The 115,343-nt window shown below is 53.6% G+C and carries 85 protein-coding genes, 4 tRNA genes, 3 rRNA genes, 1 other RNA gene and 1 riboswitch (2 of these 94 only partly in view); of the genes, 71 read left to right on the top strand and 22 right to left on the bottom strand.

Annotated features, from left to right (window positions below; genetic code table 11):
* The 14 genes from hflX to recN all read left to right on the top strand — a co-directional run.
* Positions 1-944: the 3' portion of a GTPase HflX gene (gene hflX / locus ABKA16_RS04375; protein ID WP_381000531.1), read on the top strand. Its footprint begins 685 nt before the window's first position; 944 of the gene's 1,629 nt are visible here — the last part of the coding sequence; the start codon falls outside the window, past its left edge; it ends in the stop codon at positions 942-944.
* 181 nt (positions 945-1,125) lie between these two features.
* Positions 1,126-2,088 carry an L-lactate dehydrogenase gene (locus ABKA16_RS04370; protein ID WP_381000532.1) on the top strand — a complete coding sequence of 321 codons (963 nt, stop codon included), beginning with the start codon at positions 1,126-1,128 and terminating at the stop codon, positions 2,086-2,088.
* Positions 2,089-2,217: 129 nt separating this feature from the next.
* Complete coding sequence (locus ABKA16_RS04365; protein ID WP_381000534.1) at positions 2,218-3,135, top strand: TrmH family RNA methyltransferase; 918 nt, start codon at positions 2,218-2,220, stop codon at positions 3,133-3,135.
* Between the two features lie 90 nt (positions 3,136-3,225).
* Complete coding sequence (pheS, locus tag ABKA16_RS04360; protein ID WP_381000536.1) at positions 3,226-4,308, top strand: phenylalanine--tRNA ligase subunit alpha; 1,083 nt, start codon at positions 3,226-3,228, stop codon at positions 4,306-4,308.
* Between the two features lie 56 nt (positions 4,309-4,364).
* Positions 4,365-6,971: a phenylalanine--tRNA ligase subunit beta gene (pheT, locus tag ABKA16_RS04355; protein WP_381000538.1), complete on the top strand. Its 2,607-nt coding sequence runs from the start codon at positions 4,365-4,367 to the stop codon at positions 6,969-6,971.
* Positions 6,972-7,085: 114 nt separating this feature from the next.
* On the top strand, positions 7,086-7,766 hold the full coding sequence (locus ABKA16_RS04350; protein WP_381000540.1) for a hypothetical protein: 681 nt from the start codon (positions 7,086-7,088) through the stop codon (positions 7,764-7,766).
* A gap of 194 nt (positions 7,767-7,960) precedes the next feature.
* Positions 7,961-8,557, top strand: a complete 597-nt coding sequence (locus ABKA16_RS04345) for an arginine repressor (RefSeq protein WP_381000542.1) — start codon at positions 7,961-7,963, stop codon at positions 8,555-8,557.
* Positions 8,558-8,689: 132 nt separating this feature from the next.
* Positions 8,690-10,015, top strand: coding sequence for a tyrosine--tRNA ligase (gene tyrS, locus ABKA16_RS04340; RefSeq protein ID WP_381000544.1), 1,326 nt, complete (start codon positions 8,690-8,692; stop codon positions 10,013-10,015).
* The gene (locus tag ABKA16_RS04335; RefSeq protein ID WP_381000546.1) at positions 10,015-11,310 is read left to right on the top strand and encodes a tetratricopeptide repeat protein; all 1,296 of its coding nucleotides are present in this window, start codon (positions 10,015-10,017) and stop codon (positions 11,308-11,310) included. The genes tyrS and ABKA16_RS04335 overlap by 1 nt, the downstream gene beginning before the upstream one ends.
* Positions 11,311-11,312: 2 nt before the next feature.
* Positions 11,313-12,413: an HAD-IIA family hydrolase gene (locus ABKA16_RS04330; RefSeq protein WP_381000548.1), complete on the top strand. Its 1,101-nt coding sequence runs from the start codon at positions 11,313-11,315 to the stop codon at positions 12,411-12,413.
* Between the two features lie 42 nt (positions 12,414-12,455).
* The gene (locus ABKA16_RS04325; protein WP_381000550.1) at positions 12,456-12,656 is read left to right on the top strand and encodes a hypothetical protein; all 201 of its coding nucleotides are present in this window, start codon (positions 12,456-12,458) and stop codon (positions 12,654-12,656) included.
* A gap of 25 nt (positions 12,657-12,681) precedes the next feature.
* Positions 12,682-13,506 (top strand): TlyA family RNA methyltransferase, encoded by an 825-nt coding sequence (locus ABKA16_RS04320; RefSeq protein ID WP_381000638.1) that lies wholly within the window; start codon positions 12,682-12,684, stop codon positions 13,504-13,506.
* A 72-nt stretch (positions 13,507-13,578) separates the two neighbouring features.
* On the top strand, positions 13,579-14,646 hold the full coding sequence (locus ABKA16_RS04315) for an NAD kinase (protein WP_007148165.1): 1,068 nt from the start codon (positions 13,579-13,581) through the stop codon (positions 14,644-14,646).
* Positions 14,647-14,654: 8 nt separating this feature from the next.
* Positions 14,655-16,400, top strand: a complete 1,746-nt coding sequence (recN, locus tag ABKA16_RS04310; protein WP_381000552.1) for a DNA repair protein RecN — start codon at positions 14,655-14,657, stop codon at positions 16,398-16,400.
* 34 nt (positions 16,401-16,434) lie between these two features.
* Here recN and thrC read toward each other — a convergent pair whose 3' ends face one another.
* The gene (thrC, locus tag ABKA16_RS04305) at positions 16,435-18,003 is read right to left on the bottom strand and encodes a threonine synthase (protein WP_381000554.1); all 1,569 of its coding nucleotides are present in this window, start codon (positions 18,001-18,003) and stop codon (positions 16,435-16,437) included.
* A gap of 76 nt (positions 18,004-18,079) precedes the next feature.
* Between thrC and ABKA16_RS04300 the strand changes: the two genes are divergently transcribed.
* The 7 genes from ABKA16_RS04300 to ABKA16_RS04270 all read left to right on the top strand — a co-directional run bounded on the left by ABKA16_RS04300 (position 18,080) and on the right by ABKA16_RS04270 (position 23,629).
* Positions 18,080-18,757 carry a hypothetical protein gene (locus tag ABKA16_RS04300; RefSeq protein WP_381000556.1) on the top strand — a complete coding sequence of 226 codons (678 nt, stop codon included), beginning with the start codon at positions 18,080-18,082 and terminating at the stop codon, positions 18,755-18,757.
* A complete protein-coding gene (nadD, locus tag ABKA16_RS04295; RefSeq protein ID WP_381000558.1) occupies positions 18,750-19,490 on the top strand; it encodes a nicotinate-nucleotide adenylyltransferase in 741 nt (246 codons plus the stop codon). Before ABKA16_RS04300 ends, nadD begins: the two co-directional genes overlap by 8 nt.
* Before the next feature lie 78 nt (positions 19,491-19,568).
* The gene (locus tag ABKA16_RS04290) at positions 19,569-20,600 is read left to right on the top strand and encodes a ribose-phosphate diphosphokinase (protein ID WP_381000560.1); all 1,032 of its coding nucleotides are present in this window, start codon (positions 19,569-19,571) and stop codon (positions 20,598-20,600) included.
* A 73-nt stretch (positions 20,601-20,673) separates the two neighbouring features.
* A tRNA-Gln gene (locus ABKA16_RS04285) sits at positions 20,674-20,744 on the top strand.
* A 101-nt stretch (positions 20,745-20,845) separates the two neighbouring features.
* Positions 20,846-22,237 (top strand): bifunctional UDP-N-acetylglucosamine diphosphorylase/glucosamine-1-phosphate N-acetyltransferase GlmU, encoded by a 1,392-nt coding sequence (glmU, locus tag ABKA16_RS04280; RefSeq protein ID WP_381000562.1) that lies wholly within the window; start codon positions 20,846-20,848, stop codon positions 22,235-22,237.
* A 57-nt stretch (positions 22,238-22,294) separates the two neighbouring features.
* A complete protein-coding gene (rsfS, locus tag ABKA16_RS04275; RefSeq protein ID WP_381000564.1) occupies positions 22,295-22,765 on the top strand; it encodes a ribosome silencing factor in 471 nt (156 codons plus the stop codon).
* A complete protein-coding gene (locus ABKA16_RS04270; protein WP_381000566.1) occupies positions 22,766-23,629 on the top strand; it encodes a histidine phosphatase family protein in 864 nt (287 codons plus the stop codon).
* On the opposite strand, the gene ABKA16_RS04265 is transcribed toward ABKA16_RS04270, so the two are convergent.
* On the bottom strand, positions 23,626-25,281 hold the full coding sequence (locus tag ABKA16_RS04265) for an amino acid permease (RefSeq protein ID WP_381000568.1): 1,656 nt from the start codon (positions 25,279-25,281) through the stop codon (positions 23,626-23,628). The two genes, ABKA16_RS04270 and ABKA16_RS04265, sit on opposite strands and share 4 nt — an antisense overlap.
* A gap of 60 nt (positions 25,282-25,341) precedes the next feature.
* Positions 25,342-25,548, bottom strand: a riboswitch (Lysine riboswitch).
* Positions 25,549-25,764: 216 nt separating this feature from the next.
* On the opposite strand from ABKA16_RS04265, the gene ABKA16_RS04260 reads away from it, so the two are divergent.
* The 15 genes from ABKA16_RS04260 (at position 25,765) to ABKA16_RS04190 (ending at position 44,870) form a co-directional block, all read left to right on the top strand.
* Positions 25,765-25,837, top strand: a tRNA-Ala gene (locus tag ABKA16_RS04260).
* A gap of 810 nt (positions 25,838-26,647) precedes the next feature.
* Positions 26,648-27,598: a magnesium transporter CorA family protein gene (locus tag ABKA16_RS04255; RefSeq protein WP_381000570.1), complete on the top strand. Its 951-nt coding sequence runs from the start codon at positions 26,648-26,650 to the stop codon at positions 27,596-27,598.
* A 132-nt stretch (positions 27,599-27,730) separates the two neighbouring features.
* Positions 27,731-30,685, top strand: coding sequence for a leucine--tRNA ligase (leuS, locus tag ABKA16_RS04250; RefSeq protein ID WP_381000572.1), 2,955 nt, complete (start codon positions 27,731-27,733; stop codon positions 30,683-30,685).
* Positions 30,686-30,951: 266 nt separating this feature from the next.
* Entirely contained in the window at positions 30,952-31,527 is a 576-nt protein-coding gene (locus ABKA16_RS04245) for a ComEA family DNA-binding protein (RefSeq protein ID WP_381000574.1), read from the top strand.
* Positions 31,528-31,543: 16 nt separating this feature from the next.
* Positions 31,544-33,514 carry a ComEC/Rec2 family competence protein gene (locus ABKA16_RS04240; protein ID WP_381000576.1) on the top strand — a complete coding sequence of 657 codons (1,971 nt, stop codon included), beginning with the start codon at positions 31,544-31,546 and terminating at the stop codon, positions 33,512-33,514.
* Positions 33,477-34,463: a DNA polymerase III subunit delta gene (holA, locus tag ABKA16_RS04235; protein WP_381000578.1), complete on the top strand. Its 987-nt coding sequence runs from the start codon at positions 33,477-33,479 to the stop codon at positions 34,461-34,463. The genes ABKA16_RS04240 and holA overlap by 38 nt, the downstream gene beginning before the upstream one ends.
* Positions 34,464-34,475: 12 nt before the next feature.
* On the top strand, positions 34,476-35,102 hold the full coding sequence (tsaE, locus tag ABKA16_RS04230; RefSeq protein ID WP_381000580.1) for a tRNA (adenosine(37)-N6)-threonylcarbamoyltransferase complex ATPase subunit type 1 TsaE: 627 nt from the start codon (positions 34,476-34,478) through the stop codon (positions 35,100-35,102).
* A gap of 18 nt (positions 35,103-35,120) precedes the next feature.
* Complete coding sequence (gene tsaB / locus ABKA16_RS04225) at positions 35,121-36,056, top strand: tRNA (adenosine(37)-N6)-threonylcarbamoyltransferase complex dimerization subunit type 1 TsaB (RefSeq protein ID WP_381000582.1); 936 nt, start codon at positions 35,121-35,123, stop codon at positions 36,054-36,056.
* 8 nt (positions 36,057-36,064) lie between these two features.
* Entirely contained in the window at positions 36,065-36,535 is a 471-nt protein-coding gene (gene rimI / locus ABKA16_RS04220; RefSeq protein ID WP_434156650.1) for a ribosomal protein S18-alanine N-acetyltransferase, read from the top strand.
* Positions 36,528-37,574 carry a tRNA (adenosine(37)-N6)-threonylcarbamoyltransferase complex transferase subunit TsaD gene (tsaD, locus tag ABKA16_RS04215; RefSeq protein ID WP_381000586.1) on the top strand — a complete coding sequence of 349 codons (1,047 nt, stop codon included), beginning with the start codon at positions 36,528-36,530 and terminating at the stop codon, positions 37,572-37,574. The genes rimI and tsaD overlap by 8 nt, the downstream gene beginning before the upstream one ends.
* 147 nt (positions 37,575-37,721) lie before the next feature.
* Positions 37,722-39,239 (top strand): alpha/beta hydrolase, encoded by a 1,518-nt coding sequence (locus ABKA16_RS04210; RefSeq protein WP_381000588.1) that lies wholly within the window; start codon positions 37,722-37,724, stop codon positions 39,237-39,239.
* 81 nt (positions 39,240-39,320) lie between these two features.
* The gene (locus tag ABKA16_RS04205) at positions 39,321-42,227 is read left to right on the top strand and encodes a bifunctional lysylphosphatidylglycerol flippase/synthetase MprF (RefSeq protein ID WP_434156649.1); all 2,907 of its coding nucleotides are present in this window, start codon (positions 39,321-39,323) and stop codon (positions 42,225-42,227) included.
* Between the two features lie 55 nt (positions 42,228-42,282).
* Positions 42,283-42,356, top strand: a tRNA-Arg gene (locus tag ABKA16_RS04200).
* Positions 42,357-42,717: 361 nt separating this feature from the next.
* On the top strand, positions 42,718-44,016 hold the full coding sequence (locus ABKA16_RS04195) for a Na+/H+ antiporter NhaA (RefSeq protein ID WP_381000639.1): 1,299 nt from the start codon (positions 42,718-42,720) through the stop codon (positions 44,014-44,016).
* 203 nt (positions 44,017-44,219) lie between these two features.
* Positions 44,220-44,870: a TIGR00730 family Rossman fold protein gene (locus ABKA16_RS04190; protein WP_381000592.1), complete on the top strand. Its 651-nt coding sequence runs from the start codon at positions 44,220-44,222 to the stop codon at positions 44,868-44,870.
* 135 nt (positions 44,871-45,005) lie between these two features.
* Here the strand turns inward: ABKA16_RS04190 and ABKA16_RS04185 are convergent, their stop codons facing one another.
* The 5 genes from ABKA16_RS04185 to ABKA16_RS04165 all read right to left on the bottom strand — a co-directional run bounded on the left by ABKA16_RS04185 (position 45,006) and on the right by ABKA16_RS04165 (position 50,159).
* Positions 45,006-45,689, bottom strand: coding sequence for an O-methyltransferase (locus tag ABKA16_RS04185; protein WP_381000594.1), 684 nt, complete (start codon positions 45,687-45,689; stop codon positions 45,006-45,008).
* 83 nt (positions 45,690-45,772) lie between these two features.
* Positions 45,773-46,882, bottom strand: coding sequence for a DNA-processing protein DprA (locus tag ABKA16_RS04180; protein WP_381000596.1), 1,110 nt, complete (start codon positions 46,880-46,882; stop codon positions 45,773-45,775).
* Positions 46,883-46,944: 62 nt separating this feature from the next.
* Positions 46,945-48,609 (bottom strand): YifB family Mg chelatase-like AAA ATPase, encoded by a 1,665-nt coding sequence (locus ABKA16_RS04175; protein ID WP_381000641.1) that lies wholly within the window; start codon positions 48,607-48,609, stop codon positions 46,945-46,947.
* On the bottom strand, positions 48,609-49,070 hold the full coding sequence (locus tag ABKA16_RS04170; protein WP_381000598.1) for a YraN family protein: 462 nt from the start codon (positions 49,068-49,070) through the stop codon (positions 48,609-48,611). The genes ABKA16_RS04175 and ABKA16_RS04170 overlap by 1 nt, the downstream gene beginning before the upstream one ends.
* 198 nt (positions 49,071-49,268) lie before the next feature.
* Positions 49,269-50,159, bottom strand: coding sequence for a pyridoxamine kinase (locus ABKA16_RS04165; protein ID WP_381000600.1), 891 nt, complete (start codon positions 50,157-50,159; stop codon positions 49,269-49,271).
* 626 nt (positions 50,160-50,785) lie between these two features.
* On the opposite strand from ABKA16_RS04165, the gene ABKA16_RS04160 reads away from it, so the two are divergent.
* The 5 genes from ABKA16_RS04160 to ABKA16_RS04140 all read left to right on the top strand — a co-directional run bounded on the left by ABKA16_RS04160 (position 50,786) and on the right by ABKA16_RS04140 (position 57,367).
* A 16S ribosomal RNA gene (locus ABKA16_RS04160) occupies positions 50,786-52,325 on the top strand.
* Between the two features lie 452 nt (positions 52,326-52,777).
* Positions 52,778-55,851: ribosomal RNA gene (locus ABKA16_RS04155) — 23S ribosomal RNA — on the top strand.
* A 120-nt stretch (positions 55,852-55,971) separates the two neighbouring features.
* Positions 55,972-56,088, top strand: a 5S ribosomal RNA gene (rrf, locus tag ABKA16_RS04150).
* The 16S, 23S and 5S rRNA genes sit together here, the layout of an rRNA operon.
* Before the next feature lie 402 nt (positions 56,089-56,490).
* Entirely contained in the window at positions 56,491-56,748 is a 258-nt protein-coding gene (locus ABKA16_RS04145) for a hypothetical protein (protein WP_380998388.1), read from the top strand.
* A 67-nt stretch (positions 56,749-56,815) separates the two neighbouring features.
* Positions 56,816-57,367, top strand: a complete 552-nt coding sequence (locus ABKA16_RS04140; RefSeq protein ID WP_380998391.1) for an MBL fold metallo-hydrolase — start codon at positions 56,816-56,818, stop codon at positions 57,365-57,367.
* Positions 57,368-57,489: 122 nt separating this feature from the next.
* On the opposite strand, the gene ABKA16_RS04135 is transcribed toward ABKA16_RS04140, so the two are convergent.
* From ABKA16_RS04135 to ABKA16_RS04125, 3 genes are all read right to left on the bottom strand, one after another.
* Positions 57,490-57,858: a YccF domain-containing protein gene (locus tag ABKA16_RS04135; protein WP_380998393.1), complete on the bottom strand. Its 369-nt coding sequence runs from the start codon at positions 57,856-57,858 to the stop codon at positions 57,490-57,492.
* A 219-nt stretch (positions 57,859-58,077) separates the two neighbouring features.
* The gene (locus ABKA16_RS04130) at positions 58,078-60,381 is read right to left on the bottom strand and encodes an ArnT family glycosyltransferase (protein ID WP_380998396.1); all 2,304 of its coding nucleotides are present in this window, start codon (positions 60,379-60,381) and stop codon (positions 58,078-58,080) included.
* Between the two features lie 86 nt (positions 60,382-60,467).
* Complete coding sequence (locus ABKA16_RS04125; RefSeq protein WP_380998399.1) at positions 60,468-61,478, bottom strand: dolichyl-phosphate beta-glucosyltransferase; 1,011 nt, start codon at positions 61,476-61,478, stop codon at positions 60,468-60,470.
* A 317-nt stretch (positions 61,479-61,795) separates the two neighbouring features.
* On the opposite strand from ABKA16_RS04125, the gene purE reads away from it, so the two are divergent.
* The 4 genes from purE (at position 61,796) to ABKA16_RS04105 (ending at position 64,254) form a co-directional block, all read left to right on the top strand.
* A complete protein-coding gene (purE, locus tag ABKA16_RS04120) occupies positions 61,796-62,293 on the top strand; it encodes a 5-(carboxyamino)imidazole ribonucleotide mutase (protein WP_381000096.1) in 498 nt (165 codons plus the stop codon).
* A complete protein-coding gene (gene purK / locus ABKA16_RS04115) occupies positions 62,277-63,437 on the top strand; it encodes a 5-(carboxyamino)imidazole ribonucleotide synthase (protein WP_380998402.1) in 1,161 nt (386 codons plus the stop codon). Before purE ends, purK begins: the two co-directional genes overlap by 17 nt.
* 10 nt (positions 63,438-63,447) lie before the next feature.
* On the top strand, positions 63,448-63,912 hold the full coding sequence (locus ABKA16_RS04110; RefSeq protein ID WP_380998404.1) for a Fur family transcriptional regulator: 465 nt from the start codon (positions 63,448-63,450) through the stop codon (positions 63,910-63,912).
* A 120-nt stretch (positions 63,913-64,032) separates the two neighbouring features.
* Positions 64,033-64,254: a hypothetical protein gene (locus tag ABKA16_RS04105; protein WP_380998406.1), complete on the top strand. Its 222-nt coding sequence runs from the start codon at positions 64,033-64,035 to the stop codon at positions 64,252-64,254.
* Positions 64,255-64,336: 82 nt separating this feature from the next.
* On the opposite strand, the gene purD is transcribed toward ABKA16_RS04105, so the two are convergent.
* From purD to ABKA16_RS04065, 8 genes are all read right to left on the bottom strand, one after another.
* A complete protein-coding gene (gene purD / locus ABKA16_RS04100; RefSeq protein ID WP_380998409.1) occupies positions 64,337-65,698 on the bottom strand; it encodes a phosphoribosylamine--glycine ligase in 1,362 nt (453 codons plus the stop codon).
* Between the two features lie 28 nt (positions 65,699-65,726).
* Positions 65,727-66,770, bottom strand: coding sequence for a phosphoribosylformylglycinamidine cyclo-ligase (gene purM / locus ABKA16_RS04095; RefSeq protein WP_380998412.1), 1,044 nt, complete (start codon positions 66,768-66,770; stop codon positions 65,727-65,729).
* Positions 66,763-68,280: an amidophosphoribosyltransferase gene (gene purF, locus ABKA16_RS04090; protein ID WP_380998414.1), complete on the bottom strand. Its 1,518-nt coding sequence runs from the start codon at positions 68,278-68,280 to the stop codon at positions 66,763-66,765. Before purF ends, purM begins: the two co-directional genes overlap by 8 nt.
* Positions 68,281-68,380: 100 nt before the next feature.
* A complete protein-coding gene (locus ABKA16_RS04085) occupies positions 68,381-72,298 on the bottom strand; it encodes a phosphoribosylformylglycinamidine synthase (RefSeq protein ID WP_380998417.1) in 3,918 nt (1,305 codons plus the stop codon).
* 115 nt (positions 72,299-72,413) lie between these two features.
* A complete protein-coding gene (gene purC, locus ABKA16_RS04080; protein WP_380998420.1) occupies positions 72,414-73,169 on the bottom strand; it encodes a phosphoribosylaminoimidazolesuccinocarboxamide synthase in 756 nt (251 codons plus the stop codon).
* 113 nt (positions 73,170-73,282) lie between these two features.
* Positions 73,283-74,623: a formate-dependent phosphoribosylglycinamide formyltransferase gene (gene purT / locus ABKA16_RS04075; protein ID WP_380998423.1), complete on the bottom strand. Its 1,341-nt coding sequence runs from the start codon at positions 74,621-74,623 to the stop codon at positions 73,283-73,285.
* A gap of 53 nt (positions 74,624-74,676) precedes the next feature.
* A tRNA-His gene (locus tag ABKA16_RS04070) sits at positions 74,677-74,752 on the bottom strand.
* Positions 74,753-74,854: 102 nt separating this feature from the next.
* Positions 74,855-76,084, bottom strand: a complete 1,230-nt coding sequence (locus ABKA16_RS04065; RefSeq protein ID WP_381000098.1) for a glycosyltransferase — start codon at positions 76,082-76,084, stop codon at positions 74,855-74,857.
* 401 nt (positions 76,085-76,485) lie between these two features.
* Here ABKA16_RS04065 and ABKA16_RS04060 point away from each other — a divergent pair, with 401 nt between their 5' ends.
* From ABKA16_RS04060 to dnaG, 9 genes are all read left to right on the top strand, one after another.
* Positions 76,486-76,941, top strand: coding sequence for a DUF4854 domain-containing protein (locus ABKA16_RS04060; protein WP_380998426.1), 456 nt, complete (start codon positions 76,486-76,488; stop codon positions 76,939-76,941).
* 278 nt (positions 76,942-77,219) lie between these two features.
* The gene (locus tag ABKA16_RS04055) at positions 77,220-78,863 is read left to right on the top strand and encodes an ABC transporter substrate-binding protein (RefSeq protein WP_380998428.1); all 1,644 of its coding nucleotides are present in this window, start codon (positions 77,220-77,222) and stop codon (positions 78,861-78,863) included.
* Between the two features lie 29 nt (positions 78,864-78,892).
* Positions 78,893-79,873 carry an ABC transporter permease gene (locus tag ABKA16_RS04050; protein ID WP_381000100.1) on the top strand — a complete coding sequence of 327 codons (981 nt, stop codon included), beginning with the start codon at positions 78,893-78,895 and terminating at the stop codon, positions 79,871-79,873.
* Positions 79,874-79,880: 7 nt separating this feature from the next.
* Positions 79,881-80,837 carry an ABC transporter permease gene (locus ABKA16_RS04045; protein WP_380998430.1) on the top strand — a complete coding sequence of 319 codons (957 nt, stop codon included), beginning with the start codon at positions 79,881-79,883 and terminating at the stop codon, positions 80,835-80,837.
* Entirely contained in the window at positions 80,834-81,724 is an 891-nt protein-coding gene (locus ABKA16_RS04040) for an ATP-binding cassette domain-containing protein (RefSeq protein WP_380998433.1), read from the top strand. The genes ABKA16_RS04045 and ABKA16_RS04040 overlap by 4 nt, the downstream gene beginning before the upstream one ends.
* Positions 81,724-82,536, top strand: coding sequence for an ABC transporter ATP-binding protein (locus ABKA16_RS04035; RefSeq protein ID WP_380998436.1), 813 nt, complete (start codon positions 81,724-81,726; stop codon positions 82,534-82,536). The genes ABKA16_RS04040 and ABKA16_RS04035 overlap by 1 nt, the downstream gene beginning before the upstream one ends.
* Before the next feature lie 99 nt (positions 82,537-82,635).
* Complete coding sequence (gene alr / locus ABKA16_RS04030) at positions 82,636-84,003, top strand: alanine racemase (protein ID WP_380998439.1); 1,368 nt, start codon at positions 82,636-82,638, stop codon at positions 84,001-84,003.
* A 162-nt stretch (positions 84,004-84,165) separates the two neighbouring features.
* Positions 84,166-85,497, top strand: coding sequence for a deoxyguanosinetriphosphate triphosphohydrolase (locus ABKA16_RS04025; RefSeq protein ID WP_380998442.1), 1,332 nt, complete (start codon positions 84,166-84,168; stop codon positions 85,495-85,497).
* Between the two features lie 100 nt (positions 85,498-85,597).
* Positions 85,598-87,688 carry a DNA primase gene (gene dnaG, locus ABKA16_RS04020; protein WP_380998445.1) on the top strand — a complete coding sequence of 697 codons (2,091 nt, stop codon included), beginning with the start codon at positions 85,598-85,600 and terminating at the stop codon, positions 87,686-87,688.
* 36 nt (positions 87,689-87,724) lie between these two features.
* Here dnaG and lexA read toward each other — a convergent pair whose 3' ends face one another.
* Positions 87,725-88,534 (bottom strand): transcriptional repressor LexA, encoded by an 810-nt coding sequence (lexA, locus tag ABKA16_RS04015; protein WP_380998447.1) that lies wholly within the window; start codon positions 88,532-88,534, stop codon positions 87,725-87,727.
* Positions 88,535-88,710: 176 nt separating this feature from the next.
* On the opposite strand from lexA, the gene ABKA16_RS04010 reads away from it, so the two are divergent.
* Complete coding sequence (locus tag ABKA16_RS04010) at positions 88,711-89,109, top strand: LysM peptidoglycan-binding domain-containing protein (RefSeq protein ID WP_380998450.1); 399 nt, start codon at positions 88,711-88,713, stop codon at positions 89,107-89,109.
* A gap of 89 nt (positions 89,110-89,198) precedes the next feature.
* Positions 89,199-89,672 carry a transcriptional regulator NrdR gene (nrdR, locus tag ABKA16_RS04005; RefSeq protein WP_380998453.1) on the top strand — a complete coding sequence of 158 codons (474 nt, stop codon included), beginning with the start codon at positions 89,199-89,201 and terminating at the stop codon, positions 89,670-89,672.
* On the opposite strand, the gene ABKA16_RS04000 is transcribed toward nrdR, so the two are convergent.
* On the bottom strand, positions 89,659-91,965 hold the full coding sequence (locus tag ABKA16_RS04000) for a HelD family protein (protein ID WP_380998456.1): 2,307 nt from the start codon (positions 91,963-91,965) through the stop codon (positions 89,659-89,661). The genes nrdR and ABKA16_RS04000 overlap by 14 nt on opposite strands.
* 502 nt (positions 91,966-92,467) lie before the next feature.
* On the opposite strand from ABKA16_RS04000, the gene mraZ reads away from it, so the two are divergent.
* The 13 genes from mraZ to ssrA all read left to right on the top strand — a co-directional run bounded on the left by mraZ (position 92,468) and on the right by ssrA (position 107,907).
* Positions 92,468-92,977 (top strand): division/cell wall cluster transcriptional repressor MraZ, encoded by a 510-nt coding sequence (gene mraZ, locus ABKA16_RS03995; RefSeq protein ID WP_381000102.1) that lies wholly within the window; start codon positions 92,468-92,470, stop codon positions 92,975-92,977.
* Complete coding sequence (gene rsmH, locus ABKA16_RS03990) at positions 92,974-93,990, top strand: 16S rRNA (cytosine(1402)-N(4))-methyltransferase RsmH (protein ID WP_380998458.1); 1,017 nt, start codon at positions 92,974-92,976, stop codon at positions 93,988-93,990. Before mraZ ends, rsmH begins: the two co-directional genes overlap by 4 nt.
* 64 nt (positions 93,991-94,054) lie before the next feature.
* On the top strand, positions 94,055-94,477 hold the full coding sequence (locus ABKA16_RS03985; protein WP_007147099.1) for a hypothetical protein: 423 nt from the start codon (positions 94,055-94,057) through the stop codon (positions 94,475-94,477).
* Positions 94,478-94,669: 192 nt separating this feature from the next.
* Positions 94,670-96,466, top strand: a complete 1,797-nt coding sequence (locus ABKA16_RS03980; protein WP_381000104.1) for a peptidoglycan D,D-transpeptidase FtsI family protein — start codon at positions 94,670-94,672, stop codon at positions 96,464-96,466.
* A gap of 93 nt (positions 96,467-96,559) precedes the next feature.
* Positions 96,560-97,732: a hypothetical protein gene (locus tag ABKA16_RS03975; protein WP_380998464.1), complete on the top strand. Its 1,173-nt coding sequence runs from the start codon at positions 96,560-96,562 to the stop codon at positions 97,730-97,732.
* On the top strand, positions 97,729-99,315 hold the full coding sequence (locus tag ABKA16_RS03970; protein ID WP_380998466.1) for a UDP-N-acetylmuramoyl-tripeptide--D-alanyl-D-alanine ligase: 1,587 nt from the start codon (positions 97,729-97,731) through the stop codon (positions 99,313-99,315). Before ABKA16_RS03975 ends, ABKA16_RS03970 begins: the two co-directional genes overlap by 4 nt.
* Positions 99,315-100,445 carry a phospho-N-acetylmuramoyl-pentapeptide-transferase gene (mraY, locus tag ABKA16_RS03965; protein WP_380998469.1) on the top strand — a complete coding sequence of 377 codons (1,131 nt, stop codon included), beginning with the start codon at positions 99,315-99,317 and terminating at the stop codon, positions 100,443-100,445. The genes ABKA16_RS03970 and mraY overlap by 1 nt, the downstream gene beginning before the upstream one ends.
* Before the next feature lie 42 nt (positions 100,446-100,487).
* A complete protein-coding gene (gene murD / locus ABKA16_RS03960) occupies positions 100,488-101,969 on the top strand; it encodes a UDP-N-acetylmuramoyl-L-alanine--D-glutamate ligase (RefSeq protein ID WP_381000106.1) in 1,482 nt (493 codons plus the stop codon).
* Positions 101,966-103,315 carry an FtsW/RodA/SpoVE family cell cycle protein gene (locus tag ABKA16_RS03955; protein WP_394905313.1) on the top strand — a complete coding sequence of 450 codons (1,350 nt, stop codon included), beginning with the start codon at positions 101,966-101,968 and terminating at the stop codon, positions 103,313-103,315. The genes murD and ABKA16_RS03955 overlap by 4 nt, the downstream gene beginning before the upstream one ends.
* Positions 103,316-103,385: 70 nt before the next feature.
* Positions 103,386-104,588 (top strand): UDP-N-acetylglucosamine--N-acetylmuramyl-(pentapeptide) pyrophosphoryl-undecaprenol N-acetylglucosamine transferase, encoded by a 1,203-nt coding sequence (locus tag ABKA16_RS03950; RefSeq protein WP_380998475.1) that lies wholly within the window; start codon positions 103,386-103,388, stop codon positions 104,586-104,588.
* A 105-nt stretch (positions 104,589-104,693) separates the two neighbouring features.
* The gene (locus ABKA16_RS03945; protein ID WP_434156645.1) at positions 104,694-106,313 is read left to right on the top strand and encodes a UDP-N-acetylmuramate--L-alanine ligase; all 1,620 of its coding nucleotides are present in this window, start codon (positions 104,694-104,696) and stop codon (positions 106,311-106,313) included.
* Positions 106,306-107,409, top strand: coding sequence for a cell division protein FtsQ/DivIB (locus ABKA16_RS03940; protein ID WP_380998481.1), 1,104 nt, complete (start codon positions 106,306-106,308; stop codon positions 107,407-107,409). Before ABKA16_RS03945 ends, ABKA16_RS03940 begins: the two co-directional genes overlap by 8 nt.
* Positions 107,410-107,508: 99 nt before the next feature.
* Positions 107,509-107,907: a transfer-messenger RNA gene (gene ssrA, locus ABKA16_RS03935) on the top strand.
* 161 nt (positions 107,908-108,068) lie between these two features.
* Here ssrA and ABKA16_RS03930 read toward each other — a convergent pair.
* Positions 108,069-109,001, bottom strand: coding sequence for a PfkB family carbohydrate kinase (locus ABKA16_RS03930; RefSeq protein ID WP_380998484.1), 933 nt, complete (start codon positions 108,999-109,001; stop codon positions 108,069-108,071).
* Positions 109,002-109,073: 72 nt separating this feature from the next.
* Entirely contained in the window at positions 109,074-110,678 is a 1,605-nt protein-coding gene (locus ABKA16_RS03925) for an aminopeptidase P family protein (protein ID WP_380998487.1), read from the bottom strand.
* Between the two features lie 95 nt (positions 110,679-110,773).
* Between ABKA16_RS03925 and ABKA16_RS03920 the strand changes: the two genes are divergently transcribed.
* The gene (locus tag ABKA16_RS03920) at positions 110,774-112,360 is read left to right on the top strand and encodes a bifunctional folylpolyglutamate synthase/dihydrofolate synthase (RefSeq protein WP_380998490.1); all 1,587 of its coding nucleotides are present in this window, start codon (positions 110,774-110,776) and stop codon (positions 112,358-112,360) included.
* 29 nt (positions 112,361-112,389) lie between these two features.
* Positions 112,390-115,343, top strand: partial view of an AAA family ATPase gene (locus ABKA16_RS03915; RefSeq protein WP_380998493.1) — the 5' portion only. It continues 826 nt past the right edge of the window; only the first 2,954 of its 3,780 coding nucleotides appear in the window; the start codon lies at positions 112,390-112,392; its stop codon lies beyond the right edge, outside the window.

Raw genomic sequence — 115,343 nt, 5'->3', positions numbered from 1 at the left:
GGGGTGCAGCCCTGTCCCGGCAGGCCGGCGGGCAGTCTGCCGGAGCTAACGGCGGTATTGGCTCGCGCGGCCCGGGTGAAACGCAGATCGAACTTGACAGGCGTGTGATCCGCACACGTATGGCGCGCCTGCGCAGGCAGATAGCCCGGATGGCACCTGCGCGCGATATCAAACGCGGGTCACGCCGCCGCAATTCGTTGCCTACGGTAGCTGTGGTCGGCTATACCAATGCCGGCAAATCGTCGCTGATCAACCGCCTGACCCGTTCGCATGAACTGGTGGAGAACGCGCTGTTCGCAACGCTTGATACTGCTGTCCGCCATTGCGAAGCGGCAAACGGCAGGCGTTTTATGTATGTGGATACTGTGGGGTTTGTCCGCCAGTTGCCCACGCAGCTGATCGAAGCATTCAAATCTACGCTGGAGGAAGCTGCCGGGGCCAGCGTGATCGTCCATGTTGTTGATGCTTCGCATCCCAACCCTTTCTCCCAGATTGACGCTGTTAATGATGTCCTGCAGGATATCCCGGGGATAGAGGGTACCCCGGCGCTCATTGTGTTCAATAAAATAGACTGTATTGATGAGGCTGCCCTTCAGCGGCTGAAAAACCTGGCTCCTGATGCGTTCTTCATATCTGCACTGACCGAGGAAGGCATAGACGCGCTGCGCAAAGCTGTAGAATCTAGACTTCCGCAGCCGGATGTACATGTAGATGCCGTGATCCCCTATACCAGAGGGGATCTGGTTTCGCGGGCCAGGCAGTTCGGCAGTGTTGGACAGGTCGAATACGGTGATACAGGTATACATCTGACAGCGGATGTTGACAGCCAGCTTGCAGCCCATATTGTTGCCAGCGCGGAAGTTGCAGCATCTGCCAACGGGGCATCCCATGATACAGCGGGAATATCTTCTGCAGATCATAGTGTTTCCGGCTTCGCAGGATAAGGCAGGGCGGGAGCCTTTGTGCTCCATCCTGCGCGCCGGCTTACGCATTGCTGTCGTCATACTGAAGCGCTATAATTAGCACTGGTTCCGGTGTTGTGCCCAATGCAGTCCGTGTGTCACAAACCGCGGATTTTAAGGGTTCATACGGAAAAGTAACAATTCTGATCCTAAAGAGGTTATTGTGGAAAAAAGTTATCGCCGTCCTACGAAACTGGCTATCATCGGCGCAGGTGCTGTTGGTTCGACCACTGCTTTTGCAGCTGCCCAGCGCGGTGTTGCGCGTGAAATCGTCCTTGAAGATATAGATAAAAAACACGTTGAGGCTGAAGTGCTTGATATGCAGCATGGATCAAGCTTCTATCCGACAGTGACTTTTGACGGTTCGGATGATATTGAAATATGCCGCGATGCTGACATCGTTGTTATCACTGCCGGTGCCCGTCAGAAGCCCGGTCAGTCACGGCTTGACCTTGCCGGCGCAACAATCAACATTATGAAGTCGATTATCCCCGGCGCAGTGGAAGTGGCCCCTAATGCTATTTTCATGCTGATCACCAACCCTGTGGATATCGTGACATATGTAGCGCTGAAGCTTTCAGGCCTTCCACAGAACCAGATGTTCGGTTCGGGGACCAACTTGGATTCTGCCCGCCTGCGTTTCCTCCTCGGCCAGCAGACCGGTGTCAATGTTAAGAATGTCCACGCATATATCGCCGGGGAACATGGTGATTCCGAAGTCCCGCTGTGGTCATCCGCGACTATCGGCGGCGTCCCTATGCTCGACTGGAAAGAGATCGAAGGGCATGAACCGCTTACTGCTGAAGTGCGCGAAAAGATCCATCAGGATGTGAAGAACGCTGCTTATAAGATCATTGAAGGCAAGGGCAGCACCAACTATGCTATTGCCATGTCTGCTGTTGACATCATCCAGGCAATCATGCAGGATTCCGACCGCATCCTTCCGGTGAGCTCGCTTCTTGACGATTTCCATGGTATTTCTGATGTGTGCATGTCAGTACCGACCCTGCTGAACCGTAACGGCGTCAACTCCCATCTGAACACGCCGTTAAGCGATGAGGAGCTTGCAGCATTGAAGCGTTCGGCTGAAACTTTGCGTTCTACTGCCCATGAGTTTGGGTTCTAGGCCTTCCTTCGGCCGGTAAAGACAGCCGGCCTGCTGCTGGAACGGATAACGGCCCGCTGCACGGTATGCAGTGGGCTGTTCTGTATGCATATGGGTATTTGTATGCAAGATAGGCATAAGATAGGCAGTATGCCTGTGTATACAGAAATACTTGATAACCCTCATGCCGGGCGGATACATAAAGCAGCATCCCTGCTCCGGCAGAAAAACCGCAGGGAAACGCAGCGTTTCCTTGTTGAAGGCCCCCAGGGCGTGCGTGAGGCTGTACGGTATGCGCCTGATGATGTACTTGATGTGTATGCTGATGTATCTTTAAGCAGTGTGAATGGCGGTACGGTCCGACAGATCATTGAAGATGCTGATGCTGCGGGTATTTATGTACACCTGTGCACCGGGAAAACCATATCTTCCATAAGCCCTGACAGCCAGGGGATACTTGCTGTTGTCAGCAGATCTTCCGTCCTTACGGAGGCGGATCATTTCCTGCAGCCTGATCCGCAGCATACCCATGCACACGGAGGCAGGTTCTATATTGCCTGCTGGGAGCTGCGCGACCCCGGCAATGCCGGTACGATCATCCGTACTGCTGATGCGGCGGGCTGCGACGGTGTCATACTTATTGGCGACTGCGTGGATATCACTAACCCTAAAGTTGTGCGGTCAGCAGCAGGGTCGCTGTTCCATCTCCCAGTTGCCAGCATGGGCGAAAATGAGTTTTTCGATTTTGCCCGCAGCAATGGGATCACTGTTATTGCTGCAGATGCCTACGGTACGCCGGATAACCCTGTTACGGAGCTGCCTGAAGCCGTCCGTGTCGGCGTCGGCAAAGGGTTCCCGTCTTCTGCCATCCTTTTCGGTAACGAGGCTCGGGGGCTGGAGGATATTATGATCAGCCGCTGTGATGAAGCGGTACGCATCCCCCTGTACGGCAAAGCCGAATCCCTGAATGTGGCGATGAGCGTTTCTGTAATCGCGTATACGTATGCTATGGCGCGTCATGTCGCACTAGACGAGGATAATTGTACTTCAGAATCCATTGAACAATGACGTCAGCGAACTTCCGTAGCTGCGCAGGCTGCTGCAGCAATTATGGCAGGGCTGGCGTTTTGTGTTTATGGACAAGATGTAGAGTATGCAATGGAAAGGCGAGTCGTGTCAGAGGCTCTTGAATTTAATGCCGACAGAGTAACAGCGGCTGTGGATGAGGGTATCGGGAAAGTTACTAATGCTTCGGATCTGGATGAACTGTATGCTTTCCGTGCCCAGTATACCGGCGGTGCCTCTGAACTTGCACGTGCGAGCAGGGCTATAGGCGGTCTCAGCCCGGATCAGAAAAAAGATGCAGGCAAACTTATCGGCAGACTCCGTGCTGATTTTGGCCGTGCTTATGGTGTGCGTGAAAATCAGCTTAAACAGGAGGAAGAGGAGAAAAAACTGGCCGCTGAAACAGTGGACATGACACAGCCTGTACGCCGCCATCCCATAGGGGCCAGGCATCCGCTTCCTAAACTGCTTGAAGATGTTGAAGATTTCTTTGTTTCTATGGGGTGGCAGATAGCAGAAGGGCCTGAGGTGGAAACGGAGTGGCATGATTTTGATGCGCTCAATTTTGGCCCTGACCATCCTGCGCGCCAGATGCAGGATACTTTCTATATCAAGGGAAACCAGGCAAAAGATTCTGCCGGGTTTACCGGATCGAATATGGTCATGCGGACCCATACATCCCCTGTGCAGGCGCGTTCCCTTCTCGAACGCGGCGTGCCTCTGTACATCGCATGCCCCGGCCGTGTATACAGGACGGATGAGCTTGACGCTACGCATACGCCGGTATTCCACCAGTGCGAGGCACTCGCGGTAGATAAGGGCCTCACCATGGCAGACCTGAAGGGGGTGCTTGACAAACTGGCTGTTGCGATGTTCGGCCCTGAGGCACGGACACGCCTGCGCCCGTCATACTTCCCCTTTACCGAGCCCAGCGCGGAGATGGATCTGTGGTTCCCCGACAAAAAAGGCGGGGCCGGCTGGATCGAATGGGGAGGCTGCGGTATGGTCAATCCCAGGGTCCTGATGTCCGCCGGGATAGACCCTTCAGCCTATTCAGGTTTCGCATTCGGTGTCGGGATGGAGCGTACCCTGCTCCTGCGCCATGATATTGATGATATGCATGACCTGGTTGAGGGTGATCAGCGTTTCAGCCAGCAGTTCGTCATGGGCGAGTAGGCATTTTGTACAGGTAAACATAAAAGTAAGCAGTATGATCGTTAGGGAGTAGTCAAATGCCGCTGATTGATATGGGATGGCTGCGTGAGCACGTCAGTGTCCCCGAAAATGAGACTTATGCACAGCTTGCTGCTGACTTGGTGAAAGTCGGGCTTGAAGAAGAAGCTGTACATGAAGGCAATGTTACCGGCCCCATTGTGGTCGGATATGTTGAAGACCTTGTCAGAGAGCCGCAGAAGAACGGCAAAACTATCAGCTGGTGCCATATTGATGTGGGGCCATACAATGTCCAGGACGGCGAGGGGAATACGGTACCGCGTTCCATCGTTTGCGGTGCGCCCAATATCGCACAGGGGGAAAAGGTTGCTGTAGCCCTCCCCGGTGCTGTGCTTCCCGGCGGTTTCAGGATCGAACCGCGCAAAACATATGGCCATATGTCGGAAGGTATGTGCGCATCTGCCCGGGAGCTGGGGATAAGCGATGACCATGAGGGGATCATCCTGCTCCGCAGTTTCGGATTGAGCGACAGCCAGTATAAAGCCCTCAAACCGGGTGATGACCTTATGGGGCTTTTCGGGCTGGGAGAGCCTGTCTTGGAGATCAATATTACCCCTGACCGGGGGTATGCCTTCTCCTATCGCGGGGTTGCCCGGGAATTCCATCACTCGACTGGGGCAGAGTTTACGGATCCAGTGGAGGCTCTTAACGAGACAGCACCGGTTGTATCGCATAATCCGGGCAGTGCCCGTGACGTTGAAGTAATTATCAGCGACAGTCAGCCCATCCATGGTGTTCAGGGCTGTGACCGCTATTATGCACGTGCAGTCCGCGGGATAGATAATGCTGGGAAGGTCCCCCACTGGCTGGCACACCGCCTGCAGCGGAGCGGGATGCGTTCCCTGTCCCCGGTAGTTGATGTGACGAATTATGTGATGCTTGACCTGGGGCAGCCGCTTCACGCATATGATCTTGATAAGATCGCCCCTCCGATAGTTGTGCGCCGCGCCAGGGAAGGGGAGCAGCTGACAACCCTGGATGGCAAAGGCCATAACCTGTCTCCTGAGGATCTGCTCATCACTGATTCCCCTGACGGCGCTCAGGGTTCCCGGATACTCGGCATTGCAGGCGTTATGGGCGGTATGTATGGTGAGGTGACGGAGGAGACCACAAATATCCTTATTGAATCTGCCCATTTTGATCCCGTATCAATTGCGCGGTCTGCGCGGCGCCATAAGATCCCGTCTGAGGCTTCACGCCGTTTTGAACGCGGTGTTGATACAAAACTCCAGCCGGCTGCCGCTGAAGAAGCGGCCCAGCTTATTGTGAAAATCTGCGGAGGGCAAGTATCTGATACTCCCGCAGACTACGATCAAACCGTGGAGATGCCTTCCATCCGTTTCAAGACAAGTGAAGTGAAACGCCTGACAGCTTTGGATATTTCTGTATCCAGGATTTCTGAGATCCTTACAGATATCGGCTGCAGTCTGGGCGGCGGCGGTAACGGCGAGCTTCTTGTTGAGCCCCCTACGTGGCGCCCCGACCTGCAGTTCCCCTGTGATCTGGTGGAAGAGATAGCCCGGCTGGTAGGGTACGATAGCATCCCTGTCCGTATACCCGCAGTTGCTGTAGAGGGGGAAACAGGCCTGACGCCTGACCAGATCCGCCGCCGCTGGAGTGCGGATACAGCAGCTGAATACGGCCTGACTGAGGTGTGGAGCTATCCGTTTGTCGGCTCTTCAGATTTCAAAAGTTTCAACCTTGATGAGGTACAAGAGGCGGCGGTCAGCGTTGAGATCGAAAACCCGCTGGCTGCTGACCGTCCTTACCTGAGGCGCGCCGTACTTGAAACCCTGGCGCGCACGGTCCAGCGCAATATAGGCAGAGGCAACCGGAATGTGCGTTTATTCGAGCTGGGGCACGTATTTGAGCGTGACCCGCTGGCACCGGCCATACCTGCCCTTCCCGGCGGGCGGAAACCGTCGCCTGAACAGCTGGAGGCCCTTGATGCAGGGCTGCCGCATCAGCCTGAGCATATTGCAGGGATACTTACAGGGTATGCTGAGGAACCCGGCTGGCTGGGGCAGTCCCGCCCTGTAGACTGGACGGATGCAGCTGAAGTGGTCCGCCGCCTGGCTGACAGGCTTGGTGCGGATATCCGATTCATCCAGCCTGCCCCTGAAGATATGCCGGCACAATGGCATCCGGGAAGGTTCGCCTACGCTGAACTCCCTGACGGGACGCGTGTAGGGGTACTCGGGGAGCTGCATCCGCAGGTCAACAGCCGTATGGATTTCCCGGAGCATTCTGCAGCGTTCGAGATTGATCTCACAGTACTGTTCAGCAAGATCACGTACAGGCCGCTGCAGGCACAGCATATCTCCGTATATCCGCCTGTTCACCAGGATTTTGCTTTTACGGTCCATAAGGGCATAACTTCCCGGCAGCTGGAAACTGCGATCCGCGATGCTTCAGGTGAATATTGCGAGGCAGTCGAGCTTTTCGATGTGTACAGCGGCGACCAGGTAGAAGATGATGAGAAATCGCTTGCTTACTCGGTCACTTTCCGCGCTTCTGACAGAACTCTGACGTCTGAGGATGCCGACGGGATCCGTGCTGCTATTGTTAAAGCGGCTTCCGCTTTAGGCGCCAGGTTGCGCGCGTAGCCGAGTACGGGCCTGGATAAGGGGCAATCGTGTATACTGTACGGAGTACAGGCGTATAGTACGCGTATGGTATATATACATAACAGCAGATAATGCGAAGAGGTGCAGGTATATATGAGCGACAGCAGTAATACTAACGGGGACCCCAACGGGATCCCGCCGCAGCCGGGCAGCAGCGCATCTTCAGCTTCCAGCGCTCCTGCCGGCGGCCCTGTGCAGCAGGATCTGCCTGAATACGGACAGATGTCCAATAAATACCCCGGCTGGGACCCATACGTGTACGGGAAACCCGAAACAGAAAAATCCGGAGCCGAGCAGGGCCGCCAGGGCGACACCGGCGCGCAGCCTAGTACACAGCAGCAGGACACGCGGCGCGCGGCGAATACATCCGGCAACGGCGGCGGCCCTGCCGGCAGCAGCAACCAGCCTTCCGGCAATTTTGGCTTCCAGCAGCCATTTTTCTATAACCGGCAGGGGCAGCAGATCCCGCTTTCCGAGTTTAAGCCTGATGACCCGGATAAGAACCCTTTGTACGGCCGATGGTCAGCGATGGCAATATGGTCGCTTGTCCTCTCTATTTTTATGCTGCAGCCCTTTGCACTGTTCCTGGCCGGCCTTGCTATACCGCGGGCCAGAATGTTCCATATGCGCGGAAGGGTGCTTGCGGTTATCGCGCTCATCCTTTCTGCTGCAGAGATTGCTTTTATCGTATGGTGGATCATGACAGGGCATACTGTTGAAGAGCTTAGCGCGATACTCAACAATTTTATAGATTATTTGCAAAGCCGCGGATAATCGGCTGCATAGGGTGGTACAGCTGTATCTGAGGCAGCTGTTGGCCGTTTCAGGGCTGCTGAAAAATAGCTGCTGAATAAGGCAGCAGCATAAATAATTAAGCCGATGGAAGAAACTATAAAATCGAAGTTTTTTTACTTAATAGCGCCAAAAACATATATAATAGAAAGAAAAAATATTAAGTAAGGAATCTTATGTTACAAGATGACACCCGACCTTCAACAAGAGTAGCTCGCAGAGATGCCATAGAGCGAATTCTTAATTCACAGGACGTCAATTCTCAGCAGCAGCTGCAGGTTTTACTGTCGCAGCAGGGGATTACCGTCACCCAGGCTACATTGAGCCGTGATCTGGATGAGATGAAAGCCATCAAGGTCCATCATGACGACGGTTCTGTTGCTTACGCCCTCCCTACCAGGGATGAGATCCAGAGGTTCACCCGCAAAATGGAGACACAGTCGGCCTACACCCTGATCGCTGAAGGTAAAAGGGCTCTGGCTGCTGAAGATTTCAACCGCAGCGAACAGCGCCTCGCCAGAGTGATCAACGGCCTGGTAACTTCTGTGGATTATGCTCAGAACACCATAGTTATCAAGACCTCGGAGGGTGCTGCCGAATATGTGGGAAGCGCTATTGACCGCCAGATCCTTTCGGATATCCTGGGGACCATAGCCGGGGATGACACCATTATCATGGTTGCACGCAGCGAAGAGGCGGCGCGCAACCGCAGTATCTGGGTACTGGCCCTTGCCTCCGGCGACAGTACTAAAGACGAAGAATCAATAAAATAAGAGGCAGGACGCACCTTCTTGAGGCGCTTTCCTGAAACTGCCTGTGAGGCTGTCCTCAGACGCACGCCTGCGGCCTTTTCTGTCTCGGATATTTGGCAGAATTGGTACGTAATTCAGCAGCGAGGAGTTTTCATGGCACAGGTTTGCAGCTATAAGGAAGCCGGCTTTAATACGCTTTGTGATGAGCTGGAATGGCGCGGTCTGATCAACCAGTCTACGGACCGTCAGCAGCTTGCCCAGGCGCTTAACGGGGAGCCGATCTCCTTCTATACGGGTTTTGATCCCAGTGCTGCCTCGCTGCATATCGGCAATCTTGTACAAGTCCTCCTTATGAGGCACCTCCAGGAGGCGGGGCATCATGCATATGCCGTTGTCGGCGGTGCGACGGGCCTTATAGGCGACCCCCGCCAGTCCGGCGAACGTACTTTGAACCCTAAAGATGTTGTTGGCGCCTGGGTGGAGAGCTTACGTGCGCAGATAGGCCCCCTCCTTATCAACAGCGGCGACAATGCAGTTACTTTCCTTAATAATTACGACTGGACCGGGAATATATCGGCTATTGATTTCCTCAGGGATGTCGGTAAAAATTTCCGGCTGGGGACAATGCTTGCCAAGGATACTGTTGCCCGGCGGCTGAACTCCCAGGAAGGCATATCTTTTACTGAATTCAGTTACCAGGTCCTCCAGGGCAATGATTTCCTCCACCTGTATGACACATACGGCATCACCCTGCAGACGGGCGGTGCCGACCAGTGGGGGAACCTGGTCTCGGGGCTGGACCTGATCCATAAGGTACGCGGAGCCAATGTCCATGTTATGACATCGCCGCTTATCACAGATTCGCAGGGGAAGAAATTCGGCAAATCCGAAGGCGGGGCGATCTGGCTTGACCCGGCAATGCTCAGTTCATACCGTTTCTATCAGTTCTGGTATAACCAGCCTGACAGCGAAGTTATTAAACTCCTTAAATTCTTTACTTTTCTGCCTAAGCCGGAAATTGAGCGGCTGGAACGTGAAGTTGGCACGAACCCGGGGGCGCGCGAGGCGCAGCGTACCTTAGCATGGGAAGTTACAAGCTTTGTCCGCGGGGATAAAGCGGCCCGGAGTGCGATCGATGCTGCTGAGGCCTTGTTTGGACGGGGCGAGGTTGCCCTTGATGCTGTTGATGCTGATACTTTTGAGGCATCAGTAGACGGATTGAAGGTCGCGGATGGGCAGGGCGGCAAAGTATTTGCCCAGGTGGCATCCGGAAGCCGTGTAACCGAGGCAGCTGTGGCTGCGGGACTGTTCAGGTCGGTTTCCGAAGCCAGGAAAACTGTTGCTTCAGGCGGCGTATACATTAATAACCGGCGCGTTGAAGATGCCGAACAGACTGTCGGGGGGTCTGACCTCCTGCACGGCCGTTTTGTGCTCCTGCGCCGCGGGAAGAAAGCCCTTGGGGTTGTGGAGGTACACTAATGGCAGAAAACAGCAGACGTTCGCGTAATTCCCAGGCATCGTCATCCTCTTCACGCGGAGGGGCCCGCGGCGGCAGCCACGCCGGCAGCCATCGCGACAGCAGCAATGGGCACGGCGGTGCCAGGCATTTCAACCGCAGCGCCGGCAGTGAGAAGGGTTATCGCAGCGGAGACAGGGACCGTACAGGGAAGAAGCCTTCCCGTTCTTCTTATGGCAGCCATTCTCAAGGGCACGGCAATTCCGGGCATTCCGGCAGATCGCATGACAGGGGTAATCAGGAACGCAATGAAGGCAGGAGGGGATTCACCGGCCGTTTTGACAGGTCCGGCGGGCGCATTGACAAGCGTGAGCGCGGGAACCATCAGGGCAGGCAGTCATCCGCAAATTACGATTCAGGGCGCAGGAATTCTGACGGTACGGTGTCTTATCCATCGCAGAATCCGTATACTGACAGGCGCCCCGGCGAACCTAAAATGCCTAAAGGCATGGAGTGGTCGATGCTGTCGAGGGATGAAAAAGAGCGTTTAAGGGGGCTGAGCAAAGAGCACGCAGAGAATATCGGGCTCCACATGCTTGCCGCTTATTCTTTGGAGGAGACCGATCCGGAAGCGGCGCTCGAGCACGCGCAATGGATAGTACGCCAGGCTTCCCGCATTGACCTGACACGGGAAACCCTGGCGCTGATAGCGTACCGCACGGGGGACTATAAACTTGCGCTCCGCGAATTCAGGACAGCATACCGTATGAACGGTTTCAATGATTATCTGCCGTTTATGGCCGACTGTGAGCGGGGGCTCGGCGAGCCTGAAAAGGCTATAGAAATGGCTACTTCCGATGGCGCGCGGTATCTGCGCGGGGAATCCAAAGCTGAAATGTTCCTGGTATATGCAGGTGCTCTGGCAGACCTGGGCAAATATGATAAAGCGGTTGAGGTAGCCCACGCGCTTGCACATGCCCAGGGGGTGGGAGGCGCCTACAGGATGCGTGCCGTGCAGGCCGAGCAGTACTTTAATGAAGAATCGGGCAATGAAGATGCTGCCCGTGCTCTGGATCCGCTGCTGGACAGGCTGGAATCCGAATTTGCTGAAGATGATAATGCGCTCAGCGATGATGTGATCGATAATGATATGGAGAATATTGATGATGACATGCTTCGCGGGCTTGGGATCGATCCTGCGGAATTTTACAGGCATGAGGATGCAGTCCAAGAGGGCAGCAGCCAGGCTGAGGAGGCCGGAGAAATCAAAGAAGCTGAAGAAGCTGAAGAAACTGAGGCGACCGGGGAAGCACTCTAGAGATGGATTATCCAACGATTATCAAAGGGACTCAGGAGCCGCTCAGCTCCCGGTATTCCCTCGCCCTTTTAGATCTGGACGGAGTGGTTTACCGCGGAGCGCATCCTGTTGAAAATGCTGCCGAAGGCATCCGGAAAGCGGAAAATGCCGGTATGCATATCGCCTACACGACGAACAATCCTTCACGGTATCCGGCGCAGGTCGCCGAACAGATACGCAGTTTTGGTATTGGGCTGGAAGACAGCGATATTATTACATCGGCAATGGTGAGTGCCCATATGCTCAAAGAAACCCTTGGGCAGGGCGGCACAGTACTTGTTGTCGGGAAGGGCCATCTGAAAGATGAGCTCAGGAAGGCAGGCCTTGAGGTGTGCAGCAGGGCTGCGGACCGCCCTCAGGCAGTCATCCAGTCGTGGTACCCCGATATCTCATGGAAGGAGCTTGCACAGGCTTCTTATGCCGTCAATGCCGGAGCCCGGTATTTTGCTACGAACCGTGATCTGACGATCCCGCGTGAGGAGGGGATCGCACCCGGTAACGGTGCGCTGATCAGGGCTGTATCCATTGCTACCGGGAAAGGGCCGGAGGCCTCAGCCGGGAAGCCTGAAGCCCATATGTACCATATTGCACGGGATATGTTCAGCCCTGCCGGCAGCCGCGTGCCTGTTGAAGAATGCCTTCCGGTCGGGGACAGGCTTGATACGGATATTGAGGCTGCAAACCGCGGCGGCTATGACAGCGCGGTCGTGCTTACCGGGGTTGCAGATGCCCGGCAGATAATACAGGCACAGCCGCTGCTGCGTCCATCTTATATATGTGCCGATCTTGAGGGGCTGAATAACAGGCAGCCGCAGGTCGTCCGTACGGATAGCATCCGGCATGGGCAGGGCGTCAGCGGCGTTTCATTCATATGCGGGGATGCCCTTGCATATGTCCGAGGTGAGGCTCTGACAGTTGAAATATCAGGGCAGCATGTTACCGGGCCCATTAGTTCGCTGGATGCTTTAAGAGCCGCAGCTTCGGCAGCGTGGGATGCTGCAGATAATCATGATGCTGACCTTCACAATCTGCAGATACCGCAGTTTTCAGACAGGCTGCAGTAATCCGGATGCGGCTGCAGCAAAGATGAATCACAAGGAAATAACATGGATACTGATAACAGAAGCCTCCAGGATGATACTGCAGACGGTGCTGCCGATGCTGTACAGGACAGGGAGGAGAGCATAACTTTATCCGATAAATTCCCTCAGCTGGAGAAGCTCGGCGATGCCGACTTCAGCGAAGTAATCAGCAGCTACCGCGCAGTCCTTGGATCCTTGCAGAAAGAGCTGGATGAGCAGTCATAGCATATCCGCACAGGGGCACAGTGCTATGAGGTGCGATAAAGCGCTTGCGGAAAGGGGATTATGCCGGTCGCGGACCCGCGCACAGGCGCTTATTGAAGAAGGCCGTGTGCGTGTTAATTCGGAACTCTGCATGAAGCCGTCTTTCATAGTAAGCAGCACAGATACTATTGAGATATCCCCCTTGCCCAGTGTACGGCACCATCCCGCTTTTATGGACGGTTTTGATTATTCCCACTATGTTTCACGGGGTGCAGCCAAACTCTTAAGCGCCTATAACGCTTTTGGCCCCGAAGGGCTTGAAAGGCCGGCGGGCAGGAAATGCCTTGATATCGGTGCTTCTACCGGCGGCTTCACACAGGTACTTTTAGACAAGGGGGCGCAGAGAGTCATTGCCCTGGATGTTGGGCACGGGCAGCTTGACCGCAGGATAGCGGAAGATCCGCGGGTCTTTGAGATGAGCGGGGTAAATTTCCGTGATACTGTGCCGCAGGATCTGCCGTATCTGCCTGACTACGCTGTTTCCGATGTGTCTTTTATCTCCCTTGCCTTTATTATCCCGCCTTTGCAGCGCATAGCGCTTGCAGCCCTCAAAGAGGGTGCGCCTGCGTTTACTGCCATACTGCTTATCAAGCCTCAGTTTGAAGTCGGCAGGGGGAACCTGGGGAAAGGCGGGATCGTTACCGGCAGCAGCCTCAGCCGCAGTGCTGTGGACAAAGTCCTCGGGTATGCGCGCCGCAGCGGTTTCACTGTGCGTGGCTATGTTCCGTCCGATATTACAGGGTTGCATGGGAACCGGGAATACCTGCTGTGGATTACGGTGGATAACATGCGTGATATTACCGAAAGCTGATAAATACAGTAAATCATTTAAACTATAAACAGCTGTATATAATAACTGGATAACATACTGCCAGGGAGGGCCATGGCCGAGCGGATAGCATATATTGTAACGCACAAACGGTTTGCCGTTTCTTCGCCGATAGTCAGCCAGGTTGCCCGGCTTCTGGGGGCATATGGCTTTTCCGTTACGGTACTTGACAGTGATAGCGATGGCACACAGCCTGCCGGCAGAAAAGGCTTTTCTGTTGATCCTTCCGCTGAAATCGTCGTTGTCCTGGGCGGAGATGGCACTATTTTGCGTGCAGTCGAGATAGTCAAGGGGACGCAGGTCCCTGTGATCGGCATAAACCTCGGGCATATAGGTTTTCTCGCTGAGTTTGAAAGTTTTGAGATCAGCAAGGCGATAAAACGGATCGCTGAAAAAGATTATACGATCGAAAAACGCATGATCGCGGATGTTGAACTGTGGCTTCCCCACAGGCCCGAACCTGTACATGACTGGGCCTTGAACGATACCGTCGTTTACCATGGCGCAAACAGCCCGATGATCCAGGTGGGGATCACAGTTGATGATGTTGCAGTCAGTTCTTTCGGATGCGACGGGGTCATCGCCTCTACGCCTACAGGTTCTACAGCATACGCGTTTTCTGCCGGCGGCCCGATAATCTGGCCAGGGGTGAAAGCCTTGGAACTGCTGCCTATCGCAGCACATGCACTCTTTACACGCCCTCTTATCGCGGGTTCCGAGTCCAGCTTTGGGATACATGTGCTTGAGGTGCAGGGTGATGATGCAGTCATGACCTGTGACGGGCGGCGGGTGCATACTGTACCTGCCGATTCGCGCATTACAGTCAGGGAATCAGCTGATACGCTCCGGCTGGCACGGCTGTCTGGCGCCCTGTTCGCTGACCGTCTGGTAACCAAGTTTAATTTGCCTGTTGTCGGCTGGAGGGAGCAGGCTGAACGCCGTATTGAAAACGGCGGGCCTTTGCAGAATACTGTCGGGGGCAGCCGTGCATCCGGAACAGAAAAATTCATCCATTTCCCCCATTACCTAGGCACGGGTGGTTTTAACCAGGCTATCAATGACGGGCTCAGCGAGATGGACCAGTACCGCATGTTCAATGATTTCAGAGCTGATGAGGATTAGGAGGTCATATGCTGGAAGAGCTTGAGATACGCTCTCTTGGGCCGATTGACCATGCCGTCCTGCATCCTCATGCCGGTATGACGGCAATAACCGGTGAAACCGGTGCGGGCAAATCCATGCTGTTGAGCGCGGTACAGCTTTTGTCGGGGGCAGGTACCCAGTCGGAACGGGTCTCTCCCGGTGCTGAACAGGCGTGGGTACAGGGGATTTTTGATGTTTCTGAAAACGGCCCGGTGCAGGACTTCGCCCGTCAGGCAGGTGCCGGCTGCGAGGACGGCGAGCTTTTCATTTCACGGAGTGTCCCTTCAGCCGGGCGTTCCCGGTCAGTGGTCAATGGGAAAAGCGTGCCCCGCTCGGTTCTGCAGGGGCTGGGCACATATACGGTTACTGTCCATGGGCAGGCTGAACAGCTGAAGCTTGCCTCTGCTTCCCGGCAGCGTGAATTCCTTGACAGATGTGCCCGGGACGGCAGTGAGCTTGACCAGTATCAGCAGGCTTATGCAGCGGTGAAAGAGGCGGATGGGCAGCTGGAACGGATAATACAGCAGCAGTCACAGGCGCAGGCCCAGGCTGATTATCTGCGTGAATCTATTGGGCGTATTGATTCTGTTGACCCTCAAAAAGGCGAGGATGAAGAGCTTAAGGCCCGGCGTACACGGATCGAAAATGCAGCCGATATCGCAACAGCCGTCAGCAGCGCGCTGGAGGCGCTGGATGCGTCTGAGGCGGATTCAGGTATGGGTGGCGATGGAGCGGCGGACCGCATAGACCGTGCAGCCCGCGTCCTCGAATCATCGTCTGCCAGGGAAGTTTTTAAGGATGAAGCACAGAGGCTGACATCCCTTCATGAAGACCTCCAGGATATTATATTTTCGCTGGCGCACCAGATACCTGACGATGTAAGCCCGCAGGAACTGGATGATATCAATGGGCGCATCCATGATCTGGATGAGCTTACAAAACGGTGGGGGCCAACGCTTGATGATGTCCTGGCGTGGCGGGAGAAAGCCGGTTATGACCTTGAAGACCTTGATGCATCACCCGAGCGTATCGAGGAGCTGCGGGCCAGACGTGAAGCGCTCAGGGTTGAGGCGCATAAAAAAGCGGAAGCACTTTCCCGGAAACGTTCTGAGTGCGCGCAGGAACTCTCTTCCCGTGTCAATGAAGAACTGGGATCCCTTGCAATGGAAGGCTCCAGGCTTGATATTACAGTAGAGCGCAAGGCACAGCCGGATGGATGGGGGGAAGATGCAATTTCTTTCCTTTTCACCCCTTTCCCCGGATCCCCTCAGCTCCCTATGGGGAAAAGCGCTTCCGGCGGCGAGCTGAGCCGCCTTATGCTTGCGCTTGAACTTGTTGCTTTTGATATGCAGCGCGGAGAGCATGGGCAGGGGGACGGGGTATCCGCCATCACAGCGGGCAGTACAGCACCAACATTGATTTTTGATGAGATCGATGCGGGTGTCGGCGGCAAAAGCGCTGTCGAGCTGGGGAAGAGGCTTGCACGGCTTGCTAAGGGCTCACAGGTGATAGTGGTGACCCATCTGGCACAGGTCGCTTCATGGGCAGATACACAGTATGTAGTGCGTAAGGGGGGCCAGCAGGACGGGCCGGATACGGCAGTGCATACGGATGTAACCGAAGCATCGGGTCACGCCCGTGTTGAAGAAATAGCCCGGATGCTTTCCGGGACGGATACGCAGGCATCGCTTGACCATGCGCATGAATTGCTTGAAACCAGCGTCCTGGAATAAAAAATCTGCGATATACAGGATTCAATGCGATACTTCAGCCCGCTGCCTGTTCTACATAGCCGGTCATATCGGCAATATCTACTGTGTCGTTGAACCGGACCGGGGCACTGTCTAAACTGCGCAGCTGCATCGGGGGCGTAGTGCCGCTTACAGAACTTAAAATATCCATACACTGGAAGTCCGACAGCCCGTTTTTGCCTGGAGCCGTGAGCGCGCCGGCTTCGCCGGGAACGCTGCCGGGAATACTGTCCAGGGCGCTAAGGACAGTCCGCGGGAACTTGTAGGGGCTTGCAGTAGACAGCAGTATCTGCGGCCTTTCAGGGCTGTTCCCCTGCGACTGCATCATAACATGATAGCCGCATGCTGTATGGGGGTCGATTATATAACGGTAGGATTCCCAGCAGCTGGTAATAGCGGATGCAACGTCATTTTCATCTGCCCACCCGCAGCTGAATATTTCCCGGATTTCTGCCAGAAGGCTTGGAGATATGCTGAAACTGCCGGTCCTGTCGAGATCATCCATAAGGTGGCAGATCAGCGCCGTATCGCCGCCGGACACGTAGTACAGCATGCGCTCGAGGTTGGAAGAAACTAAAATATCCATGCTCGGCGAGGATGTCGCATAAAACTCGCGGTTACGGTTGTATATGCCTGTTGTCAGGAAATCATAAAGGACATTATTCCTGTCGCTGGCTACAACAAGCTTCCCCACAGGGAGGCCCATGAGCCTGGCGTAATATCCGGCAAGGACGTTGCCGAAATTGCCGGTTGGGACGATAAAATCAATCGGGCTGCCGGCAACAACCGCATTGGTTTCAAGCAGCTGTGCGTATGCAGAAAAGTAGTAGGCTACCTGGGGGACGAGCCTGCCTATATTGATCGAATTTGCGCTGGACAGCAGCGTATGGGCTTTTGTGCCAAGCCTGTCCGCTAGGGGCTGATCCGTAAAAATATGCTTGACAGCAGTCTGGACGTCGTCGAAATTCCCTCTGACAGCGCAGATCCGGACGTTGCCGCCGGGCTGCGTGGCCATTTGCAGGCGCTGGATATCGCTGACTTTCCCTTCCGGGTAGAAAACCGTGATCGCCGTTCCCGGGCAGTCGGCAAATCCTGCCAGGGCTGCCTTTCCGGTGTCGCCGCTGGTAGCTGTGAGGATCATGATGCGTTTACCGGCACTGGGGTCTGCAGGTTCAGCTGCGGCCGCAGCCTGTGCCATGAACCGGGGGAGTATCTGCAGGGCGATATCTTTGAAGGCGCATGTAGGGCCATGGAAGAGTTCGAGGATGTAATGGCGTGCTCTATGCGTACCGTCTGCGGCTGCAAGCCTGTGTACTGGGGTGATGCGCGGATCGTCGAAGGCATCCCCGTATGCGCCGGCAATGCATCCGTCCAGTTCCTGTCTGGTAAAATCGGGCAGGAGGGCATGCAGCACTGTCCGCGCAATATCAGTATAGCTTTTTCCGGCTAATTCAGACGCATCAATATGATGTCCGGCTAACGAATCATTGACAAACAGCCCGCCATCATCCGCGATGCCTTTCAGTATTGCCTGTTTGGACGTCAAATGGCTTTCTGTGCTGCGTGTGCTGTGAAAGGATTCCATAACCACAGTCTATTAAGCTGTTAAGACCTGAGCATAATACATTTTCGTCCTCAGTGATTGGAACAATGGGATTATTATGAGCTATCCCAAAGAGGACATCAAGCGTTTGGAACGTGAACAGCCGCGGCTGTGGCTGCGTATCGTTTCTGAAAGGCTGAGTACTGTACGTTACGTTTTCGTAGTGACTATAGAAGACGGGCTTCCTACTGTAGCCCAGCGGGCTGCGCTTGAATATGCTGATGCTATGCTGATCGGATGGCCTCAGCCGGGTTCGCGGGATGTCCAGGATATACCTGACGAAAGCCTTGATTCGGTTGCAGCTGATATTGAAACAATTGAGAAATATATTGATGAATTCCGACAGGGGGAGAAGAACGGCGATGCCGATACGATGGCGGAGGACCTCAACCGGATAAGCGAGTGTGTAGGCAATGTGCGCAAAGTCTACCAGCCGGATTTCCTTCTGCCGACGTATGCAGAAGTCCGCCGATACGTAGAAAAAGAGTGGAATAACGATATGGACCAGATAGAATCTGGCGCCCGGGAGTACCTGGATATGCAGGACCAGGGGATCGCTTCCGAACAGATCGTGCAGAACCTGGAGGCTGACAGCGGCACGGCAGGATCGGCAGTGTCGGTAACATCAACAAATATAACGCAGGCTCCGACGGGTGCAGCAGATGCCGGTACATCAGGCGATAGGGCAGAAGGAGCATCCGGTAGGGCAGGAAAGGGCAAAACGCATAATGGGTGATGCAGGATCAGGAAGGGCAGGGCGGGGTCCCGGCAATGCCCCTCCTGTGGGTGCTTCTGAACGCAGTATGTCTGACCTCAGCAGTGAAACAGGCGTCAGGCATCGTAAAAGGCTTTCTGCACGGGGGAACAGGCACGATATCCCCAGAGTCGGCATCATGGGCGGCACTTTTGACCCGATCCATAACGGGCATCTTGTTGCAGCATCTGAAGTTGCCTGGGTATATGATCTGGATGAAGTGGTTTTTGTCCCCACAGGAAGGCCTGTATTCAAGCTTGATGCGGATGTAACGAATGCAGAAGACCGTTATCTCATGACCGTTATCGCAACAGCATCGAATCCGCAGTTCATTGTGTCGCGCGTAGATATCGACCGTCCGGGGGTCACCTATACTATCGATACGTTGCGCGATATCAGGCAGCTGCGTCCAGATGCCGAACTTTTCTTTATAACCGGTGCAGATGCCCTTACGGAGATCATGAAGTGGAAAGATGCCGGTGAGATGTGGGACCTTGCGCATTTTGTGGGGGTATCCCGCCCAGGGTATTCCCTTGACCTGAAAAAAGCCGGTGCCCCCGGGCACGCTGTGGATCTAATGGAGATCCCCGCCCTGTCGATTTCTTCTACGGATATACGCCGCCGGGCACGCGACGGGGAACCGGTATGGTACCTGGTCCCTGATGGCGTGGTGCAATATATTGATAAACATGGCCTTTACCGTAGCGCGCATTGATACCGACGCACAGAGCCCCTTCTTGGGTTATCTGCCTGTTAGTATGGAGTTGTTCCAAACACTGCGAATAATGGAGACATGGTGAGCGTAGTTCTTGAAGGCCAGCCGGACAAAAACCTCATTTTGGTTACTGGCAGGGCAGACCCCAAACTTGCGCAGGATGTTGCAAAATATCTTGGAATCGATGTTTTGGAAACGACTGCTTATGACTTTGCTAATGGTGAGATGTACGTCCGTTACACGGAATCTGTCCGTGGCGCGGACGTTTTTGTTATGCAGAGCCATACAGATCCTATCAATAAATGGATCATGGAACAACTGATCATGATCGATGCGCTCAAGCGTGCATCGGCCCGGTCCATCACAGCGGTGTGCCCTATGCTCGGGTATGCCCGCCAGGATAAGAAACATCGCGGCCGGGAGCCTATTACCTGCCGTCTGGTTTTCGACCTGTTCAAAACCGCCGGTGCCGACCGTGTTATGTCTGTTGACCTGCATGCTGCGCAGTCCCAGGGGTTCTTTGACGGTCCCGTAGACCATCTGCAGGCTATGCCCGTACTTGTTGAATATGTGCGTACACGTGTACCGCTTGATAATGTGGCCCTGGTGTCGCCTGATGCGGGACGTATCCGTGTTGCAGAGCAGTGGGCGCTGCGTCTGGGGGGCTGCCCGCTGGCATTTATCCATAAGACCCGCGATATTACCCGTCCCAACCATACCGTGGCCAACCGCGTTGTGGGCGATGTCTCCGGCAAAGACTGCGTCCTCGTTGATGACCTTATTGATACGGGCGGTACGATTGCTGAAGCGACAAAAATCGTCCTTGAGGCTGGGGCAAAATCTGTTATCGTTGTGGCAACCCACGGTGTCCTTTCGGACCCTGCCGTGGAGCGCCTGAAGAACTGCGGTGCCTGCGAAGTGGTTTTGACTGATACAGTTCCGATCCCTCCTGAGAAAAGATGGAAGGGCCTGACGGTCCTGTCTATCGCCCCGCTTCTTGCCGGAGCCATGAAAGCTGTTTTCAGCGATGGTTCTGTGGCCAGGCTTTTTGAAAACTATCCCCGGTATCATGGGGCTGATATACCTTTGGCCTATCCGCGTTCGGAATAAGATAGCTGCAGCTGTGTGCCGGTGACCAGCGGGTATGCCATAATAGTGCTTTGTGGGCGCTGCGGCGCCCAATTCCCCCATGGTGTAATGGCAGCACACGGGTCTTTGGAACCCTTAGTCTTGGTTCGAGTCCAGGTGGGGGAACCTGTGGTTGCGTAGCCGTTGCGGCTGCGCAATTTGCGTATAACAGGCAACACACGACAGGCGGGGCGGGATGCCCTGCAGATAGGAATCCAGGAAGAGATATGGCAAGATTGGATTGCGCGATTATCCTTGCAGCGGGGGAAGGGACCCGCATGAAATCGGATACCCCTAAAGTACTTCATGATTTTGCTGGAAAGACTTTTCTCCGGCGCGTTATGGACAGCGTCAGCGCGCTTCATCCGCGCAATGAGGCTGTGGTCGTCAAATACCAGGCAGAGCGGGTCGCGCAGGCGGCGCGGTCGTATAACAGTGATGCGGTTATTGTTGAGCAGGATGAGATCGCCGGGACCGGAAGGGCCGTGCAGTGTGCTGTTTTTGAACTGGAAAAACTTAATGAATTCCATGGGACTGTGCTTATTGTTGCTTCTGACATGCCCCTTCTGGATACTGCAACCCTGCATCAGCTCCTGGAAGCCCATGAGGCCCATAACAATGCAGCGACTGTCCTGACAGCAACCCTGCAGGATCCCTTCGGATACGGCCGTATTATCCGCGATCCGCAGGGGAACCTTCTGCGCATAGTGGAGCAGAAAGATGCCAATGCGAGTGAGCTGCTGGTCACAGAAGTGAATACGTCAGTATACGCATTTGATGCTGAAGTGTTGTCCCAGGCTGTCTCAGGGCTGTCTGCCGATAATGCGCAGGGGGAATTCTATCTTACTGATGCGCTGGAAACAGCACGGGAGATCGGGCATGTCGGTATTTTCCAGTCCCCTGATAACCTGAGTGTTGAAGGCGTCAATGACAGAGTGCAGCTTGCCGCATTGCTCAAGGCGCATAATATCCGTGTGTGCGAAGGCTGGATGCGTGAAGGTGTCACAGTTATTGATCCTCAGACAACGTGGATAGAAGATGACGTTAAGATCAGCCCTGATGCGGTTATCCTTCCGGGGACATATCTTAAAGGTTCAACTGCCGTATCGTCGCATGCCGTGATCGGCCCGGATACTACCCTTATCAATACCCAGGTTGATGAGGGCGCTGTAGTTGAGCGTTCCCGCGCAGAGGATTCCCGTATAGGGGAGGGGGCTGTGATCGGCCCATGGACGTACCTTCGCCCCGGCAATACGCTTGGCCCGCATACAAAAGCGGGGGCATATGTGGAAATGAAAAAGGCGGTTATAGATGAGGGGACGAAAGTGCCGCATCTCAGCTATGTGGGAGATGCGCATATCCACGAAAATACCAACGTCGGCGGAGGCACGATCACCGCAAATTATGACGGGGTGCATAAGAACCATACGGAAATCGGCTCCCATGTCCATATAGGTGCGGGCAATATGCTTGTAGCCCCGGTAACAGTAGGAGATAATGTTACTTCCGGTGCCGGCAGTGTTATCCGTCATGATGTCCCTGATGATGCTATGGTCTATTCCGAAAATTCACAGCATACAGTTGAGCAGTGGAAACCGGCCTGGGAACGTGAAAAATAGGCAGCGGATAATATAAAACAGGGAATAATAAAATAAAAATAACGAAAGCGAGAATTTATGCCAGCAGTACAGGATTCCATTGATTCAGTGCGTATTGCCGCTGCAGCTGCAGACAGGATGAAAGGTGAAGATATTATTGCCTTTGATGTCACTGAGCCGCTTGCAATCACCGATATCTTCCTCATTATTACGGGGGACAATCCGCGTCAGGTACTGTCTATTGCCGAAGAGGTCGAAAAGCAGATGCATCTGCAGAAGGGGATAAGCCCCCGCGAACGTGAGGGTGTCAGCGAGGGGCAGTGGATACTGCAGGATTACGGTGATTTTGTGGTGCATATTATGGATCGGGAATCACGCGAGTTTTACGATCTTGACAGGCTGTGGAAAGAGTGCCCGCGTATCGGCCTCGGGCTTCCTGAGCATACCGATGATGGCCAGAAGGGCGCCGTCGGGGCTGCTGATGCTGATACCTATGATGAGGCAGCCTCGGCAGATAACGGCCGGCCGGCTGAAGGGGCACTGGGTTAAATGGGGCAGCATGTACATTCAATATTCCTGATCCGGCACGGGCAGACTTCATACAATGCCCAGCACCGTTTCCAGGGGCAGATAGATATCCCGCTTAACGATATCGGGCGCTGGCAGGTCCGCCAGACCGCTGCTGAACTCACTCGCCTGTATGTGCAGTCTGACGGCGATAACACATTTGATGTGCAGTCGGGCGTAAATGGTGTGATCAATGGTGACGGAGAGCGTGTTGAGGTATTTTCGCGCGGTGCTTCCGCATATTGGGGCGGGCAGCCGGCCTCTCAGGGCGGAAGTGTGCCCTCTGCCAGGCATCAGATCGTAGTGAGCTCGAATCTCGGAAGGGCCCAGGAAACTGCACATACATTTGCTGATCCGCTGGGGCTTCCGGTCCATGTAGACGAGCGCGTAGCTGAACGCAATTTCGGTGACTGGGAAGGCATGTCGATGAATGAGGTCCGTGAACAGTTCCCCGAGGATTACGTCGCATGGGAGCGGTTTGAAGGCGGGGAGCTCAGGCATGGGGCAGAGCTTAAGGAGCAGGTCGGTACGCGCGGAGTCGCAGCTGTCACAGACTGGGCAGCCAGGGCAGGCAGTGATACTGATCTTTTTGTTTTCTCGCATGGAGCGTGGATCAATCAGACCGTGCAGACCCTTTTGCGGCTAACTGATACATATCCGGATTTTGCCAGCCTGGTATCTATGCGCAACGCTTTCTGGGTAAAGCTGTCCGGGCTGGATATGCCTGACGGTTCGGTACGCTGGCGTCTGGAAGAATACGAACATGGGCCGGTCGCTGCTTACATTACCGACTGGAATAATCCCGACCTTTCCGAACAGGCCAGCCTTTCCAGCCTCCAGGCCTAACTCATCTCGGTCTTCTGTACTTTGTGCGTGGCTGCTGTATGAGCAGTTCCTCCGATACCAGCCGTTTTATCATGCTTATCATGTTTATCGTGCTGTATGCTGAGGCTGTCGAGATCAATATCTTTAAGAGGGATGACTTTAGTGCGGTTCCTGATCTTGTATCCTAAATACAGGATCAGGAACAGCGGCACGGACATGTAGGTGACACATATCGCCTGCCAGTTGAGCGTCCTGAAAGAATTCAGATCCTGCCCGACTATGACCAGGATACACAGGATAAAAGCAAGGACAGGACCAAAGGGGAACCATTTCGCGTGGTATTTCATTTCATCAAGCGAATGCCCCTGTGCTATGAACGCCCTGCGGAAACGGAAATGCGATATGGCGATCCCCGCCCATGCTATAAAACCGGTGAGCCCGCTTGCTGCTACAAGGAATATGTAGATGTCGTTCCCGAAGATACTTGTCAGAAAAGTCAGAAATGCAACAAATGTTGTCCCTAACAGTGCAGGTATGGGTATGCCATGGAAATTGACCATACCGAAAATGCCAGGCGCATGTTTTTCTTTGGCAAGGGCATAGAGCATGCGTGTGGAAGCGTACATACCCGAGTTTGCAGCAGAGATAACAGATGTGAGGACTACTGCATTCATGATAGCGGCGGCTGCTGCGAGCCCTGCGCGTTGGAAAACCAGGGTGAATGGGCTCATTGCAATGTCTGTTGCTTCTGATCCCAGCAGGCTGGGGCTGGTGTAGGGGATGATGCAGGCGATAACAAATATTGAGAGGATATAGAACAGGAGTATCCTCCAGAATACCTGTTTGATGGCTTTGGGGATGCTTTTCTCCGGTGTGGCGGATTCGCCCGCAGTTATACCTATAAGCTCAGTCCCCTGGAAGGAAAACCCGGCGACGGTAAATGCCCCAAGCACTGCGGGGAAACCTCCGACGAAGGGTGCCTCTTTATATGTGAAATTAGACAGGAAAGTAGCTTTTCCGCCAATGATCCCGGCTATGGTAAGGGTCCCTACGATAAGGAAGATGATAACGGTTATAACTTTTATGAGTGCCATCCAGTATTCAGTTTCGCCGAAGGACTGCACAGCAAGTACATTGATGAGGAAGATCACAGCAAGGACGGCCAGGGAGAATACCCAGACAGGCACTGACGGGAACCAGTACCGCAGGACTATGGCACTGGTCGTGGTATCTACGGCAACAGTGATAGCCCAGTTGAACCAGTAGTTCCATCCCATCGCGAATCCGAGGGCAGGGTCGACAAAGCGTCCCGCGTACGTGGCAAATGACCCTGTTACGGGCATATATGTAGCCATTTCGCCGAGTGATGTCATCAGGAAATATACCATGATCCCGATTGCAGCGTATGCAGCAAGGGCCCCGCCGGGACCGGCTGAATGGATACTTGCCCCGCTGGCAACGAAGAGCCCTGTGCCGATGCTCCCGCCAAGGGCGATCATGGATACGTGCCGGGTTTTCAGGGCGCGCCTGACTGTGTTGCCGGAACGCGGCTGCTCAGGCTCTGAACTTTGCGCTGCTTCCGCCTGTATGCCTGGCTGCTTTGCTGCAGCGTACCCGGTATGTGATGGTGAACCGTCCTGCTTGCCCTGGTGATGGCTTCCTGAATTGCTCATTTTCCTCCGTACATCTGTGGTATAACGTGTTCCAGAGGCTGTGCGGCTTAAGCAGAACCGGATCTCGATAGCGCTCCGCAGCTGTCCGGGCCTCTGCAGTGCAGAAACCGTACAAACTACGACAGTCTTTGATCTTTTGGATCAAAGCCCAGCGTACGGCTGAAAAAGCGGCCGTGCGCTTCGGCGTTTTCCCCTTTCGCTGTTTATCGTTGCTGCTTTTCAGCTCCAAACAGGTACTGATGTCAAACGCGACCTCTGGTCGATGGAACAATTATGGGTTCCCATGCGGACAAAGGCTGCCTGTGCAGCCAAAAGATGGCTTTGCTACTTATCATGCTTGCTGATAGCATGCAGGCATCCTGCAGCCGTATAAACGAGGAAAATCAAGGCGTCCAGTGGATCCTGAGAGGTACCCGACACGCTGATAATTCAATCAGGGATAGCTAAAATACTCCCTATTCGCTAAAATGATTTTCGTACTTCGGGGCTATGGCGCAGTTGGTAGCGCGTCTCAATGGCATTGAGAAGGTCAGGGGTTCGAATCCCCTTAGCTCCACTTCTATAAAGTATGTGGAAGCCTTGGAAACATTAGTGTTCCAAGGCTTTCTTTTTCCCGTCCCTATAATGTGCCCACGTTTGCCCATGTTTGCCTATCTGTCATTATCCTCTTTTACTGTCTTTCAGATAATTGGGAGTACTTGACTGCAGATAGCTTTGCTTAGAGAAGTGCCGAAGAGGAATGCCGGATTTAAAGGTGCTATAATAAAGACTAAACTCGTATGAGTTTTTCATTTTATATCCTTTACTCCTGCCCATTGAGGGCAGGAGGTTATGTTTTTTACTACTGGGTATAGTGTGCTAAGAGTGTTTATATACCTGTTTACTCTCCTCTAGAAAATTGGCAATTTCCAGCTCCAGAGGGCTGGCGCGGCTGTGGAGCCTTTCCTGGTGTGGAATTAGCTTTCACAGATGCAGGAGGCTGGAACTGGCTTAGAACGTCAAGAGGGGAGTTAAGATCGCTTGGTAAAGTAAAACCAATCATATACTACGAAATTTGGTATCCATATGGATATCACAGCTGAAGCCTGTTAGTTTTGCCTGAATAGCTGCCGGATTCCAGAGGATCGCTCGTATCCATGCGCTAAGGCTCCTCGGCTTTATATCGAAATTGATCTTATTCATTTAAAATTGTAAAGATCCATAATGACAGATCCCGGTTGCAGATAAAATAAGCTATACTCTGCACGGTGTTTTAATCTACTTATAGTGAAGGGGTAACGTTCAATTTTTACTACGTATTTACTTCAGTATAAAATATAAGGTTATGATGTAAAGCTTACTCGGTGTATTGAGGGCGGTGATGACTATGATGCGTATATTTAATACGATTGACGGGCAGACAGAGCAGGTCTCGAAGCCTGAACGCGGCGCATGGATATCACTTGTTGACCCCACGGATATAGAGCTTTCGACGGTTTCACAGAAGCATAAGATCGACCTCGCAGACCTGCGGGCCCCTCTGGATGATGAAGAGCGCTCACGTATTGATGTTGAAGATGACTATACTATGATCATCGTTGATATCCCTACTGTCGAAGAGCGTGCTGAGCGGAACTGGTACAATACTATCCCTCTGTCTATTATTGTGACTGACGGCGTGATCATTACTGTATGCTCGCAGGATACCCCGCTTCTGCACCCGTTTATGGACGGGACTATCCGCGGGTTCAATACTTTTATGCATACACGGTTTATTTTGCAGATACTTTACCGGAATGCGGCAATGTATCTGCGGTATCTGCGTATCATTGACCGGGAATCCGACAAACTGGAGATCAGGATGCAGGATTCCACGCAGAACCGTGAGATCCTCATCCTCATGGAGCTGTCTAAGTCTTTGCTGTATTTCACCACAAGCCTTAAATCGAATGAAATAGTGCTTGAGAAGCTGACCACCTTGAACCGTATCAGGCCGTACGAGGATGATAATGATCTGCTTGAGGATGTGATCACAGAGAATAAGCAGGCTATCGAGATGGCAACTATTTACCAGGGCGTTCTTCAGGGGATGACGGATGCGTTCAGTTCCATTGTGTCGAATAATGTGAATAATGTTATGCGGGTATTTACTATTATTTCCATCGTCCTGACCATCCCGACCCTTGTATTTTCGCTGTACGGCATGAATTTCCCGTGGATGCCCTTCCTTGACAAGCCGTGGGGTTTTGCGACAGTTATGCTTTCCACCCTGGCCATTACCGTGGGCGCCACATGGTGGCTTATGCACAGCCGGTTCTTCAAAGTGGGCAAAAGCTGAGCTGCCCTCGGCCTACCTTCAGCCGCTGTCCCATCCCTGCTGCGCGGTATAAAGTCTGTATTATAAAATCTGTAAAGTCGTAAACAGCGGGGATAATTTCATACAGGAGTTTGCAACAGATACAGGAGAATTATGAGCACCGATTCCGAACCCAGGTACAGGTATACTGCGCAGGCTGCGCAGGCCATAGAGAAACACTGGCAGGATGTATGGGACAAGGAAGGCACATTCTGGGCCGGGAATGTGAAAGGCCATCTTAAAGATTATCAGGGGGACCACGCGGACGGGCGTACCCCGTATTTCGTCATATCCATGTTCCCCTACCCGTCAGGTAAAGGCCTGCATGTAGGCCATCCGCTCGGATATATTGCAACAGACGTTATGGCACGATACCACCGCATGAAGGGTGAAAATGTGCTGCATACTATGGGATACGACGCTTTCGGCCTTCCGGCGGAGCAGTATGCGGTGCAGACCGGGCAGCATCCGCGCATCACTACTGAACAGAATATTGCCAATATGCAGCGCCAGCTTCGCCGTATGGGACTCAGCTTTGATTACCGGCGTTCCCTGAAAACTATAGACCCTGAATATATCCGATGGACACAATGGATCTTTTCACGGATATATGATTCATGGTATGACGAAGGTTTTGTCCGTGCCGATGGGGCGAAAGGGAGTGCACGGCCAATTAGCGAGCTTGAAGCCCAGTTTGAATCAGGAGACCGTGAAATCCCGGGATTCGAGGGTACGGGGAAGCAGTGGAAGGACCTTACCCATGCCCAGCGGGCTGATATCCTTAATGATTTCCGGCTTGCGTATATTTCCAAATCCCCTGTCAACTGGTGCCCGGGGCTCGGGACCGTGCTGGCCAATGAGGAAGTGACAGCGGACGGGCGCTCAGAGCGGGGCAATTTCCCTGTGTTCCAGCGTGAGCTGAGCCAGTGGTCCATGCGGATCACCGCGTACGGGCACCGGCTTATAGAAGATTTGGATACTATCGACTGGCCTGAAAAAGTCAAACTGATGCAGCGTAACTGGATAGGCGAGTCGCATGGGGCTTCTGTGCGTTTCGGCATATACAGCGCTGACGGCAGCAGGCTTGGACAGGATCTGGAAGTTTATACAACGCGGCCCGATACCCTTTACGGCTCAACTTTTGCCGTTGTTTCCCCCGAGCATCCGCTCCTTGAAAATGTACCTGAGCAGTGGGAAGCTGATATCCCTGGCCGGTGGACGTCCGGATACAGTGACCCGAAATCTGCCGTCCGCGAATACAGGAAGACCTCAGCAGCGAAAACAGCCCGCGACCGGATAGAAGATAACGGGGCTAAAACCGGCTTCTTTACAGGGCTGTATGCCAAAAACCCTGTAACCGGGACGCTTTTGCCTGTTTTTTCTGCTGATTATGTGCTTATGGATTATGGGACTGGTGCCATAATGGCAGTCCCGGGCGGCGACCAGCGGGACTATGAATTTGCTGATGCTTTCGGCCTCCCCGTCATCTACACAGTAAAGCCTTCCGATGGTTCGCAGGACAGCCTCGGCAATTATGAAGGGAAATCTGCTTATATTCTCCATGACGGCATAGTTATCAATTCTCCCAGGGACGCTGATGAGTATACGGGCACTGCGCCTTCACTGAACGGCATGTCAGTTGACAAAGCTGCTGAGGCGATGGTTGCATGGCTTGAACGTGAGGGGGCAGGCGAAGGGAGAGTCTCCTACAGGCTGAGGGATTGGCTTTTCTCCCGTCAGCGTTACTGGGGGGAGCCGTTCCCTATCGTTTATGATGATGAAGGGGTAGCCCATCTGGTGCCTGACAGCCAGCTTCCTATAGGCCTGCCTGACGTCCCGGATTATGCTCCGCGCACATTCGACCCTGAAGACAATGAGTCAGACCCTGAAGCGCCGCTGTCACGCAACCCGGACTGGGTAAACGTCACCCTTGACCTGGGGGATGGGCCTCAAACCTACCACCGTGATACCAATACCATGCCTAACTGGGCCGGATCATGCTGGTACTATATGCGCTATATTGATCCGCATGACAGTGCGCATATGGTTGATAAAGATGAATTCGCATACTGGCTTGGCCCCCGGCACAACCCTACAGCAGGGGATGCCGGCGGGGTAGACCTGTATGTCGGCGGCGTGGAACATTCTGTGCTTCACCTGCTGTATACACGGTTCTGGCATAAAATCCTTTTTGACCTGGGGTATGTGAATTCCCCGGAACCTTTCCACAAGCTTTTCAATAACGGGTATATCCAGGCATATGCATATACAGATTCCCGGGGGCAGTATGTCCCGGCTGCAGAAGTCGAAGAAAAGGATGTGGACGGTGTATCTGAATATTCCTGGAAGGGGCAGAAAGTCAGCCGTGAATTCGGCAAGATGGGCAAAAGCCTTAAAAATATCATCACGCCTGACGAAATGAGCAGACAGTATGGTGCTGATACTTTCCGGCTGTACGAGATGAGCATGGGGCCCATTGACGAATCCCGCCCTTGGGATACCAAAAATGTCATCGGCGGGATGCGGTTCCTGCAGAGGCTGTGGCGCAATGTGATTGATGAAAATACAGGGGAGGTCTCTGTTACGGAGGATGCCCCTGACGGTAAGACCCTTAAGCTGCTTAACAATACTATCGCCGAAGTTACCGAAGAGATTGAGGGTATGCGGCCGAATACCGCTATCTCCAAACTGATCGTGCTGAATAACCATCTGACTACAGTGAAGGCGGTGCCCCGGTCAGCGGTAGAGCCGCTGATCCTTATGCTTTCCCCGATAGCTCCGCATATATGCGAAGAGTTGTGGAACAGGCTGGGGCATGCGGAATCGATAGCCCATGCGCAGTGGCCTGAAGCAGACAGCCGGTATGTGGGCCAGGACACGGTTACTGCCGTGATCCAGATAAAAGGCAAGGTCCGCGGCAAGCTTGAAGTCCCCGCCGATATCAGTGCTGAGGAGCTGGAAAAGCGTGCATTGGAAAGCGAGGCAGTGGCCAGCAGGCTCGGAGGGAAAGCCCCAAGGAAGGTGATTGTAAAACCGCCAAAAATTGTGTCGATTGTTCCGGCAGAATAGCATTCCGGGGTTACTGTTACTGGCAGGCCTCCGGTTCCGACCTGAGAGGTTTCGGCTGAGAGGTTCCGGCCGGGACGCTGCAGCTGCCGGATACGCGGCTGAGGCCTGTTGTCAAGCGTAAGGCAAGGTGTGTTATCCACATTCAGCCACAGCTTATGAAAATGGTGCCATAAACGATGGTTATATGGCACCATTTCTGTATGCGGCACGGTAAGATTCCAGGACGGCACCGGGATATTTATGCACACCCATCCCACCGGTTTTTTATGACGCCCGCGCAGGCGGTATGCATCATCCTTATCCTCGTCACAGGGCTGTGTGCCAGCCTGACCCTGCTTATCATACAGTCTTCAAGCATACGGTCACTTCAGCAGGCGGTGGGTATTGCTGCGTCCGGCCGCAGCAGAGACACCAGCCGGCATCAGGATCACCAGGGGAAGGATGGGGACGCCGCGCAGCACAGTACCGGAGATTCTGGCAATACAGGCAGTGCAGCCGGGCAGGCAGAGGAAAGTGAGCAGAGCCGTACGCTTCAGCAGGAAGCAGAGCAGAAGGGAGGGGCTGCCGGGATGTCCGGACAGCCCTCACAGGGTACCGGGATTTCGGGCAATGGAGGAAATCCCGGAAGTACGGGGAAGCAGGATATGCGTATCAATATCAATTCTGCTTCTGAAGAGCAGCTTGAAACAATAAAAGGTATAGGGCCATCTACTGCAAAGAAAATTATCGCTTACCGCACATCCCACGGCCGTTTCACATCTGTTGATGAGCTTCTCAACGTTGCAGGGATAGGGGCAAAAACACTGGCAAAAATCCGCGGCAGCATCAGTGTATCCGGGTAGCGGAGGCGGCGGAACGATGAAAAACAGTATCTATAAGGATTTCAGATTATGCATTGTTGCCGTGGCTTTATGGGCAGCTGCGCTGATATGCCATATGAGGCCCGAGATGATCCCCGGTTTTGCCATTTCCTGCGGAGCGGGTATCGTAGCAGGCTCTGTAATAGTGTGGCTGTGTGCCGGCAAAGTGCCTCGCCTGCGACCCGGTATCCTTGTGAGTGCAGGGCTTTATTGTATTGTGTGCTCGGTCGCCGGCCTGTGCATGGCTGTCAGCGTATGCGTATATGAAAATACGGAACAGTCAGATATCTCTGCGTTTGGTATATCTGGCATGCATGGCAGGCATGGCACTTTTAATGCTCCTGGCGCATCCGGCATACTTGGCACCCTTAGCGCACCCGGCAGAACTCAGCTGTCTGGTTCCAAAGATACTTCTTCCGCACCTGTATCAGTGTTCGTGCGGGCAGAATCGCCGATGACGGCTTCCGACAGGAGAAGCTTTGACTGCAAGATCGATGCGCATATTACGCATGTAGCCGATGCCGGCGGCGTCCTGTCAGCTGTTTCGCTGCCTGTACGTTTATATGCGAAAGGCGGGTCATGCATATTTGAAAATCATGGATACTTTGCTGTTACAGGCGCAATATCCCGGGCCCAGTATGGGAAAGTCCCATACTGGATATCTGCCGGCAGCAGGGCAGGGGGACCGGGTGCTGCTTCTGCAGAGATATCCGTAAAACTTGTGGAGAAGCCAAAACTATGGTTCAGATATATAAACAGGATGCAAAATGCATTTATCGCACAGACACAGCGTCTTTCGCCGCAGGGAAGGATACTTGTTCCGGGCCTGACCTTAGGTGTTATGGGCAATGAGTCCTTCCTCGCGGATAATACTTCGGCATCAGGCAAAGTATCCGGGAACGGGGTACGGGGAAGCGGTGCTGTTCCGGAAAGGCAGGCAGGGATAGGCAATGCAGGCCCGCCATCCATTCCAAGCGCATATATTTCCCGTATTAAAAATTCTTTCCTCAATCTGGGGATCATGCATCTCATGGCTGTTTCAGGGAGCCATTTTGCCCTTATCGCAGTATTCCTCAGATGGATACTTGTCCGGCTGCATGCGCACCGGAAGACAGTAGCCGGCGTGACAGCATGCGGATACTGTGCGCTTTATATGTTTATGTACCCTTCAGACTCCATAGTAAGGGCTCTGGTTATGGGGATGCTGGGGATACTTGCATTATTCGCAGGCATCCTGAAAAATGCATTTTCACTGTTAAACCTTACGGTCATAATGGTCCTGCTTATCTGCCCATCCTATGCATGGAGCTTCGGATTCGCCCTGTCCTGTTCTGCTGTTTACGGGATATTCCTTTTCCATCCCGGCCTGTGCGGGATACTGTCACGGTATATCCCCAGAGCTGGCGCACAGGCTGTATCCCTTACTGTCTGTGCCCAGCTGCTGAGCCTTCCGGTAAGTATCCTCATAACGCCATCAATACCTGTACTGTCTGTGGCTGCGAACCTTGCCGTTGCGCCGTTCGTATCATGCGCAACAGTATTTGGCATAATAGGGTTCATAACGTGTACTGTATGGCCTTCCTTATCTTTCGGCTGTGTGTGGCTCGCTTCGGGGTTTACCCAGGTAATGAATGCTGTATCCCTATGGATGTCGGACAATCCGTGGTGCGCGGTGCCGTGGCCTTCGGGGATAAAAGGTGTGATGGTTTTAGCTGCGGTATATAGCGCATTCAGCGTGGTAGCCATTGCTGTGCGGATTGCACGTGCTGTGAAGACAGATGCTGCAGGAATAAGTAATGATGCTGAACTGCATATAGGACCGCGTGAACGGATACAGAGGTACCGGGATGATATCCGCCGAAGTATTTTTGTTTCCCGCTGGCAGCAGGGCGCTGAAGCGGTTTGTCCACCGATAAAGGAACAGTGGAAGCATGCCGCAAGGAAGGATACATATCGTCTCAGGTGCTGATGATTTTCTGGCAGCCCAGCGTGTACGCGAGCTTAAGGATAAAGCGCATGCAGCACTGCCTGATGCTGAGGTTATAGAGCTCGACGCGGCATCCTGCACATCCTTTGATTTCGATGAGGCGGTCAGCCCCTCCCTTTTGTCGGATGCATCAGTTGTTGTCATTTCCCATGGGGAGGACATGGCTGAAGATGTTGGGAGGGCGCTGGTCAGCTACTGTTCAGATGCCCGGGCATCAGCCAGCCCCGCAGCAAGTATCGTTATCGTACAGCATAACGGTTCTGCAAAGGGGAGCGGCATTATCAGAAGGGCACAGGCTGCGGGTGCTGCAGTCGATAAAGTTGCGGACCTCAAGAATGCAAATTCGCGGACGAACTTCGTCAGACAGCGTTTTGAAATGTATGGCCGGCGTATCAATAATGATGCTGCACAGTTCATAGCGGATACTCTAGGGGCCCGTACCGGTGAGATCGCTGCATTATGCCGCCAGCTGTGTGATGATTTCCCCGATAACCCTATGACACTTGCTATTGCCCGTACCTATCTGTCTGCGGACCCTCAGGTCACAGGTTTTACTGTTGCCGACTTGGCTATTGGAGGGGATCTTGCGCAGGCTATTATTGGTATGCGGAATGCCGTGATACAGGGGATAGATCCTCTGGCGATCCTTGGGGCGATTGCTGTAAAGATCCGGTCAATGGCAAAGGCTTCAGCTGTTGACCAGGGCAAAATCACCCCTGCTGAGGCAAAAATGTCGCTCTGGCAGCTGCGAAATGCACGCCATGATGTGCGCGGGTGGACTTCTGAAGGCCTGGGTAATTGTATCCAGATTGCAGCATGGGTCGATGAACAGTGCAAAAGCAATGGGGCGGACCCACTCTATGCAATGGAATATCTTCTGAAAGCTATCGCATCCAAGGGGAATATCCGGATGGATGGGATAAACAGATAAAGGCCGGTAAATATGGTTTATACAGAAAGCAGTCCGGATATTATGCTGCGTGCTGCTACTGCCGACGATATGCGCGCCTGCGGCAGCAGTATTGCGAAAATTATGCATTCTGGCGACGTTATTGTCCTTTCAGGACCTTTGGGTGCGGGGAAAACAACCTTCAGCCAGGGGATAGGCATGGGGCTTGATGTGGAGGGGGCAGTTGTATCCCCAACTTTCACTATTGCCCGGGAGCTTGACGGTCATTACAGCGATGGTTCGCCGGCCCATCTTATCCATGTTGATGCATACCGGCTCCCCGGATCTGATAATGACAGGAGCCTTCAATCACAGGACCCGCACAATGCAAAAAACCGGCTTCTTGATGAGCTTGAGTCGCTCGGCCTTGATGAGGAGCTTGAAGATCCCCGCCCGGGTACCTGCATACTTATAGAATGGGGGTCTGCGATGGCGTCCGTCCTGTCGGACAGCCGGCTGGAGATCAGTATTACACGTCCTGTAACTTCAGCCCGTACATCAGACGGGTTTTTATCAGATGGCGGGGAACGAGCTGTCACCCTCCATCCTGTAGGCGCGGCATGGGATAATCGTCTGGGCTCTTTACAGCAGAGCTTGGGGGCCGGCAGCGATAAGCGGTAATTATGATAGACAAAGATAATGATGATAGGTAAAACTGATAAAGGTGCATACGAAGATATGTCCTCAGCCTCTTTGGGACACTGTTTAGTCATTGATACGTCTTACGGGTCCTGTGTTGGTATCATTGGCTGCAGCCCGATCGTTGAGGCTGATTCCCGATGCCATGTTGAAAAGCTGCAGGTGAATATTGACCGGGCCATTTCTGATGCCGGTCTGGGCTACGGCGATCTGGATACCGTTATTGTGGGGACTGGGCCAGCCCCGTTTACAGGGCTCCGTGCCGGGATAGTTGCTGCCCGTGCCCTTGCTTTTGCAGAGGATATCCGGATCATAGGGCAGGATATCCTGGAACCGCAGGCTTTATGGCGGTCATGGGCCAGGAAGGGAGACCCCGGCAACCATGATAACGACGATAGCGGTACGTACCATCTGACGCTGGCTGTTAATGACGCCCGGCGTAAGCAGCTGTATTATGCGCTGTATGGTGAGGCCCGTCCCGGATCCGGATATGCCCGGCCGGCGGATAGCCGCGATGCGCTCCCTGACATTTTTATCCCTATGGATATCGCTTCAGCAGAAGATATAGCAGATTCAGTTTTGTCATATCTCAGCAGCCATTCTGCCGAGATATGCGCGCAGGCCGGCCGTTCCCGTATTGCTGTTGATATTGTGGGGAACGGCAGTAAAAAATACAGGTTCGCATGGGATATTTTCGGGGATTCCCTGGGGCAGGTCGTTGAGGGAACCTGCCTGTCCGACAGGTCACCTGAGGGGCTCGGCATATTTGCTCGAACCGCTTGGGCTCACTGCAGGGCAGGGGATGCATGCGGAACAGAGCCTTTATATTTGCGGCGGCCTGATATTACTATTCCATCAGCTGGGAAACACAGGCTGGGACAGACGTCCATATCGCTTTCACTGGGTTCCGGAACAGAAGGGCCTGCCCTCTCATGATCAGGAAAATGGCTGAACGCGATATTGCCCGTATCGCAGAACTTGAGACAGAACTTTTTGGTAAAGAGGCGTGGAACGAAGATATTATCAGACAGGAACTGGCGGCTCCGTCACGCATGTATATTGTGGACGAAGATAGGGAGTCAGGCGATATCTGCGGATATGCAGGCCTCTGGTTTGATTCGGATGACGCCCAGATCATGACTCTTGGCGTCAGTAAGAAATATCAGCGCCAGCACAGAGGGCAGAGGCTGTTAGATGAGCTGTGCCGGGCTGCGGCCGGTTTTGGAGCCGGACGTATGCTCCTTGAAGTCCGTGTCGATAACGGTCCCGCTGTCAGCCTGTATAAGAAAAACGGGTTTGAGCTTATGGGTATCCGCAGGCGGTATTACCAGCCTGAAGATATTGATGCATATACTATGGCCCGTACTGTTGCTGAAGGCCGTAAGGGGGATTTTCAGGAGGACTATCATGAGTGAGCCGGTAGTTTTAGGGATCGAATCGACATGTGATGAAACGGCGGCTGCTGTTATCCGCGGACGCACGGCGCTGTCCAATGTTGTGGCGTCCTCTATGGATGAGCATGCCAGGTATGGAGGCGTCATACCTGAGCTTGCTTCCCGGGCACATGCCGAATCCTTTGTCCCCGTTGTTTCGAAGGCGCTGTCAGATGCCAATATGGATCTTTCCGATCTGGATGCTGTTGCAGTCTCGGCGGGCCCGGGTCTCGCCGGTTGCCTGGCTGTTGGGGTCTCAGGGGCGAAGGCACTCGCTGCGGCAGCGCATAAACCGCTGTACGGCGTTAACCATGTTATCGGGCATATCGCGGTTACGCAGCTGCAGTTCGGCGTATTTCCGCGGGACGTCCTGGCCCTTATCGTTTCAGGCGGCCATACTTCGCTGCTGCATGTACGCGATGTAGCGCGTTCTGTTTCTGTTGTCGGCACTACCCTTGATGATGCTGCCGGCGAGTGTTTTGACAAGATCGCCCGGCTTCTGGGATTCCCGTATCCGGGCGGCCCCTATATCGACAGGCATGCGCGCAGCGGGGACCCGCACGCAGTCAAGGTACCGCGGGGGCTGACCCAGGGAAGGTCTGCTGCCCGGCATCCGTATGACTTCAGCTTTTCGGGCGTGAAAACGGCAGTGGCACGGTGGCTGGAGGAGCAGGGTGCTCTGGGTAACAGAATCCCTGTTGACGATGTCTGCGCTTCACTGGTTGATTCAGTGGCAGCAGTACTTGCCGACAAATCCGTACAGGCATGCAAGGCCTTTTCCTCGGATACGCTGATCGTCGGAGGTGGGTTCAGCGCCAATTCGCAGCTGAGGGCTAAGCTGGCTGAAACCGGGGCGCGCAGTGGAGTCAATATCCGTATCCCCGAGCTTAAGCTGTGCACAGATAATGGTGCGATGATCGGCATGCTGGGCGTGAACCTTATAGAAGCGGATATCAGGCCTTCTTCGCCCGGATTTTCTATTGACTCCTCCATGCCGATGGACCGTATCTGCATGGAATAGGTGAAAAGGGCAGAAAGCCCATGCTGAAGGAAAAGCCCATGCTGAAGGATATGCCATTGGTATAATCTGCTGTAAGACGGGTAAGCACATGCAGCGCATGGAACCGGCAGTGCGATGTCCGGCAGCATGGCATAAACAGGATATAAAATGGGGAACTGGTTTATTGATATTGATCTTGACAAAGGATGGTTTCCTGCATCGATAACTGTAATCGTTGCAGTACTTGCGGTAAGCCTCCTCCCTCTTTTTGCACGGCCGCATACCCAGCGGGAGCGGCGCGTTTCCCAAACCGGGGATACCGGAGGGGGCCAGGGCATCGGGGATACTCAGAAGCCTCCGGCCTCTGCCGTATTCAGAAACTTTATATCCCGATGCCGTCATCCAAAGATCACTGCATTTGCATGGCAGGCCCTGTTCGCAGCCGTATTCTTCGGTTTCGGGTGGGCTCTCACATATCTTATGTCGCATGTGTGGGTCGTATTCGGGGTGGAGCTGGGGCTTCTTGTGATTGTTAAAGTTGCAGCCGCAATGGGGATCTTCGGGTTTGCTGCTGCATCTCTGCTGGCGTATCGGGGGAAAAGGAAGGTGCTTTCTGTTATCCTCATGATATTTTCGGTTATTTATGGGGTCGTAGGTGTGAATGCTGTTTACGGGCAGTATCCGACCATCAGGTCGGTTTTGGGTGCTGAAGCTTTCCCTGAAATGCCGGGATACCAGCCTCATGGCACAACACGGACAGTGAAAGAATGGGAAGCAGCAGCGAAGGCGGGAAAATTGCCGAAGCTGCGCAGGGAAGGGATCGTCCGTACTGTCGATATCCCCGCCCGTATCGCACATTTTAAGCCGCGTAAAGCCAATGTTTATCTTCCTCCCGCGGCCCTCGCCGATAACCCTCCCAGGCTCCCTGTCCTTATCGCCCTTTCCGGCCAGCCGGGCAGCCCTGACAGGTTTTTCCTTTCGGGGAGATTTCAGGATTCCCTCAACGAATTTGCAAAAAAGCACCATGGCATAGCGCCAATAGTGGTTTCACCTGACCATCTGGGGGATGCTTCGCATAATACATTATGTTCTGATACCCCTGTATATGGGGATGCGCAGACATATATTACCAGAGATGTAACAGGCTGGATCACATCCCGCCTTCCTGTGCAGCTTCCCGGCAAGGCCTGGGGCATCGCGGGCTTTTCAATGGGCGGCACATGCGCAACGCATCTCGGGCCTAAGTATCATAATCTGTACGGGCATATCATTTCCATTGGGGGCGAGGTGCATCATTCCAACGGTCCTGTCCCTGAAATGGTCGGCAGGTTTTATGGCGGTTCACGTGCAGCGTACGAGGACCATGTACCGGCGGTGGCAATACGGAAATATGGCCTGCCCAGCCAGACCATCCTTTTCGGTGCCGGCCAGTATGACCAGATAGGGCAGGATAATGCGCGGTCTGTTGCGCAAGCGGCCAGCGCCAGGGGGATGAAAGTCGATGCGGTTGTTGTTGCGGGCAAAGGCCATGACTGGAACAGTGTAAGAGCTGTCATGAACTACGGGTTAGCACAGTTTTGCATGGAGACCGGATTGTCACAGGGCACTGTGCGTATCAGCAGTTTCCCTTCGCTGACCCATATGGATGGGGTGAAGATATCGTACGGACAGGAAGGCCACGGCTGAACTGCGGTACAATAACAATGGATTGGAGTCCGGCAGGGGGGCTGGACCCGCCGAGAGGCTGGAAATATGGAGAATTCAGATATGTCAGATATGTCAGATAACACGGGGCAGTATGCTGGTGATAAACAGCTGCCGCCATCAGGCGCTGTCCCGGCGGCAGGGCCGGAGTATGAGGCATCCCGGGATCACAGATTGAGGAAAGGAGGGGGCTGCAAAAGTTCCGAGGAGCACGGGAACTATAAGGGATTGAAGGTTTTAAAGGCCATAGATCCTTCGCGGCATCCTGCCCGTGCTCTGCTCCTTGACGGCCTCCAGTGGATAGGCAAACACCCCCTTGCCGTATCGCTTGCCGTGTCCTTCCTTCTGTACAACATTGTTATACGTGCTGCTATTTCTCGGCATATTAATTTTCGGCCTCTTCTGCAGTATGTCGGGCATGAATATTTCCGCACCAGCTACAGGCAGCTGATCGCAGGCAGATGGTATACAGCTGTTGCTTCTATTTTCTTCGTTGACGATATCCCTCAGATAATTATTGGGGTCATAACGATCTTATTTGCGGTCAGCATTGCTGAGTCCCATCTTGGCCTTCTGCGGGCTGCAGCGACCGGCATAGTATGCTGCATCATCGGTTTAAGCTCAGGCCTTGCTTTGTGCTACCTGATCCAGGGGCATGGCAGGCAATGGCATATATTGCTTGACCTTTCGCTGTCCTATGGGCCGGGAGTCCTTGTTATCGGCCCGCTTATGGCTGCCGGTGCTGCTATCACCCCATTATGGCGCCGAAGACTGTATATTTTTACGTATGCTGTTATACTTGCCGGGCTTTTATACAGGGGCGAACCTATCGATTATGTTCTGCTGATAGGGGCTTTTGTCGGACAAGCCTGCGGCTTCATGTTCGTCCGTAAAGCTGTCCAGGATTTTGTTATTGAGCCTGTCCAGGCAATAGAAGTATGGCGGATACTGAGCATTATTACGGTTATAGCTGCGGTAGGGCCCCTTATTGCTGTAACATCGCCGATCCATGCGGGGCCTCTGTCGGATATCGGCCTTCTTCTCGGGCCTTCCCAGGCTGATTTTGCAAAAATAACCGAATGCATGCAGCAGGTGCACAGTACAGGGTGCTATATGCGGTACGGTTTTATGCGTGTCCATCTTTCCGGGGCATTGCTTGTCTCGCTTTTGCCGGTAGCCATTTCCCTCATCATCGCATGGGGTATTTACCGTGGGCGCAGGACTGCTGTCCATATGGCCATTGTATGGAATCTGGGGATTATTATCCTTTCCGAAGTCTATTACTTCGTGCTTCCTGTGCTCCTGGAAAGCCTGGCATATGGGGAACAGGCGCAGGCCCAGCTGGGCAGGGCCCTGCCGTCGCACGGGACGCTGAAAAACTTCGCAGCTATATGCCTTCTGCCTCTTATCCTCATTATCGTGTATATAACGCAGATACGCAGGTTCCATATCCGTACCCGGCCTGCACTCCTCTATAGCGGAGCTGCTGTTATCGGTGTAACGTTTATTGCACTGAGCCTTATTTATTTCCTTGTGGTCAAATATACCCCCAATCCGCTGCCGGACGATGGTACGGATTATCCTGAGGGGCAGGCCAGCGGCGTAAACATCCTTATTTCGCTGATGGTCCGGTACCTGCCTATCGGCTTTTTGGGACTGGCACGGTTAGCCTCGATCCCGCTTGGCCCGGTTGCGGGCATCGTTGCAGGGATTATTGGACCCATATTCTGGACCGTTACAGGGGTTATTTTCGTCCTGTGGTTTTCCGATCACGGCAGCATAGGAATGAAAGAGCATCAGAAAGCAAGCGGCCTTGTTGAGGCCGGCGGTGAATCCATGTCATTCATGGCTACATGGGAAGGTAATGATTACTGGTTTTCGGCATCGGGTAGGTCTGCCATTGCTTACCGGGTAAATTTCGGGATCGCCCTGACCGTTACCGGTCCCTTCGGGGAACCTGCTGAATACAAACAGGATATCATTGATTTCACTAAATTCTGCGACAGCAATTCATGGATGCCAGTTTTCTATGCTGTCCATGAAGAGCAGCGGAAGTGGCTGGAAAAGCTGAAATGGAACAGCCTTGATGTAGGCACTGAAATGGTCATTGACCCGCGCCAGTGGAAAACAGCCGGCAAAAAGTGGCAGGATGTACGTACCGCTATCAATAAAGCCAAACGTGAGGGTATCACTGATGTTTTGTCTACATATCAGGATGCCACATTCGATATCCGTTCCCAGATTATGACGATCTCTGAAGAGTGGGCAGAAGATAAATCCCTCCCCGAAATGAAGTTCACACTTGGCGGCATTGAAGAACTTATGGATCCCCGCGTAAAACTGCTGTATGCTATAGATGGGGAAGGTACAGTCCAGGCTGTTACAAGCTGGCTTCCAGTTTACCGCGAAGGCAGGGTGATAGGATGGACCCTTGATTTCATGCGCTATCGCCAGGATGCCATCAACGGGATCATGGAATTCCTTATTGCACGTATGGCTGAGCGCCTGAGGGATGGGCAAAGTAATAATCCCAACGGTCCGGCTGCTGACCCCGGAATGCGCGATATCGAATTCCTCAGCCTTTCAGCAGCCCCTCTTTCCGGTATCCGGCCTATTGAGGGAAAATCTGCAAGCCTGACACATATACTGCAGATGACAGCGAATATGCTTGAACCTGCGTATGGTTTCCGATCACTCCTTTTCTTCAAGAAGAAGTTCCAGCCTGCAGAAAACCATGTGTATATCGCTTATCCCGATTCTTCAAGGCTCCCTCAGCTGGCGCTCGCCGTTACACGTGCATATCTGCCGGATATGAAGATACGCGATGTCATGTCGCTTGTAGGCACTTTTACGAGGAACCAGAAACGGCCGGACGGGGCGGACAGGCTGGGAAAGGAAACCCACGGCACCAGACGGCCGTCCGAATTCCATAAAAGCCGTAGTTCGGCTGATACAAAACACGCCGTATAGGTTTTCTCCTGCTATCGTGCTTAAATATTGTTTGTTGTCTGAAAGATAACAGCATGCGCCAGTAGCCCAACGGATTAGAGCATCTGACTACGGATCAGAAGGTTGCAGGTTCGAATCCTGTCTGGCGCACATGCAGTCCCTGCCCGGAAATAGGCGGGGATTTTTGTTATTCCCTGCCTGTACTGTCCCGTATCAGTGAAGTATATTATGATTTATGGTTAAAGGAGACCTCCGGGCAGGATGGAAAATAGCGGTTGGCGGATAACAGGAAGGAGCGCACATGGGCCGGATACCGAAACGGTATAAACCGCACGGGCGGCAGAGCGGGAAATCCGACAAACGGAATACCCGTAATCAGCATAAAAGCGCTTCGAGGCAGTCGCTATCCAAAACAGGGCGCCGTCGCAGCAGAAGGAAGGCACTCAGCAGTCTTGCACAGAAAGTGATCCGCCCTTTCCGCTCTGTGACACTCCCCGGCTTTTCTGAGGATATGCTCGCCGATGGTAAGGATTCCCGCTGGCGCCGCCCAGGGAGGATGCTCCTTAAACTTGCGCATTCTGACCGCGCGTCGGGGATTATCATGCTGTGCTTCGCCCTGGCAGGCCTGCTTATGGCGAATCTGCCTGTTACGAAAGGGGCCTACGAAGCCTTATCAGGCTATACCATCGGGGTACCGCACACAAACCTTGTCCTGGAGATTGGGCATTGGGCGCAGGACGGCCTTCTTACGATATTCTTTCTTGTCGTGGGCCTGGAGCTTAAACAGGAGCTGTCAACCGGTTCCCTGTCAAATCCCAAAGCGGCCGCTGTGCCCATGCTTGCAGCGGTAGGAGGCATGCTTCTTCCCCCTGTGATTTTCATTGGCGCTGCCTGTGCAGGCACGCATCTGGACCTGGTACACGGTGTGGGTTTTGCTGTTGCCGCGCAGGGATGGGCTGTCCCCACTGCTACAGATATAGCGTTTTCACTGGCGATCCTGGCGATTTTTGCCAAGGCGCTGCCGGGGTCAATCCGTGCTTTCCTTATGACACTGGCTACAGTTGATGACCTTCTGGGTATCATCATTATTGCCATTTTCTATTCTTCCCTCCATGCGTGGTACTGGTTTGCCGGAGTTGCTGCCTGTGCAGTGATATGGTCATTCCTTGTGCGTATGAAGCGTGTCCCCTGGATTATCGTTGCCGGTGTCGGCCTTCTTGCGTGGGTCATGATGTTTGAAGCGGGGATCCATCCCACGCTGGCCGGGGTGCTTGTCGGGCTTCTGACGCCTGCGCAGCCCGTGTTCGACGAGGAGACCCCGCGTGCTGAGCGGTATCATGACAAGCTTCAGCCATTTTCCGCACTCCTGGCTTTACCGGTATTCGCTTTTTTTGCAACAGGCATCTCATTTACCGGCGCATCAGGAACGTCATTTCTCCTTTCTCCGATCGTTTACGGGGTCATTCTTGCCCTTGTCCTCGGCAAACCTCTCGGAGTGCTTGGAGCTACATGGCTATCTACCCATGTGTTTAGGCTTAAACTTGCGCCTGGGCTGAAAGTAAGGGACCTTATCCCTATGGCGACTGCCTGCGGAGTAGGGTTTACCGTGGCTTTCCTTATGGCATCGCTTGCCTATAAACATGTACTGCTTCAAAATGAGGCGCGCTTCGGCGTCCTCGTAGGGTCGCTGCTCTCCGCCGGTATCGCTGCTGCCCTTTTGTATAACCAGTCTTTGCGCTACAGCAGAGATCCTGAACAGGAAAAAGAAGAGCTGGCGCTCAAAGACATGGAATTCAGCAGGGAAGGGTAGCGTCTGGACCACAGGCCGCAGGGTTACCTGAGGTATAGCAGGGAGACAAAGCATATTGGGTTGATGCCGGAAGCTTTGACAGGTATCCAAATCAGAGTACAATATACAGGTCGAATGGTATTAATACAGAATTAAAAATATGGTAAGAGCCTGTGTGGCTCAGGGGATAATAATTGCAGAAGTGCAGAAAGGCTTGGTGCACGATGACAGAGGCAGACTATTCGGGGGTAAAATTGGAAAACGCCCAGGCCTGGATCGACGGGATTGCCGATGAGTTCAGGGAAGGGTTCGAAACCCTTGCGGATATTGGTCCGGCAATATCTATTTTCGGGTCAGCCCGTTTAGGCGCGGAAAGCCCATATTATCAGGCGGCCGAAAAGATGGCTGGACTTGCAGTAGGGAAAGGCAAGGCAGTGATTACAGGAGGGGGGCCTGGGATCATGGAAGCGGCTAACCGTGGTGCAAAACTTGCAGGCGGCCGTTCCGTAGGCTTGGGCATCGAACTGCCCCATGAGCAGGGCGTCAATGAATACGTAGATACTTCTATTACATTCAAACACTTTTTTGTCAGAAAAACCATGTTCCTCCAGCATTCCCAGGGGATCATCATCTGTCCCGGCGGTTTCGGCACATTTGATGAGATGTTCGAAACCCTTACGATGATCCAGACACGCAAAGCCCCCCGTATCCCGATCGCATTATACGAGGGGAATTACTGGCGCGACCTGTTTGACTGGCTTGATACAACAGTAATGAATAATGGTATGATCTCTCCGCTTGACCCTCAGGTTGTCAGGTTCACTGATGATGTTGCTGAGGCGGTCGATATCGTGACAACTCCGCTGGCCGGATAATAGCGGCCAGCGGTACTTCTTTTGACAAGAGGTACTTCAGAAGGCTGCATGTGCCGGCGCCTTGCGGCCGCAGCCGCCGGGCAGGTCCGACCTGCTGTGTAACTGTTTTATGCCTGAGCACTCTGCATTTTAATCTTATTGCCTTGTGCAGAAGAGTATCCCGGAACCGACAGGCAGCAGGACTGAGGTGTAATCTTCCGCTTCGGAAAATCGGGCAATCAGCTCCCGCATACTGACTGTGTGGTCGCTGCGGTCTGCAGGATTGATAACGCCGCCGTTTGAAGTACGGCTGCGCAGCGCCAGGACGTCAGTGATAAGCAGGACACCTTGCGGACGCAGGAGCCGTGATGATGCAGCAGCGATCTGCTGCGGATCGCCGGCTCCATTGCCGAGGATGACCATATCGTAGTCATTCTCATTGAGTCGCGGAAGGTATTCATTGATATCTGCGGTCACTGTACGGAGCTTAACATTATTAGTATTGCTGCGGGCAGGGCTGTAGCTGTTCCGCAGGCCTGGCCCTGTTTTTGAATGTGCATTGATGACTGTGATAAGGCTTCCGGGCGGAAGGGTTTCTGTAAGATACTGCACCTCCATCTCATTATCCGAGCCGATAGCAATAACCGTCCGGGCATCCACAGTCTGTGCCAGCTGGGCGATGAAACTGCATTCGGCCGCGCTGGCATGCAGGTCATGAGGGTCAGCAGATGCATAGTGTGATCTCATATCATGGGTATTTTCGGATTCACGGTCCAGCGCATATTGTTCTGCGTATTCACAAATTTTAGAAAATGAAGTATGAAGGCGTTGTTGTTCCATACTTCGATTCTATGGATATCGCAGGAAAAGAGGTTCGCCAAAATGGACCGGATGAGGCTGCGTGCATTCTCCCGTTTCGCCTGCTATCGTGCGCATGGCGGGTGAGCGCTGTGGCAGATACAGGATATGTCCGTGGCGGAGAGCAGCAAAGTCGCTTTCCCTTCTGCTATGAGGGCGTTGCATCCGGTGTTGTACGGCTTATTATTGTCGCCGGGCGCAGCATATACATCGCGGTTCATATCGGCCGCCCATGTTGCGCTGTTCAGTGCACCCGACCGGTGCCGTGCCTGGGCGACAATAAGCGTCCGTGATAATGAAGCGATAAGCCTGTTCCTCATAAGGAAACGGAAGCTTTCCGGCAGCGTGTCCGGAGGAAGCTCACTGACAAGCGCCCCATGATGGCTGCATATAGTATCGAAAAGGTTTGAATTGCACTTCGGGCCGCGGGTATTAAGGCCTCCGGCAAATATTGCAACGGTTTTTCCGCACTGGTCGCCGATATCCTGGTACGCGCTTAATACACCCCAATGTGCGCAGGCATCTATCCCCATTGCCCCTCCTGACACTACACAATGCCCATGGAGCGCTGCCTGCCGTGCTGCGTTGAAAGCCGTAGATCTGCCGTATTCGGTGCAATCCCTTGAACCTACTATGCCAACAGGCGAATCACAGGATATAAGGGCACTGGGGTCGCCCTTCCCCCATAAACATAGTGGAGGCGTGCTGTCCGTTATCCGGCAGAGGTCACTGAGCTGGCCAGGCCAGCAGGAACTTCCCGGGGTAATTATCCAATATTCGTTATTCTGTGTAAAATACGTCCACAATTCCTTTGCTGACAGCCCATTGATCAGGCGCATCCGTCCGACCCACCTGCTGAGGGATTCCTTGAATGAAGCTATGGCGCGATCGTGGTTTTTATACCGGTGCGTGCAGATGATCTCTTCTATATGCCTGTTCAGGACCGGTGTTAGCCTGGCCGGGTCATCAGCCAGCTGTTTAAGCTGTACAACCATTTCCTGCGGGCTGATCCTTGGGACCTTCTGTGCAGCACACCTGCCTGCTGCCGGCAGCGCGGCAGACACAGCGGGATACTCTGCAGCCAGGGCAGACGATGTGCCGCTGTATGGTTGGGCCAGTTCATCTGACCGCACTTCAGCGGCTGATGATGGGGATATGCCAGTTAGCGCGTACATGATTGCATTTGCAGTGTTGCAGCAATAAGCAAGGGTGGCTAAGGCAAGGGCTTCGGGCTGGTTCATGGTGTTTCTCCGGTCCTCAACCCAATGGCTTCAAGGATATGGCCTTCATCCGGTTGTGAAGCACCTGCGAGATCGCATAAAGTCCATGCGATCCTCAGTACTCTGTCTGTTCCCCGCATACTCAGTTCCTGCTTTTCTGCGGCTTTCTGCAGATATGCCATAGCCGTACGCGGGGTGTTCTCGCGCAGCCATCCGCCTGGTGCTGCTGCATTGGTTTTCCATGGGAAACACTCAAATCGCCGGAATGCCCGCTGCCGTGCTGCTGAAACGCGCTCCCTCATATGCTCTGAAGAGTAATAAAGCCCGTTGAGGGGTTCCGGTCCAGCCTCCTTTTCCTCCCGGGCAAACATGAGCTGTGTTGTTTCCATATCGGACAGTGTTGGCGCATCAACTTTGATATGTATATCAATGCGGTCCATGATCGGTCCGGAAAGCCTGCCCCAGTATTTATTCCTCTGGCGCGGAGTGCATGTGCATCGCTGCCCGTTGCCCCAGTTAAAACCACATGGGCACGGGTTGGCAGCCATAATGAGCTGGAACCGGGCCGGGTAAAAAGTGGTCCCCTTAGATCGTGCGAGGCTGATGACCCCTTCCTCAAGAGGCTCCCGCAGGGACTGCAGGCATTGGGTAGAAAATTCAGGTGCCTCATCCATAAAAAGGACTCCGTTATGGGCCCGGGTTATTGATCCGGGGCTGGCAAAACCGCTGCCGCCCCCGATAAGGGAAGCAGTGCTTGCGGTGTGATGGGGAGCCTCAAACGGCGGGAAAAGGTCATGGATATCTTTATGGAGCGTACCGCACAAAGATTTTATTGAAGCGACTTCCAGTTTCTGTTCTTCAGTAAGCGGAGGCAGTATTGTAGGAAGCCTTTTAGCAAGCATGGTTTTCCCTGCTCCCGGCGGGCCGGTCATAATCATGTGGTGCCCGCCCGCTGCAGCAGCTTCCAGGGCGCGTTTTGCTTGGGTCTGCCCAATTACCTGGGAGAAATCAAGCTGTTCTTCTTCGGCGTACCTGTCATCAATAAGTGCGGACAATGCTTTCCGACTGCCTGTCTGTGGAAGGATGCGGGTCCACCGTCTATCCTGTGCGTGATCGGTACAGTCACATAGAGAGCCGTATCTTTTGCGCATCGTTTTCCTTAATGTTCCTGTCGGATTGCAGCAGAGGATAAACTGCGCAATATGGCAGATACCGATAATATCCAGGCCCTGCACCAGTTTCGCTTCTTCAATATTATCCTGCGGTACGAAAACTGTACTGATCCCGCTGTGCTTCGCATACAGAAGCATAGGCAGGATACCGCGCACCGGCATAACGCTGCCGTCAAGGTTCAATTCACCGATGACCAGGGAATTGCCGAGGGTCTGCGTTTCGATCATTCGGGAGGACGCCAGTATGCTTGCAGCGATAGCAAGATCGAAAGAAGATCCGCTTTTCGGGACTGATGCAGGGGAAAGGTTAACGGTTACACGTGTCTGCGGCCATGTGAACCCGGCGATCATGCATGCTGACTTGACCCTTTCCCTTGCTTCTGCAAGCGATGTGTCGGGCAGCCCGATGATGGAAAAAGCAGGGAGCCCCGGACTTGTGAATGCCTGGATCTGGATTGTGTACGCTTTGAGCCCCCACAGGCCAATGGAGAAAGATGTTCCTATCGGCATCATATCTCCCTGAGGTGTGTTATAGACGGGACGAGCGAATCTTCAAAGGAGATGGCTATGACATCTATGCTTACAGGACGGCGGATCCTTTGCGGATGCGCTTCGAGCCAGAGGGATGCTGCCCTTTTCAGCCGTATGAGTTTCTGTGGTGTTACTGCTTCAACAGGAGTGCCGAATAACATGCATCTGCGTGTTTTTACTTCGATAATAGTTGTATGCGTTTTCCTGCCGTTTTCGTATGGGGAGACCGCTACTATGTCAAGTTCCCCGTACCTGCAGGACCAGTTACGGTCAAGGATCACGTAACCCTGTTCCCTCAGATAGGTACAGGCGATGTTTTCTCCGTAACGTCCGAGCTCATGAGGCGTCATAGAAGCTATTGGGCTGTGTGTGGGCCCTTCGCGGTACTTTGCCGGATATACCGCCTTATTGTGCGGCTTTTGCAATACTGGTTGAGTCATACATCTACTTCACCACAATTCCGGCAGCCAAGGCGAATTAAAACTGTAATGTGGTCGAATAGGGAACACGCCTCAAAAACCGTTAATCTTGTATGTGTATCAATCAGTGGAAAAGTATGATAGCTGTGGAAAGCTGCGGATACACGCGTAAGGATGATAATACAGGCCTCAGCTTTTGCGTATCCGCCTGTGTGTCGTTTACAGATCTGTTAATTCTTTGAGATTGAGCTCAAAACTGACACCGCGTTCCTCAAAGTGGGGCTGGTTCCTGGTGGAGACCATAGAATTACGCACGAATTCACCAGCAATATAAGCTGCCTGGGGAAGGGAACGCCCTGCCATAACTGCTCCGCATAATGCCGAAGCAAAAGTATCGCCGGTCCCGTGGATCATAAATGGAAGCTTTTCATGTGCCAGCTCCTTTTTCTGATCCACTCCATCCTGCGCGTTGACGACATAGTTACGAAGTTTGCCGTCACTCCTGTCTATCCCTTTAAGAACAACGTTCTTCGCCCCAAGCTCCAGAAGGTTCCGGAGGATTTCGTTTACCTGGGGATCGGTAAGATCCTGCCCGGGATACTCTGTCCCGATAAGGATAGAAGCCTCAGTCAGGTTAGGCATGAGGATATCTGCGCCATCTGCCAGACGGCCCATCGCATCGCATAACTCCTGTGTATATGTCGGGTACCGCTGCCCGCCATCACCCATTACCGGATCGACGAGGCGCAATGCCTGGGGATACTCGCTGTATAAGCGTTTAATGAGATCGACCTGCTCAGCATTGCCAAGGAAACCTGAATAGACCGCATCAAGGCTGACATCCTCTTTCTGCCACGCATCAATATAATCAGAAAGGATATCGGTCGTATCATGGAAAGTATAAGTCTTGTACCGTGTGTGGGCGGAAAGCAGGGCTGTAGGTACAGGGCAGACGTCGCAGCCGGCTGCCGACAAGATAGGGATCGCGGCAGTGAGCGAGCATTTGCCGTAGCCGCACATATCGTGGACTGCAGCAACGCGAGGGATATACAGGGGATCCCTTGTATACAGGACGGTACCCGGAATATCGGCAATCTGGGGTGCAGGCATGTAGTCTCCTCAATATTCGATAGTTAAGTTTTAAATTTTCACTTCATACATTAGCAAGATGGCTCACTATTCTCTTTATAAGATATTTTCTGACTGCGGATTTGAATCTGGTTTTATAGGGCTTTTATAGGGCATCGGTACTATTGATTTCATCAGCTGGTTTTTATTTATGCGGATTTTCCCGGGTTAGCGATATGCAGATGTATATCTGAAGCGTATATATTTTTGTGGTTCTTGGTGTGTGTGGTGTGCGACACGCCGGGGTTGTGTGGGGTGGGGTGGGGGGTGTATTGTTTTTTGTTGCTGCCTGTTGGGGTGTGCTTCCTGTGTGGGGGTGTGGTTCCTGTGTGTGGTGGTGGTTTGAGAACTCAAGAGCGTGTTTTGTACTACTTTTATGCTTATATGTTTTTGTAAGTTGTGGTCTGATTGAAGGCTGCGCCCTTTTGTGGGGTGTGGTTTTTGGTTGGGTTTTTGATTGCCAGTAGAATGCTCATGTTGTGCTGCCTGTTGGGGTGGTGTGGTGTGGGTGTTTGTTTGTGTGAGGCTGCGCCCTTTTTGTGGGGTGTGGTTTTGCTCGTTAATTTATTTTATTTTTTGTGGGCCTGTGTTGGGCTTTCTACGGTTTTTGTGTGGAGGGTTTGATTCTGGCTCAGGACGAACGCTGGCGGCGTGCTTAACACATGCAAGTCGAACGGGATCCACTGGGCTTTTGTTTGGTGGTGAGAGTGGCGAACGGGTGAGTAATGCGTGACTAACCTGCCGTATGGTTGGGGATAGCTCCTGGAAACGGGTGGTAATACCCAATGCTCCAGCTGGATGCATGTCTGGTTGGGAAAGCTTTTGTGCCATATGATGGGGTCGCGTCCTATCAGCTTGTTGGTGGGGTGATGGCCTACCAAGGCGTCGACGGGTAGCCGGCCTAAGAGGGCGACCGGCCACATTGGGACTGAGATACGGCCCAGACTCCTACGGGAGGCAGCAGTGGGGAATATTGCACAATGGGCGCAAGCCTGATGCAGCGACGCCGCGTGCGGGATGGAGGCCTTCGGGTTGTAAACCGCTTTTATAGGGGGGCAAGCTATGCCTGTGTGGTGTGGTGAGTGGACTTTATGAATAAGCACCGGCTAACTACGTGCCAGCAGCCGCGGTAATACGTAGGGTGCAAGCGTTGTCCGGATTTATTGGGCGTAAAGGGCTCGTAGGCGGTTTGTTGCGTCTGGTGTGAAAGCTTACTGCTTAACGGTAGGTTGCGCTGGATACGGGCAGGCTTGAGTGCAGTAGGGGAGACTGGAATTCTCGGTGTAACGGTGGAATGTGTAGATATCGGGAAGAACACCTATGGCGAAGGCAGGTCTCTGGGCTGTTACTGACGCTGAGGAGCGAAAGCGTGGGGAGCGAACAGGATTAGATACCCTGGTAGTCCATGCTGTAAACGGTGGACGCTGGATGTGGGGCCCATTTCCACGGGTTCTGTGTCGGAGCTAACGCGTTAAGCGTCCCGCCTGGGGAGTACGGCCGCAAGGTTAAAACTCAAAGAAATTGACGGGGGCCCGCACAAGCGGCGGAGCATGCGGATTAATTCGATGCAACGCGAAGAACCTTACCAGGGCTTGACATAACCTGGATGATGCCAGAGATGGTGTGTCCCTTCGGGGCTGGGTTACAGGTGGTGCATGGTCGTCGTCAGCTCGTGTCGTGAGATGTTGGGTTAAGTCCCGCAACGAGCGCAACCCTTGCCTTGTGTTACCAGCGGGTCGTGCCGGGGACTCACAAGGGACCGCCGGGGTTAACTCGGAGGAAGGTGGGGATGACGTCAGATCATCATGCCCCTTACGTCCTGGGCTTCACGCATGCTACAATGGCTGGTACAGCGGGATGCGATACTGTAAGGTGGAGCGGATCCTGTAAAACCGGTCTCAGTTCGGATCGGGGCCTGCAACTCGGCCTCGTGAAGGTGGAGTCGCTAGTAATCGCGGATCAGCAGTGCCGCGGTGAATGCGTTCCCGGGCCTTGTACACACCGCCCGTCAAGTCATGAAAGTGGGCAGCACCCGAAGCCGGTGGCCTAACCTGTTGTGGGGGGGAGCCGTCTAAGGTGAGGTTCGCGATTGGGACTAAGTCGTAACAAGGTAGCCGTACCGGAAGGTGCGGCTGGATCACCTCCTTTCTAAGGAGAATGTGTGCCCTGCACGGTGGTGTGGGGGAAGAAGCACCCTGATTAGTTTCCCTTCTTTTTGTGTGGAGGGGTGTGGGGTGTGTGGTGTGGAAACAGTCAAAAACCCTTTTACCGGGATTTATGTGATGTGTAAGTAGTGGTGGTGCTAAGCGCGCTGTTGGGTTCCCTGGCCATGACTATGGTTTGGGGCAGAAAACCCGTCTCATGGTTCCCTTTCCTCTGGTGGGAGGGGGGTTGTGGGGTGTGGGGTGGTGGTTTGACAACTGGATAGTGGACGCGAGCATACACCTGCCTGTAAGGGGTGGGTGTGTGTCTGTAGCCATACCCTGGTCACTCTTGTTTTTGTGGGGGTGGTGGGGTGTGGCGTGTTTTAGTGTGATCATTTGTGATAATACTTGTAGTGTTGTCTGGGGTTGATAGGCGTGTGTTGTGCCAGGCTGGGTGCTTGGTGTGGCATATGGTGGATGCCTGGGCACGTATGACCGATGAAAGACGTGTGGGGCCGCGATAGGCCTCGGGGAGCTGCCGACAGGGCGTTGATCCGAGGGTGTCTGAATGGGGTAACCTGCCACCTGTTATGGGGTGGTACCGCGTATATGCGGGGGGTACGCAGGGAAGTGAAACATCTTAGTACCTGCAGGAAAAGATATTCCGTTAGTAGTGGCGAGCGAAAGCGGAGGAGACTAAACCATGCGCGTGGTATAAGCGCCTGCTGGTGCGTGTGTGGTGTTGTGGGGTTTCTTGAGGAAGTCAGGCGGCTTCCTGCCTAGTGATAAAGTCTGGTGTGAGGTGAACATGGTTGAAGACATGACCGTAGAGGGTGATGGTCCCGTAGCTGAAGATGCCAGGCCTGGGAAGAATGTCCCCGAGTAGCACGAGCCTCGTGGAATCTCGTGTGAATCTGCCCTGACCGTGGGGTAAGTCTAAATATATGTACGTGACCGATAGTGCACGAGTACCGTGAGGGAAAGGTGAAAAGTAGCCCGGGAGGGTAGTGAAATAGTTCCTGAAACCATGTGCTTTCAATCCGTCAGAGCCTCTTGTTGGGGGTGATGGCGTGCCTATCGAAAAATGAGTCTGCGAGTCAGTGGCATGTAGCGAGGTTAACCCGTGTGGGGGATCCGTAGCGAAAGCGAGTGTTAATAGCGCGTTTTAGTTGCATGTTCTGGACCCGAAGCGGGATGATCTAGCCGTGAGCAGGTTGAAGCGTGGGTGAGACCGCGTGGAGGACCGAACCCACCTAGGTTGAAAACTGGGGGGATGACTTGTGGTTAGGGGTGAAAGGCCAATCAAATTCCGTGATAGCTGGTTCTCTCCGAAATGCATTTAGGTGCAGCGTTCGTGGTCGCCTTCCGGGGGTAGAGCTACTGGATGCCAAAGGGCCCGTATGGGGTACTGATGGCAACCAAACTCCGAATACCGGTATGGTTGTGCACGGGCAGTGAGTCAGCGGGGGATAAGCTCCGTTGTCGAAAGGGAAACAGCCCAGATCGTCGTTTAAGGTCCCTAAGCGTGTGCTAAGTGGGAAAGGATGTGGAGTCGCATGGACAGCCAGGAGGTTGGCTTAGAAGCAGCTATCCTTGAAAGAGTGCGTAACAGCTCACTGGTCTAGTGTCTCCGCGCCGACAATGTAGCGGGGCTCAAGCACACCACCGAAAACGCGGCAGCCGCCTCTTAGGGGGTGGTTGGGTAGGAGAGCGTTCCCTACGGGGTGAAGCCACGGGGTAACCGTGTGGTGGACTGTAGGGAAGTGAGAATGCAGACATGAGTAACGAAACGCGGGTGACAATCCCGCGCGCTGGATGACTAAGGGTTCCGGGGCCACGGTTAACGTCCCCGGGTGAGTCGGGTCCTAAGGCGAGGCCGACAGGCGTAGTCGAATGGATGAACGGGTTGATATTCCCGTACCGGTATCACACCGCCCACACTCGAGGCATCACACGCTAGGCACTGTTTCCTTCCTGTAGGCCCTTTCGGGGGTGTACAGGGGGTGGTGGTGTTTGGTGGTGGGTGTAGTAGGGGAGCAGGGGAGTGACGCATGGGGTAAGCTGGCCTGGCCTGGTGGTTATGGCTGGTTAAGCGTGTAGCAGGTGTCAGAGGCTAATCCCTGACAGCAGACTGTGAGACGTGATGAGCATCATCTTTAGGGGTGGTGTGCTGGTGGTGCCTTGTGCCGAGAAAAGCTTCACTGTTAGGTGTGGTTCCGCTCGTACCCTAAACCGACACAGGTGGTCAGGTAGAGAATACTAAAGCGTTCGAGTGAATCCTGGTCAAGGAACTCGGCAAATTGCTCCCGTGCCTTCGGCATAAGGGAGGCCCTGTGAGATGATCCCACCTAGCGTGGGTGAGTGTTGTGGGGCGGCACAAAACAGGGGGTAGCGACTGTTTACCAAAAACACAGGTGCATGCCAAGACGTAAGTCGCTGTATATGCACTGACGCCTGCCCGGTGCTGGAAGGTTAAGAGGATCCGTTAACCCGTAAGGGTGACGCGGTGAATTTAAGCCCCAGTAAACGGCGGTGGTAACTATAACCATCCTAAGGTAGCGAAATTCCTTGTCGGGTAAGTTCCGACCTGCACGAATGGCGTAACGACTTCCCCACTGTCTCGACCAGGACCTCGGTGAAATTGCAGTACGAGTAAAGATGCTCGTTAAGCGCAGAAGGACGAAAAGACCCCGGGACCTTTACTATACCTTGGTATTGTCGTTCGCTGCTGGTTGTGTAGAATAGGCGGGAGACTATGAAACCCGGCCGCTAGGCTGGGTGGAGTCATCAAGTGAAATACCGTTCTGCTGGCAGTGGGCGTCTAACCTGAGCATGTTATCCATGCTAGGGACAGTGCCTGGCGGGTAGTTTAACTGGGGCGGTTGCCTCCTAAAGAGTAACGGAGGTGCTCAAAGGTCCGCTCAACCCGGTTGGCAATCGGGTGTTGAGTGTAATCACACAAGCGGGCTTGACTGTGAGACTGACAGGTCGAGCAGGGACGAAAGTCGGAGATAATGATCCGGTGCCGGTGTACGGACGCGGCATCGCTCAACGGATAAAAGGTACCCCGGGGATAACAGGCTGATCATTCCCAAGAGTCCATATCGACGGGATGGTTTGGCACCTCGATGTCGGCTCGTCGCATCCTGGGGCTGGAGCAGGTCCCAAGGGTTTGGCTGTTCGCCAATTAAAGCGGCACGCGAGCTGGGTTCAGAACGTCGTGAGACAGTTTGGTCTCTATCCTCTGCGCTCGTTGGAATCTTGAGGAGCCCTGCCCATAGTACGAGAGGACCTGGGTGGACGAACCTCTGGTATGCCAGTTGTCACGCCCGTGGCACTGCTGGTTAGCTACGTTCGGATAGGATAACCGCTGAAAGCATCTAAGCGGGAAGCCTTCTCCAAGATAAGGATTCCCCCACACCTTTGAGTGTGAAGAGTCCCCCCACCAGACCATGGGGTTAATAGGCCAGACGTGGACACATGGCAACATGCGCAGCTGACTGGTACTAACGGACAACAGCACCAACCCGTACACACACACGCTAATCAACCCTACCAATAGCAACACACAAGACCAACACACTAATCACCCGCGTCTACTATCCGGTCGCCAACCCACCACCAACAACACATATAACAGAATATAGTTTTGTGGCGGTCACAGCCCAGGAGAAACGCCCGGCACCATCCCGAACCCGGAAGCTAAGCCCTGGCACGGCAATGATACTCCACCCGACAGGGTGCGGGAAAGTAGCACACCGCCACCACAACACATCACAATATAAGATATAAAATGATCCTGGCAGGGAATACAACCTTACCAGGATCATTTTTTATTTCTGCGTATTTTGACGATATAGTTTTATCCGGGGACTCTATATCTATATCTATACTGTTGCCGGCTGCGCGGTATCAGAAGGGTTAAACCGTACCAGCTACTATATCGGTGTAAGAGTTATCGGGGACCTGTACTTTATCATTATTCCTGCCTGCCCCTGGCTATCCTGCTGCGAAAATGTGTAAGGCAGTGGATATTTTACGCGGAGCTTAGCCTGAAATATAACAGATGTAATTCCTCAGTGGTTTAATAAAAATGCCGTATATATCTCTGAACTGGTTATGCGGAGCAGACCCATGCAGAAGCGGATACCGGAAAGCGAGTAATCAGAATGGATAATATTGGCACGGATAATGCCAAAGGTTTCAGTGTGCGGGTTATGCAGGCAGGAAAGGTGTGTGTTTCGCCTTCACTGCCATTCGGCGGTGATGATGCGAGCCTTCTTAGAGGATCGGGGATATTCACCCCAAAAGCAAAACGGCTCTGGCTCCCTGTCTGTTCTTTTCTCGTGACAATGCCTAAAGGGCGAATTATCGTCGATACGGGCTGGGATAGAAGCATGAGCCCACACGGTGTTATTGGATCGTAAAGCACAGATACGGTCTTTGGATTCATGGCTGCTGTACAAAGTGAATCAGGGGGTAGTTGCCGCAGGAATGACCGTTCCGGAACAGCTTGGGCGGAAGGTGATTTCGCCGGAAGATATTGATTATGTAGTCGTGACCCATTTGGATTGTGACCATGCTAATGGCCTGAGGGGACTGGCCGCAGCGAAGCATATTATGGTAGCCGCCCAGGAAATGCAGTATGCGACGGCATTCCCCAATAATCTGGTCCGGTTCCGTAAGAAATGGTGGGAAGGGCTGGATATTGACCTGTATACGTGGAATGATACCAACGGTCCGGCGCATCACTCATATGATCTGTTCGGTGACGGCAGTGTCCAGTTCATCAATATCCCAGGCCATACAGACGGTCAGATAGCAGTAAAAGTCACTAATAGTGACGGCAAATTTGTACTTCTTTTTGGCGATGGGGGATATTCGTCCAAGTCGTGGGAAGAGATGATAACATCCGGGATATCAACCGATAAATCTGCGCAGAAGCATTCTCTTCAGTGGATACGTGATCAGAGCCGGAACCCTGACTGTATAAAATCAATGGCTTGCCACGATCCTGATAATAAGCCGCAGGTCATTACATTCTGACTCTTAGGCAGGCAGTGTATCTGATGGGATAAGTTTTCAGGAAAGTACGCAGGGTAAAGCTGGGCTGCTGCATGTGCGCCGTGCAGATTTGTATGTGCAGCGGCAGTCTTGGATAGGTATCCCTAATCAATATTGACGATTTCGGAGCCGAATGGCCAGAAAGCCAAAGCTGCCATTTTAAAGGACTGTATGCCGAATGGTATGCCGATAATAGTACAAAGGTTGACCAGTCCTGCAAAAACATATATCGCTCCGAGCATCCATCCGAAAGTGAGCGCCCAGATAATGTTAAAGATACCCGTGGCCAGGCCGCCGTTATTGATAACGGTTTTCCCGAATGGGGCGAGGGTCAGACCCGCCATCTTGAAACATTGGGTGCCAAAAGGTATCCCAATGATAGTAATGCACAGGATGCAACCGATAAGGAACCAGAGGATGGCGGTCTCCAGACCTCCGAGGAGGATCCAGAGTATATTGCCCAGTAAACGCATAACTATTCCTTTCGCCTGTCTGTTTGTAATTTTACTTTAGCAGAATCCTTGTCGCAATGTGGAGGCTAACGTCATTATCGAGTATGGATGTGGTTAAGATTTTGGGCGGAAGGCCGGTAATATGGCCTTCCGCCCAAAATCTGCAGTTATGCTGGCACTTCATGCATGGAGCAGGGAAAGCGGGCTCGTCTGAGTCACGGCGCATCAGACAGGGGAGGGCTACTTGCTGGCTGTCAGATCGTAGATCGTTGTGCCATTCACAGTTTTTGCTGTAAAGTTTTTTGCAACCCACTGAGCTATTTGTGAAGCGTTTGATGAGCCGCCGTTCTGCTGCCCGCCTCCCATTTCACCGCCGGATATGTAGTAGTGGATAAGGCCCTGTTTCACATATTCCTTGAACTGGGCAAGGGTAGGATAAGCATCCGTACCATTGAATCCGCCGATCGCCATAACAGGTTCTTCGCTGGCCAGCTGGTAGGAGGCGGCACTCTGTGATGCAGTAGTTGCTGCGGCCCACCGGTATCTATCTGCGTCCTTTTTAAGAAGGGAGACAACAGCAGAGTTGTTTGAAGCACCGCTGCCGCCGAGGAAACCGCCTCCTCCGCCGCCGGGACCGCCAGCGGTATTGCTGTTACTTGTGTTGCTGCCGGAATTATTGTTGTTCTGGGGATTTCCGCCCTGAGTACGTGTATTGTTCTGCCCGTCGGTGCCATTATTCCGGCTCGTCCCGGGGCCATTGCCTGCACCGTCCTGTGCTGGATTCTGTGAACTGTTGCCTGTGCTTCCATTCGGGACTCCGCCAGGCATACCTCCAGGGGCTCCGCCGCCGGGACCGCCGGCCCCTCCCGGGCCGCCTGAATTCGGACCGGCTGTCACGATAGAACCATGATGCCCGGAAAGGACAGTTGCGGATGTCCATGCAACGGGGCCGACAAATACGGCAGCAGCGCTCAGTGCAACAGCAGCTATGCGCACAATGGTGAGGCTCTGCGAAGGCCGGGTTGCAGCTGCAGAACCATCTTTGGCAATAGGCTGTGCAGATGCAGTGTGAACGGCGCGCGGGTACATCACACCTGCAACGGCAAGTGTCAGCCCGCCGACGATACCGCTTATAAGGACGGTCCGTGAGAGCCACGCATATGAAGCTACTGTATTGATAAGATTGCTTGACCATATTGCTGTAATGATCACAAGGGCAGCTGCTGTGAGCGGCGCCCAGGTCCTGTCCCGCTGCGACCACAGGCAGGCGACCGCTATAGCCGCGAGTATGGCGACTGCGGGCGCAAGCGCTACGGTATAGTATGCGTGGAAAATGCCGGACATGAAACTGAAAACCAGCCATGTTACAGCGAGCCATCCGCCGAATACGATAATACTGGCACGCCGGGGGTCTGTGCGCCGGGAAGTACGTGTGGCTATCAGCCCGATAACTATTCCCGCGAATGCGAACAGGGCCAGCCATGTGATCTGGGTTGAGAATTCGCTGGTGAACAGGCGGCTCCATCCGGTCTGGCCCCACATCCCGCCCTGTGGTTTTCCGCCTCCCGGCACAACAGACCCTGTTTCATTGCCTGTAATACGGCCCAGGCCGTTATACCCGAAAGTCAGCTCAATAAAAGAGTTGTTCTGAGACCCTCCGATATACGGCCGCTTTGAAGCCGGGACAAGCACTGTCAGTAGCACCCACCAGCCAGCAGCGATCACCATGGAAAGGATGGCAGCCAGCCCATCCACGATCCTGCGGATGATCCCAGTAGGCGAAGCGATCAGGAACGCTGCGGCAATCCCCGGAAGAATAAGGAGCACCTGGAATTGCTTTGTCAGGAAGCCGAATCCAACAAGAACCCCTGCAAGGGCCATCCAGCCGGTACGCACCATATTCCCACGCCGTGATGTGTCGTATTCCACTGCGCGCAGAGACGCATAGCAGGCTCCGACCATCAGCAGCACCAGCAGGGCGTCAGGATTGTTGAAACGGAACATAAGCGCCGCCACGGGGGTAGTGATGAATGCAGCGCCTGCAATAATCCCGGCCCAGTTCCCCCAGTACCGGCGGACAAGGGAATAAATGAGGAAGGTGGTAAGGACTCCCATCACAGCCTGCGGGAAGAGGATGGCAAAAGAATTCAGCCCGAATATCCGTACGGACAGGGCCATAAGCCATATTGACGCCGGCGGCTTGTCGACTGTAATAGCATTGCCGGAGTCAGAAGATCCCCACAGGAATGCCCACCAACTTTTTGAACCGGCCTGGGCTGCGGCTGAATAAAATTCATTGGCGTATCCTGATGCAGTAAGATTGATAAAGAATACCGCAACAGACAGCACTATCAGCGTCCCGAATGCTATCCAGTCTATTGCAGCCCTTCTCGGCAGGGCATAAAGGTTTGCATACATTTTCCTGTTTTTGCTAGCCCTGCGGTATGCTGTGCCGCCTGATGCGCTATCGGCAGCGGTGGCTGCGGGGAAGTTCTGACCTCTATTTTTCGCGTTATGTGCAAAGGGTGAGGATGCTGTTGTCATGAACAGCCCTTTCTTGATATGTTTCAGTATAGTGTTCAGTTATTGGCAATTTTAAGTTTTCAGATTGCAGGAAGCTTTGCGCAGCCTCAGGCGGCCTGTATCGCTGCAAGCGGCACAAGGCTTCCACGGAATGCCCGCTGTACCCGGCCCTGGTAATATGTTGCCCTGTCTCGGAGCATGTCAGCATACGATGCGTGAAGTGTACGCCGCATCCGCCGCATGCCTTTAAGATCTTTAATAGCAGTGTCTACAATGTGGACTGTAGTGCCGCTGTCTTCGACCCAGCGGACAGGGACCTCTTCCAGGCGCTTGCCTTCACTCTGGGCAAGGAGAAGCAGTTCGGTGTCAAAGAACCACTCATCATCAACGATCCGGGGGAGCAGCTCTTCCGCTGATGCGGCACTCATCGCTTTGAATCCGCACTGGGCATCGTGGAACCGTGCTCCGGAATATGCGTGGAGAAGGAAATTGTACGAGCGCGAAATGGCTTCACGCTTGAAAGAGCGTCGGATATCTGACTGGACCATCAGCCTGGACCCTATTGCTATATCGACTGTACCGGCAAGGATAGGAAGGATCAGCGAATCAATATGTTCCAGTCCTGTAGAAAGGTCAACGTCCATATATGCAACAGCCCTTGCTTTTGACTCGCTCCATGCAGTTTTAAGGGCAAACCCGCGCCCTTTGTGGTTGATGCGTATGAAGCGTACATGGTCCGGATAGCGTTCGCTCAGTTCGGATGCTATGACCCACGTGCCGTCTGTGCTCGCATTATCGGCAATAACTATTTTCCAGCTGAAGTTCGACGGGACGCCGTCAGCAATGATTGCACCATGCTCATCAGCAGTGCCGGAGAGGTACGCCCCTAATTTTTTGACCGAGCTTTCGAGCTGATCCTGTTCATTGTAGGCCGGGATAACAAAATCAACATCTACCGGTTCGGGGAAGCCATAGCGTTCCACTATTGCTGATGTGCGGTATCCTTCCTGATAACGCGACCTGTATACTTTCATCTGATGCGCTGAAGCATCCCTGACAGGTAGCGTTGATCCGCCAGATATGCGGTCTCTGCGGACCTGTGCTGTTATAGCAGCCATATGATCACCTCTTTAATCTGTGTACAGCTCTATTAGAAATCCTTATACTGGATAATTTTCCCTATTCTTATGGAAAGTTACCTGAATGTCCCATGGATAAATCTGGATAGTTCCTGAAAATCTTCCGGAAGCGGCACCTCCGCAGTTATACATCAAGTAATATGCCCGGATCTGGCTTGTAGGCGGGCTGGCTGCCATATATCCATCATGTGGAACCCTGCCGCAGCTGCAGCCGCAAGTTATATATGGGCAAGTATGATGAGTAGCAGAAAGAAAAACAGTATAAAGGAGGCAGCATGGCTGATCCGGAAACAGGTATGCAGTCAGGAAAACCGGTTGTTGCGGTAGTTATGGGGTCTGCCAGCGACTGGGGGACTATGAAAAAGGCATGCGATGTTTTAGACAGGTTCCAAGTCCCGTATATGAAAAAAGTAGTTTCTGCACATCGCACTCCTGGACTGATGGCAGAATTTGCTTCTTCTGCACGGGAACAGGGGCTGCACATAATAATTGCCGGTGCAGGGGGCGCGGCACACCTTCCCGGTATGATTGCAGCACAGACGACACTGCCTGTTATCGGTGTGCCTGTACGCTCGCATGCATTGAGCGGATGGGATTCGCTGCTGTCAATCGTCCAGATGCCGGGCGGTATCCCCGTAGCAACAACTGCTGTCGGGGATTCGGGTGCGGTGAATGCCGGACTGCTTGCCGTAAGCATCCTGTCGGTATCAGACAGCAGGCTGGCCGATGCGCTGGCGGATTATCGCGGTAGCCTTAAGGAAAAAGTGGAGAAGTCAAATGCCGAGCTTGTCTGAGATCACGAACGGCCGTATGGAGAGCCTCAGGCGAGGTGATACCGTCGGTATCGTAGGAGGCGGGCAGCTTGGGCGCATGATGGCAATAGCTGCGCGCTATATGGGATTCCGTACAGGGGTACTCGACCCTGTCCCCGGCTGCCCCGCTGCACAGGCAGCAGATTTTCAGGTTGTTGCCGGGTATGATGACCGGTCTGCTATCCGTAAGCTTGCCGAACGCAGTGATGTGCTGACATATGAGTTTGAGAATGTGGATGCGGATGCCCTTGATGAAGTCGCGGGTATAACGGCGATCCCGCAGGGGACGGATCTGCTCAGAGTAACACAGAACCGTATTGCGGAAAAATCTTTTATCAACAGCCACGGGATCCGGACTGCCCCATGGAAAGCAGTGGGATCCCGCCATGACCTTGCCGGTGTCCTTGAACAGATTGGGTACCCGGCGATCCTGAAAACAGCCGCTGGCGGGTATGACGGCCATGGGCAGATAGTGCTCAGAGGCGTGCAGGACCTTGGCAGGGTCCCGGATGCGGAAGGGTTCCCGGAATCTGTCCTCGAGGGTTTTGTTGATTTTGAGTATGAAGCGTCTATCCTTGTGTCCGGCAATGGCCGGGACTATGTTACTTTCCCGGTAGTACGCAACGAGCACAGGAATAATATACTCCATATGACGTTTGCTCCAGCCCAGGCGGAGGAGGGGGTCTGCTGGCGCGCAAAGGAGCTGGCCCTCAGCCTGGCACGCGGGTTCAGTCTCAGCGGGACGCTGGCGATAGAGCTTTTTATTACCCGTGACGGGGGTGTGCTGGTCAATGAGCTTGCCCCGCGTCCGCATAATTCGGGCCATTACACTATAGAGGCATGCTCATTCAGCCAGTATGATGCTCATATCCGCGGGATAGCAGGCTGGTCACTGGAGCAGCCGAAACTCCTCAGCCCTGCAGTTATGGTAAACGTGCTTGGGCAGCATGTAGGGCCTGTCCAAAGGATCGCTCCTAACTATCCTCAGTGGCATGTCCATGACTATGGCAAGGCTGAGGCAAAGCATAACCGCAAAATGGGCCATATCACCGTCTTGGCAGATGATACACAGCAGGCAGCGCAGGAACTGGCAGGCACCCATTGCTGGGATGATATCCTGGGATAAGGAGGATATAATGGCTGAGGACGATCATAGCAGCGGCAGCAGTACATGGTTTCGGAAGAAGCACCGGAATACTGTCCAGAAAGATGCAATACTTAATATTTTGCGGTCTGAACCTGATTTCATGTCATCTCCCACCCTTCACAGCAAGCTGCAGTCTGCCGGGCTGAAAGTCGGCATGGCGACAGTGTATCGTCAGCTTGGTGTTCTGGCTTCAGAAGGCAAGGTGGATACTATCCATCTCAACGGAGAGCAGCTGTACAGGCTCTGCGATGAAGGGCATGGAGGGCAGAACCATCGGCATCGCCATCACCATCACATGGTCTGCGAAAATTGCGGGAAAACCGTTGAGATCGAGCCGCCGAACGAGCAGTGGATCAATAAGGCTGCTGCAGAGCACGGGTTCAGCGTCACATATCATATGTTTGAAATAATAGGGCTGTGCCCTGAATGCAGGCGCAAGTTGGGTGCTGAATAATAGGGAATAAAAACAGAGGACAGAAACTGGTATAAAAGCAAGGGATCCGTGCGACGCGGATCCCGGTCAGGCGGCAATTGTGGAAGATCTCGGTGCAGTCTTTAGGCAGCTGCATTGCTTGTGAGCAATCTGCCGTCTGATGTATTGGCCCAGACAAGTAATTTCCTGTCACTACTGTTTATGCTTGCGATCCCCGTAGGGACTGTTGTTTTCAGTTCGCTGAGCGTATGGAACACAACGGTGACATGGGCGGTATTTCTTGCTGCAGCAATTGTTATGCTGGCCCTTTCGATTGCCGGCGCGGGGAAAAGGATACAGGCTTCAGGCGAAACAGATAAATAAATAAGCCGAAGGAGGATCTGCTGCGTGAAAATGGTAATTTGCTGTCTTTCTCCAAAACTGAAGGATACCAAGCTGTCCAGCTTTACTGCTGCCTGAGTGCCCTGGCCCCAATATCATGGCGGTAGAACAGGCCGTTAGTGTGTACGCTGTCAAGGAGCGAATAAATACGGTCCCGGGCTTCGGCAACAGTATTGGCAGTCGTCTCAAGGAGCAGTACCCGCCCTGAAGATGATACCAGTCCGTGTCCGGCATCATCGGCATGTGTTTCTGTATCGGTGCCTGCGTCTGTGCCTCTATAAGAACCGCCGGTACTGCCGGCAGCTACCCCGGCGAAGAAAATATGGGAAGAATCCTTAAGGCCTGCCTCGGCTATAGCGCTGTTGAGGTCAGGGATCACCGCACCTGTACGGGTATTGCCGGGATACCCTTCTGACGCAAGGATAACGCCTAAAGTTTCTGTACCATCATCCCGCCAGGTAAAACCGGGATCTTTCCCGTTAAGGACAGCCTCAATCCCAGCTCCCAGATCGCTGGTGAGCCGGGGAAGGATGACTTCCGTCTCCGGGTCGCCGAAACGCGCATTGAACTCAATGACCTTAGGGCCTTCGTCAGTTGCGATCAGGCCGGCATAGAGCACGCCTGTGAAAGGGATGCCTTCAGAAGCCATACCTTCAACAGCAGGATGGATGATCCTGTCAACTGCTGTATCAACAATATCACCGGATATCTGGGGGACCGGGCAGTAAGCACCCATACCGCCGGTATTAGGCCCTTCGTCGTCGTCATAAGCCCGTTTATGGTCCTGCGATACCGGCATGGTCCAGAACCTGTTTCCGCTGACAAAACTCATCAGCGAGAATTCTTCGCCTTCAAGGAAGTCTTCAATAACAACGCTGGAACCTGCGGAGCCGAACTTATTGCCAACGAAAATATCGTGCAGGGCCTGCAGGGCGGTATCCGTATCCATCGCGACAGTAACACCTTTGCCGGCCGCCAGCCCGTCCGCTTTTATCACCACCGGCGCCCCATGCTTTTCAATATAGGCTGATGCCTTTTCAAAGCTGGCGAATGCAGCATAGGCGGCAGTAGGGATATTATGCCGGTGCATAAGCTGTTTTGCGAAAGTTTTTGACCCTTCTATCTGGGCTGCCGCACGGGAAGGGCCGAATACCGCGATCCCCGCTTCCTGCAGGTCGTCAGTTATGCCTTCCATAAGCGGGCCTTCAGGGCCAACGAATACCCAGTCTATACTGTTAGCCCTGATAAAATCGATAATCGCAGCATGGTCAGATTCATCAAGCAGGACGGTGCGTATCCCGTCAGAAGCCATGCCAGGGTTCCCCGGAGCACAGTAAACAGTATCTACTGCAGTGCCTTTCAGCAGGGTATAGGCAACGGCATGCTCGCGTGCCCCCGACCCGATCACCAGGACTGTGCTTGCCATGTAAACTCCTTACTTTACTGGCCAGTTATCAAAAGAGCTTTGAATGAAGTTCTGCCTGGCCGCCCGCCTGTTCTGTTATGCTGCCGATAATGTAGCAGGGCTCATCGTGTGAATCAAGGATAGATACCGTCCTGCGGACATCATCCGGACGCACCATAAGAACCATGCCTATCCCCATATTGAAGATGTTGTACATCTCCAGATGCCCGACATGTCCATACCGTTCAATAACAGTGAAAACAGGGGGTACCGGCCATGAATCGATATCAAAGGAAGCGGCAAGGCCGTCAGGTATGATCCTCGGTACCTTTTCCAGGAATGCCCCGCCCGTGATGTGTGCAATACCCCTGATAAGGCCGGTGCCAAGCAAAGGCTTCAATGCCTGTGCATAAATGCGTGTAGGCGTCAGAAGGATATCGCCGAGCTTCCTGCCCCCAAGCTCGGGGAGTACGGAATCGCAGGACAGTCCGCCGTCTTTGAAGAGCGCCTTGCGGACCAGTGAGAAACCGTTGGAATGCAGACCTGAGGAGGGAAGCCCAATAAGGACATCGTTTTTACGGATATCCGATCCGTCAATAATGCAGCTTTTTTCAACGACCCCTGTGGTAAAACCGGCAAGGTCATATTCGTCTGCATCATACATATCCGGCATTTCAGCTGTTTCGCCGCCGACAAGGGCAGCGCCTGCCTGCACGCATCCTTCGCAGACCCCTTTGACGACCTGCTCAAGCAGCTCAGGATCATTTTTTCCGCAGGCGATATAGTCAAGGAAGTATAGCGGTTCTGCACCCTGTGCAAGTATATCATTAACACACATTGCCACGCAGTCAATGCCGATAGTATCGTGTTTGCCCATCATCTGTGCAATAAGCAGTTTTGTGCCGACACCGTCGGTCCCTGAAACGAGTACGGGTTCCCTGACATCAAGCGAGGAAAGGTCGAAAAGCCCGCCGAAACCTCCTATCCCGCCGGCCCCTTTACGTGCTGTGCGGGCCACATGCTGCCGGATCCGCCGGACTACTTCGTATCCGGCTTCAACACTGACTCCGGCTTCTTTATATGCTTCAGGCATAGGTATCCTCCTGGCTGTCTGTTACAAACTCATTCCCATCATATCGCGAATGCCTCATGGCGTATGTAGTGATGCGCCTACGGTCTTCATCGGAAAGCGATGCAAGGAATTCCTGCTCGTAATCCCCGAGGCTTGTAGGGTAATCGCCATTGAAATATGCTACACACAGCCCTCCGTAAGGGGCGTCGGAATGCAGCCCGATAGTTTCCACCAGACCGTCCAAACTCAGATAGGCGAGGGAATCCGCTTCAATATATGTGCAGATCTCATTGACTGATTTCGTCGCAGCGATAAGCTCTGAAGTCCGGGAAATATCAATACCGTAGTAACACGGATATTTAAGCGGGGGAGAAGCAATGCGCATATGTACCTCGCGCGCGCCTGCTTCCCGCAGGAGGCGGACTATGCGCTTCGATGTAGTCCCCCTGACTATGGAATCATCAACCACAATAACGCTCCGCCCTTCCACCACACCGCGCACAGCGGAAAGCTTCATACGCACTCCCTGCTCGCGCAGCTCCTGGGTTGGCTGGATAAAGGTGCGTGCAACATACTGGTTTTTGACCAGTCCAATCTCTTCCGGTATTCCGCTTGCCTCGGCATATCCTGCTGCAGCGGACAGGGAGGAGTTCGGCACGGCAATGACCATATCAGCATCTGCAGGTGCTTCCTGCGCCAGCCTGGCCCCGGCGCGCTTTCGCGCAGAATGGACATTGACGCCGTAAATGTTGGAATCAGGGCGGGCAAAATATACGAATTCCATAGAACAGATAGCTTTTTGGGTATGACCGGTATATTGTGTGATGGTATACCCTTCATCAGTTATAACGCAGATCTCACCAGGCTCAATATCGCGGATCAGGGTGGCTCCGACCACATCCAGGGCGCATGTTTCTGATGCCAGCACATAGGCGCCGTTTTTCATCCGGCCGAGGCTCAGAGGGCGGAAACCGTTGGGATCCAAAGCCCCGTACAGGGCCGTATTGGTCATCAGCAGATAGGCGAAGCCGCCGTGTACCGTGTTCAGGGCATCTTTGAGCTTATCCAGAAAAGTGTTTTCAGCAGACCGGCGGATAAGATGGATAAGCACCTCAGTATCAGAATTGGAATGGAAAATTGCCCCCGAATCCTCCATCTCGGTGCGCAGGGTTTCGCAATTCGTAAGATTGCCATTGTGGCATAAGGCTACAGGCCCGTCATGAAACCGGAAAAGGAAAGGCTGGACATTATTCAGGGATCCTGTGCCGGATGTAGCGTACCGTACATGCCCGACTGCCCTGGTGCCGTGGAGGGAGGCAATATCAGCATCATTCCTGAAAACTTCGCTGAGCAGCCCAAGCCCGCGATGGCTGGTAAGCTCGCCATTGTTATTGACCACAATGCCTGCGCCTTCCTGCCCCCGATGCTGCAGCGCATGGAGTCCGAAATACGTCAGCCGTGCTGCGTCGTCGTGCCCCCACACGCCGAAAAGCCCGCACTCCTCGTGGAGGCCTTCAAGTTCTGCAGACATATGTCCTGCCTTTCATTTTTCTGCCTATACTGTGCATGTATAAGCTGGTATCCTCCCCGGTCGTCTGGCGGAAGCAGTATAGTACATGCAGCGTAAGCAGTCAGCCAAGGAAGTACCTGACTCCGCCCTCAAAGATAGGCTGGTACGCGGCTCCCGGGACATTTCTGTACAGCCCGTTCCCGCTGCGCTCGCTATGCCCCATTTTACCAAAGATCCGGCCATCAGGGCTTGTGATGCCTTCAACAGCAAGGACAGAACCGTTCGGATTGACATCAAGGGACATAGATGGTGTGCCGGCCTCATCAGTATACTGGGTGGCTATCTGCCCGTTTCTGACAAGCGTATCAAGTGCTGGCCGGTCGGCAACGAAACGGCCTTCCCCGTGGCTTACAGCAACAGTGTGGATATCGCCCTGGCGGGTTTGAGACAGCCACGGGCTGAGCGTTGATGCTATGCGTGTGTGCACAAGGCGGCTTTGATGGCGTCCGATAGTGTTGAAGGTCAGGGTTGGGCTTTTATCCGTTGCCGGTACAAAATCGCCGTATGGGACAAGGCCGAGCTTGATCAGTGCCTGAAAACCGTTGCAGATACCGAGGATAAGCCCGTCGCGGTTATTGAGCAGATCCCGTACGGCATCGGTTATTTCAGGTGAGCGGAAGAATGCTGTTATAAATTTTGCGGATCCGTCAGGCTCATCACCTCCTGAAAAGCCTCCGGGGATCATGATGATCTGCGAATGCCGGATCTTATCGGCGAGGGTTTTGACGCTTTCGGTCACATCCTGCGGGGAGCGGTTATTGACAATAAAAGTTTCAGTATCAGCCCCTGCCCTGCGGAAAGCCTTTGCACTGTCATACTCACAATTATTACCGGGGAAAACAGGGATAATAACTTTGGGCGCTGGCCGTGATGCCGTAAAACGGGACAGCCGGCGTTGTCTTTTATCCGTGCCGGGTTGCGGAGCTGACTGGCTGCTGTCATAGTTCAGCGGTTCAACCCCCTTATCTGCCGGGTATACAGTTTGCGGCATCCCCGCTCCGGCAGTTTTCAATGACTTGTCCCTGTACGGGAATACAGGCTCCAGGGCGCTTTCCCAGATTTCCTGGATATCGGCGAGTCCGGTTTCTTCTTCGCCGACGCTGAAAGTGTAAGTATCAGTTGTTTCCCCAATAATATCAGCAGAGAAACCGGCAGAGCCGAGGATGTCCCTGACAGCTTCATGGTTGTGTGAAGCTGCAGGGGAAAGTTCAATGATAAAGCTTCCATAACGGGGTATGAAAAGGTCATCAGGATGGATGCTGCTGTTGAGCTTTACACCGATCTGGTTTCCTGCACACTGCAGGAACAGCGCCTGCGCCGTGCAGCCATATCCGGGGGTCGCAGCGGCGAGGACAGCGCCGCGGGCAGTACAGCCGGAGGCCTTATCAGGCGTGATACCGGTATCCATAAGCTTCTGAACGGCATCCATCACTTCTACCATGCTGTGAGGATCAGGCGTGATACCGTCTTTTTTATAGCGGGGGGATATCCGGAGTATCTGATGCCCGGCCTCCTTGAATTCAGGCGAAACCGCATCATCGGCCTCTCCTGTTGCAACAGCGAAACTGACCAGGGTAGGAGGGACATCAAGATTTTCAAAACTCCCGCTCATCGAATCCTTGCCGCCAACAGCGCCAACACCAAGGTCAATCTGAGCCATAAGGGCGCCAAGCATAGCCGCCGCTGGCTTGCCCCAGCGGCTGGGATCATTCCCGAGTTTCTCAAAATATTCCTGGAAAGACAGATAGGATTTTTCCCGGGAGAAGCCTGAAGCGATAAGCTTGCTTACGGATTCCACGACAGACAGGTAGGCTCCTGCAAACTGGTCTGCTTCCATAATATAAGGGTTGAAACCCCATGCCATAGCGCTTGCTGTTGTTGTTTCACCGTCAACCGGGAATTTGGCGACCATGACCATTGGAGGTGTCAGCTGCCTCCTGCCGCCGAACGGCATCAGGACAGTAGCTGCCCCAATAGTGGAATCAAAGCGTTCGGAAAGCCCCTTCTGTGAAGCGGCATTGATATCGCCAGCCAACGCAGACATACGCTGGCTGAAGCTGCCCGTATGCCATGCGTCAGGGGTCCTGTATGCCCCCTGACGGGCAATATGGACATGCTGGCTGCGCCCTGCGCCATTTGAAGCAAGGAATTTACGGCTCAGATCAACGATCGTCCTGCCTTTCCACCGCATACGCATGCGCCCGGAACCTGTGACTTCTGCTATAACGGTGGCGTCAAGATTTTCTTCATGTGCAGCAGCGAGGAAAGCATCAACATCTTCAGGTGCAAGCACGATCGCCATACGTTCCTGGCTTTCAGATATCGACAGTTCGGTACCGTCCAGACCGTCATATTTTTTAGGGACTGCATCCAGATATATCTCAAGGCTGTCTGCCAGCTCACCTACGGCTACTGATACGCCGCCTGCCCCAAAATCGTTGCAGCGTTTGATAAGGGACGCCGCATCATGGCGCCGGAAAAGCCTTTGAAGTTTGCGTTCTACAGGGGCATTGCCTTTCTGTACTTCAGCACCGTCCTTTTCAATAGATCTGACGTTATGGGATTTGGACGCTCCCGTTGCCCCGCCTATACCGTCCCTGCCGGTACGCCCGCCGAGGAGGAGTACCTTATCGCCGGATCTCGGAGCCTCGCGGCGCACATTTGCCTGCGGCGCAGCACCCACCACGGCGCCGATCTCCATACGTTTAGCTACGTATCCGGGATGGTAGAGTTCGTGGATTTCTCCGGCAGCCAGGCCGATCTGATTCCCATAAGAAGAGAAACCTGCTGCCGCAGTAGTTACAAGTTTCCGCTGGGGGAGTTTGCCTTCCAGTGTTTCAGATACCGGTACCCGCGGATCTGATGCCCCTGTGATGCGCATTGCCTGATATACATAGCTGCGCCCTGACAGGGGATCGCGTATCGCGCCGCCCACACATGTGGCTGCCCCGCCGAAGGGTTCTATCTCAGTGGGATGGTTATGTGTCTCATTCTTGAAAAGGAGGAGCCAGTCCTGGTCTTTCCCGTCAACATCTACTGTAACTTTAACGGTGCAGGCATTGATCTCTTCAGATTCATCAAGCCCTTTCAGGGTACCGGTGCCTTTAAGGTAACGTGCACCTATAGTACCCATATCCATCAGGCTGACAGGCTTATTATCACGCTGCAGCGTACGGCGGATACGGAGGTATTCGTTAAAAGCTTTTTTTACCGCAGTGTCATCAATAGTTATATCATCCAGCTGTGTATTAAAAGTAGTATGCCGGCAGTGATCTGACCAGTATGTGTCGATAACCCGGATCTCTGTGACGGTAGGGTCCCGTTCCTCTTCCCGGAAATAGCTCTGGCAGAAAGTAATATCTGCCAGATCCATGGCAAGGCCATAGTCTTCGATGAATTGCTTCAGTTCAGTCTGTGACAGTTTACGGAATCCATCCAGGGTTTCGACAGGACCGGGCTCGGGCGGAGCAGCCTTGAGCGTCCGCGGCCTGGCAAGGTCCGCAATACGCGAATCTACAGGGTTGACTACATACGCGCGGATAGTACTGATATCGGTATCGGTAAGCCTGCTGCCCACAAGCACATAGACTTGCGCTGTACGGACCGCAGGCCGCTCCGTCTGGCTGATAAGCTGGATACATTCGCTGGCGGAGTCCGCCCGCTGGTCAAACTGTCCGGGCAGGTATTCAACGGCAAAAATAAGGGGAGGGGCCTGGGCTGTGCCGTCATCGACAGCTGCTGACACTCCGATGCCTGCCTTGCCCAAGTCTGCATAGGTAACATCGGTCTGAGGCTCGCTGAAAACCGTGTCGATACACTGATGGAAAAGTTCCGGTGTGATCCCCTCAACATCGTAGCGTTTAAGTATACGCAGATTTTCGAGGGCCGTGACCCCCGCAATAGTGCGGAGCTCGCACAGGAGCTGACGGGTCTGGGTGTCAAACTGCGTCTTCTTCTCAACGTAAATGCGTTCTGCCACGTAGTTCCTTTCGCCGGAATTCGACTCTGAAAATCCTAGTGCTGCCCTTCCTGCCTCTCAGGATCCCTGTGCAGGGTTTCCAGGGATGCCGTTTGGGAAGCGGAAACTGAATAGTTTATTTTATGGAATTGAGGGGATGCGAAGCATGGAGTTTTTCCAGCCGGCCCAGTATTTCTTCATAAGCCGGGATGATATTCCCCATGTCACGCCTGAACAGATCTTTATCGAGGTGTTCCACATGCCCTTCAGCAGTTTTTGCTGTATCCCATAAACGGCAGGTATCCGGGGTTATCTCATCGGCAAGGAGGATAGTGCCGTCAGATGTGCGCCCCATCTCTACTTTGAAATCAACAAGGGTAACATTGATATCGTTGAAAATAGCTGTCAGTGCATGGTTGATTTCCCGGGCTTTTGCCGAAATGATATCAAGCTGGTCGCGTGTTGCGAGGCCCAGCGCGATGGCATCGTCAGTATTAATGAATGGGTCTCCCAGAGCATCATCTTTCAGGCACAGTTCAAGGACCGGGCGGCTCAGCAGGGTACCTTCTTCCCTGCCATACCGCCTGGCGAAACTCCCAGCAGCGATATTGCGCATGATGATCTCCAGCGGGAACATTTCCATTCTCCGTACAAGCTGTTCAGTATCGCTGATCTGAGAAATAAAATGGCTTGCGATACCGCGGTATGCAAGCTCATTGAAGATAACAGCTGTAATACGGTTATTAAGGCGCCCCTTGCCTTTGATCTGCGCTTTCCTGGCGCCGTTCCCGGCTGTTGCCTGATCAAGGTATTCGACCCACAGAACTTCAGTGTTTTCAGTAGCGAACAGTTTTTTAGCTTTACCTTCATAGAGCTGCGATAGCTTCTGCATAACTTCTTAGGTGCCTTTCAGTGTGGTGGCATAGGGACGGGTATTCCATCCTTCTATCCAACAATCTACCCGTTATGTATTACAGGAAAAGCAGATCCCGGAGGGAAATCTCATTATGCGGACTTGATGGGGCTGACTGTAACAGTGAGCCCCTGTGCGGTTTGTGCTGCTGCTTCCCTTGCTTTAGTTTCATTAGATGCGTAAGCCAGAGCGATTCCCATACGCCGCCTGCCATGGATTCCGGGTTTGCCGAAAATACGCAGGTCACTGTGCGGTATACGGAGGGCGCGGGCAAGATTGCTGAAACTGGCCTGCCCTTCACCCTGTATGACGATTGCCCGGCTTGCGCTGATATAACCAGGATGGGCAAGCCCGACAGAGTTTTGCGGTACAGGGATACCCAGTATTGCCCTGGCGTGGAGTGCGAATTCGCTCAGATCCTGGGAAATGAGAGTCACCATACCTGTATCGTGGGGGCGGGGAGAGACCTCGTTGAACAATACGCGGCCATCGGAAAGGACAAATATTTCAACGCCGTAAACGCCCCATCCCAGCTCGCCATTCTCCTGTGCGGCGGCAACAAGGCCTTCAGTGATACGATGCGCAATAGAAGATGCTTCAGCCATAACAGCTTCAGGGGTATGGGCAGGCTGCCAGGATTCCTTGTAATCCCCGTTTTCCTGGATATGCCGGATAGGGCTGCATGCTGCCACCCCGGAGCTTGATGCCACAGTAAGGATAGTCAGTTCGTAATCAAGCGGTGCGAGAGCTTCTATGATCACGCGGGATACCTCGCCCTCATGTGCTGCGCGCCGTCCGGACTGTGCCTCTGACCATGCTTCCTCCAGCTGCCCCTGGCCGTACACAATTGACTGCCCGTGGCCGGAAGAGCTCATAACCGGTTTGACAACACAGGGAAACCCAATGATGGCTGCCTTGCTCCGGAGCTCACTGAGGCTTCCCGCAAACAGGTATGGCACAGTCGGCAGGCCCAGCCTGTCATGAGCAAGCGTCCGCAAAGCTTCGCGGTCCATGCATACTTGTGCGGCGGCAGCACTCGGGGTAACTTGGATCCCCCGTCCGGCAGCCCTTGTAAGCACTTGTGTGGCGATAGCTTCTACTTCCGGGACAATAATATCGGGATGGATCTCGGTGACAGCATCCTGCAGCGCATCAGGATCGGCCATATCCAGTACACGGCTTTCGTGTGCGATATGCATGGCAGGGGCATGGGCATAAGAATCTGCAGCGCACACCCATGCCCCCAAGCGCATCAGTTCAATAGCTATCTCTTTGCCGAGCTCGCCGGATCCGAGCAGCATAACACGTACGGTATGGTGCCTGTCCGGCAGTGCGTCCTGTGCTGTATCTGCACTGTTCTTGCCGGAGCTGCCGTCTGCTGCCGTATTTTCAGTATATGGGACTCCAACGTGCCACTTGCTGATGGTGCTCATGTCCTTATTGTGTCACCAGGGATATATCAGGCAATATTGCATCTATCGATTAGTGGGGTGGCTAACGCGGCTCGAACGCGCGACCTCCTGAACCACAATCAGGTGCTCTGCCAACTGAGCTATAGCCACCATGTGCGCACATTCTGTGCAACAGATGAAAACTATACACGGATTAGTGGACGCAGTATATAAGCATGTCGTACACGGGGTTTTCTGCTTTTACGGTACTTTTCAGGCGTGCTGCTGCGGGCCGTTTTCCCGGGCATCTTTGATCGCTGCGCGTTCCATAAGCTCAAAATCGCGGGCACAGCGCGCTATATTGTAGTGCCGGCAGGCATATTCGGCATATTTCCTGCCCCATATGCGCCGGTCTTTGGGATGTTCGATCCACCAGTCGATGCGCTGCGCGAGTGTTTCTGAGTCGCCGGCAGGGAAAAGGGAGTTGCCTGTAAGGGCGAAATTCCCTGCTGCGCTTAACCGTGAGCCGGCAATAACGGGGACCAGGCCGCACGCCATGCCTTCAAGGACGCTCACACCTTCAATATCAGCTATGGAAGGGTGCACCATAAGGTCGGCCTCCCTGAAGAACCGGGGCATTTCAGAGTGTTTGCGGAACCCGACAGATGCGGTATTAGCAAGCTGTTTTCTGCATTCGGATATGAGATGTTTATACAGCGGCCCGGTCCCCGCAATGCGCAGCTCGATATCTTTATTGTGCCGGCACTTGCCGATAGCGCGGATCAATGTTATATGGTCCTTTTCACGGTTCAGCCTTCCTGCAGCAGCAATAACGAATTTCTTTCCTGTACAGGGGGATTGGGCAAATCCGGGACTGTATGCCATATCTGTATCTGTACCCTCTTCTGCCCCGATACTGTCCCCAGCATCACATCCAGGGCTGAAATCCGGCTGGTAGCCGTTGGAGATGATGTGCAGGGCATTCCTGTAACGGCGGCGCTGCAGGAAATCCGCTTCCATCTGTGTAGGTACATGTATGTGCCGTATCTTTTTGTAAAAGTAATGGTTCAGGCCTGTATATATGGCTGAGGAAAGCCCCGGGATAAAACGGCATGCCCCCAGTGAATACATGATATTCTCAGGCTGTATATGGAACCCCGCAGTTACGGGGATACTGTGGGACAGGGCATAATCCCGTGCATGCCTGCCGAAACTGAAAGGCTCGTAAATATGGATTATGTCAGCATCCTTGAATGCGCGCCTGAACAGCACAGCGGAGGGCCTGGCAAAACATGTCTGCTGCCTGTGCGCGAACCATGTAGCAACGGGAATATGCTGTTCCCGGGCACGGTACTGCGCATCGGGCGCCCCCACCCCTATAAGCCTGACGGTATTCCCGCGGCCTGTAAGTTCACGGGCAAGCTGGTATGCGGAATTTGCCGTGCCATTGCTGAAATTGCTCAGTGAATCTACCACAAGGGCGATCGTCAGAGGCCGCTGCATCCCTGTACTGTATTCAGTATTTCCGGATTCAACCCGCTGCCCGGATGCTTCAGGGCTGCTGCAAGGTTTTCCGTCATCCGCAGTTTTCACAAATCAATTATGGCATGCATTCCTGAGAGCGGCAATTATTGGATGATTATTACAGGCAGCGGGCAGTATCAGTTTTTAGGGTAAGGTTTCCTGAAGTCCTGATTTTTATGTGCATATTTAAGATTATGCTTTATTCAGTTTATGACAGGCGTATAGCCGGTCTTCACCGGGTAGGAGTAGAATAAGGGCTGCTGGAGTTGTGTGGTTCAGAAACTGGTATAAGCAGCAGACTGGCGGCAATGAAAAGCATGATTATAAGTGAGATAAATTTTTCATTTCGGTGAAAAATAATCGAAAGGATTCACAATATTATGGGTACTACTAAAGTAAGGGCTGCATTGCCTAAGGCCGTTATCGCCCTGGTAATGGCATTCGCCTCCGTAGCCGGTCTTTCAGCATGTACGAGCCCGAGCCTGTGGTTCAAGTCGGACGATCAGAAGATCGAAACTATCCTGAACAGTAAATCGGTTAAAGACAAACTGGCGTCTACTAATAAGCGTTTTCAAAACCGTATCAGCGTGAGCCTGTCCCACGAAGGGAAGACTATCATCTATACCCTTAAGCTTAAGAACCAGGGTGCAACAGATGAACAGATCAAAGAGGCCCTTGAGCCCCAGCTGAGCACCTTGTGGGATTCAATGCAAAGTTCCGCAACAGAGGTCATTGACGAGTGCCGCAAAACAGCTGGCGTCAATGGCGTTAAGGTCCGTATCGACCTTTTCGCTGAGCATGGGCTCAAAATAGGCAGTAAAACATACGACAAATAGTTCTATGCCTTGCTGCGGCGCTCCGGCACGGCGGATATGCAGGCAAAACTGCGGTTAATGCTGGTTGAAGTGCACAGAAGATAAAGAACAGCGCAGGCCGGGAGCCTGACAGCCCGTTCCCATCCGATCCATACCGGGCGGGGGCGGGTTTCCTTTTCTGACAGCTGCTTCAGCCTGCGTCATGATGTGCGGTTAGAATGTTGTCTGTTAAAACTGCAGGCGACGACTTGGGAACCCATGCGGAGACCTGTCCAGTTACACACATATGGAGGCACTGTATGCTCCAGGATATACAGGATGACAGCGGCGAAAATATATCAGGCATAAAGGGACGGAAAAAACCGGACGTAGCTGAATTGCTTAACAGCAGGACCCGGTCGCAGAGTATCGCAGGCCGTTTCACAAGATGGGCTGCTGCTGTTGCAGGCGCTGTCATGGTTGTGGCAGCAGGGTATGCGGTTATTACTGGCGGCAAGACCCGTAACCCGCAGCAGGCATCACGTATCTCAATCGGCCTTCAGCTGGCACCGGCAAATCTTGATATCCGCACCCAGTCGGGGTCTGCGCTTGATCAGCTGCTTATCGGCAACGTTTATGAGGGCCTTGTTGCACGTACTTCAACGAATACAGTAGTACCGTCGCTGGCAAAATCGTGGGAGGTCTCCAACAATGGAATGGTATACGTTTTCCATTTGAATACTGATATGCATTTTTCCAACGGGCATAGGCTGGATGCAGATGATGTAGTGTGGTCCATCAGGCAGATGATGGATAAAAAATACCAGGGCTATTCATTGGTCCAGAATTACAGATCTGTGGAAGCAGTAAACCCGAATACCGTTGTCCTGAGGCTGACCGCACCATATACAGAACTGCTGTGGCAGCTTACCGGGCGTGCCGGCCTCGTTTTTGATAAAGACGCGCATTACGATATGAAGGTCCGGGCAGTCGGCTCAGGGCCCTATACCATAGCCGATTATAAACCGGGAGTTTCAGTCAGCTTCCATGCAGATACGCGCTATTGGGGTTCGCATAAGCCTAAAACGGGCACTGTAGATATCCGGTACTATGCGGATACAAACGCTGGCCTGAACGCTTTGAAAAGCGGGGAGGTCCAGGTCTTGGCACCCTTATCGGACCGGCTTGCTGGATCAGTGGGGAAGGATCCCGCATTCACTGTGAAGGCAGGTAACGGTACCGATAAGTATGTCCTTGCGTTTAATAATAAGAGAGACCCTTTTACTGACAAGCGTGTGCGTCAGGCGATACGGTTCGGCATAGACCACCAGGCAATAATCCGTTCACGCGGGAACTATGATCTGCCGCTTGGCGGGCCTGTCCCGCGCCTTGACCCGGGGTACCAGGATCTTACGGATATATATCCGCATAATAGTGCCAAAGCGCGGAAGCTTATGGAGGAGGCTGGATACGATGCATCCCATCCTCTTGATATTTCCCTGGAATATGCAAATATCTATCCGGCTGAAATTGGCGATCAGCTCAAGTCGCAGCTTGCGCAGATCAATATAAGGCTGTCTGTAGAGCGTGTCGATTTCAATACATGGCTTAACCATGTCTATAAGAACAGGGATTATGACCTGTCGCTTGTTGACCATAATGAGAGCCATGATTTCCATCAATGGGCCAATCCCGATTATTACTACGGCTACAATAACCCGCGGGTGATCAGCCTGTATTCGCAGGCGCTTGCAGCTTCCGATAATGCAGCCCATGATGCCTTGATCGCACAGGCGGCCCGAATCGTCAGCGAAGATGCAGCTGCAGACTGGCTGCTTAATTACCGTGTTATCACTGCATCCAGGAAAGGGGTCAGCGGTTTCCCCACGGATTTGAACCAGGTATACCTGCCTCTATGGAATGTTTCGTCCAGTTCAGGACTGAAGGCAGCGGAGGGCAGATAAATATGAGGACTGCACAACGGATAGCAAAAATGGCCGTGAGGCGGCTGCTGTTTTTTGCAGCTGCCATGGTTATACTGTCGATACTGGTTTTCCTTGTCCTGCGCATCCTTCCCGGAGATCAGGCTTCCCTTATCGCAGGGCTCAACTCTACGCCGGAACAGGTGGCACGGCTGCGCAGGAAGCTGGGGCTTGACCGCAGCTATGCCAGCCAGTACTTCAGCTGGCTTCAGGCTGTATTTCATGGGGATCTGGGTACTTCGCTGCTTACCGGGCAATCTGTTGCTGGGCAGGCAGCGCAGCGCTCACAGGTGACGTTCCCCCTGATATGCATAAGCCTTATCCTGTCAGCCCTTATCGGGATCCCGCTCGGGGTAAGCAGCGTAGCGTCCAGGCGTCCTGCTGTGCAGAATATATACCGGATCGCAGCTATCTGTGCTGCCGCTGTACCTGCATTGTGGCTCGGGCTTCTCCTCATTATGCTTTTTGGCAGGGGTACAGGCGTCATCGGCGTCTTTCCTGTATCTGGTTTCCCCGATGACGGCTGGGCTTCCCCTCTGGAAGCAGTCAGGAGCCTGATACTGCCTGCTGCAAGCGTATCGGTTATTACCGGTGCATCAGTTATGCGGTATACACGTTCAGGACTGCTTGATGTTGCCCGGACGGATTATATCTCCATGAGTATGGCAGCCGGCATGACGCGGAGGGAGGCACTGTGGAAGACCGGCCTCCGCCTAGTGGTACCGCAGCTGGCCAGCGTTTTCGGGATAACTTTTGCCGGTATGGTCACGGGTGTCCTCGTTGTGGAACAGCTGTTCGCATTGCCGGGGCTGTCGGGCATGCTGATGCGTGATATCCAGAACAGGGACCTTCTGGCAGCGCAGAGCGAGATCCTGCTCCTTTCGGCCCTGTTTTTTGCTGCAGGTCTTGTTGTTGACATTATGTGCATAATCACAGACCCGCGGCTGGATAGTGCCGGTCCCGATGCCGGCACAGACGGAGTAGGGAGGTAGGTAGGCGATGGCTAAGAAAACTGGTGCTGTGGTTTCCTCAGTATGGGGTGTATTGCGGGGATCACTCAGCGGGCGGTTCTCTCTAGCAGTTTTAGCTGTCTGGGTGCTGCTTGCCCTGGTATCGCTGGTATGGACCCCATATCCTCTGCTGGATCAGGAAAAAGGCAGTATCCTTGCCGCGCCCTCATGGCGTCATCCTTTAGGGACAGATGCTGCGGGTGCGGATGTTGCCAGCTGGCTTCTGAAAGGCAGCAGTGTTGAGCTGGCTGTTGCTGCCCTTGTAGTTTTTATTACTTTTCTTATCGGGTCCGCAGGCATTGCTCTTACAGTCAGCTCCCATCGCATCGTATCGCGGCTTAGCACAGTGGCTATCGATACCCTTATCGCTGTCCCGACGATAGTTATTGCTATGGTCATTGCAGTGCCGTTCGGGGCGTCTATTGCTGTTGTAGTTATTGCCTGTTCCGGTGCGTATAGTTTTACGCTTATGCGGATCGTACGTCCGCAGGCCCTGCTGGCCGTGTCATCTGATTATGTGAAAGCAGCACGCTGGGCAGGCGCCGGGGATTGGACGGTTTTCCGCAGGCATGTGCTTCCGTCTGTCGCACCAATGATGATTATTGAACTGTCGCATTGCGCCGGCACAGCAGTACTGGCAGAAGTCGGGCTGACTTATCTGGGAGTAGGGATGCCGTCTGATATCCCTTCATGGGGGCATACCCTCGCCACATCGTCGCAGCTTATCAGCGTATATCCGCTTACTGTAGTGTGGTCAGGCCTGTGTGTTGCTGCCGGCGTGTCTGCCCTGAATATCATGGGCGACAGCATACGTGAGGCAGCTGATCCTGTGACGAACCCGCGGCTGCGCTCAGCAGTCGGGGGCTATAGCCCTGGCTTACAGGGGGAAAAAGGATGGCATAGGCCTGGGTATAGGGACGATAGGGGCAGAGGAGGACAGGCATGAGTATATCAGTATCAGGGCTGAGTGTTGATATAGCAGGGGAAGATATAGTCCGCGATGTGTCCTTCTTTATTGATGACGGGCAGAGGGCGGGGATTATAGGGTCTTCAGGTTCAGGAAAATCTATGATTCTGAAAGCGATATTGGGGATACTTCCTGAAGGGGCGCATGCCCGCGGATCTGTGAAGCTTGATGGCATAGAGATTTTGAATTTACCGGATAAAAAGCTTTCAAGGCTGCGCGGGACCTATATAGGGTCGGTTTTTCAGAACCCGTCTCTGGCACTGAACCCGGTGGAGACGGTAAAAAAGAATCTCCTTCTGCCTCTGACGCTGAGAAAACGGCTGACAGGGAAAGAAAGCGATAAGGCAGCTGCTGCAGCACTGCAGTCTGTCGGGCTTGACAGCAGTATGCTTGGAAGGTATCCGCGCGAACTCTCCGGAGGGCAGCAGCAGCGTGTGGCTATCGCTGAAGCTATGATCAATGATCCTCAGCTTATTATTGCCGATGAACCGACCACTGCGCTCGATACCATTGTCCAGAGGCGTATCCTTAGCCTCCTCCTCGGCAAAGTCCGGGAGTCAGGCGCTTCGCTCCTTTTTGTGACGCACGATTTTTCTGTGCTGTCGGCAGTTGCGCAGGAATGCTATGTTATTGACAAAGGCAGGATAGTCGATTCAGGTAAAGTCGGAAGTTTCCTCAACGATCCGGGCACAGCACGCAGTGATGCGGCCCGCAGGCTTGTTGCAGCTGCCCGTGAGCTTGCCCTGCATGCCGATAATATGGGCACCGCAGGCATCAGCAGCAATGGCGGTACTGGTATTGGTACTGATGCCGATACAGCTTCGGCCAATCCTGCAGCGGATGTTTCAGGGAAGGGGGATGCGTAATGGCAGTATATGAAGGCGACAGGAATGCGGATACCCCTCTTATTGAGGCGATCGGGCTGAATAAAGCATTCATACGCAGCGGGAGGCGGATCACAGCTGCCCGGGATGTTTCCCTGAGCGTCCGATACGGTGAGTCTGTAGCTATAGTGGGCGAATCAGGATCGGGGAAGACCACTGCCGTACGGATGGCTCTCGGCCTGGAACAGCCGGATTCAGGGCAGGTTTTCTATAATGGCGGCAATATCCGCAAAAAAAAGTGCCGGGATGGCCTGCGCAGCGTTACAGGGCTTATTTTCCAGGATCCCTACTCGTCTATGGACCCGCGGTGGACTGCCGGACAGATAGTTGAGGAACCGCTGGTACTGCGCGGCGGCCTCTCGCGCAAAGAAATGGATGACAAGGCCTGTGATTCCCTGGCTGCTGTGGGGCTCGACCCTTCTGATTTCATGGGACGTTTTCCTCAGGATATGTCCGGCGGCCAGGCGCAGCGCGTAGCCATAGCAAGGGCACTGGTTTCAGGGCCAAAACTGCTTGTGGCTGACGAACCTATGAGTGCTGTCGATGTCAGCGGACGCCTGCAGATAGTGAAGGTGTTTAATAAGCTCCGCGCTCAGGGGATATCTATGCTCATGGTGCTCCATGACCTGGGGCTGGCGCAGCAGCTTGCTGATACTGTAGTTGTTATGCATAACGGTAAAGTTATTGAAACAGGCTCTTCCCGCCAGGTGCTGGGACATCCTTTGCAGCCGTATACACGGGAGCTTATTGCTGCGGCACAGTGGGATGTACGGCAGCCTGAGGCCCGGGTGTAGCAAGCGTGTAGAAGTGCAGGGGTATCCGGTTGTGGCGAGGTGCAGGTCTGGGATAATAGTACCAGGCATGGTACGCAGCACGTGAGCAAAGGACAGCATATGAGTTTATCAGCAACAGGGCAGTGGGATTTTGAGACATCGGCAGCCAGGGAGAATTATGATGCCGCTTTGCGCGAATATCCTGCCCAGGCGATTATCGATCTTGCTGCTTTGCGGGATAATATGCGGCATATAATTGGAATGGTGAAAAAACCGGGATCCGGTGCCGGGGGGGCTGAAGCCATGGGGGTTGTGAAAGCTGACGCATACGGGCATGGGCTTGTCCCAACTGCGCTGGCTGCACTTGCCGGGGGCGCTTCATGGCTGGGGACTGCACAGTCGCGTGAAGCCCTGAAGCTGCGCGAGATCGGTATCGGGCCGGGCAGGGCGCATATCTTAACGTGGCTTTATAACGGCGCACGCGATCCGTTCGATAAGCTCATCGGTAACGATATTGATATAGCTGTCGGCTCCCTGTCAGGGATCGCAGCGGTGGCGCATGCTGCGCGTGTAGCAGGGAAATCGGCACGGGTTCACGTGAAAGTAGATACAGGTTTTGGCCGCAATGGTTTTACTTCTGAGGAATTTGATGCAGCCCTGCGGTCCCTGCGCGCAGAAACCGATGAAGGCCTTCTTGATGTAGTAGGTGTCTGGAGCCATCTGGCTGTTGCGGATGCGCCTGACGATAAGGAAAGCGTCAGCGCAACAGATGCACAGATAGCCAGTTTCAATGGGTTTGTAAGGCGTATGGAATCGGCAGGCCTGCCGCCAAAAATTCGGCATCTGGCAAACACGGCCGCAACTTTTACCCGGCCGGATATCCATTTTGAACTTGTCCGTCCGGGCATCGGGTTGTATGGGTATGAGCCGGATCCTGCTATGGGGCAGCCCCAGGACTGGCATCTTACACCGGCAATGGTGCTCCAGGCCCAGCTGGGGACAGTAAAAGACCTTCCGGCAGGACATTCAATTTCTTACGGGCGGACATATATTACCCGGTCAGCCACGAGTACCGCTGACCTCCCTGTAGGCTATGCGGACGGCATCCACCGTTCGGCATCCGGCTTCAATGAAGCCGGGGCGTTAGGTGTGGAGCATACGGGAGGGCCTGTACGCATCATGACCAGCGAGGGCCCCAGGATCATCCATGTCAGCGGCAGGGTCTGCATGGACCAGTGCATCCTCGATCTGTGCGGCAGTGCTGCGCAGCTGGGTGTTGCTGAAGGCGATACGGTGGAACTGTTCGGCCCTGGGCGGGGCGAACAGTATGGGGAGCCTACGGCGGATGACTGGGCACGTGCAGCCGGCACTATCAGCTATGAAATATTCACCTGCCTGCGCAACCGCATTCCGCGCCTTTACCGTCACGCTTATGATGTCTTGGGAGCAGACGATATCAGGCTCCTCAACAGTTCCCGGCTGATTTAGGATATATAGGCTTATACCGCAGCCATAAAACTGGATACCTGCAGCAGGTACATCCGGCGGGGCGATACGGAGTCTTACCCTTACCGATTATAAAGCAGGGTCGCTGAGGACGATATATAAGCCGTAAAAGGCCGATAGGGAGATGATGCTAAAGTGCGGAGTATGGCAGCGTATGGAAAACAGAGGCGGATTCACAACCGTGGGGCTGACAGCGTCTTTTTTGATGCCGAAAAATCTGTGCGCAGCGAAGGGTATTCCCAGTTTGATGAGGAACGGTGGGCTCCGGAACCGGCGAAATCCCGGAACCGTACAGAATTCGAGCGTGACAGGGCGCGTATCGTCCATTCTTCCGCCCTTCGCCGCCTTGGTGCAAAAACCCAGGTGCTCGTTGCCGGTACCGATGATTTTGCGCGTACACGCCTGACCCATACTCTGGAAGTTGCTCAGATAGGCCGCCAGATTGCTATGATGTTCGGGTGCGATCCTGATGTTGTGGACTGCGCCTGCCTGTGCCACGACCTGGGGCATCCTCCTTTCGGGCACAATGGCGAGGCAGCGCTGGCGCGAATATCGGAAGGCATTGGGGGTTTTGAAGGCAATGCACAGACTTTCCGGCTTCTGACACGCCTTGAGCCCAAGATCTTCCATCCTGACGGCCGCAGTGCCGGCGTAAACCTGACCCGTGCTGCCCTCGATGCTGCCACGAAATATCCGTGGACGAAAGAGGAAGGCGCGCATCATCCCGATGGCCCGAGAGGGAACAAATTCTGTGTTTATCCTGATGATACCGGCGCTTTCGCATGGCTGAAGCAGGGCGTCCGGCAGTGGGCGAAGCCCATGGAATGCCAGATTATGGACCTGTCAGACGATATCGCCTACAGTGTGCATGACATGGAGGATGCCATAGTTGCACGGTCCTTTGACCCCATTGCTATGAGGGATCCCCATATCGTTGACGGGATAATCGCTGTAACCCGGAAGTGGTACGGGGACGGGTGGGATGCCGACAAACTCTCTGCCGCGCTTTGCCGCCTTAAGGATATCAAGGTTTTCCCGGATCACTTCGACGGGTCCCGGCAGTCCCTGGCTGCTTTGAAAAATATCACCAGCAGGCTGATCGGACGTTTTACAAGCTCGGCTGAGATTGCTACCCGCCAGCTGTACGGCGCGGGGAATCTGACCCGGTATAATGCCAGTGTTGTTGTGCCCGAAGAGACGCAGTATGAGATCACAGCCCTTAAAGGTGTAGACGTATATTTTGCTATGGAACCGCGCGAGCATGAAGCGTTCCATCAGGAACAGCAGAAGATTATTGAAGACCTGGTTGATGTTTTTATGGCGGATACCCCGTACAGCAATGACGCGCTGGAGCCTGTATTCCTCCAGGACTGGCGTGAAGCGGCGAATGACAGTGAACGCCTGCGTGTCGCAGTAGACCAGGTAGCAAGCCTTACCGACGGTTCGGCGATTGCCCTCCATTCCATTTTGTGCTGACAGCAGCATAGAATATAAGAACCGTAGCAGGAAGCTGCCGTGTATATGGTGTATGGAATGCAGCAGACGATATGTGGAATATGCATAAGGAAGGAGCGGCATGCCTGGTTATATTACCAAAGAAAGCGTTGAAAAAGTACGCGCGGCAGCAGATCTGTATGACATTGTCAGCGCCGATGTGACGCTTAAGGCCAGCGGTGTCGGCTCTTTTGTCGGGCTGTGCCCTTTCCACGAGGAGAAGACCGGGAGCTTTAATATACGTCCGTCCCTGGGGACGTGGCATTGCTTTGGCTGCGGCCTGGGCGGCGATGTTTTTGGCTATGTGGAGCAGAAGGAAAGCGTCGATTTCGCCCAGGCGGTCGAGCTTCTTGCGGATAAATACCATATTGAACTGGCGTACGAAGATACCGGCCACAGTACCCGCCAGAGGCAGGGGTCTACCAGGGCCAGGCTTCTTGAGGTCTGCGAACAGGCACAGAAGTTCTTTGTATCCCAGCTTAATACTGATGAAGCGCTGGCGGCGCGAAAACTGCTTGCAGGACGCAATTTTACGCAGAGCGACTGCGAGAGGTTCGGCTGCGGATATGCGCCGCAGGCGTGGGATACTTTAGTCCGTTATCTCGCTGATCGCGGCTATACCCAGCAGGAGATGGTGGATGCCGGTGTTGCCCGGCGCGGGCAGAATAACAGTGTTTACGATTACTTCCGGGGACGGACTACCTGGCCTATCCGCGATTCTACCGGGCGCACCCTGGGTTTTGGGGCCAGGAAGCTTTATGATGACGATAAGGTTGCGGCAAAATATATCAATACCCCCGATACAGCCCTTTACCATAAAAACCAGGTGCTGTACGGCATTGATATCGCGAAGCCGAATATAGTAAAACAGCGTAAAGTCGTTATTGTTGAGGGGTACACTGATGTGATGGCGTGCCATCTTGCCGGGGTGGATACTGCTGTGGCAACATGCGGAACGGCTTTCGGCGAGGAGCATGCGAAGATCGTGCGGCGGTTTATCTCAGATAATAAGCTTGGAGGCCTTCAGATACGCGGCGGTTCAAAAGTTATTTTTACTTTCGATGGTGATGCCGCAGGGCAGAAGGCGGCTATGCATGCTTTCGGACTTGACGGCGCATTCCTGACCCAGACTTTTGTTGCAGTTGCAAGGGAGAACATGGATCCCTGCGATCTGAGGATCAAATATGGCGACGATGCTGTGCGGAGCCTAATTGAGCAGTGCACTCCGCTTTATGATTTCGTTATTGATACGGCTGTCAGGACTTTTGATACCCGTTATACCACTGAGCAGATCGGCGCTATGAAGGCTGCGGCGCCTGTGATTGCAAGGATCCGCGATTACGCGCTTGTTGACGGGTATACACGTAAGTACGCCGGGCAGATAGGCATTGATATCCAGAGGATGCGGAGCGAGGTAAACATGCAGCGCAGGCGGCTCGGTATCCGTTCCGCTGATGCGTTTCTTTCTTCTGAACACAGGGATCACGGCTCCGGGCCGGTCCGGGAGCCTGATTACGCCCAGCCTTTCCAGCGCCGGCAGCTTGAACATCAGAATATTGTGAATCAGTCGTATTACCGTGTGGATGATGTTGTCTTCAGCACCGAGCAGCAGTTTTTTGCCATCCTTATCCAGTCTCCGCTGTCGATGCTGGCTGCGCCAAACAAGGACCTGTATGGGCGGCTGAGTGAAAGGTGTTTCCTGACACCGGTTTTCCGTACTCTGTATAACGGCCTGCAGGTTGCCGGGGGGCTGCCCGAGCGCGATATGCCTCAGGGGCTATGGATACATAATCTTACTAAGGCCTGCGGCCCCATGATGGAACAGGTGATCAGCGAGCTGGCTGTACAGCCTTTGCCTTTATCGGCAAAAGGGCGTTCACCATCTGCAGATGAGAATAGCCCCGCTGCTCTCAATAATGCCGGCGATACCGCCCGTCCCGGCGGCGAATCAGTGCAGCTCCGGGATGCTACTGAAATCGAAATCAAATTTGCCGGGCAGCTCCTTACGAGACTGCTGGATGCTGATGCCTTGAGGGCGATCGCCAGGATGAAACGGAAAATGGCTAAACTGCTTGAAGGAGAAGAAAAGGTTTCCCTTCTTAACAAAGTCGTAGCTATTGAGGCATGGCGCAAAGAGCTTACTGCACAGGCTTACGGCAATATTGACTACTAGGGCAGGCATGTCTGCGCACTGCTTGTTTTTGCCCTGTCAGATTTTCCGCAGGACTGTAACGACCTTCCCCATTATTGTGGCGTATGTACCGTCAATAGGTGAGTAACTCGGGTTGTGGGGCATCAGCCAGATATGCCCTGTTTTGTCTTTCCTGAAGGTTTTGACAGTAGCTTCGTCATCAAGAAGGGCGGCAACGATATCACCGTTCTCTGCAGTATGCTGTTCGCGGATAACAACGAAATCGCCGTCGCAGATGGCTGCGTCCACCATGGAATCGCCATGGACTTCAAGCATAAACAGGGTACCGTCACCGGTAAGCCGCTCGGGCAGTCGCATAACGTCATCAATATGCTGCTCAGCTGTGATGGGTGTACCGGCCGCAATACGTCCGACTAACGGGACATCATGCGATTGCGCAATAGACTCGCTTGCATGCTGGGACGGGAAGGGGTATATCTCAGCGCGGCCATAGGAAGATGTGCCATTTTCGGTTTTATGCTGATTTATATCAGGATCGGAGGTCTCGATATCGGGAATTTCCGCTTCCGGGATTGAATCCGCTTCATTGCGGGCAATGAGTTCGATAGCGCGTCCCTTATTGGCGCCCATACGGATGAACCCCTTTTTCTCCAGTGTATCCAGCTGGTGTTTTACGGAAGAAGTGCTTTTAAGCCCTACAAGTTCTGCGATCTCACGGAATGATGGGATATAGCCTTCGGCATTGCTGTAATGTTCTATTGCACGGAGTATCTGCAGCTGGCGTACAGTGATACCAAGCCTGTCGGCTTCATCGGCTCCGGCATTCGCCGCTATTGCGTTATCTGCTGAGAAGGGCACGGTGCTCATTCATTATCCTTAAATCAAACATACAGATTGGTCATTACACATAAGTATAGCGTGAAATCTTTGTAAAAGCAAACAGATGTTCGAAAAGGGCGTTGACGGAGTCGAACATATGTGCGATAATTAGAACAGATGTTCGAAACATTAATGAATAGATTAGGATCACAAAAGGAGTTCTGATGGCTGGAGTTATGGCAAAACGGGCAACATCCCCTGTATCTGTGACGGGGAAAGCCCCCTCAGCTGTGCGTATGGTACGTCCTTCCGCGGCCCGGAAGGCAGTGCCCAGGCTGACAGTATTCTCAGCATCAGTTGCCGGTATGATTGTCGCTGCTGTTGCAGCTGCGGGCTTTATGTTTATGAGGCCGGTACAGGCGCAGGCGCAGATCGAATCGACTGCCCCTATGGAAGTCCAGAGTTATGTTGTCGGTTCCGGCGATACCCTGTGGAAGTATGCACAGATAGGTATGAAGCCTGGTGATAATGTAAACGATTATGTTACGTATCTGATGAAGCTTAACCATCTGGACTCTGCAGACCTCACACCGGGGCAGCGTATTATCGTCCCTAAGCATTAACAGATATCCGGTATTAATAAGATACGCGAAACTACGGTGTTTGCCTGTATACAATAATAAATAGGTATGCCTGGCGTTAGGGTGAAAGTATGCATTGTCCTTTTTGCCAGAGTGAGAATACTAAAGTCCTGGATACCCGTGTCAGCGAAGACGGTTATGCAATCAGACGCCGCAGGGAGTGCCTTGCCTGCCATAAACGTTTTACGACCCAGGAATCAATAGTGCTGTCTGTTGTCAAACGTTCAGGAGTCACGGAACCTTTCGACCGTAAGAAGGTGATCTCAGGCGTAAGCCGGGCCTGCCGCGGACGTGCAATCAGCGAGGAAGACCTCAACCGGCTGGGACAAAAAGTCGAAGAAGACCTCCGCGCAAAGGGGCAGGCTGAAATACGGTCGGAGGAGGTAGGGAAAGCTATCCTCCAGCCTTTAAGGGATCTCGATGACGTTGCATACCTGCGGTTTGCAAGCGTTTACAAGCATTTTAACTCCATGGCTGATTATGAGGCGGAGATAGATGATATACGCCTGCATAAACCCGGTGAAGGCAGCGTTAAAGGTCAATAACCTCCTTGTCATCTTCAGATTCAATAATAACCAGCTTCTGAGTCGGACGCGTCATCGCAACATACAGGTCTGACGCTGCAACAGCGCGTGAAGCAGCATTCTCCATAATGAGCCCGGGCCTGGCCAGGATAACTGTGTCGTATTCCAGGCCTTTGACTTCGGCAGGGGTGCAGACGTTTACCTGGGCATCCCATAACGGCTGGGATGTAAGGCGTGTGAATTCTGCATCGCTGATCCGGCTGTCCATGCGCATAGCGATACGCAATGATTTATTCACGGCGTCCTTTATTTCGGCATCACAGATAACTGCTATCCTGCCGCTGCCGTCACGGGAAACATACCGGCATATCATATCAACTGCATTCCGGCTGACTGCATCGAAAAACCCTGCCTGTGCCGTACCGTTACGGGAGCCGGATGGCAGGGGTACGCGCACTACCGAATCCGGTACAGTGCGCGCAGCGCTGACCGTTGAAACGTGGAGCCCTTCACTGCGCGCGAATCCTGATGACAGATCGCATACTTCCTTCGGATTGCGGTAATCAACTGTCAGCTCATCAAGCTCCCAGCCGTCCGGGCCGAAAAGGGGGTCAAGGGTACGGGACCATGAACGGGTCCCTGCGATTGCAGATGTCTGTGCTACGTCGCCGACAATAGTAAATGACCTTGATGGGCAGCGGCGTATAAGCATACGCCAGTCCATGGGGGTCAGCTCCTGCGCCTCATCTATAACAATATGGCCGTATGCCCACTCCCTGTCATTGCCTGCCCGGGAAGCAAGCGTTGCATCATCCCCGCCTGTCATTGCAGTGATGAGGCTTTTAGTATCGACCAGAGAAGGGTCAACGCCGGCGAGCTGCATGGATTGGCGGGCGTATTCTTCTTCGCGCCTGCGGTCAGCATCCTGTACTGCGCGGCGTGCAGCCTCATGCGGATCCGGTCCGAGCATATCCATCGCTTCGTCAAGTATGGGCACGTCGGACCGTGTAAAAGGGGAACCTTTGGGACGGAGAAGGAGCTGGATATCCTCCTCTTTCAGCCATGGTGCAAACTGCCTCATCCTGTGCGGTTTTGAGAAAATATCGCTGACCAGCCACTGTGCGGACATGGGGAGCCATGCCGTATTCAGGGTTTTCCGTACGCTGCTGCTCATCCTCAGGGTAATGCGTGCGTTATCCAGTTCGTCCTGGTCGGGGACGTAATCAAGCTGGTCAGCATAGCGGCGAACCATAAGGCCAAGCATGGAATTGACGAATACGTCGCGTGCCTGGTTATGCGGTTTCCTGCTGCTGCGGGCGTTGCGCTGCGACTGTTCAATATCTGTAGCGAGCAGGGGGACTTTTATACCATTGACAGGGATAACCGGCAGGTCCCGCGGTATGCGGATACGTGCCGCAATCGCATTCCTGAGCATATCTGCCATGCGGCGGCTGCCTTTAAGGGCTGCGGCATAAGGGGTATCTTCAGCTTCGGCGCTGATCCCTGGGATGAGGGTGTCTATGGTCCGGCTTATGACACCTGTCTCGCCCAATGAAGGCAGCACCTGGTCGATATAGTGCAGGAATGCCTGTCCTGGGCCTATAATAAGTACTCCGGAATTGCGGAGCACCCTTCTGTGCGTATAGAGGAGATAAGCAGCACGGTGCAGGGCAACCGCAGTTTTCCCGGTCCCCGGACCGCCCTGGACAACAACGGCCTGATCTATCCGTGAACGGATAATACGGTCCTGCTCTGCCTGGATCGTTGCTACGATGTCTGTCATTTTCCCTGTGCGGCGTGAACTGAGTGAAGCCAGCAGGGCACCTTCGCCGGTAAGTGTGCCATGCTCACGGGCCTGTGCCACCTGGTCGGAATGTGCGTCAAGTATTTCATTTTCAAGTGCCGTAACGGTGCGCATGCTGAGCGTGATATGGCGGCGCAGTGCTGTATCCCCGTGGTGCTCAGGCGTTGCTTCGTAGAAAGGGCGCGCGGCCTCTGCCCTCCAGTCAGTGAGGATAGGATCGTGGCTTTCGTCGGAAAGCCCGATACGCCCAATATGGTGCCTGTTGCCGGCATTGTCGTCTATCCGCCCGAATACAAGGCGGTCTTCTACGGAACGCAGCTGCATAAGCCTGTCTTCATACATGACTGCAAACGAATCGCGTTCAGACCGCTGTGTAGGGGAGCCATGCCCTCCTCGGGCGCGTACGGAATCTAACCGCTCCCGTATTTGTGCACGCAGATCATCCAGCCTTTTATAAGCATGGTTAACAACTTTTTGCTCTTCCTGAATCTGTCGCGAATACTCGGTCACAGTCGATTTCCCTTGTGTAAAAGCCGTAAAAAATCATAAGATAGTTTACTCTTACACTGCTACAAACAGTATGCGGAGTAATGCTGCTGCAAGTCGGGTGCAGGTACAGAAAAGGCGCAGATGCAGGGCTCCCGGATTTGCATAACGCCCTGCTCGGCAGGCTCTATATTCTGCGTTGCGGGTATAAAAGCAGAAAAATACGGAGCCGTAAGCTCAATAGAATTCCAGCATCCCCTCCGAATCCTGATATACATTCCTATGCAAATGATCATAGTTTACGGCATATTTAATCAGATTGATCTGGAATGTATCTGTACGTAATTTATGTGATCGAAGCGTGAAGGTTTATGCCGGAGACTCAAAAAATACGACAAATTTCTAAAATGTGGGGGAAAGTGGAGAAAAATGGGGTAAAGTGGGGAGTGATTGGAGGTCAGATATGCGTGGAACGCACGGTACAAGTCGCGGATCAGGCGGCAGCAGTGCGGGTTTCAGCAATGAAATGGCCTCAAATAATGCGCAGGGGACTGCCGGCAAGGATCAGCCGGAGCAGCAGGGATCAGATTTCCCGGCACTCCTTCTCGGGACGTATAATCCGAAAATTGATGTAAAAGGCCGTGTTGCGCTTCCTGCAAAGTTCCGCAGCCAGCTGGGCAGCGGCTGCGTCCTGGCCCGCGGGCAGGAACGGTGCATCTATCTTCTTCCATTTGCAGAGTTCCGGCGCATTGCGGCACAGATACAGCACACTTCACTGAGCAATAAAGCCGCCCGGAACTATTTGCGGGTATTCCTCTCAGGCGCAGTTGACCAGGAACCGGATAAGCAGGGGCGTGTGACCTTGCCCCCAATGCTCCGGGAATATGCGCATATCGAGAAAGATATTGTTGTCATTGGCGTAGGCACCCGTGCGGAAATCTGGAACCGTGAGGATTGGGATGAATATCTCAAGGGGCAGGAAGACGGATACAGCGATATAACCGATGATGTCCTTCCGGAGGTAAATTTCTCATGAAGGATATAGCTTCGATCCACACCCCTGTACTGCTTGATAAATGCGTCGGCCTTGTATGCGGCGGGCTGCCCGGTACAGGGTCACCGGTGATCGTTGACTGCACGCTCGGCCTCGCAGGCCACGCATCAGCCTTCCTTCAGGCGAATACTGGCGCGCAGCTTATCGGCATAGACCGCGACAGGCAGGCGCTTGACCTTGCATCCCAGCGGATGGAAAGCCTCGGCCTTGCCGGCCGCTTCATTCCTGTGCATGCGGCTTTTGATGAAGTTTCCGGCGCCCTGGCGCAGCTTGGGATCAGCCATATTGATGCAGCATTCATGGATCTTGGGCTGTCGAGCCTGCAGATTGACGAGGATGCACGCGGATTCTCCTATTCCCATGATGCCCCTCTGGATATGCGTATGGATACTTCGCAGACGCTTACTGCGAAAGATATCCTGGCCCAATACCCGCAGGATGCGCTCACCCGGATATTCAGGGATTATGGGCAGGAGCGCTACAGCTCTCTGATTGCAGCGAGAATTGTGCAGTATCGCGGGAAAAACGGCGATATCATAACGACCGGTCAGCTCAGCAGGCTTATAGACGATTCCGTCCCGCGCGCCCACCGCGCTGCCGGAAATCCTGCTAAGAGGGTTTTCCAGGCCCTGCGTATTGAAGTAAACGGCGAACTGGACAAACTCGCACGGACACTCCCGCAGCTTGCCACGCATCTGAACAGGGGCGGAAGGATCGTTGTTGAGTCTTACCACTCGCTTGAGGATAAAGCCGTTAAAAGTTTTATGGCACAGGGGCTCCATGCTGATGTTCCGGACAGGCTCCCCGTTGTCCCGGATAGCGCGCGGCCGTTTTTTAAGGACCTTACGCATGGAGCAGCCAAGGCTGATGCAGACGAAATACAGCGCAATCCCCGCTCTTCTTCTGTGAGATTGAGGGCAGTAGAACTTATCCGGGAGCTCCCTAGCCGATGGAAAAAGCGATGGGGCAAAGGTTCCCTCAGCAATCAGACATAACGGCGTATAACAGCACAGAGTACAAGGCACAAGAAGAAAATCAAGGAAAATTAAGGAGAATATCATGGCAGCACAAGCGCGCAGGGTACGTATGGAAGCACGTACAGCACGTTCTGAGGCTTCCCGTCCCCAACTGCGGGTGATCTCGCACAGCAGCACGGAGCATGCACGCATCCGTGCGGCACAGCCGGCAGCAGCATCATGGCTGCAGCGGCATATCACTGCACGTATGGCGCAGTGGATCGCCGTAGCAACGGTTGCCGCAATAAGCTTTCTGGGTGTGCTGGGCATGCGCGTAATGCTTGTTGAGAACTCTTTTGAAGTGGCACAGACCCAGCAGAAAGTAACACTCCTCAGCCAGGATGTGGAACAGGAGCAGGCCCAGCTGGACAAGCTGCAGTCAAGCCTTCCGGACCGTGCCCAGAAACTGGGCATGACTACTTCCAATAACTCCGTAACTGTTGATATGAGCGGTACCGGCCAGTAAAAATACAATATAGCCGGTGGCCGGCAGACGCCTGTCTGTCTGTATCCTCCGCATGCGTACAATAGTAGGGTGGTGAATAAGGTGCCTGCAGCAAGAAGCAATCCGTCATGGAAAGGGGATCCGTCCGGCAGCAGCCATTCACGGAACCATGACGGTCCGGCATCCGGGAGTGCCGGACGATGGCTTTCCCGTTTGTTCCCTGACACCCATGACCTTTCTTACAGCAGGGTATTCCGCCGGCGCACCCTCGGGCTGTTCATCCTTATTATACTTCTTATTATTGGCCTGATCGTACAGCTGACAGTTGTCCAGCTGGCACAGGGGGCATCGATTGCACGTGAGGCAGCGGCAGCCCGCAGGGTCGAGAATATCGTCCCGGCAATGCGCGGCACCATCACTGATGCTAATGGCGCTGTCCTGGCCCAAAGCGAGCAGCGGTATACGATCTATGCGGATCAGAAAGGCGCCCGCAATTTCCAGCCAATAAAATGTACCGGAAATAATAAAAGCGTCTGCCATTCGGTCAATGGCAGAGATGTCCCGGGGTCGGGCCCCTCCGCTGCTGCCAGAATACTTGCCCCTGTGATCGGTATGAATACAATGGAGCTTGGTGCAAAGCTTGCAGGCGGCAACTCATATATAGTCCTGAAACGTGATGTAGCGCCTGCTACGAAAAGGGCGATCGACAAACTCCATCTGTCCGGTGTTATCGGTTCCACCCTTACAGTGAAACGTACATATTCCGGCGACACTGTAGCAGGAAGCCTTCTTGGCGGAGTCAACTCGGAGAATAACGGTGTTGCGGGGATCGAGAGCATGGAGCAGAGTTCCCTTGCCGGCCAGGATGGGCAGCAGGTCTATGAGCACGGCGGGAACGGACAGCGGATACCCGGTACGGAAACAGTGATCGTGCCGGCCAAAAATGGCGGTACGGTAAGGCTCACCATTGACAGGGATGTCCAGTGGCTCGTCGAGAAAGCGCTTAATGAACGTATCGGCGAAGTTGGCGCGGAATGGGGCGTTGCTGTTGTCCAGGATGTGAAAACCGGGAAAATACTTGCTGTTGCAGATACAGGGAATTATAAAGCCGGCAGCCCGCAGGCAATACTCCATGGTTCAAGGGCGATGACCGCAACATTTGAACCGGGGTCTGTAGGGAAGCTTATTTCTGCATCCGGGCTCCTTCAGCTTGGGCTGCATAAAGGGTCTGACCGGTTCAGCGTGCCTGGCGTGATCACAGTTGACGGTCAGCAGTATAAGGATGTGGAGAGCCATGGGGTCGAACAGCTTACGTTGGCAGGTATCCTTAATGAATCTTCCAACGTTGGTATGATCATGGCCTCAGATAAGCTTTCTACTGCTAACCGTTACGATTACCTCAAGAAATTCGGCATTGGGCAGAGTACAGGCATCAATTATCCCGGTATTTCAAGCGGAAGCCTGCCGACACCTGATAAGTGGGGGATCCGTACAAACCAGACCGTCCTGTTTGGGCAGGGCTATACTGTGAATGCCCTCCAGCTGTCAAATATTGTAGCAACGCTTGCCAACGGGGGGGTCAGGGTCGGGCAGTCCATTATTGACAAATCGACGGACAAGGATGGGAAGGATACTACCCCCAGGCCTGTGGACAGCACCCGTGTAGTAAGCCCTTCAGTCGCTTCTGACATGATGGATATGATGGAATCCGTAATGACTGAAGAATACGGCAGGGTCATTAAAGTTGACGGATACCGGCTTGCCGGTAAAACAGGTACTGCCGAAGTTTCCGGCGGCGGCCGTGCCCTGACAAAAACAGTTGGCGATACTTCCGTCGTGATCCCCGCTGACAGCCCGCGCTTTGTTATAACAGTCATGTATATGAACCCGTCCTCACACGGCGGCATTGCTACCGGTCCCGTCATCAACAAGATTGGTGAATTCCTTATGCAGAAGTATAAAGTCCCGCAGTCCAGGCCGCGCGAAAATGCTATAAGTACTACATGGTAGGGATTGGCTGTTATACATAATGGGTACTGGCAGCAAACCATATATCAGCCCTGTCGCTGTGACTGCAGGCAGCCTGAAAATAAGGAGATTGGCATGAGCTTCCTGACCGGTAACATATCCGGGCATTATACGCTTGAAGATCTGATGCACCAGTTCAAGGTGACCAGCACTTTCCCTTACGGGCGCGATATAACTATTACTTCCCTGACGGACGATACCGCAGCTGCCAGTCCGGGAGGCCTCTACCTTGGCCACGGGGATGGCGATATACCGGCTGAGATCCGTAACGCGCAGGCACAGGGCGCATACTGCATACTGTTCCCCAGCAGCGTATCAAAGGTTATTTCCCAGAAGGAGCTGCAGTCTGCCGCAACGGTACCGGTACTGTTCGGCGACCTTAACCAGTTCGATTTAGGGAGGCTCGCCTATATGCTTGCCGGCAGGCCTACAGATACGCTGGCTACTTTTGGTGTTGTCGGGTCCCAGGCAACATATGCATCGGACAGCCTTGCGCAGCTTCTGCATCTGCTTGGCAACCCTATAGGGGTTATTGATTCGAGAAGGTCGTTCTCACTGGAACGCGAGCTTACATGCACATATCCGCTGAACCCCATAGATACTGAGATGATCCTGTCCCAGATGCTGGAGGATGGGGTCAATACGGTTGTCCTTACGATCAATGACAGAACATTTAAGCGGGGTGCCTTAAGCCAGGTAGGGCTTGATGTATGCGGGCGCACACAGTCACGTACGATGGCGGATCCTTTGCCGGACACGGACCGGGTAGGGGAATCAGGCGAAGCTGTGCAGGATGACGGGACGGCTGAGCAGGAGACAGCGGGCATCCAGGGCGGTAATACTGATGTGGGTACTGCCGCCGGACCGTCTTCTGACGGTACCGGAGCAGCTGCTGTACAGGGGGCCGGTGCCGGCAGCCCGCAGGCTTCAAAGCGGACATGGTCGCGGTGGATACCCAGTTACCGCAGGAGCGGGGACAATCCTGAGATCGGGGCATTGAAACCCCAGCTCAGGCGTTCCGTTAAAGATTTCGGAGCGATCATCAATGATGATACGCATTGTGTAGCGCCTACCGATGCTGCGCGCCAGGTTGTGCAGAGCATTGTAGAAACTGCTGATATCCGGCATGAGTATGAGCTGTATCTGGCTGCAGCTATGGCGATGAGCGCAGGGGTCAGGAAAAATAATGTACGCAGTGCTTTGCTGCTGGCTCAGGAGATCAACAGGCGGCAGGAGGGCAACTCATGATCGTAACTTCTATTGAGCAGTGTGCCCGGGAAGTCTGCGGGCGGATCATCTACCCGGATACAGCAGGGCATAATGGCCATGCGCATAATGTTTCCAAAGTCGTTATGGATTCAAGGAAGGTCCGGCCCGGTTCGCTTTTTATCGCAATCAGGGGGGAGCGCAGTGACGGCCATGATTTTGTCCGTCAGATCGGTGCGGACGGGGCAGTGGCTGCCGTAGTCGAGCATGCAGTAGAAAATGCAGATATCCCGCAGATCGTTGTCAGCAATACTGTCAAAGCATTGGGAAGCCTTGCCAGGTACAATATTGCCAGGCGCAGGGAACTGGCCGTACAGGGTGGTACCCCTTTTACTGTTATAGGCATTACAGGTTCGGTAGGGAAAACGACGACAAAGGATATTGCATACTCTCTGCTTTCCTCAGCCGGGCCGACGGTAGCTCCCCAAGGGTCGTTCAATAATGAGATCGGGTTGCCGTACACAGCTCTTGAAGTTGATAGGGATACACGGTTCCTTATAGCTGAGATGGGGGCTTCAGCGTTGGGGGAGATAGCCTATCTGACGCATATAGTTCCTCCCGATATTGCGGTTGAGCTTAAAGTCGGGGTGGCCCATCTTGGCGGGTTTGGTTCTGTAGACAATATACGGAAAGCTAAAAGCGAACTTGTCCAGGCGCTTTCAGCAGATGGGACTGCCATCCTCAATGCAGATGATGATAATATACGGCTTATGGCCGGCTCTGCAGCATCCGGCACTATCATCTGGTTCGGTATCAAAGACAGGGATCACAGTTTCCCAGATGCCTGCAGCAGCGGGTCCGGCGGTAAAAAGGCTGTCGCTGTTTATGCTGACAATATTTCTGTAGGCCATTATGACTATCCTGTTTTTGACCTTCACCTGCCCGACAGCAGGCCTTACACCGTCCGGCTCGGGATACCCGGAGAACATAATATTTATAATGCTTTAGCAGCTTCCTGCGTCGCATACCGTGTTGGTATCCCGGTGCAGGAGATTGCCCGGATACTTGGGGGGCAGGTCCTGAGAAGCCCGCATCGCATGAGCATCAGCGAGATAAATGCCGGCAGCCCGGATATCTCCGGCAGCCGGAATACGCAGTTTACCCTGATCGATGATTCGTTCAATGCCAACCCTGATTCTATGGAAGCGGGGCTTAACGGCCTTGCGCAATGGAACAGGGATGCGGATGCCGCTGCCCAGCCTTATCGCGTGGCTGTTTTAGGGCCGATGCTCGAACTCGGTCCAGGTGAAGAAGGGCTGCATAAGGACATTGGCCGGTACGCGGCAGAACACGCTGATGCTATTGTTGCTGTGGGGAATGAGAGGGATCCGGCTCTTGACGCTTTAGCCCATTACCTGGCTGACGGTGCAGCGCAGGGATACCATGGAAAGGAAGGCCAGGTTTCCGCACCGGTCTACTGGGCCGAGTCTGCGGCTGATGCTGCGCAGCTGGTCTCATCGCTTGCTGCCAGCCATCCGCACACTGTTGTCCTGCTCAAAGGATCCCACGCATCAGGTCTGCAGGGGCTTGCAGATATGTGGACTGCACAGGGGAGGAATAAATAATGATCGCCCTTATAATAGGCCTGGTCGTCTCTCTTATTGTTATTTTCGCCGGTACCCCGATCCTTATCCGGGTCGTTGAAAAGATGCATTACGGCCAGTATATACGGCAGGACGGCCCTAAGAGCCATCAGGTCAAACGCGGTACACCCACAATGGGCGGCATTGTGATCATCCTGTCTGTAGTCCTGGGCTGGCTGGCATCGGCATTATACAGGTTCGCAGCTTTCGGGACCAGGTTCTCTGTACCTGCCTTGCTTGTGCTGTTTGCAATGCTGTCTATGGGCTTCCTCGGGTTTATTGATGACTTTGCCAAGGTGTCAAAAAAGCAGAATGAAGGGCTGAGCGTCCATGCGAAGTTTATAGGCCAGTCCATTTTTGCCACGTTATATGCAGTCCTTTCCCTTGTTGCAACATCGCCTGAAACAGGCCCTGCCGCACATCCGGGTATCACATTCAATGAGAATATGATCATTGATTTTAATAAGCTGGGTACTGTTGCCGCCATAGTGCTTTTTGTGATCTGGGTAAATTTCCTGATGACTGCGTGGACCAATGCTTTTAACCTGACGGACGGTTTGGATGGCCTGTGTGCAGGAAGTTCAATGATCGCATTCCTCGGGTATGCCATGGTTGCATTCTGGCAGAGCTACCACCACAGCGGGATGCATCTTAATGGTTTCGGGCGCCTTGCTTTCCACCCGGGCGGGATGGCGTATACAGTTGCCGACCCCCAGGACCTCGCCATTATTGCGATATGCGCCATTGCCGCATGTTTTGGCTTTCTATGGTATAACACGAATCCCGCAGAAATATTTATGGGCGATACCGGATCCCTTGCACTCGGCGGGCTTTTCGCCGCTTTATCCGTCGCTACCCATACAGAGGTCCTGGCGGTTATTATTGGCGGGCTTTTCGTTGTGGAGACCCTGTCAGACATTATACAGGTCAGTTTCTTTAAAGCGACGCATAAGCGGGTATTCAAAATGGCGCCGATACATCATCATTTTGAGCTGGAAGGCTGGACAGAAACTAAAGTAGTCGTAAGGTTCTGGATGGCTGAAATGATATTTGTATTGATAGGGGTCATCCTCTTCTACGGCGACTGGGTTTTGAAATCGGGCCTTCTATAGGCCGCAGCGGGACAGATAATATACGGAAACTAAGAAGGAATGATGACTGAGGAACTGCATACTGTTGCTGAATGCATAAACAAAGGCCTTGCTATAATGGTTGCCGGTCTTGGTGTAGGCGGTTCCAGCGTTGATTCCATCCTTACCGGCCGCAGGATACCTCACATAACTGTAGACGACAGGAAGCCGGCGGCATATACATTCGCAGATGCCCTCAGCAGCAGCTTCAAGTGGGATACTGTAGGCTGCATAGTGACATCTCCTGGGTTCTCGCCGTACAGCGATTTCCTGATGTGCGCTGCCCGGAATAATATCCCTGTTATTTCTGAAGTCGAGTTTGCATGGCAGATCAGTTCAGATAGCAGCGGGACAGGTTCCCGGGCGCAGTGGATAGGGATCACCGGGACAAACGGGAAAACATCAACTACGGAGATGACATCCGAAATCATGCGTGCCAATGGTTTTTCCGCCCCCGCTGTCGGCAATATCGGTACGCCTGTATCGCAGGCCGCTGTTGATAAAGATAACCGTATGCTTGTTGTGGAGCTGAGCTCATTCCAGCTCCATTACACGTACAGCATCCGGCTGGCCGCGGCTGCGATAACGAATCTCGCGCAGGACCATCTTGACTGGCACGGCGGTTTTGACAGGTATGTTGCGGATAAGGCCAGGATATACAGTAATGTCACAGATGCGCTTGTCTATAACGCGGATGATGCGCGTGTCACCCATATAGCGCACAGTACGGTCCTGCGTGAGGGCTGCGAACGTATCGGTTTTACGCTCAAGCCCCCTGCTGAAGGACAGATCGGTGTTGAAGAAGGATGGATAACGGATCGCCGCCATCCGTCAGGGCCGGTGCCTGCAAGGATAGCGCCGCTCACTGATTTCCCGCATCTGTGTGAACCCGATGGCACAGTCTATCCCCATCTTCTTGCTGATGCACTATGTGCTTTCTGCCTGGCAGCAGGCATGGGGGCTGATCTGCAGGACGCCGCCCATGCGCTTGCCGGTTTTGCTCCCGGAGGGCATCGCATTGTCAAAGTTGCTTCATATATACCTGGACCGGGGCAGCCTGCGATCCGCTTTATTGATGATTCCAAGGCGACTAATGCCCATGCTGCGGCAGCATCGCTAAGCAGCTTCCCGGACAGGTCTGTGGTCTGGATCGCAGGGGGCCTTACAAAGGGCGCCCATTTTGATGATCTGGTCCGCAGCCAGAGCCATGTTATGACATCGGTTGTCGTTATCGGCAAAGACCAGGCATATATCCTTGAAGCCCTGAAGAAATACGCCCCCGATATCCCGTATACGCTTATTGACCCGTCCGACAATACAACGGTCATGAAAAGGGCTGTTGATGCTGCCGGACGGTATGCACAGCCGGGGGATGCCGTGCTGCTTGCGCCGGCCTGCGCGTCAATGGACCAGTTCGCGTCGTATGCTGACCGCGGGGACAAGTTTGCTGTGTGTGCGAAAGAATGGGTAAAGGCAAAACAGGATACGGGACAGGAGGCGGAATGATGGCACGGTACAGTAAAAAACTCAAGTCTGACCCTCAGCTCAGAGGGCTTGATAAAGCAGTCGAATTGGTAACACAGGGCTCATATATCGAAGGCGGTCCCGCTGAGGGGCGTGCGGGCAGGCCTGGCAGGAAAAATGCGGATTACAGCGGATGGCGCAGTATTTTTAACCCGGTATTCTGCTACAACGGCATGATCTTAGTTGCCGGCGCGCTGACAGTACTGGGCATTATCATGGTGTTCTCAAGCTCAAGCGTCAACCTGGTATCAGCCGGATTCAGTTCATGGCGCGATGCTTCGCGCCAGCTGCTGTTCGCTGTGATAGGCCTTCTGGCAGGGGTCGGTCTTGTCCATTTCTCTGATGCGGTATCTAACCTTATCCGGTATACCAGCCTGTTCATACTCCTGGGATCGTGGGTACTGCAGGCCCTCACCCTTACCTCTCTGGGAAAAACAGTTAACGGCAATACCGGATGGCTTGTTATCGCAGGCACACAGTTCCAGCCGGCAGAAATCATGAAGCTGGCATTATGCCTGTGGATGCCTTTGACTGTCGCCTCAGCTTCCAGGCGTGCTGAAGGTAAGACTACTCTGGTGCAGAGGGCTTTGGCATACTGGCCTGCACTGGTGACATTCCTTATTTCCTTCATCCTTGTTTTCGCCGGGAAAGACCTGGGGACAGGGCTTATTATTGCCGTCATAGCATTGGTAGCCCTGTACGTTGGCGGTTTCCCCCTCGGGCTGTTCTTTGGAGGGCTCATTATTGCCGGAGGGGCTGTTTCCTATTTCTTTGTGCTGGGCAATGAAAACAGGCGCAAACGGCTTCTGGCCGTTTACAGCGGATGTCCGGGCGGCCCCTCGCAGGATGGCTGCTATCAGATCGTCCACGGAAAGTATGCGCTGTCCTCAGGAGGGCTGACCGGCCTGGGGCTCGGGGCTTCACGCGAAAAATGGAATTACCTTCCGGAAGCGAAGAATGATTTTATTTTTGCCATCATTGGGGAAGAACTGGGCTACATCGGTGCAGTATTCGTGATACTCCTGTTCCTCATACTTGCATGGTGCATGGTTAATATTGCACTCCGGAGCAATGATACGTATTCCCAGACTGTGATCCTATGCGTCACCGGATGGATCATTTTTCAGGCATTCGTTAATATCGGGGTCGTTACTTCGGTACTTCCGGTTATAGGCCTCCCACTGCCGTTTATTTCTGCCGGGGGAAGCGCCCTGATCATTACTCTGATGGCAATGGGTATTGTTATAGGCCTGTCGCGCAGGCAGGAAGAAATAAGGGCATCGCTTGGCCGTGATAAAAAACGCAGGAAGAAAACAAAGCGGGTATAAAACAGGTCAGAGCCCGTTTGGGTGGAGCGTCAGGGAATAAGGTTTACAGGGCGCGCGGTATGCTCGGAATATGACAAAACCTTTAAGCGTAGTTTTCGCCGGCGGCGGTACCGCAGGGCACGTAAACCCTCTTCTGAGCATGGCTTCAGAACTGAAAAAGCTTGATCCGTCTGTGAAGGTGTGCGTTATAGGAACATCTGCAGGTTTGGAATCCAGGCTAGTGCCCGAGGCCGGTTTTGAGCTGGAAACTATACAGAAGGTCCCGTTCCCCCGCAGGCCGGATAGCGCAGCTTTGAAATTTCCCGTGCGATGGCTGTCAGAGAAACGCAGGGTCCGGGAAATACTTACCCGGCATGGTGCGGATATCGTTGTTGGAGTTGGCGGGTACGCTGCCGCCCCTGCATATTCAGCTGCCCATTACCTGAAGCTCCCGCTTATCATCCATGAACAGAATGCCCGCGCCGGCATGGCGAATAAGCTGGGTTCACGGTGGGCTGATTTCGTCGGGACCGTATATGACAATACAGGCCTCAGAGGCGGCAGGGGAACCATAATCCAGCGTGTAGGGCTTCCTTTGCGCGAATCTGTTTCCCGTGCTGCCGGACGCCTTGAGAGGGACCGGGTGGGGACGAGGCTGGAAGCAAAACGGCAGCTTGGGCTGGATGTGCATAAGCCGGTTATCCTTGTTACCGGAGGGTCCCTTGGCGCTGTGAGCCTGAATACTGCCGTTTCGGACAGCGCTGAAAGCCTTCTGGCCTGTGCCCAGGTGATCCATCTTACCGGGAAAGGAAAGCTTGCTGCGGTTGCGCACAGTGTAAGCATCCATGCCGGCAGGCAGCATCTGGCAGGGCTTAGTTTCAGCAGTACCGGGCCAGGCAGTGACGGCGGCGGCACTGCGTCTTCGGGCGATTACCACGCCGCTGAATACTGGGAGAGGATGGATATTGCATTCTGCGCGGCAGACCTGGTAATCTGCCGCTCCGGGGCGGGGACTGTAGCCGAGCTGTCTGCACTGGGCGTCCCTGCTGTATATGTCCCCCTTCCTGTCGGTAACGGCGAGCAGAGGCTTAATGCCCAGCCGGTGGCTGATGCCGGCGGCGGATATATCGTCAACGATGCAGACCTTGATCCTGAATGGATAAAGTCCCATATACCTGGGCTTATCACTGACCGGGACCGTCTTGCCGGCATGTCGCGTGCATCATGGGGCTACGGCGTCCGCAATGCTGCAACTGTGATGGCGCAGCACATATTGGAAGTATCCCGGTGCTGATTTCCATGTTGCAGGTACACTGGTAAAAGGCATCAGCCGTGTGGGCGGTGACAGCAGGGAATAGACAGATCAGGCACATCCAGGATGTGAGGAGCTATGGCATATATGATTTTAGATCCGGCAAGCCAGCCTGTGGATTACACAGCGTTTACGGTGGAAGACCTCGGCAGAACCCATTTTGTTGGTATCGGCGGCGCAGGCATGAGCGTCCTTGCTGAGATGCTTCTGGAAAACGGTGTGGATGTGTCAGGATCCGACAGGGAGGCTAATACTAAAACAGAGCGCCTGAAAACCCTCGGGGCCCGTATTTATATCGGACAGTCAGCCGGGAATGTACATGATGCCGATACAGTAGTCTGGTCAAGCGCAATAAAGCCTGATAACCCTGAAATCATTGCTGCCCGGGAATGCGGGGCGCTGCTTCTGCATCGGAGCGATATCCTTGCCCTCCTTATGCAGAAACACCGGTATGCTGTTACTGTTGCGGGAGCACATGGGAAAACAACGACCAGCGCAATGCTTGCACAGATACTGGCGGCGCAGGGCGAGGGGGATCTGAAAGACCCCAGTTTTGCTGTGGGAGGTTCGATCCGTACACCCCGGGGAAGCATTGACGGCGGGCATGCCGGTACGGGCGAGGCGTTTGTAGCTGAGGCTGATGAGTCGGACGGAAGCTTTGAAAAATATCATCCCTATATTGCAGTGATCACGAATGTCGAACCTGACCATCTTGACCATTATGGGTCAGCAGATGCTTTTATGGCCGCATTCGCCGAGCATGCGCACCATGCGCAGAAATACGTTGTCCTGTGCGGTGATGATGAAGGTGCTTTATCAGTCCTGGCATCAATGGGTGAAGAGGCATCCCGGCACTGTGTTGTGTATACGGCACGGCAGGGTATTGACCTCAAAGGGTCCTATGCCCTGCGCGTCCTCATCACCAACGAAAATGAAACTCCTGAAAAGGAAGGTGGCAGGAATGACCGTACCGGCAGCAAAGCCCTCTCTGCTGCGGCAGAACGGTTTTCTCTGACATTCCCCTCCAGCCTGATCCCTGAGATGTACAGGGGTAAAGATGGGGGAAGGGATACACAGACGTTTGATGTTAAGCTGCGCGTGCCGGGTATCCATAATGCGCGCAATGCTGCTGCTGCTATTATCAGCGCCGTACTTATGGGCATGGATCCGCAGAAGGCATGCAGCGCCGCATTTGAGTTTTACGGCGCAAAACGCCGGTTTGAGATCCGCGGTACTGAAGATGGCGTAACGGTTATTGATGATTATGCACATCATCCGACGGAAATAGAAGCTCTGCTCCATGCTGCGCGGCGCAGGTTCCCGCAGTCAGCGATCCATGTGATATTCCAGCCCCATCTGTTTTCCCGTACCCATTTTTTTGCGCAGCAGTTTGCAGATGCCCTGAGCATTGCCGATGATGTTGTGGTTACGGATATTTTCCCGGCACGTGAGAAACAGGAGGACTGGCCGGGGATTTCCCCCGACACTGTTGTTTCACGTATTGGCCGGGCAGGGTCACATACCGATGCGTACAGTATCCCGGATATGGATACTGCAGGCCGCTTCGCCGCGGACAGGGCGAGGCCAGGAGATATCATCATTACTGTCGGGGCAGGTTCCATTACTGATGCTGCTAATACTGTACTTGGGCAGCTGCGCCATAACGGGCACCGTGCCCAGAACGGAAAGCAGGGCAGCCATGTTTGAACCCTTTAAAAAAAATGAGCCCGAAACAGGGGGAAGTCCGTCTGCCGGCAGGAAGGGCAGCGGACGTACAGCACAAAGCAATATAAGCCGATCCTCACAGCAGCGCATGCCCCGCAATATCACGGGCCGGCGGGGGGATGGGAAATCCCCGGTACACAGGGGCGCAGGTAAAAAGACTGCCGGCGATACCGTTAAAAGCGGGCAGGGGCAGTTCATAGACCCCCGCCAGATGCGTACCCGCAATACAGTTGAAGAGCTCGCTGCTGCTGCCGGCAGTGGCCGCCAGAAAGCATCTGTACGCCCCAAACTTATCGATTTTACGAGAAAGCATAAGGAAAGGGAGAAGAACAGCAGGAAAAAAATCATCAGGGATATTGCCATTGTTATTGCTGTTGTAGCTGCAGTTTCCGGGATTATTGCGGCGCTCCTGTTTTCCCCGGTACTGGCGTTGCAGCCTGGTTCCATTACAGTTACAGGCACAAATGAATGGGTGCAGCCTCAGGAGATTAGGAAGATCGCCCAAAAGCAGTCAGGAAGATCGCTCTTTCTGCTGGATACAAAGGCTATCAATGATCAGGCGGCAAAAATACCGGGCGTTTCCGGGGCAAAAGTCAGCCGTCGTTTTCCCCATGGCATAGAGGTCAGAGTATCGGCATCCAAACCCGCCGCAGTCCTGAAAACGGATTCAGGGCAGACGCAGGCGGTTGATTCGCGTGGGCGTACTATGTCCGCAGAGAAAGCCTCAGTTGACGGCATACCGGTTATCACAGTTGCAGACTTTACTGCAGCGCTGAAACAGAACGCTGTTAAACAGGCACTCAAAGTCCTGTCTGCTTTGCCTGAAGACCTGCGGTCGCAAATTACCTCTGTAACAGCAGAGACGCAGGATTCAGTAACGACTGTACTGAAAAGCGGGTATACCATTATTTGGGGCAATTCGTCACAGATGGATTTCAAAAAAGCGATTGTCCGAAAAACCCTTGAAAAACTTGCTGAAGATAAAAGCCCCAACCGTGTTATTGATGTTTCTGCCCCTGACCATGCAGTAATTAAACCGGATAACTCAGGATCCGCCGGCTCGCCGTCTGCGCAGTGATTCGACAAAGCCGGGAATATCACATAAACTGTTCTGGTTGCTCTTAATACAGTAACAACGTATTATGTTGTATACGCATGTGGCTGAAAAAGTTAATATGGGGTCGATCGGTTTCGACGGTGACCTGTTCGTTGCAGGGAAGCGTGCCGAGAATGCAGGGGTCCGCTCGTTAACGTCCTCCTGCAGGAATTAAGTGCTAAATCTAATCGCACTGAGTTTGCACTTGCTGCCTAAGCTTCGCGCTAGGAATTAAACAGCGAGTTCCAGCTCCGTCCTCTCCTTTTCGCCTTCGGGAGGAAGCAGGGCGTCATAAGAAGGCTTACCTGGGATACTGAGGCTCAAGGTATTTCAGGGAAATCTGATTGAGCCTATGCCTGTTGTGCGTTGTCTGCGTCAGCGCAAAGGCAGATAAATAGCCATAACGGCCAGCAGACTACGCACGTAGAAGACTGCAGGTACGGTTACCGGACCGGGGTTCAATTCCCCGCGGCTCCACTCTGATAAGCTATGTGAAAGCCTTGGAAATACTAACGTTCCGGGGCTTTTTCTTTTTCCCTATTGCTGTGGCGTGGCCACGTTTTGCCCTTATCTTTCTGATATTATCGCATCCGGGCATGGGGTAACCCCAAACATTTCCGGTTATTGCAATGTGCTGCCAGTCAGGTGTCCTGGCACAGATGCTGCCACGATACGTAGTCGGGTATCTCATCGGGATATGCCGGCCATGCTTTGCGCTGGGTACACACATAGGCAGCGGTATTGACTGCTTTCTGATGTGCTTCAGGCATGGATGCCCCTTTAAGCAGTTCAGCCGCCATGACCCCGTCGAATACATCGCCGGAGCCTATGACATTGAGCATCTTTATGTGAGGGGTCCTGATATATGACCTTTCACCGGTGCGTGCAGTAATGCAGGAGAACCTGCGCCCGGCTGTAAGCGCCACATATTCCAGCCCGGAATAACGGCTGAAGAACCATTGGCAGGCGTCATCGTCATTTCCTCCGATACCGAACAGGGAACGGAGAAAAGCGCATTCACTGTCGTTCATTTTGAAATATGTAGCAGTGCCAAGCAGCTGATCAATGAGGTCACGGGAAAAATAATCCCCTCTCAGGTTGATGTCAAAAAACCTGAAAGCATTGTGAGGGGCGCTTTCGAGGAGCTCCATTATTGCCGATCGTGATTCTTCATTCCGTGATGCTAATGTCCCGTATGCAATCCCGTCAGCCATGTCCACGGCTTTCCGGATATCATCGGTAATTTTCAGATGGTCCCACGCAGCGTTTTCGGTTATAGTATAGGAATTTTCATTGTCTTCAACAGCTACTCCGGCTGTGCCGGTAGGATAACTGTTCCTTTCAAAAAGGCAATGGATACCGGCAGTGCGGACGGTAGTCTCCAGCTCATCGCCAAGCTCATCGTTGCCCAGGGCACTCACGGAGTATCCGTCTGCGCCGTTCTGAATGGCATGGTATGTAAAATTCACGGGGGCACCGCCGGCTGTTTTGCCCTCCGGGAAGATATCCCACAGGACTTCGCCTAAACTGATGATAACGGGTTTCTTTGCATGGCCTTCCGGACCATTGGTCATATATCCTCTTTCTGCCGGATTCCGATGCCGCACGGATAAATTATATTATTGCCGTCCGGCGGTTACTGTTAGTTACCTGTTATCGGCAGAAAGGAGGCCTGAGCAGTCAGACATCCACTGTTCTACATCATCTGCCTGCTTAGGGATGTCGATACTCAGCCATTCCGGGCCGTTTCCAGTCATAAGGACATCATCCTCGATACGGATGCCAACACCGCGGAATTCAGGGGGCACCAGCATATCATTCTCTTTGAAGTACAATCCCGGTTCAATGGTAAAAATCATTCCAGGGGCCAGCGGGGCACCCTGATACTCTTCATACCGTGCCTGGGAGCAGTCATGCACGTCCAGCCCGAGATGATGAGCGACCCCGCATGCATGCCATCTGCGATGCTGCTGGCCTTCAGGGCTCAGGGATTCTTCCACGCTTACCGGCAGGATACCCCATGAATGAAGGGCTTCAGCCAGGACACGCATGCATGCTTTATGGATATCGGAATAAGTGGCACCAGGCTTCGCTGCTTCAAACCCCGCCTGCTGCGCATCAAGCACCACCTGATACAGGCTACGCTGGAAATCAGTAAAATGGCCGTTAGTGGGGAAAGTCCGCGTAATATCTGCAGTGTACAGGCTGTCAACCTCAACGCCGGCATCAATGAGCAGAAGCTCGCCTGATTCCACGCTTCCCGTGTTGCGCATCCAGTGGAGGGTAGGGGCATGTGCCCCGGAAGCAACGATAGTGCTGTACCCTTCGGTATTGCCCTGCTCACGTGCATTCGCATTGAACTGGCCTTCAAGTATCCGTTCGCCACGGCTGCTGCCAAGCGCCTGCGGCAGTGCGGAAAGCATACGGCTGAAACCGTCTTTGGTGGCTGCGATCGCCTTGCGCATTTCGCTGATCTCATACGGATCCTTGAGCATGCGCTGGACCGATGCTGCCTGGTAAAGCGCATCGTCATCGCTGAGTACTGCTGAGATATCAGCGTATCCGTTTTTTTCGCGCATGGCATCGATCTGACCGGTCAGGGCAGGGTCTGCGTTACGGATAATACGTACATGGATACCTCCGTCGCCAGCAGAAACATTGCGGCCTACAGCATCATCAAAACCAGCTATATCCGCGGTATGTATCCCCGTCATGGTTTCCAGGCCTTTAAGCCCCGGACGGGCGCCTACCCAATATTCGCCGTATGCAGCTGAACGGTAGTAGTCGGAAGTCGTCTGATCGCTCCGGGGATGGGCATACAGTGTTGCGTTATGGGTCTCCTCTGTACCTGCATCCTTCCCGTTTTGGACTGAAGGCACAGGTTCAAGCACGAGTATGGCACCGGCCTCATAATCCTGGCCAAGGCCTGTATAATAGGCGAATGCTGAATCCGGGCGGAAAGCGTAATCGCAGTCATCATTGCGGACTTTTGGCTGCCCCGCGGGGATGATAAGGCGCTCACCAGCGAACTTCCTGCCGAGGGCCCTGAGACGTGCAGGAGTATACCGGGAAGAATCCAGAGGCCTTATATCACTGTTTTCTTCACCCCACCCGGTAAGCATGAACTTTTCAAAACCTGTGGATTCAGGGCGCAGCGTGCGGTTATGGCTGCGCTCAGTCTGTGCAGATTCTCCTGCAAGCGTTGTTTCATCAGGATGCTGCTGGCCTTCTGTTTTCTGGCTGTCTGTCATGGTTCCCCCCAGCTGTTACGTGTATAAGGTTATATCCCAACTATAGGGACAGAGGGCGATAATCTAGTCCGCTTATTGGCTTAAAATCGGGGATTATGTCGCAGGAGTTTCCGCAGGGCGGCCGCATGGCTTTGCATGAAGTATATCAGGAGATTATGTCTCGCGCCCCAGAGCATGATTTTGACCCGTCACTTGACCGTATGGCAATGGTCCTGGATTTTCTTGGGCATCCTGAAAAATCTTTCAGGGTCATCCATGTTACCGGGACGAACGGCAAAGGGTCGACCTCCTATATGGCGGAGTCGCTGTGCCGCGCATATGGCCTGCGGACAGGGTTGTATACATCGCCGCATATCCAGAGCGTAACAGAGCGTATCTCTATTGATGGCCAGCATGTCAGCGATGAACAGTTCGTTGACCTTTATTGCCAGGTCAAAGATTTTATTGATATGGCAGACCGGCGCAGCATTGAATCAGGCGGCCCCAGGATGAGTTTTTTTGAGGTCCTCACTGTTATGGCTGTGTGGGCTTTTGCGGATGCGCCGGTCGATGTGGCAATCGTTGAAGTTGGTATGGGCGGGACCTGGGATGCAACTAATGTCCTGGATGCTGATGCTGCAGTTATCGGGCCTGTTGATATGGACCATATGCAGTGGCTTGGGGATTCTGTTGAACAGATAGCTGCTGAAAAAGCAGGGATAATCAAGCAGGGGTCAGCCGTGATCGTAGGGCCTCAGGAGCATACGTCTGTTATGCCGGTCATTGAAGAAGCTGCCGCACGGGCAGGGGCGGTTTCAGTTCAGCGGGACGGCCGGGAGATTAATGTTGTGGAACGCATGCCTGCTGTCGGCGGGCAGCTTGCTACCCTCCAGACCGGTAACGGGATATATCGCGATATCCCAATATCAGCATTTGGCCGGTACCAGGCACATAATGCTGTGGCAGCGCTTGCCGCCGCCGAAACAGTTATCCCGGTCTCCGGACAGCTGGATACTGGTGTTGTTTCCCAGGCGCTGCAGACAGTGAAGATCCCCGGGCGGGTAGAGATCATCCGCTCATCGCCAACAATCATTCTTGACGGCGGGCATAATATCCAGGCAGTGGGCGCTGTCCGTGATGCTATAGAGGAGAACTTTGATTTCAGGCAGCTGATAGGCGTCGTTTCCATGATGAAGGATAAAGACGTGGAATCGGTGCTGGGGATCATGGAGCCGATATTGGAAAAGCTTATAGTCACGCAGAACTCGTGGGGTTCCCGAGTTATGCCGGCTGATGAGCTGGAATCAATCGCCATCGGTGTCTTCGGCCCTGACCGCGTTATCCGTCAGGACAGCCTGCCTGATGCTATCCAGCAGGCTGTTGACCTGGTAGACAGCGATGATGACCTGGGTGTGGGGTATGGCCATGGAATACTTGTGTTTGGCAGTTTCGTAACTGTAGGCGATGCCCGTACCCTGCTGGAAGAAAGGCCCGGAGAGCAGCTGGAACATGCTGTGTCCCTGCATGATGCACATAACGCTTCATCTGCTTCGCGGGCAGGCGATGAAGATCCCCTTGCAGGCTATCTGCAGGAAGTCATGCATGACGGTCTTACGGACATTGATTATTATGAACCGGATTTTGACGGCCCTGTTCCCGGACACGGGAACAGGCAGGCTGATCCCGGTAAAGGGGATAATTAAACAGGAATGTTTGAGGATAATTAAAGTTTATGTACGTTAAAGAGCTGACTATAAGAGGATTCAAGTCATTCGCCAATATGACTACCCTCCGATTCGAACCCGGCATTACTGCAGTTGTCGGGCCTAATGGCTCCGGGAAATCGAATATAGTTGATGCGCTTGCCTGGGTAATGGGCGAGCAGGGTGTTAAAACCCTTCGCGGTACATCAATGGAAGATGTGATTTTTGCGGGGACTTCGTCACGCCCGCCCCTTGGGCGTGCGCAGGTATCGCTGACGATCGATAATTCTGACGGCACGCTGGATATTGAATATTCTGAAGTCACTATAAGCCGCACGATCTTCCGAAACGGCGGCTCGGAGTATGCGATCAACGGTTCACCCGTGCGGCTCCTTGATATCCAGGAGCTTCTGAGCGATACGGGGCTGGGCTCACATATGCATGTCGTTGTAGGGCAGGGCCGGCTTGATTCCATTCTGCGTGCAACCCCTGCTGACAACAGGGCATTCATCGAAGAAGCGGCGGGCATCCTCAAACACCGCAGGCGCAAGGAACGGGCTCTGCGCAAACTCCAGACGACCCAGGAAAACCTTGACCGTCTTGATGACCTGCTCCAGGAGATCCAGCGCCAGCTGGGACCGTTACGCAGACAGGCCAGGGTGTCGCGGAGGGCTGACAGCATACAGGTAATACTGCGGGATGCAAAAAGCAGGCTGTATGCTGATGATGCGGTGAAAATAATACAGATGAGGGACAGCATACGCCGTGACCTTGCGCAGATCCGTTCACAGCTGTCTGCCCGGCAGCAGGAACTTACTGAAACTAAAGTCGAAATAGAGCGTTTAGAGGAGCTGGCAAGCAAGTCCAGCCCTGCGATAGATGCTGTTAACCAGACATGGCATGATATGTCGCAGATAGAGGAAAGGTTTGCTTCGCTCAGCGCCCTTGCCCAGGAGAGGGAACGTTCGTGGCAGTCCCGTATTGCCCCCGTATCGGGGGACGAACCTGATATCCTCCGTAAGCGTGCTGATGAGCTTGAGTCCCAGGCAGAGGAAGAGGAAACCCGCGTGCAGGATGTGCGCCTCCAGCTGGACAGGGAGACTGAGAAGCGGGCAGCCGCGGAAAAGCAGCTTGCTTCCCTCAGACAGATGATCGCCCAGCTTCGTAAAAGTGCGCAGGAGCGTGATGCCAGAGTATCCCGGATCCGTGAAATGCTGGCCCGCCAGGAGGCACAGAAACAGGCATCTGCTGACCGCAGGGCTGACCTCATTTCTCAGAAAGGCTCTCTGGAAAAGCAGCTGGCACAGGAACAGGAGCATGCACAGGAACTGCAGCTGAAACATGACGGCCCGGAGGAACTGACCCGTGATGAGCTGGATAACGCCCGGCAAAAGGCTGAGGAGGCCCGTAACGAGCTGGATCAGGCGCGGAGCGGCCATCGCGATATCGAGTCAAAAATCATTTCGCTGCAGGCTAAGGCAGATGCGCTTGATGATACTTTGCAGGCCCGCAATACGTCAGGCGGCCTGGAACGGCATAAAGATATTGAAACACTGGGACGCCTGTCGGCATATATACGTATTGATGAAGGCTGGGAAGAAGCCATTTCAAAAGCTTTGGGCCCTTTTGCCAGTGCCGTCGTCATCCCGCAGCATGATGGTATTGCGCCGGCAATGCGGATAGCACACGATGAAAAAATCGGCAGGGCAGTTGTTGTTACTCCGTCAGACGGAGGATTGCGACAGGCCCGCCGCAGCAGTCCCCATAAAGGCGGTCCCCATAAAAAGGGCATAAGGCCCGCGTGCTCAGTGATCAGCATCAATCCTCATACACCGGATCCGGCGGTAGCAGCACATATCGTGGAATCGCTCTCGGTCCTTCTTGATGATGTGGCACTTGCTGATTCCCTGGACGACGCTGTATCTGTATTTGACGGTGCACCTGGCGACGGTGATGGCGCTTCTTCCCTGTATTCCCAGATAGTGGCTGCTTCCGGGGAACTGGTGACACCGGTTGGTGCAGTTGGGGGCTCATCGAGATCCCCAAGCGACCTCAGTCTTGCAGCGCGCCGGGATAAAGCCCTTTCGCAGTGCGAAGAGCTGAGGCAGCAGGCAGAAGGGTATGGGGCTGCTATCAGCACGGCTCAGCAGAAATATGATGTGCTCCGGGCACAGGTTGAAGAGGCCAGGACTAAGCTCACTGAGGATCGTATACATCGCGAACAGCTCGACAGGGATATTGATGCGGCCGCACAGTCGATGGAAAGCATCCGCCACCGGATACTCCAGATTGAAGAAAAGATATCATCGGTTGCAGATGAGCAGGAAGCGTGCGCCCGTACTATCGGTAATCTTACTTCTGAGCTCGAGGCTGCGGCGCACGCAGATGAAACGGATATGAGTGCCGATGATATGGACCGGCAGGAGACCGAACTGGAATCACAGCTCGGCGATGCCCGTGAGCGTGAAGTAGCTGCACAGATAGCATGGAATGAGTCAGACCGGAAGTACCAGTCATTGCAGCGTCAGGCGGCACTCCTCAGGGATAATGCTGAACAGGCCGCTGCCCGTCGTAAACATATTACTGAACAGAACAGCCGGTATTCCCAGAAAGCGCATAAGGCTGCGCAGATATCACACCTTGCAGCAGAAGCGGCCCGGATGCTCCATACACAGCTGGAGCGTGTGGCCCGCAGGCGTGAAGAACTCCAGTCGCAGGTATCTTCACATGACGAGGCCCTTACCCGGCTGCGTAATATCCGCAACAGCCTTGAACCCCAGGTTGATGCGCTGTCTAGGAAAGAGCGTGACAGTGATGTCCAGCGTGAGCGTGTTGCTGCCCAACTGGGGCAGATAACGCAGAAAGTCCTTGATGATCTCGGCCTGACTGTTGATGGGCTGCTCAGGTCTTATGGTCCGGCACTTCCTGTCCCGGTGCTTGACGACGCAGGCATCCCTGTCCCGTTGGCGCCGGACAGCAGTGA

Origin of the sequence: Scardovia wiggsiae (assembly GCF_051045985.1) — a bacterium.
Classification (GTDB): Bacteria; Actinomycetota; Actinomycetes; order Actinomycetales; family Bifidobacteriaceae; genus Scardovia; species Scardovia wiggsiae.
The sequence above is the reverse complement of the archived record's forward strand: the minus strand, read 5'-3'. Positions and strand labels throughout refer to the sequence as shown.

What these genes read in the sequence shown, in the direction of transcription:
- ABKA16_RS04365 (WP_381000534.1), top strand. Translation starts at nt 2,218, where the DNA reads ATGCCTGTGTATACAGAAATACTTGATAACCCTCATGCCGGGCGGATA.
- pheS (WP_381000536.1), top strand. Translation starts at nt 3,226, where the DNA reads ATGGAAAGGCGAGTCGTGTCAGAGGCTCTTGAATTTAATGCCGACAGA.
- pheT (WP_381000538.1), top strand. Translation starts at nt 4,365, where the DNA reads ATGCCGCTGATTGATATGGGATGGCTGCGTGAGCACGTCAGTGTCCCC.
- ABKA16_RS04350 (WP_381000540.1), top strand. Translation starts at nt 7,086, where the DNA reads ATGAGCGACAGCAGTAATACTAACGGGGACCCCAACGGGATCCCGCCG.
- ABKA16_RS04345 (WP_381000542.1), top strand. Translation starts at nt 7,961, where the DNA reads ATGTTACAAGATGACACCCGACCTTCAACAAGAGTAGCTCGCAGAGAT.
- tyrS (WP_381000544.1), top strand. Translation starts at nt 8,690, where the DNA reads ATGGCACAGGTTTGCAGCTATAAGGAAGCCGGCTTTAATACGCTTTGT.
- ABKA16_RS04335 (WP_381000546.1), top strand. Translation starts at nt 10,015, where the DNA reads ATGGCAGAAAACAGCAGACGTTCGCGTAATTCCCAGGCATCGTCATCC.
- ABKA16_RS04330 (WP_381000548.1), top strand. Translation starts at nt 11,313, where the DNA reads ATGGATTATCCAACGATTATCAAAGGGACTCAGGAGCCGCTCAGCTCC.
- ABKA16_RS04325 (WP_381000550.1), top strand. Translation starts at nt 12,456, where the DNA reads ATGGATACTGATAACAGAAGCCTCCAGGATGATACTGCAGACGGTGCT.
- ABKA16_RS04320 (WP_381000638.1), top strand. Translation starts at nt 12,682, where the DNA reads ATGAGGTGCGATAAAGCGCTTGCGGAAAGGGGATTATGCCGGTCGCGG.
- ABKA16_RS04315 (WP_007148165.1), top strand. Translation starts at nt 13,579, where the DNA reads ATGGCCGAGCGGATAGCATATATTGTAACGCACAAACGGTTTGCCGTT.
- recN (WP_381000552.1), top strand. Translation starts at nt 14,655, where the DNA reads ATGCTGGAAGAGCTTGAGATACGCTCTCTTGGGCCGATTGACCATGCC.
- thrC (WP_381000554.1), bottom strand. Translation starts at nt 18,003, where the DNA reads ATGGAATCCTTTCACAGCACACGCAGCACAGAAAGCCATTTGACGTCC.
- ABKA16_RS04300 (WP_381000556.1), top strand. Translation starts at nt 18,080, where the DNA reads ATGAGCTATCCCAAAGAGGACATCAAGCGTTTGGAACGTGAACAGCCG.
- nadD (WP_381000558.1), top strand. Translation starts at nt 18,750, where the DNA reads ATGGGTGATGCAGGATCAGGAAGGGCAGGGCGGGGTCCCGGCAATGCC.
- ABKA16_RS04290 (WP_381000560.1), top strand. Translation starts at nt 19,569, where the DNA reads ATGGTGAGCGTAGTTCTTGAAGGCCAGCCGGACAAAAACCTCATTTTG.
- glmU (WP_381000562.1), top strand. Translation starts at nt 20,846, where the DNA reads ATGGCAAGATTGGATTGCGCGATTATCCTTGCAGCGGGGGAAGGGACC.
- rsfS (WP_381000564.1), top strand. Translation starts at nt 22,295, where the DNA reads ATGCCAGCAGTACAGGATTCCATTGATTCAGTGCGTATTGCCGCTGCA.
- ABKA16_RS04270 (WP_381000566.1), top strand. Translation starts at nt 22,766, where the DNA reads ATGGGGCAGCATGTACATTCAATATTCCTGATCCGGCACGGGCAGACT.
- ABKA16_RS04265 (WP_381000568.1), bottom strand. Translation starts at nt 25,281, where the DNA reads ATGAGCAATTCAGGAAGCCATCACCAGGGCAAGCAGGACGGTTCACCA.
- ABKA16_RS04255 (WP_381000570.1), top strand. Translation starts at nt 26,648, where the DNA reads ATGATGCGTATATTTAATACGATTGACGGGCAGACAGAGCAGGTCTCG.
- leuS (WP_381000572.1), top strand. Translation starts at nt 27,731, where the DNA reads ATGAGCACCGATTCCGAACCCAGGTACAGGTATACTGCGCAGGCTGCG.
- ABKA16_RS04245 (WP_381000574.1), top strand. Translation starts at nt 30,952, where the DNA reads ATGACGCCCGCGCAGGCGGTATGCATCATCCTTATCCTCGTCACAGGG.
- ABKA16_RS04240 (WP_381000576.1), top strand. Translation starts at nt 31,544, where the DNA reads ATGAAAAACAGTATCTATAAGGATTTCAGATTATGCATTGTTGCCGTG.
- holA (WP_381000578.1), top strand. Translation starts at nt 33,477, where the DNA reads ATGCCGCAAGGAAGGATACATATCGTCTCAGGTGCTGATGATTTTCTG.
- tsaE (WP_381000580.1), top strand. Translation starts at nt 34,476, where the DNA reads ATGGTTTATACAGAAAGCAGTCCGGATATTATGCTGCGTGCTGCTACT.
- tsaB (WP_381000582.1), top strand. Translation starts at nt 35,121, where the DNA reads ATGATGATAGGTAAAACTGATAAAGGTGCATACGAAGATATGTCCTCA.
- rimI (WP_434156650.1), top strand. Translation starts at nt 36,065, where the DNA reads ATGGCTGAACGCGATATTGCCCGTATCGCAGAACTTGAGACAGAACTT.
- tsaD (WP_381000586.1), top strand. Translation starts at nt 36,528, where the DNA reads ATGAGTGAGCCGGTAGTTTTAGGGATCGAATCGACATGTGATGAAACG.
- ABKA16_RS04210 (WP_381000588.1), top strand. Translation starts at nt 37,722, where the DNA reads ATGGGGAACTGGTTTATTGATATTGATCTTGACAAAGGATGGTTTCCT.
- ABKA16_RS04205 (WP_434156649.1), top strand. Translation starts at nt 39,321, where the DNA reads ATGTCAGATATGTCAGATAACACGGGGCAGTATGCTGGTGATAAACAG.
- ABKA16_RS04195 (WP_381000639.1), top strand. Translation starts at nt 42,718, where the DNA reads ATGCTCGCCGATGGTAAGGATTCCCGCTGGCGCCGCCCAGGGAGGATG.
- ABKA16_RS04190 (WP_381000592.1), top strand. Translation starts at nt 44,220, where the DNA reads ATGACAGAGGCAGACTATTCGGGGGTAAAATTGGAAAACGCCCAGGCC.
- ABKA16_RS04185 (WP_381000594.1), bottom strand. Translation starts at nt 45,689, where the DNA reads ATGGAACAACAACGCCTTCATACTTCATTTTCTAAAATTTGTGAATAC.
- ABKA16_RS04180 (WP_381000596.1), bottom strand. Translation starts at nt 46,882, where the DNA reads ATGTACGCGCTAACTGGCATATCCCCATCATCAGCCGCTGAAGTGCGG.
- ABKA16_RS04175 (WP_381000641.1), bottom strand. Translation starts at nt 48,609, where the DNA reads ATGCCGATAGGAACATCTTTCTCCATTGGCCTGTGGGGGCTCAAAGCG.
- ABKA16_RS04170 (WP_381000598.1), bottom strand. Translation starts at nt 49,070, where the DNA reads ATGACTCAACCAGTATTGCAAAAGCCGCACAATAAGGCGGTATATCCG.
- ABKA16_RS04165 (WP_381000600.1), bottom strand. Translation starts at nt 50,159, where the DNA reads ATGCCTGCACCCCAGATTGCCGATATTCCGGGTACCGTCCTGTATACA.
- ABKA16_RS04145 (WP_380998388.1), top strand. Translation starts at nt 56,491, where the DNA reads ATGGATAATATTGGCACGGATAATGCCAAAGGTTTCAGTGTGCGGGTT.
- ABKA16_RS04140 (WP_380998391.1), top strand. Translation starts at nt 56,816, where the DNA reads ATGACCGTTCCGGAACAGCTTGGGCGGAAGGTGATTTCGCCGGAAGAT.
- ABKA16_RS04135 (WP_380998393.1), bottom strand. Translation starts at nt 57,858, where the DNA reads ATGCGTTTACTGGGCAATATACTCTGGATCCTCCTCGGAGGTCTGGAG.
- ABKA16_RS04130 (WP_380998396.1), bottom strand. Translation starts at nt 60,381, where the DNA reads ATGACAACAGCATCCTCACCCTTTGCACATAACGCGAAAAATAGAGGT.
- ABKA16_RS04125 (WP_380998399.1), bottom strand. Translation starts at nt 61,478, where the DNA reads ATGGCTGCTATAACAGCACAGGTCCGCAGAGACCGCATATCTGGCGGA.
- purE (WP_381000096.1), top strand. Translation starts at nt 61,796, where the DNA reads ATGCAGTCAGGAAAACCGGTTGTTGCGGTAGTTATGGGGTCTGCCAGC.
- purK (WP_380998402.1), top strand. Translation starts at nt 62,277, where the DNA reads ATGCCGAGCTTGTCTGAGATCACGAACGGCCGTATGGAGAGCCTCAGG.
- ABKA16_RS04110 (WP_380998404.1), top strand. Translation starts at nt 63,448, where the DNA reads ATGGCTGAGGACGATCATAGCAGCGGCAGCAGTACATGGTTTCGGAAG.
- purD (WP_380998409.1), bottom strand. Translation starts at nt 65,698, where the DNA reads ATGGCAAGCACAGTCCTGGTGATCGGGTCGGGGGCACGCGAGCATGCC.
- purM (WP_380998412.1), bottom strand. Translation starts at nt 66,770, where the DNA reads ATGCCTGAAGCATATAAAGAAGCCGGAGTCAGTGTTGAAGCCGGATAC.
- purF (WP_380998414.1), bottom strand. Translation starts at nt 68,280, where the DNA reads ATGTCTGCAGAACTTGAAGGCCTCCACGAGGAGTGCGGGCTTTTCGGC.
- purC (WP_380998420.1), bottom strand. Translation starts at nt 73,169, where the DNA reads ATGCAGAAGCTATCGCAGCTCTATGAAGGTAAAGCTAAAAAACTGTTC.
- purT (WP_380998423.1), bottom strand. Translation starts at nt 74,623, where the DNA reads ATGAGCACCATCAGCAAGTGGCACGTTGGAGTCCCATATACTGAAAAT.
- ABKA16_RS04065 (WP_381000098.1), bottom strand. Translation starts at nt 76,084, where the DNA reads ATGCAGCGGCCTCTGACGATCGCCCTTGTGGTAGATTCACTGAGCAAT.
- ABKA16_RS04060 (WP_380998426.1), top strand. Translation starts at nt 76,486, where the DNA reads ATGGGTACTACTAAAGTAAGGGCTGCATTGCCTAAGGCCGTTATCGCC.
- ABKA16_RS04055 (WP_380998428.1), top strand. Translation starts at nt 77,220, where the DNA reads ATGCTCCAGGATATACAGGATGACAGCGGCGAAAATATATCAGGCATA.
- ABKA16_RS04050 (WP_381000100.1), top strand. Translation starts at nt 78,893, where the DNA reads ATGGCCGTGAGGCGGCTGCTGTTTTTTGCAGCTGCCATGGTTATACTG.
- ABKA16_RS04045 (WP_380998430.1), top strand. Translation starts at nt 79,881, where the DNA reads ATGGCTAAGAAAACTGGTGCTGTGGTTTCCTCAGTATGGGGTGTATTG.
- ABKA16_RS04040 (WP_380998433.1), top strand. Translation starts at nt 80,834, where the DNA reads ATGAGTATATCAGTATCAGGGCTGAGTGTTGATATAGCAGGGGAAGAT.
- ABKA16_RS04035 (WP_380998436.1), top strand. Translation starts at nt 81,724, where the DNA reads ATGGCAGTATATGAAGGCGACAGGAATGCGGATACCCCTCTTATTGAG.
- alr (WP_380998439.1), top strand. Translation starts at nt 82,636, where the DNA reads ATGAGTTTATCAGCAACAGGGCAGTGGGATTTTGAGACATCGGCAGCC.
- ABKA16_RS04025 (WP_380998442.1), top strand. Translation starts at nt 84,166, where the DNA reads ATGGCAGCGTATGGAAAACAGAGGCGGATTCACAACCGTGGGGCTGAC.
- dnaG (WP_380998445.1), top strand. Translation starts at nt 85,598, where the DNA reads ATGCCTGGTTATATTACCAAAGAAAGCGTTGAAAAAGTACGCGCGGCA.
- lexA (WP_380998447.1), bottom strand. Translation starts at nt 88,534, where the DNA reads ATGAGCACCGTGCCCTTCTCAGCAGATAACGCAATAGCGGCGAATGCC.
- ABKA16_RS04010 (WP_380998450.1), top strand. Translation starts at nt 88,711, where the DNA reads ATGGCTGGAGTTATGGCAAAACGGGCAACATCCCCTGTATCTGTGACG.
- nrdR (WP_380998453.1), top strand. Translation starts at nt 89,199, where the DNA reads ATGCATTGTCCTTTTTGCCAGAGTGAGAATACTAAAGTCCTGGATACC.
- mraZ (WP_381000102.1), top strand. Translation starts at nt 92,468, where the DNA reads ATGGCCTCAAATAATGCGCAGGGGACTGCCGGCAAGGATCAGCCGGAG.
- rsmH (WP_380998458.1), top strand. Translation starts at nt 92,974, where the DNA reads ATGAAGGATATAGCTTCGATCCACACCCCTGTACTGCTTGATAAATGC.
- ABKA16_RS03985 (WP_007147099.1), top strand. Translation starts at nt 94,055, where the DNA reads ATGGCAGCACAAGCGCGCAGGGTACGTATGGAAGCACGTACAGCACGT.
- ABKA16_RS03975 (WP_380998464.1), top strand. Translation starts at nt 96,560, where the DNA reads ATGAGCTTCCTGACCGGTAACATATCCGGGCATTATACGCTTGAAGAT.
- ABKA16_RS03970 (WP_380998466.1), top strand. Translation starts at nt 97,729, where the DNA reads ATGATCGTAACTTCTATTGAGCAGTGTGCCCGGGAAGTCTGCGGGCGG.
- mraY (WP_380998469.1), top strand. Translation starts at nt 99,315, where the DNA reads ATGATCGCCCTTATAATAGGCCTGGTCGTCTCTCTTATTGTTATTTTC.
- murD (WP_381000106.1), top strand. Translation starts at nt 100,488, where the DNA reads ATGACTGAGGAACTGCATACTGTTGCTGAATGCATAAACAAAGGCCTT.
- ABKA16_RS03955 (WP_394905313.1), top strand. Translation starts at nt 101,966, where the DNA reads ATGATGGCACGGTACAGTAAAAAACTCAAGTCTGACCCTCAGCTCAGA.
- ABKA16_RS03950 (WP_380998475.1), top strand. Translation starts at nt 103,386, where the DNA reads ATGACAAAACCTTTAAGCGTAGTTTTCGCCGGCGGCGGTACCGCAGGG.
- ABKA16_RS03945 (WP_434156645.1), top strand. Translation starts at nt 104,694, where the DNA reads ATGATTTTAGATCCGGCAAGCCAGCCTGTGGATTACACAGCGTTTACG.
- ABKA16_RS03940 (WP_380998481.1), top strand. Translation starts at nt 106,306, where the DNA reads ATGTTTGAACCCTTTAAAAAAAATGAGCCCGAAACAGGGGGAAGTCCG.
- ABKA16_RS03930 (WP_380998484.1), bottom strand. Translation starts at nt 109,001, where the DNA reads ATGACCAATGGTCCGGAAGGCCATGCAAAGAAACCCGTTATCATCAGT.
- ABKA16_RS03925 (WP_380998487.1), bottom strand. Translation starts at nt 110,678, where the DNA reads ATGACAGACAGCCAGAAAACAGAAGGCCAGCAGCATCCTGATGAAACA.
- ABKA16_RS03920 (WP_380998490.1), top strand. Translation starts at nt 110,774, where the DNA reads ATGTCGCAGGAGTTTCCGCAGGGCGGCCGCATGGCTTTGCATGAAGTA.